94 protein-coding genes (1 of these 94 running past the window's edge) are annotated in these 115,343 nt (G+C 68.2%); 35 read left to right on the top strand and 59 right to left on the bottom strand.

Going from position 1 to position 115,343, the window contains the following annotated elements:
- A protein-coding gene (locus AC3FOF_RS18240; RefSeq protein ID WP_488727358.1) for an APC family permease crosses the window boundary here: on the top strand, positions 1-1,490 show its 3' portion. Its footprint begins 82 nt before the window's first position; 1,490 of the gene's 1,572 nt are visible here — the last part of the coding sequence; its start codon lies beyond the left edge, outside the window; the stop codon is at positions 1,488-1,490.
- A gap of 69 nt (positions 1,491-1,559) precedes the next feature.
- Positions 1,560-2,657: an Ldh family oxidoreductase gene (locus tag AC3FOF_RS18235; RefSeq protein ID WP_488727357.1), complete on the top strand. Its 1,098-nt coding sequence runs from the start codon at positions 1,560-1,562 to the stop codon at positions 2,655-2,657.
- A gap of 6 nt (positions 2,658-2,663) precedes the next feature.
- Here the strand turns inward: AC3FOF_RS18235 and AC3FOF_RS18230 are convergent, their stop codons facing one another.
- Entirely contained in the window at positions 2,664-5,429 is a 2,766-nt protein-coding gene (locus tag AC3FOF_RS18230) for a winged helix-turn-helix domain-containing protein (protein ID WP_488727356.1), read from the bottom strand.
- Positions 5,430-5,577: 148 nt separating this feature from the next.
- Positions 5,578-7,122: an AMP-binding protein gene (locus AC3FOF_RS18225; RefSeq protein WP_017224657.1), complete on the bottom strand. Its 1,545-nt coding sequence runs from the start codon at positions 7,120-7,122 to the stop codon at positions 5,578-5,580.
- A gap of 320 nt (positions 7,123-7,442) precedes the next feature.
- On the opposite strand from AC3FOF_RS18225, the gene AC3FOF_RS18220 reads away from it, so the two are divergent.
- Both AC3FOF_RS18220 and AC3FOF_RS18215 read left to right on the top strand, forming a co-directional pair.
- Positions 7,443-8,588 (top strand): acyl-CoA dehydrogenase family protein, encoded by a 1,146-nt coding sequence (locus tag AC3FOF_RS18220; RefSeq protein ID WP_488727355.1) that lies wholly within the window; start codon positions 7,443-7,445, stop codon positions 8,586-8,588.
- A gap of 47 nt (positions 8,589-8,635) precedes the next feature.
- Positions 8,636-9,871: an acyl-CoA dehydrogenase family protein gene (locus AC3FOF_RS18215; RefSeq protein WP_488727354.1), complete on the top strand. Its 1,236-nt coding sequence runs from the start codon at positions 8,636-8,638 to the stop codon at positions 9,869-9,871.
- Positions 9,872-9,893: 22 nt separating this feature from the next.
- On the opposite strand, the gene AC3FOF_RS18210 is transcribed toward AC3FOF_RS18215, so the two are convergent.
- The 6 genes from AC3FOF_RS18210 to AC3FOF_RS18185 form a co-directional block, all read right to left on the bottom strand.
- Complete coding sequence (locus AC3FOF_RS18210; RefSeq protein WP_276268270.1) at positions 9,894-10,268, bottom strand: DUF7696 family protein; 375 nt, start codon at positions 10,266-10,268, stop codon at positions 9,894-9,896.
- A 39-nt stretch (positions 10,269-10,307) separates the two neighbouring features.
- The gene (locus AC3FOF_RS18205; protein WP_488727385.1) at positions 10,308-11,003 is read right to left on the bottom strand and encodes a helix-turn-helix transcriptional regulator; all 696 of its coding nucleotides are present in this window, start codon (positions 11,001-11,003) and stop codon (positions 10,308-10,310) included.
- Positions 11,004-11,547: 544 nt separating this feature from the next.
- Complete coding sequence (locus tag AC3FOF_RS18200) at positions 11,548-13,125, bottom strand: fatty acid--CoA ligase (RefSeq protein ID WP_488727384.1); 1,578 nt, start codon at positions 13,123-13,125, stop codon at positions 11,548-11,550.
- Between the two features lie 65 nt (positions 13,126-13,190).
- A complete protein-coding gene (locus AC3FOF_RS18195) occupies positions 13,191-13,973 on the bottom strand; it encodes an SDR family NAD(P)-dependent oxidoreductase (protein WP_276268271.1) in 783 nt (260 codons plus the stop codon).
- Between the two features lie 291 nt (positions 13,974-14,264).
- Complete coding sequence (locus AC3FOF_RS18190; RefSeq protein WP_017226708.1) at positions 14,265-14,510, bottom strand: GlsB/YeaQ/YmgE family stress response membrane protein; 246 nt, start codon at positions 14,508-14,510, stop codon at positions 14,265-14,267.
- Between the two features lie 37 nt (positions 14,511-14,547).
- Positions 14,548-15,015, bottom strand: a complete 468-nt coding sequence (locus AC3FOF_RS18185; protein ID WP_488727383.1) for a DUF3761 domain-containing protein — start codon at positions 15,013-15,015, stop codon at positions 14,548-14,550.
- 376 nt (positions 15,016-15,391) lie between these two features.
- On the opposite strand from AC3FOF_RS18185, the gene AC3FOF_RS18180 reads away from it, so the two are divergent.
- Positions 15,392-17,770 (top strand): mechanosensitive ion channel family protein, encoded by a 2,379-nt coding sequence (locus AC3FOF_RS18180; RefSeq protein WP_488727353.1) that lies wholly within the window; start codon positions 15,392-15,394, stop codon positions 17,768-17,770.
- 339 nt (positions 17,771-18,109) lie between these two features.
- Complete coding sequence (locus AC3FOF_RS18175; protein ID WP_488727352.1) at positions 18,110-19,261, top strand: helix-turn-helix transcriptional regulator; 1,152 nt, start codon at positions 18,110-18,112, stop codon at positions 19,259-19,261.
- A 22-nt stretch (positions 19,262-19,283) separates the two neighbouring features.
- On the opposite strand, the gene AC3FOF_RS18170 is transcribed toward AC3FOF_RS18175, so the two are convergent.
- Positions 19,284-20,183, bottom strand: coding sequence for a LysR family transcriptional regulator (locus tag AC3FOF_RS18170; protein WP_488727351.1), 900 nt, complete (start codon positions 20,181-20,183; stop codon positions 19,284-19,286).
- Positions 20,184-20,329: 146 nt separating this feature from the next.
- Between AC3FOF_RS18170 and AC3FOF_RS18165 the strand changes: the two genes are divergently transcribed.
- From AC3FOF_RS18165 to AC3FOF_RS18145, 5 genes are all read left to right on the top strand, one after another.
- On the top strand, positions 20,330-21,538 hold the full coding sequence (locus AC3FOF_RS18165; RefSeq protein WP_488727350.1) for a CaiB/BaiF CoA transferase family protein: 1,209 nt from the start codon (positions 20,330-20,332) through the stop codon (positions 21,536-21,538).
- A gap of 93 nt (positions 21,539-21,631) precedes the next feature.
- On the top strand, positions 21,632-22,093 hold the full coding sequence (locus AC3FOF_RS18160; RefSeq protein ID WP_276267504.1) for a MaoC family dehydratase: 462 nt from the start codon (positions 21,632-21,634) through the stop codon (positions 22,091-22,093).
- Positions 22,094-22,130: 37 nt separating this feature from the next.
- Positions 22,131-23,192 (top strand): tripartite tricarboxylate transporter substrate binding protein, encoded by a 1,062-nt coding sequence (locus AC3FOF_RS18155; protein WP_488727349.1) that lies wholly within the window; start codon positions 22,131-22,133, stop codon positions 23,190-23,192.
- A 59-nt stretch (positions 23,193-23,251) separates the two neighbouring features.
- Positions 23,252-24,412 (top strand): acyl-CoA dehydrogenase family protein, encoded by a 1,161-nt coding sequence (locus AC3FOF_RS18150; protein ID WP_488727348.1) that lies wholly within the window; start codon positions 23,252-23,254, stop codon positions 24,410-24,412.
- Between the two features lie 14 nt (positions 24,413-24,426).
- On the top strand, positions 24,427-25,431 hold the full coding sequence (locus tag AC3FOF_RS18145; RefSeq protein ID WP_488727347.1) for an acyl-CoA dehydrogenase family protein: 1,005 nt from the start codon (positions 24,427-24,429) through the stop codon (positions 25,429-25,431).
- A gap of 13 nt (positions 25,432-25,444) precedes the next feature.
- On the opposite strand, the gene AC3FOF_RS18140 is transcribed toward AC3FOF_RS18145, so the two are convergent.
- Positions 25,445-26,128: a TetR/AcrR family transcriptional regulator gene (locus tag AC3FOF_RS18140; RefSeq protein WP_488727346.1), complete on the bottom strand. Its 684-nt coding sequence runs from the start codon at positions 26,126-26,128 to the stop codon at positions 25,445-25,447.
- Between the two features lie 108 nt (positions 26,129-26,236).
- Between AC3FOF_RS18140 and AC3FOF_RS18135 the strand changes: the two genes are divergently transcribed.
- Entirely contained in the window at positions 26,237-27,697 is a 1,461-nt protein-coding gene (locus tag AC3FOF_RS18135) for a protoporphyrinogen/coproporphyrinogen oxidase (RefSeq protein ID WP_488727345.1), read from the top strand.
- 45 nt (positions 27,698-27,742) lie between these two features.
- On the opposite strand, the gene AC3FOF_RS18130 is transcribed toward AC3FOF_RS18135, so the two are convergent.
- From AC3FOF_RS18130 to AC3FOF_RS18090, 9 genes are all read right to left on the bottom strand, one after another.
- A complete protein-coding gene (locus tag AC3FOF_RS18130; RefSeq protein ID WP_017227432.1) occupies positions 27,743-29,269 on the bottom strand; it encodes a SpoVR family protein in 1,527 nt (508 codons plus the stop codon).
- Positions 29,270-29,401: 132 nt separating this feature from the next.
- On the bottom strand, positions 29,402-30,679 hold the full coding sequence (locus AC3FOF_RS18125; RefSeq protein ID WP_017227431.1) for a YeaH/YhbH family protein: 1,278 nt from the start codon (positions 30,677-30,679) through the stop codon (positions 29,402-29,404).
- Between the two features lie 37 nt (positions 30,680-30,716).
- Positions 30,717-32,639, bottom strand: a complete 1,923-nt coding sequence (locus tag AC3FOF_RS18120; protein WP_017227430.1) for a PrkA family serine protein kinase — start codon at positions 32,637-32,639, stop codon at positions 30,717-30,719.
- A 456-nt stretch (positions 32,640-33,095) separates the two neighbouring features.
- Positions 33,096-34,256, bottom strand: a complete 1,161-nt coding sequence (locus AC3FOF_RS18115) for an acyl-CoA dehydrogenase family protein (RefSeq protein WP_488727382.1) — start codon at positions 34,254-34,256, stop codon at positions 33,096-33,098.
- Positions 34,257-34,406: 150 nt separating this feature from the next.
- Entirely contained in the window at positions 34,407-35,186 is a 780-nt protein-coding gene (locus tag AC3FOF_RS18110) for an enoyl-CoA hydratase/isomerase family protein (protein WP_017227428.1), read from the bottom strand.
- Between the two features lie 75 nt (positions 35,187-35,261).
- Positions 35,262-36,254: a tripartite tricarboxylate transporter substrate binding protein gene (locus tag AC3FOF_RS18105; RefSeq protein WP_488727344.1), complete on the bottom strand. Its 993-nt coding sequence runs from the start codon at positions 36,252-36,254 to the stop codon at positions 35,262-35,264.
- A 104-nt stretch (positions 36,255-36,358) separates the two neighbouring features.
- Complete coding sequence (locus AC3FOF_RS18100) at positions 36,359-38,101, bottom strand: long-chain fatty acid--CoA ligase (protein WP_488727381.1); 1,743 nt, start codon at positions 38,099-38,101, stop codon at positions 36,359-36,361.
- A 48-nt stretch (positions 38,102-38,149) separates the two neighbouring features.
- The gene (locus AC3FOF_RS18095) at positions 38,150-39,142 is read right to left on the bottom strand and encodes a tripartite tricarboxylate transporter substrate binding protein (protein WP_488727343.1); all 993 of its coding nucleotides are present in this window, start codon (positions 39,140-39,142) and stop codon (positions 38,150-38,152) included.
- Positions 39,143-39,161: 19 nt separating this feature from the next.
- Positions 39,162-40,166: a tripartite tricarboxylate transporter substrate binding protein gene (locus AC3FOF_RS18090; RefSeq protein ID WP_488727342.1), complete on the bottom strand. Its 1,005-nt coding sequence runs from the start codon at positions 40,164-40,166 to the stop codon at positions 39,162-39,164.
- Positions 40,167-40,516: 350 nt separating this feature from the next.
- Here AC3FOF_RS18090 and AC3FOF_RS18085 point away from each other — a divergent pair, with 350 nt between their 5' ends.
- Positions 40,517-41,677 carry an AraC family transcriptional regulator gene (locus AC3FOF_RS18085; RefSeq protein WP_488727341.1) on the top strand — a complete coding sequence of 387 codons (1,161 nt, stop codon included), beginning with the start codon at positions 40,517-40,519 and terminating at the stop codon, positions 41,675-41,677.
- Positions 41,678-41,717: 40 nt separating this feature from the next.
- Here the strand turns inward: AC3FOF_RS18085 and AC3FOF_RS18080 are convergent, their stop codons facing one another.
- Positions 41,718-42,425 carry a GntR family transcriptional regulator gene (locus tag AC3FOF_RS18080; protein ID WP_017227081.1) on the bottom strand — a complete coding sequence of 236 codons (708 nt, stop codon included), beginning with the start codon at positions 42,423-42,425 and terminating at the stop codon, positions 41,718-41,720.
- Between the two features lie 367 nt (positions 42,426-42,792).
- Between AC3FOF_RS18080 and AC3FOF_RS18075 the strand changes: the two genes are divergently transcribed.
- From AC3FOF_RS18075 to AC3FOF_RS18040, 8 genes are all read left to right on the top strand, one after another.
- Positions 42,793-44,403: an ABC transporter substrate-binding protein gene (locus AC3FOF_RS18075; protein ID WP_488727340.1), complete on the top strand. Its 1,611-nt coding sequence runs from the start codon at positions 42,793-42,795 to the stop codon at positions 44,401-44,403.
- A 113-nt stretch (positions 44,404-44,516) separates the two neighbouring features.
- Complete coding sequence (locus AC3FOF_RS18070) at positions 44,517-45,434, top strand: ABC transporter permease (RefSeq protein ID WP_488727339.1); 918 nt, start codon at positions 44,517-44,519, stop codon at positions 45,432-45,434.
- On the top strand, positions 45,427-46,311 hold the full coding sequence (locus tag AC3FOF_RS18065; protein WP_488727338.1) for an ABC transporter permease: 885 nt from the start codon (positions 45,427-45,429) through the stop codon (positions 46,309-46,311). The genes AC3FOF_RS18070 and AC3FOF_RS18065 overlap by 8 nt, the downstream gene beginning before the upstream one ends.
- The gene (locus AC3FOF_RS18060) at positions 46,308-47,321 is read left to right on the top strand and encodes an ABC transporter ATP-binding protein (protein ID WP_017227085.1); all 1,014 of its coding nucleotides are present in this window, start codon (positions 46,308-46,310) and stop codon (positions 47,319-47,321) included. Before AC3FOF_RS18065 ends, AC3FOF_RS18060 begins: the two co-directional genes overlap by 4 nt.
- Positions 47,322-47,354: 33 nt before the next feature.
- Positions 47,355-48,383 (top strand): ABC transporter ATP-binding protein, encoded by a 1,029-nt coding sequence (locus tag AC3FOF_RS18055; protein ID WP_488727337.1) that lies wholly within the window; start codon positions 47,355-47,357, stop codon positions 48,381-48,383.
- A complete protein-coding gene (locus AC3FOF_RS18050) occupies positions 48,380-50,122 on the top strand; it encodes an AMP-binding protein (protein ID WP_488727336.1) in 1,743 nt (580 codons plus the stop codon). The genes AC3FOF_RS18055 and AC3FOF_RS18050 overlap by 4 nt, the downstream gene beginning before the upstream one ends.
- A 51-nt stretch (positions 50,123-50,173) precedes the next feature.
- On the top strand, positions 50,174-51,727 hold the full coding sequence (locus AC3FOF_RS18045) for an acyl-CoA carboxylase subunit beta (protein WP_488727335.1): 1,554 nt from the start codon (positions 50,174-50,176) through the stop codon (positions 51,725-51,727).
- A 44-nt stretch (positions 51,728-51,771) separates the two neighbouring features.
- On the top strand, positions 51,772-51,993 hold the full coding sequence (locus AC3FOF_RS18040) for a biotin/lipoyl-containing protein (protein WP_017227384.1): 222 nt from the start codon (positions 51,772-51,774) through the stop codon (positions 51,991-51,993).
- A 174-nt stretch (positions 51,994-52,167) separates the two neighbouring features.
- On the opposite strand, the gene AC3FOF_RS18035 is transcribed toward AC3FOF_RS18040, so the two are convergent.
- The 19 genes from AC3FOF_RS18035 to AC3FOF_RS17945 form a co-directional block, all read right to left on the bottom strand.
- The gene (locus AC3FOF_RS18035; RefSeq protein WP_017227385.1) at positions 52,168-52,404 is read right to left on the bottom strand and encodes a hypothetical protein; all 237 of its coding nucleotides are present in this window, start codon (positions 52,402-52,404) and stop codon (positions 52,168-52,170) included.
- 250 nt (positions 52,405-52,654) lie between these two features.
- Entirely contained in the window at positions 52,655-53,467 is an 813-nt protein-coding gene (locus AC3FOF_RS18030) for an N-acyl homoserine lactonase family protein (RefSeq protein ID WP_488727334.1), read from the bottom strand.
- 40 nt (positions 53,468-53,507) lie between these two features.
- A complete protein-coding gene (locus AC3FOF_RS18025) occupies positions 53,508-54,389 on the bottom strand; it encodes an NAD(P)-dependent oxidoreductase (RefSeq protein WP_488727333.1) in 882 nt (293 codons plus the stop codon).
- A gap of 75 nt (positions 54,390-54,464) precedes the next feature.
- The gene (locus AC3FOF_RS18020; protein WP_488727332.1) at positions 54,465-55,943 is read right to left on the bottom strand and encodes an aldehyde dehydrogenase; all 1,479 of its coding nucleotides are present in this window, start codon (positions 55,941-55,943) and stop codon (positions 54,465-54,467) included.
- A gap of 69 nt (positions 55,944-56,012) precedes the next feature.
- On the bottom strand, positions 56,013-56,726 hold the full coding sequence (locus AC3FOF_RS18015; protein WP_017227388.1) for an ABC transporter ATP-binding protein: 714 nt from the start codon (positions 56,724-56,726) through the stop codon (positions 56,013-56,015).
- On the bottom strand, positions 56,713-57,492 hold the full coding sequence (locus AC3FOF_RS18010; protein WP_276263612.1) for an ABC transporter ATP-binding protein: 780 nt from the start codon (positions 57,490-57,492) through the stop codon (positions 56,713-56,715). Before AC3FOF_RS18010 ends, AC3FOF_RS18015 begins: the two co-directional genes overlap by 14 nt.
- The gene (locus tag AC3FOF_RS18005; protein ID WP_488727331.1) at positions 57,489-58,475 is read right to left on the bottom strand and encodes a branched-chain amino acid ABC transporter permease; all 987 of its coding nucleotides are present in this window, start codon (positions 58,473-58,475) and stop codon (positions 57,489-57,491) included. Before AC3FOF_RS18005 ends, AC3FOF_RS18010 begins: the two co-directional genes overlap by 4 nt.
- 2 nt (positions 58,476-58,477) lie before the next feature.
- Entirely contained in the window at positions 58,478-59,347 is an 870-nt protein-coding gene (locus tag AC3FOF_RS18000) for a branched-chain amino acid ABC transporter permease (protein ID WP_017227391.1), read from the bottom strand.
- A gap of 19 nt (positions 59,348-59,366) precedes the next feature.
- Entirely contained in the window at positions 59,367-60,539 is a 1,173-nt protein-coding gene (locus tag AC3FOF_RS17995) for an ABC transporter substrate-binding protein (RefSeq protein ID WP_488727330.1), read from the bottom strand.
- A gap of 86 nt (positions 60,540-60,625) precedes the next feature.
- Positions 60,626-61,498 carry an alpha/beta fold hydrolase gene (locus AC3FOF_RS17990; protein WP_488727329.1) on the bottom strand — a complete coding sequence of 291 codons (873 nt, stop codon included), beginning with the start codon at positions 61,496-61,498 and terminating at the stop codon, positions 60,626-60,628.
- Positions 61,495-61,920 (bottom strand): hypothetical protein, encoded by a 426-nt coding sequence (locus AC3FOF_RS17985; protein ID WP_035812360.1) that lies wholly within the window; start codon positions 61,918-61,920, stop codon positions 61,495-61,497. The genes AC3FOF_RS17990 and AC3FOF_RS17985 overlap by 4 nt, the downstream gene beginning before the upstream one ends.
- Positions 61,921-61,956: 36 nt before the next feature.
- Entirely contained in the window at positions 61,957-62,943 is a 987-nt protein-coding gene (locus AC3FOF_RS17980; protein WP_488727328.1) for a tripartite tricarboxylate transporter substrate binding protein, read from the bottom strand.
- A gap of 420 nt (positions 62,944-63,363) precedes the next feature.
- Complete coding sequence (locus AC3FOF_RS17975) at positions 63,364-64,116, bottom strand: IclR family transcriptional regulator (protein WP_488727327.1); 753 nt, start codon at positions 64,114-64,116, stop codon at positions 63,364-63,366.
- A gap of 520 nt (positions 64,117-64,636) precedes the next feature.
- Positions 64,637-65,071, bottom strand: a complete 435-nt coding sequence (locus AC3FOF_RS17970) for a universal stress protein (protein WP_035812351.1) — start codon at positions 65,069-65,071, stop codon at positions 64,637-64,639.
- Positions 65,072-65,446: 375 nt separating this feature from the next.
- Positions 65,447-66,091, bottom strand: a complete 645-nt coding sequence (locus AC3FOF_RS17965; RefSeq protein ID WP_017227397.1) for a YidX family protein — start codon at positions 66,089-66,091, stop codon at positions 65,447-65,449.
- 216 nt (positions 66,092-66,307) lie between these two features.
- The gene (locus AC3FOF_RS17960) at positions 66,308-67,543 is read right to left on the bottom strand and encodes a CaiB/BaiF CoA transferase family protein (RefSeq protein ID WP_488727326.1); all 1,236 of its coding nucleotides are present in this window, start codon (positions 67,541-67,543) and stop codon (positions 66,308-66,310) included.
- The gene (locus tag AC3FOF_RS17955; RefSeq protein WP_488727325.1) at positions 67,540-68,403 is read right to left on the bottom strand and encodes a MaoC/PaaZ C-terminal domain-containing protein; all 864 of its coding nucleotides are present in this window, start codon (positions 68,401-68,403) and stop codon (positions 67,540-67,542) included. The genes AC3FOF_RS17960 and AC3FOF_RS17955 overlap by 4 nt, the downstream gene beginning before the upstream one ends.
- Before the next feature lie 4 nt (positions 68,404-68,407).
- The gene (locus AC3FOF_RS17950) at positions 68,408-69,322 is read right to left on the bottom strand and encodes an SDR family NAD(P)-dependent oxidoreductase (RefSeq protein WP_035812352.1); all 915 of its coding nucleotides are present in this window, start codon (positions 69,320-69,322) and stop codon (positions 68,408-68,410) included.
- 170 nt (positions 69,323-69,492) lie between these two features.
- A complete protein-coding gene (locus AC3FOF_RS17945) occupies positions 69,493-70,446 on the bottom strand; it encodes a Bug family tripartite tricarboxylate transporter substrate binding protein (RefSeq protein WP_488727380.1) in 954 nt (317 codons plus the stop codon).
- A 219-nt stretch (positions 70,447-70,665) separates the two neighbouring features.
- On the opposite strand from AC3FOF_RS17945, the gene AC3FOF_RS17940 reads away from it, so the two are divergent.
- The 3 genes from AC3FOF_RS17940 (at position 70,666) to AC3FOF_RS17930 (ending at position 72,266) form a co-directional block, all read left to right on the top strand.
- Positions 70,666-71,568 (top strand): LysR family transcriptional regulator, encoded by a 903-nt coding sequence (locus AC3FOF_RS17940; protein WP_017227404.1) that lies wholly within the window; start codon positions 70,666-70,668, stop codon positions 71,566-71,568.
- A 102-nt stretch (positions 71,569-71,670) separates the two neighbouring features.
- A complete protein-coding gene (locus AC3FOF_RS17935) occupies positions 71,671-71,949 on the top strand; it encodes a type II toxin-antitoxin system Phd/YefM family antitoxin (RefSeq protein ID WP_017227405.1) in 279 nt (92 codons plus the stop codon).
- Positions 71,946-72,266 (top strand): type II toxin-antitoxin system RelE/ParE family toxin, encoded by a 321-nt coding sequence (locus AC3FOF_RS17930; protein ID WP_017227406.1) that lies wholly within the window; start codon positions 71,946-71,948, stop codon positions 72,264-72,266. The genes AC3FOF_RS17935 and AC3FOF_RS17930 overlap by 4 nt, the downstream gene beginning before the upstream one ends.
- A gap of 149 nt (positions 72,267-72,415) precedes the next feature.
- Here AC3FOF_RS17930 and AC3FOF_RS17925 read toward each other — a convergent pair whose 3' ends face one another.
- The 3 genes from AC3FOF_RS17925 to AC3FOF_RS17915 form a co-directional block, all read right to left on the bottom strand.
- Entirely contained in the window at positions 72,416-73,744 is a 1,329-nt protein-coding gene (locus AC3FOF_RS17925; RefSeq protein WP_488727379.1) for a TldD/PmbA family protein, read from the bottom strand.
- Entirely contained in the window at positions 73,744-75,240 is a 1,497-nt protein-coding gene (locus tag AC3FOF_RS17920; protein ID WP_488727324.1) for a TldD/PmbA family protein, read from the bottom strand. Before AC3FOF_RS17920 ends, AC3FOF_RS17925 begins: the two co-directional genes overlap by 1 nt.
- A 510-nt stretch (positions 75,241-75,750) precedes the next feature.
- Positions 75,751-76,722: a tripartite tricarboxylate transporter substrate-binding protein gene (locus tag AC3FOF_RS17915; RefSeq protein WP_488727378.1), complete on the bottom strand. Its 972-nt coding sequence runs from the start codon at positions 76,720-76,722 to the stop codon at positions 75,751-75,753.
- Positions 76,723-77,114: 392 nt separating this feature from the next.
- Here AC3FOF_RS17915 and AC3FOF_RS17910 point away from each other — a divergent pair, with 392 nt between their 5' ends.
- From AC3FOF_RS17910 to speE, 8 genes are all read left to right on the top strand, one after another.
- A complete protein-coding gene (locus AC3FOF_RS17910) occupies positions 77,115-78,284 on the top strand; it encodes an acyl-CoA dehydrogenase family protein (protein WP_017224636.1) in 1,170 nt (389 codons plus the stop codon).
- Between the two features lie 11 nt (positions 78,285-78,295).
- Positions 78,296-79,495 carry a CaiB/BaiF CoA transferase family protein gene (locus AC3FOF_RS17905; protein ID WP_488727323.1) on the top strand — a complete coding sequence of 400 codons (1,200 nt, stop codon included), beginning with the start codon at positions 78,296-78,298 and terminating at the stop codon, positions 79,493-79,495.
- A gap of 126 nt (positions 79,496-79,621) precedes the next feature.
- Positions 79,622-81,004: an MmgE/PrpD family protein gene (locus tag AC3FOF_RS17900; RefSeq protein WP_488727322.1), complete on the top strand. Its 1,383-nt coding sequence runs from the start codon at positions 79,622-79,624 to the stop codon at positions 81,002-81,004.
- 36 nt (positions 81,005-81,040) lie between these two features.
- Positions 81,041-81,889 carry an HpcH/HpaI aldolase/citrate lyase family protein gene (locus AC3FOF_RS17895; RefSeq protein ID WP_488727321.1) on the top strand — a complete coding sequence of 283 codons (849 nt, stop codon included), beginning with the start codon at positions 81,041-81,043 and terminating at the stop codon, positions 81,887-81,889.
- The gene (locus AC3FOF_RS17890) at positions 81,886-82,740 is read left to right on the top strand and encodes an HTD2 family dehydratase (protein ID WP_488727320.1); all 855 of its coding nucleotides are present in this window, start codon (positions 81,886-81,888) and stop codon (positions 82,738-82,740) included. The genes AC3FOF_RS17895 and AC3FOF_RS17890 overlap by 4 nt, the downstream gene beginning before the upstream one ends.
- 108 nt (positions 82,741-82,848) lie before the next feature.
- Complete coding sequence (locus tag AC3FOF_RS17885; RefSeq protein WP_017224745.1) at positions 82,849-83,823, top strand: tripartite tricarboxylate transporter substrate binding protein; 975 nt, start codon at positions 82,849-82,851, stop codon at positions 83,821-83,823.
- Positions 83,824-83,950: 127 nt separating this feature from the next.
- On the top strand, positions 83,951-84,403 hold the full coding sequence (locus AC3FOF_RS17880) for a MaoC family dehydratase (RefSeq protein ID WP_488727377.1): 453 nt from the start codon (positions 83,951-83,953) through the stop codon (positions 84,401-84,403).
- Positions 84,404-84,867: 464 nt separating this feature from the next.
- The gene (gene speE, locus AC3FOF_RS17875; RefSeq protein WP_017224747.1) at positions 84,868-86,124 is read left to right on the top strand and encodes a polyamine aminopropyltransferase; all 1,257 of its coding nucleotides are present in this window, start codon (positions 84,868-84,870) and stop codon (positions 86,122-86,124) included.
- A 94-nt stretch (positions 86,125-86,218) separates the two neighbouring features.
- Here speE and AC3FOF_RS17870 read toward each other — a convergent pair whose 3' ends face one another.
- The 3 genes from AC3FOF_RS17870 to AC3FOF_RS17860 form a co-directional block, all read right to left on the bottom strand.
- Positions 86,219-87,181, bottom strand: a complete 963-nt coding sequence (locus AC3FOF_RS17870; protein ID WP_017224748.1) for a Bug family tripartite tricarboxylate transporter substrate binding protein — start codon at positions 87,179-87,181, stop codon at positions 86,219-86,221.
- Positions 87,182-87,368: 187 nt separating this feature from the next.
- Positions 87,369-88,913 (bottom strand): class I adenylate-forming enzyme family protein, encoded by a 1,545-nt coding sequence (locus tag AC3FOF_RS17865; protein ID WP_276269109.1) that lies wholly within the window; start codon positions 88,911-88,913, stop codon positions 87,369-87,371.
- Between the two features lie 82 nt (positions 88,914-88,995).
- On the bottom strand, positions 88,996-89,964 hold the full coding sequence (locus AC3FOF_RS17860) for a Bug family tripartite tricarboxylate transporter substrate binding protein (RefSeq protein WP_488727319.1): 969 nt from the start codon (positions 89,962-89,964) through the stop codon (positions 88,996-88,998).
- 326 nt (positions 89,965-90,290) lie between these two features.
- Here AC3FOF_RS17860 and AC3FOF_RS17855 point away from each other — a divergent pair, with 326 nt between their 5' ends.
- Both AC3FOF_RS17855 and AC3FOF_RS17850 read left to right on the top strand, forming a co-directional pair.
- Entirely contained in the window at positions 90,291-91,499 is a 1,209-nt protein-coding gene (locus tag AC3FOF_RS17855; RefSeq protein WP_488727318.1) for an acyl-CoA dehydrogenase family protein, read from the top strand.
- Positions 91,500-91,585: 86 nt separating this feature from the next.
- Positions 91,586-92,713 (top strand): acyl-CoA dehydrogenase family protein, encoded by a 1,128-nt coding sequence (locus AC3FOF_RS17850; protein WP_488727317.1) that lies wholly within the window; start codon positions 91,586-91,588, stop codon positions 92,711-92,713.
- Positions 92,714-92,830: 117 nt separating this feature from the next.
- Here the strand turns inward: AC3FOF_RS17850 and AC3FOF_RS17845 are convergent, their stop codons facing one another.
- The 4 genes from AC3FOF_RS17845 to AC3FOF_RS17830 form a co-directional block, all read right to left on the bottom strand.
- Complete coding sequence (locus tag AC3FOF_RS17845; protein WP_488727316.1) at positions 92,831-93,073, bottom strand: DUF1272 domain-containing protein; 243 nt, start codon at positions 93,071-93,073, stop codon at positions 92,831-92,833.
- Positions 93,074-93,094: 21 nt separating this feature from the next.
- A complete protein-coding gene (locus tag AC3FOF_RS17840; protein WP_488727376.1) occupies positions 93,095-94,633 on the bottom strand; it encodes an acetolactate synthase large subunit in 1,539 nt (512 codons plus the stop codon).
- A gap of 84 nt (positions 94,634-94,717) precedes the next feature.
- Positions 94,718-95,533 (bottom strand): GntR family transcriptional regulator, encoded by an 816-nt coding sequence (locus tag AC3FOF_RS17835; RefSeq protein ID WP_488727315.1) that lies wholly within the window; start codon positions 95,531-95,533, stop codon positions 94,718-94,720.
- A 346-nt stretch (positions 95,534-95,879) separates the two neighbouring features.
- Positions 95,880-96,860, bottom strand: coding sequence for a helix-turn-helix domain-containing protein (locus tag AC3FOF_RS17830; RefSeq protein WP_488727314.1), 981 nt, complete (start codon positions 96,858-96,860; stop codon positions 95,880-95,882).
- Positions 96,861-97,094: 234 nt separating this feature from the next.
- On the opposite strand from AC3FOF_RS17830, the gene AC3FOF_RS17825 reads away from it, so the two are divergent.
- A complete protein-coding gene (locus AC3FOF_RS17825) occupies positions 97,095-97,304 on the top strand; it encodes a hypothetical protein (protein ID WP_276265809.1) in 210 nt (69 codons plus the stop codon).
- A gap of 26 nt (positions 97,305-97,330) precedes the next feature.
- On the opposite strand, the gene AC3FOF_RS17820 is transcribed toward AC3FOF_RS17825, so the two are convergent.
- From AC3FOF_RS17820 to AC3FOF_RS17775, 10 genes are all read right to left on the bottom strand, one after another.
- On the bottom strand, positions 97,331-99,703 hold the full coding sequence (locus AC3FOF_RS17820; RefSeq protein ID WP_488727313.1) for a CHASE2 domain-containing protein: 2,373 nt from the start codon (positions 99,701-99,703) through the stop codon (positions 97,331-97,333).
- Complete coding sequence (locus AC3FOF_RS17815) at positions 99,693-101,432, bottom strand: FecR family protein (RefSeq protein ID WP_488727312.1); 1,740 nt, start codon at positions 101,430-101,432, stop codon at positions 99,693-99,695. The genes AC3FOF_RS17820 and AC3FOF_RS17815 overlap by 11 nt, the downstream gene beginning before the upstream one ends.
- Before the next feature lie 42 nt (positions 101,433-101,474).
- On the bottom strand, positions 101,475-102,224 hold the full coding sequence (locus tag AC3FOF_RS17810) for a response regulator transcription factor (RefSeq protein ID WP_035811429.1): 750 nt from the start codon (positions 102,222-102,224) through the stop codon (positions 101,475-101,477).
- A gap of 220 nt (positions 102,225-102,444) precedes the next feature.
- Positions 102,445-103,815 carry an exopolysaccharide Pel transporter PelG gene (gene pelG / locus AC3FOF_RS17805; protein WP_017226674.1) on the bottom strand — a complete coding sequence of 457 codons (1,371 nt, stop codon included), beginning with the start codon at positions 103,813-103,815 and terminating at the stop codon, positions 102,445-102,447.
- 1 nt (position 103,816) lies between these two features.
- Positions 103,817-105,418, bottom strand: a complete 1,602-nt coding sequence (gene pelF / locus AC3FOF_RS17800) for a GT4 family glycosyltransferase PelF (protein ID WP_276265812.1) — start codon at positions 105,416-105,418, stop codon at positions 103,817-103,819.
- On the bottom strand, positions 105,415-106,401 hold the full coding sequence (locus AC3FOF_RS17795; protein ID WP_276265813.1) for an MFS transporter: 987 nt from the start codon (positions 106,399-106,401) through the stop codon (positions 105,415-105,417). The genes pelF and AC3FOF_RS17795 overlap by 4 nt, the downstream gene beginning before the upstream one ends.
- Positions 106,394-107,842, bottom strand: a complete 1,449-nt coding sequence (locus tag AC3FOF_RS17790; protein WP_017226676.1) for a PelD GGDEF domain-containing protein — start codon at positions 107,840-107,842, stop codon at positions 106,394-106,396. Before AC3FOF_RS17790 ends, AC3FOF_RS17795 begins: the two co-directional genes overlap by 8 nt.
- 13 nt (positions 107,843-107,855) lie before the next feature.
- Positions 107,856-108,413: a penicillin-binding protein activator LpoB gene (locus AC3FOF_RS17785; protein ID WP_488727311.1), complete on the bottom strand. Its 558-nt coding sequence runs from the start codon at positions 108,411-108,413 to the stop codon at positions 107,856-107,858.
- A gap of 59 nt (positions 108,414-108,472) precedes the next feature.
- Positions 108,473-112,600: a tetratricopeptide repeat protein gene (locus tag AC3FOF_RS17780; RefSeq protein WP_488727310.1), complete on the bottom strand. Its 4,128-nt coding sequence runs from the start codon at positions 112,598-112,600 to the stop codon at positions 108,473-108,475.
- Positions 112,563-115,343: bifunctional glycoside hydrolase/polysaccharide deacetylase family protein (locus AC3FOF_RS17775; protein ID WP_488727309.1), on the bottom strand; the 2,781-nt coding region annotated here is incomplete at its 5' end. The genes AC3FOF_RS17780 and AC3FOF_RS17775, both read right to left, overlap by 38 nt.

Genomic DNA, 115,343 nt, shown 5'->3' with positions numbered 1-115,343 from the left:
CTGGCTGGCTGTTCGCGGCCAGCCATGTTTCCGCCATCGCCGGACCCGCCGGCATCGTTTCCTGGTTGCTGGGCGGCTTTGCCGTGCTGCTGCTCGGCATCGTCTACTGCGAGCTGGGCGCGGCCTTGCCGCGTGCGGGCGGCATCATCCGCTATCCGGTCTTTTCCCACGGCGAGCTGATGGGCTACCTGATGGGCCTGATCACGCTGATCGCCTTCTCCAGCCTGATCGCCATCGAGGTGGTGGCGGCGCGCCAGTATGCGGCGGCCTGGTTCCCCTTCCTGAGCCAGCCAGGATCGAGCAACCCTACGCTGCCCGGATGGGCGGTGCAGTTCGCGATGCTCTGCCTCTTCTTTGTGCTCAACTACTACAGCGTCAAGACCTTCGCGCGTGCCAACAACGTCATCAGCGTGTTCAAGTTCGTGGTGCCGCTGCTGGTCATCGTGGTGCTGTTCACGCATTTCAAGCCGGCCAACCTGCACGTCCACGGCTTCGCGCCGTTCGGGCTGTCCGGCATCCAGGCCGCCGTCTCCGCCGGAGGCGTCATCTTCGCGTATCTCGGACTGACGCCGATCATCTCGGTCGCCAGCGAAGTGCGCTCGCCCCAGCGCACCATTCCCACCGCGCTGATCCTGTCGGTATTGCTATCCACCCTGATCTACGTACTGCTGCAGCTGGCTTTCCTCGGCGGCGTACCGACCGGGATGCTGTCAGCGGGATGGGCCGGCGTCGGCCAGGCGTTCTCGCTGCCTTACCGCGATATCGCGCTGGCGCTTGGCGTGGGCTGGCTGGCGTTCCTGGTGGTTTCGGACGCGGTGATCTCGCCGAGCGGCACCGGCAATATCTATATGAACGCCACGCCACGCGTGGTCTATGGCTGGACGCGCGGCGGCACCTTCTTCAAGCTGTTCTCGCGCATCGACGCGGCGTCGGGCATTCCGCGGCCCGCCTTGTGGCTCACCTTCGCGCTGTCGGTGTTCTGGACGCTGCCTTTCCCCTCGTGGGAAGCCATGATCAACGTCGTGTCGGCGGCGCTTGTGCTGAGCTACGCGGTCGCGCCCGTCACCGTCGCCGCGCTACGCCGCAACGCACCCGGCCTGCACCGCCCGTTCCGCGTAAAGGGGCTCGCCGTGCTCGGCCCGCTCTCCTTCGTGATCGCCGCGCTGATCGTGTACTGGTCCGGCTGGGGTACCGTGTCCTGGCTGCTCGGCTTGCAGATTGCCATGTTCGTGGTCTACCTGCTCTGCAGGCGCGCGGTGCCGACCCATCGCCTGAGCCTGGCGCAACAGGTGGCCTCCTCGCTCTGGCTGATCGCCTTTTATCTGCTGATCATGCTGGCCTCCTACCTTGGCAGCTTCGGCGGTATCGGCGCCGTCGCCCATCCATGGGACACCGCGCTGGTGGCGCTCATCGCCCTGGGCATTTACGCGTGGGGAGCCCGTTCCGGGACGCCCGCGGCGCAACTCGATCTTGGCAGCGACGACGAATGAGGGACTGCCGTTCACCGCTTCCGCGCCGATTGACGCAAGGACTTGATTCAACCTGAACCAGGAGCACCAATGAACGATCGCATCGCCCAGCAACAGCACAGCCCCCCGCATACGCCGGAGCCAGACCGGGCACGGCGGGCAAACGACACCGTGCGCCTGTCATTGCAGGAAGTGCACGCACTGGTCACCTGCGCGCTGCGGCAGCATGGCTTCAGCGAGCCACATGTCAACGGCGTGGCCGATACCCTGGTGGCGGGCGAGCGCGATGGCTGCGCTTCCCATGGCCTCTACCGGCTGCTCGGCTGCATCGGCACGCTCAAGGCCGGCAAGGTCTCCCGGGACGCCGTGCCGGAACTCCACGAGATGGCGCCGGCGCTGCTGCGCGCCGATGCCGGGGGAGGCTTCTCGCAGGTGGCTTACAGGATGGCGCTGCCGCGCCTGATCGGCAAAGCCCGGGCGCAGGGCATCGCGGCGCTGGGTATCAATCGCTGCGTGCACTTCTCCGCCTTGTGGGCGGATATCGAGCCCTTGACCGATGCAGGCCTGGTCGCCCTGGCCTGCACGCCCAGTCATGCCTGGGTCACGCCTGCGGGGGGCAGCAAGCCGCTGTTCGGCACCAACCCGCTCGCCTTTGGCTGGCCCCGTCCACGCCAGCCGGCCTTCATCTTCGACTTCGCCACCAGCGCAGTGGCGCGCGGCGAGATCGAGTTACATCGCCGCGCGGGCAAGCCAATCCCCGAAGGGTGGGGCATCGATGTCGATGGCAAACCCTGTACCGATGCCGCCACCGTGCTGGACCACGGCGCCATGCTGACCTTCGGCGGCCACAAAGGCGCCGCGCTCGCGGCCATGATCGAGCTGCTTGCGGGGCCGCTGATCGCAGATATGACCAGCGTGGATTCGCTGGCCTTCGATGCGGGAACCAGGTCATCGCCGATGGGCGGCGAACTGATCATCGCCATCGATCCGGCGCGCTTTCTTGGCGAGCAGTGCGAAGCGGAACTGGCGCGGGCGGAAACCCTGTTCGAAGCCATGGTGGGACAAGGGGCGCGGCTGCCTTCGCAACGGCGTTATCAGGCACGCGAAAGCAGCCTGCGCCATGGCGTACGCATCCCGCGCTCGCTGTATGACGACATCAACGCCCTGCTGCCGCGCGACATGGCCTGAGGACCGCTACAGCAAACCCAGCTGCCGCGCGATGGCGACCGCCTGCGTGCGGTTGCTGGCGCGCAGCTTGGCGCTGATATTGCGCAAGTGCGTGCGCACCGTGGTCTCCGAGACGAACAGCCGCTCGGCCATCGCCACATTGGAGAAACCCTCGGCCAGCAGTTGCAGCACTTTCCGCTCCTTGGGCGTGAGCGGCTCCAGCAGGCCGTGGCGCGCCTGCATGGCGGCCGGGTCCGCCGGCTCCGGCACCCCGCCGCAAGCCTGCAGCAAGCGCTCCACGTAGGCAGCGGGCAGCGCGCCGCCCTGGCGCACGCAGGCTTCGCCCACCAGCCGCCGGACCTCGGCGCCTTCGTCGGCGAAGATGCGGATGAAGCCTTCGGCGGCGCCGAAGCGCAGCGCCTCTCCCATGGCCTGCAGGGCCTGCGCGGCGTCGCCGGTGCGCTGGCAGGCCAGCGCCAGCAGGATGCGCAGCTTGAGCGCCCGCCGCATCAGCTGCGCCCGCTCGGCGGCGGCTAGTTCGGCCGCGATGGCCTGGCGCGTCGCGGCCGAAGGCTCGGCGAACAGCGCCAGCCGCAGCTGCCCCATGGCCACGTCCTCGAGATCGTTGGCGAATGAGCTGACGGCGCTCACGCCCGGCCTGGCCCGCCATAGCGCGGGGTCCGCGGCATGCTGCAGCGCCTCCCCGGCGGCATGCCGGTTGCCTTGCAGCAAGGCCAGCCGCGCGCGTTCGAGCATGGCGCCCAGCACCAGCCGCGGCAGGCCGCGATGGTGGCCGAGGTGTTCGAGCGCGGCCAGCCATTCGTGCGCGCCGTCGACATCGCCGCGCTCGCAGGCAATGCGGGCCAGCACGGTATGGCCGGTGATGATCTGGTCGGGCAGCCCGAGGTCGCGCGCCAGCGGCACGTAGACATTGAGCAGGCGCTCCGCGCGCTCGCGCTCGTTGATCTCATAGAGCGCGTCGGCCAGCAGGATGCCGGCCATGGCGTTGCCGTTGGTGGGGCCGTAGCGGTTCGGCAGCATGGTGCTGGCGGCGATGCGAAAACGCGCCAGCGCTTGCTGCAGCCGGCCCTGGCGCAGGTCGATCAGCCCCTCCACCGACTCCGAGAAAATCTTGTTGAAGTTGCTGTCCGAGCCGCGCACCACCTGGCGCGCCACGCCCAGCAGGCGCCGCGCCTCGCGGTAGTCGCCGGTGACCGCGGCCATGCGCGCCATCGAGGTGGCGAGGATGGAATCCGGGAAGGGATAGCCCATCGGCAGCGGCAGGGGATCGTCGCGGCTGTAGGCGCGCGCTTCGTCGAAGCGGTCCATCATGTTCAGCAGCATGTGGCGCAGGGCACGCACATGGGCCAGCAGGTCGCCCTCGGCGCCGGCCAGCGGAATGGTCTGCAGCAGCGCGATGGCGTCGGCCGGACCGCGCGTGAAGGACAAGGCCCAGACATGGGCGATCTGCAGCTTGGGCCACGCCGCCATGGCGCCTGCCGGCACGGCGTCGAGCCAGCGCGTCAGCAGGCGCATGCGGCCCTGGGCCAGCAATTCGTCAACGGTGCCCGCCAGTAGCGGCAACGCGTGCCCCACCGCCCCGGCCGCCAGCGCATGCTCGATGGCGGGCACCGGACGGCCCTGCTGCTCGTACCAGCGCGAGGCCGCCATTTGCAGCGCCGGCACCTCGGCCTGCGCGGCCTGCTGGAGTTGCGCGCGCAGGAAGCTGGAAAACAGGCTGTGATACCGATACCAGCGCATGCCGGCATGCGTGGGGCGCTCCACGCCGCCGCCATGCCGCTCGCCGTCCAGCGGCATCAGGAACAGGTTGGCCCGCTCCAGCCAGGCCAGGATCTCCTCGCTGTCGGCGGTGCCGCAGACGGCATCGCAAAGAGGGCCGCTGAGCTGGTCGAGGATCGAGGTACGCAGCAGGAAAGCGCGCACCGCGTCGGGCAGGTGCAGGTAGACGTCTTCGACCAGGTAATCGGCAATGGCCGCGTTGGAGCCGGAGAAGCCGGCGATGAATGCATCCGGCTGGCCGCGCCGCTCCAGCGCGACCGAAGCCAGCCACAATGCCGTGGCCCAGCCCTCGGTGCGCCGGTGCAGCGTGGAGATGGCAGCGGGCTGCAGCGCCAGGCCGCGCGCGCTGCGCAGGAAGGCATCGGTTTCCTCGGCGGTGAAGCGCAGCTGCGCCGGCTCGATCTCGAGCAGCTCGCCGCGCGCGCGCAGGCGCGCCAGGCCGGATTCGGGCACCCAGCGCGTGCCCACCACCAGACGCCCGCTGGGCGGCAGCTGCTCCACCACCTGCCAGACCAGCCCGGCCACGGCGGGGTTCTGCAAGGCTTCGAAGTCGTCCAGGAACAGCGTGAAGGGGCGATCGTGGCCGGCCATGCGGTCGATCAGCGCCAGCGCCTGCTCGCCGACCGACTGCGGCGCCGCCACCGCGGTGGCTTGCGGCGCACCGCCCTTGCGCAGCACCAGGTCGAAGGCGGCTTCCAGCGAGCCGAGAAAGCGCGTGGCGTCGTTGTCCGCACGGTCCAGCGTGAGCCAGGCGGTGGCAACGCCATCGGCGTCGAGCCGTGCGCGGCATTGCAGCATGGCGGTGGTCTTGCCGAAGCCGGCCGGCGCGCGCACCAGCACCAGCTTGACGAAGCCGGCGGCGCACACCGCGTCGCAAATGGCGCGGCGCTCCACCTGGAACGGGGTCAGCATGGGCGGGCGCAGCTTCGCCACCAGGGTGGCGGCGCGGGCGGCGCCCCGCTGGCCCGCGCTGGTCTCCTCGATTGTTGCCATTCGCCGTGTCTTCCTGTTGGCGTCGGCACCCGCACCAGGCGGATGCCGCACGATCGGCACCGGCTTATGATTGCCGGCTGCTGGCGCCGCATGCGCCAGGGATCGAACGGCTGATTATGGCGTAAACGCCCGCGCGGCACCCGGCGGGCTACACCAGCCGGCCTGCCCGCCCCTCCCAGTAGCGGTCGCGCAGCAGCCGCTTGAGCAGCTTGCCGGTGGGCAGGCGCGGCAGTTCGGCGGCAAAATCCACCGAGCGCGGGCATTTGATGGCCGACAGCCGCTCGCGGCAGAAGCCGATCAGCTCCTCCGCCAGCGCCGGGCCGGCCTCGGCCATGTCGAGCGGCTGCACCACCGCTTTGACTTCCTCGCCGAAATCCTCGTTGGGCACGCCGATCACCGCCACGTCCAGGACCTTGGGATGGGTCATCAGCAGGTTTTCGGCCTCCTGCGGATAGATATTGACGCCACCCGAGATGATCATATTGGCCTTGCGGTCGGTGAGGTAGAGATAACCGTCCTCGTCCACGTAGCCCACGTCGCCCAGCGTGGTCCAGCCCGGGTGCACCGGGTGGCGCGACTGCGCGGTCTTGTCGGGGTCGTTGTGATAGACGAAGCTGCGCCCTTCGGCAAAGTAGATGGTGCCGGGCTCGCCCGGCGGCAGCAACGCGCCGCTGTCGTCGCAGATACGCAGCTGGCCGATCGTCGCCCGGCCCACCGTGCCCTTGTGGCTGAGCCAGTCGGCCGAAGCGACCGCGGTGGAGCCGTTGCCTTCGGTGCCGGCGTAGTACTCCCAGATGATCGGCCCCCACCATGCGATCATCTGCTCCTTGACGGCGACCGGGCAGGGCGCGGCGGCATGCACCGCAAAGCGCAGGCTGGACACGTCGTAGCGCCGGCGCACCGCCTCCGGCAGCTTGAGCATGCGCGAGAACATGGTGGGCACCACCTGGGTATGGGTGATGCGATGCGCCGCCAGCAATGCCAGGAAGGTCTCGGCGTCGAAATGCTCCATCACCACCGAGGTGCCGCCCAGCTGCTGCACCGCCATGTTGTAGCGCAACGGCGCGGCGTGGTAGAGCGGCGCGGGCGAAAGGTAGCGGGTGTCCGCGCCGAACTGGTAGAGCGACTGGCACATCAGCGCCAGCGTGCCCGGCACATCGATCTGCTGGTTGGCCGGGGGCGTGAATACGCCCTTGGGCCGGCCGGTGGTGCCGGAAGAGTAAAGCATGTCGGTGCCGGCGCATTCGTCGTCGATGCGCCAGCCCGGGTATTGGGCAAGCGCCGTTTCATAGGCGGCAAAGCCGGGCACGGCGCCGTCCATCATCAGGCGTGCGCCAAGCGCCGGCGCCTTTGCCGCCACGCCTTGCGCGACGGCGGCCTGCGCGTGCGAGGTGACCAGCATCTTCGCGCCGCTGTCGTTGACGATATGCGCTGCATCGTCCACGTTGAGACGGGTGCTGATGCAGACATAGATCAGGCCGGAACGCTGCGCGCCCCAGCACAGCTCGAACAGGCGCGGATGGTTCTCCAGCAGGAAGGCCACCCGCTCGCCCGGCTGCAGCCCATGGTCGCGGAACAGCCGCGCCACCTGGTTCGAACGCTCGTCCAGCTCACGGTAGGTGACGACGGTGCCGCCGGTCATGATGATGGCCGGCTTGTCCGGGGTGCGCTGCGCGTGAACATGCGGGTGCATGGCTGACCCTCCTGGAAGTGGGGTGTGGCGGAACTGGGAAGCGGATGCCGAGGCAGGCGGATGTCGAAGCATCGGGCCGGGGTGAAGTTGGCCACGACAAAGGCAGCCCCAGGGCACATTCTCGGGACAGGCGCCCGTTGCGGGCATCGTCCGAAGCGACGAACGCACCCTGATGCAGCGCCGCAAATCGCAGCCGCCGCCCCCGCTGCCTGCGCGCCGGGGGCCGGGCGATTCGTCGCATCCGACGATGCGGCGCCGCCACCCCTTCCCATAATGGCAGTTGCCTTCAAACACTCCAGCAACCGCGCCGAGGACCCAAGGTGGATTTCCAATTCAGCGAAGAACAATCGATGCTGCGCGATACGCTCGCGCGCTACCTGGCCGATCACTATGGCTTCGAGGCCCGCCAGGCGGCGATCCGCTCGCCCTCGGGCTGGCGCCCGGCCTGCTGGAAAGCGCTGGCGCAGGAGCTCGGCCTGCTCGGCGCCGCCTTTCCCGAGCGCTTTGGCGGGCTCGGCGGCAGCGCCGTCGAACACATGATCGTGATGGAACAGTTTGGCCGCCATCTCGTGGTCGAGCCCTATCTGTCGACCGTGGTGCTTGGCGGCGGCGCCTTGCTGCATGGCAGCGAAAAACTGGCCGCCGACTGGCTGCCGGCCATTATCGGCGGCGAAGCCACGGTAGCCTGGGCGCACGCCGAACCGCGCAGCCGCTATTGCCTGCACGACGTGGAAACCGCCGCCACCCGCAGCCAGGGCGGCTGGCGCCTCTGCGGCCACAAGGCGGTGGTGGTGGCCGCGCCGTGGGCCACCCACCTGGTGGTCAGCGCGCGCACCAGCGGCGCGCGGCGCGACCGCGACGGCATCAGCCTGTTCTGGATCGAGCGCGGCGCGTCCGGCGTGACGCTCCAGGAATACCCCACCGTCGACGGCTCGCGCGCGGCGGATATCCGCCTCGACAATGTCTTCGTGCCGGATGGCGGCATGCTGGGCGCGGAGGGCGACGCGCTGGCCCTGATCGAGCGGCTGAGCGACGAGGCCGCGGTGGCGCTGTGCGCCGAAGCCGGCGGCGCCATGAGCCGCATGCTGGGCGATACGGTGGACTATGCGCGCCAGCGCAAGCAGTTCGGCGTGCCGATCGCCACCTTCCAGGTGCTGCAGCACCGCATGGCCGACATGTATGTGCAGCTCGAACAATGCGTGGCGCTGACCCAGGTCGCCGCCATGCAGGCGGGCGCCGACCCCGCGCAGCGCGCGCTGGCGGCCAGCGCCGCCAAGGCGCACGCGGGCCAGGCTGGCAAGCTGGTGGGCCAGGCCGCGGTACAGATCCACGGCGGCATGGGCGTGACCGAAGAACTGGCGGTGGGGCATTATTTCAAGCGCGTCACCGCCATCGACCTGCAGTTTGGTTCGGCCGAACACCACCTGCGCCGCTACGCCGACCTGCTCTACCCGGCCGCCGCATAAGCGCGCACGACCACGCCCCGCACTGACGAACATCCCGAGGCCCATCGATGAATCTCGATTTTTCCCCGCAAGAGCTGCAGTTCCGCGACGAGGTGCGTGCCTGGATCGCCGAGGCTTACGACGATGGCCTCAAGGCCCTGATGGCGCGCACCAAGAACGGCTACCTCGACAAGGAAGGCCAGGTACGCTGGCAGAAGAAGCTCTTCGAGCGCGGCTGGGCGGCGCCCAATTGGCCCGAGGAATACGGCGGCCCGGGCTGGACCCCGGCGCAGCGCTACCTGTTCCAGGCCGAAACCGCCGCCGCCGGCTGCCCGACCGTATCGCCGATGGGCCTGAAGATGGTCGCCCCGGTGATCATGAAATACGGCACGCCAGAGCAAAAGGCACGCTTCCTGCCGCCCATCCTCAGCTCCGACATCTGGTGGTGCCAGGGCTACTCCGAACCCAACTCCGGCTCCGACCTGGCCTCGCTGCAGATGCGCGCCGAGCGCGGCAGCGACCAGCACGGCGAGCACTACATCCTGGACGGCTCCAAGATCTGGACCACGCACGCGCAATGGGCCGACTGGATGTTCTGCCTGGTGCGCACCAGCCGCGATGCGCGGCGCCAGGACGGCATCTCCTTCGTGCTGGTGGATATGCGCACGCCCGGCATCACGGTGGCGCCGCTGCCCACGCTGGACGGCCCGGTCGACGGCCAGCAGGAAGTCAACCAGGTCTTCTTTGAAAACGTGCGGGTGCCGGTTGCCAACCGCATCGGCGAGGAAGGCATGGGCTGGACCTATGCCAAGTACCTGCTCGAATTCGAACGCGGCGGCAGCTATGGGCCAATGCTGCGCCAGCAACTGGGCAAGGTGGCGCGCATCGCGGCCAACGAGCCCGGCGAGCATGGTGCCCGCCTGCTGGACGATCCGGCATTCCGCCGCAAGCTGGCGGAGCTGCATGTGCGTGCGGCGGCGCTGGAAGCGAGCGAGCTGAGGCTGTTCTCCAGCGTGCGTTCCGGCACCTCGATCGGCGCCGCGTCCAGCATGCTCAAGCTGGTTGGCACCGAGACCATCCAGGCCATCAGCGAGCTGGCGGTGGAAGCGGCCGGACCGTATGCGCTGCCCTTCGTGCAGGATGGCTGGGCGGTGCAGCAGGGGCGCACCTCCGCCCCGAGCGCCGGGCCGGACTATGCCGCGCCGCTGGCGCCGCGCTATTTCAACTACCGCAAGGCTTCGATCTACGCCGGCTCCAACGAGATCCAGCGCAACATCATCGCCAAGCTGGTGCTGGGCCTCTGAAGCCGTCCTGCCAGGCCGCCGCTCAGTGCAACAGCGCGCCAGCCGGCCGCCGGACCGCGCGGGCGGCGCCGGCATCGCAGGCCGTGCCCGCTTCGCAGCCGGCGCACCCGGCGAAGGGCTCCATAGCCTGGGCCTCGCCGGCTTGCAGCGCCTGTATCACGGTGGCCCGGATCGACTCCGCCTTGAGCAGCAGGCGCAAGGCGACATCCGCGCCCCGGCTCGACGCCACGCGCTCGATAAAGCGCGTACGTGCCGCTTCTCCCAGGGTCGCCACGTGCGCGGCTTCGCACAGCACATGCCAGGCGGCCGGCTGTCCATCGAATTGCCGGCGGCGCAGCAGCAAGGCCGCGTCGATGGCGGCGGCAATCTCGGCATCCCTGACGTTGTGATCGGACATCGCAGTCTCCTGAATGGATAGTGGGTTCGGCACCGGCGTTCAGGCGCCGGCGGCGCCGCGACGGGAGCTGCCGGCCTGCAGCCTTGCGCCACGCTGGCGCGCGGCATGGATCGCCTCGCTCTTGCTGCTCACCTGCAGGCGCTGATACACCAGTGCCACGTGGCGCTTCACGGTAGCGATCGAGATATTGAGCAGCCGGCCGACGGTCTTGAGCGGATAGCCGTGCGACAGCAATACCAGCACCTCGTACTGGCGCGGCGTCAGCTTCAGCATGCGCGCCTCGTCGCGCGGCAGATCGATGCGGCCACGGGGCGGGGCCAGCGCCTGCAGCCGCACGGTGGGATTCGGCGCGCTCGCGCCATGCCAGCGATCGTCGTCGGACAGGACCAGCCGGATGGCCGCCTCGATCGCCCCAAGCGAGGTGCGCTTGGGCAGCCACGTACAGATGCCGCGCGCCAGGTCGGGCGGTAGCAACGGCGGCGGCGCGCCGTCGACGAGCAGCAGCAGGTACTGCGTGGGCAAGACCGTGCGCACGGCTTCCAGCATCCGCCGCGCGCGCGCCGGCTCCGGCGGCATGCCGAGGAGCACCATCGCGATGTCGTTCAACTGTCCGCGCAGCTGGACCAGCTCGAGCAGATCCACGCAGATCACCTGCCCGAAGCCATCGATGCCGCCGAGCATGCGCAGCAGGCCGAGCCGCATTAGCGGGTTGTCTTCTATCAGCAGTGCATTCATCACGACATGCCCCTGCCGGAAACCGTGCGAGCGGAATCCATCGTGCTTGCTCCCATTGGCCGAGCGCCGATCCGGTTGAAACGGTGAGCGGTATTCGCGGCGGCGCCGTTGCAAGGCATACTGCAAGCCGTGTGCCAGGCGAACCGGCGGCCCGGCATCAGCGAGGGAGGATTGCACTTGCGGGAAGGGAGAACCAGCCCGCCCGGGCAGGCGCTGCTGCGCCTGGCGGCTTTTCATGGAAGGGTGGGAAGCGCTTTCTCGCGTTCGCCGGGCAACGCCTGCGCGTGCCTGCGCGGCGGCCTGCGTGTTACGCGTTACGTAACACGTTCCTGATGGATTTGTCGTGGCGCTGCGATGTGGCGATGCAGTTGGGGGCCACTGCTGGACAAGGCCGTTGGCTTCGGTTCTTGCGGCACCTGGCCAAACCACCCCTCCAGCCCTCCCCCGGTTGCTCTCCCCATGAGGGGGTGCCACAGCCGTCGTCATTGCTAACGGTTCCGGCGCATCCCGTCAGCTTCGCTTCCGTGTCCCCGGGGTGGCCACGTCAATGGATCCGCCTGCTATACCCCTCCCAGTAAGGCTCCCGCAGCTTGCGCCGCAGCAGCTTGCCGGAAGGGTTGCGCGGCAGCGCATCGACAAACTCGATGCTCTTCGGAAGCTTGAAGCCGGCCAGCCGCTCCCGTGCCCACGCCACGATGCTGTCGCGGTCCGGCGTCATGCCCGGGCGCGGTACCACGATGGCCTTCACCGCCTCGCCCCATTTCTCGTCGGGCACGCCGATCACCGCCACGTCGGCCACCTGCGGATGCCCGTAGATCGCGCTCTCGACCTCGGCCGGATACACGTTCTCGCCGCCGCTGATGATCATGTCCTTGACCCGGTCGTGGATGTAGACATAGCCATCGGTGTCGAGATAACCCGCGTCGCCGGTGCGCAGCCAGCCGTCGGCGTCGATGGTGCGCGCGGTCTCGTCCGGCTGTTTCCAGTAGCCAGCCATGTTCTGCGGCGAGCGGATCATCAGCTCGCCCACTTCGCCGGGCGCAAGGCGCCGCCCTTCCCAGTCCACCACCACCACCTCCACGCCGGGCAACGGCTTGCCGGCCGCCCGCATGCGCGGTACGTCCTCGGTAGTGTGGTCTTCCGGCGGCAATGCGACCACCGTGCCGGTGGTTTCGGTCATGCCGTACTGCTGCGCGAAACCGCAGCCGAACACTTCGATGCCCTCGCGCAGCAGGGCGGCGGGAATTGGCGCCGCGCCGTAGAGCAAGGTTTTCAGGCGTGAGTAATCGACGCTGCGCGCGCGTGGATCGCGCAGCACGAACTGCATCGCCGCCGGCACCAGGAACAGCTTGCTGATACGTTCGCGCTCGAACAGCGCCAGCACCGCGGCGGGATCGAAATCGCGCGTGATCACGCCCTTGGCGCCCGCCAGCAGGCTGCGCAAACCCCAGCCCGAGCCGCCGATATGCGCCACCGGCATTGCCACCAGGGAGATATCGTCGTCGGTCCAGCGCGACCACGGGATATCCTCGCGCTCGCTTGCCTCGGTGCCGGCAGTGAGGTTGCGGTGGGTCAGCATCGCGCCCTTGGGGCGCCCCGTGGTGCCCGACGTGTAGAGCTGCAATACGACGTCGTGCGCGGCGGACTGGTGCGCCGGCGGCACGGGCGCATGCGCGTCGCGCCAGGCCGTGTAGGCGGGCCAGTCCGCCACGCCGTCTTCCATGGCGATCACCGCGCGCACCAGCGGCAGCGACGGCAGCAGGTTGCGCACCATTTCCGTCGATTCCGGCCCGACGAACAACAGCGCGGCATCGCAATGGCCGACGATGTAGCCGACCTCCGGAGGCGCCAGGCGCCAGCTGGCCGGCGCCATCACGGCACCGATCTTGCCCGCGCCCAGCAACAGCTCGAAATAATGATCGCAGTTCTTGCCGACATAGCCGATGCGGTCCCCGGGGCCGATGCCGCCGGCCGCCAGCGCCTGGGCAACGCTATCGGTGTGGCGATCCAGCTCGCGATACGTGGTGAGCCTGCCCTCGAATGCGTAGGCCACCGCATCGGGCCGCCGCAGCGCGAAGTGACGCAAAGCGTGCGGCAGTGTGGCCAGGTAGCTGAAATCCATTCCCATCGGCATCTCCTTCTCTCGGTCCTGCTGCAGGCTTGTGTCACTCCCATGCGGGCGGCGGATCAGCGCGGCGCCATGCGGATGGCGCCATCGAGACGTACCGCTTCGCCATTGAAATAGCTGTTGCGGCACATCTCCAGTGCGAGCGAGGCAAACTCTGCCGGCTGGCCCAGCCGCTTGGGGAACGGTACCGAGGCGGCCAGGGCGGCCTTGACGTGCTCCTGCGCACCCTGCAGCAACGGCGTGTTGAAGATGCCGGGCATGATGGTGTTGACGCGGATGCCCTCGCCCGACAGGTCGCGCGCGATGGGCAGGGTCATGCCGACCACGCCGGCCTTGGAGGCCGCGTACGCGGCCTGGCCCATCTGCCCGTCCTGCGCCGCCACCGAGGCAGTGTTGATGATGACGCCGCGGTCGCCGTCGCGTGCGTCCAGCGTCAGCATGCCGGCTGCCGAGCGCGCCAGGCAGCGGAACGAACCGATCAGGTTGATCTGGATGATGCGTTCGAAGGCGTCCGACGGAAAGAACTTGATCTGGTCGGGCGCTTCCTTGGCGCGGGATGCCGTCTTGAAGGCGTTGCCGGTGCCGGCGCAGTTGACCAGGATACGTTCCTGCCCAAGTGCGGCCCGCGCCTTGGCGAAGCCGGCCTCTACCTCGGCCTCGGAGGTCACGTTGACCTGGCAGAACACGCCGCCGAGTTCGCGTGCGACCGCTTCGCCCTTTTCCGCGTTCATGTCGAACAGCGCCACGCGCACGCCGTGCGCCGCCAGCGCGCGCGCCGTGGCTTCGCCCAGGCCCGAGGCGCCGCCCGTGATCACTGCCGTTACCGATGCATCGAGTTCCATCTTTTCTCCACGTCTTCGTCGTATGTGCCGATGCGTTCCGGACTGCGCGCGCGACCACGCGCCAGTGGCGGAATGCCTTGGTCCGGCGGGCCAGAAAACCGGCAGCCGGCGTGGTATGGAGATTCGGGGATGACGGCGCGGCACGCATCGTCGGAAGCGACGAATGCACGAATGCGCGTCCGGGGCGGGAAAGCGGGAGAGTGAACAGGCGGCGGCATGGCTGCGCCACTGCGCACGGGACGCACCCGCGCGCAGCGGCTTGCAGCAGCCTGGATGACTCGCGCAGCTGCGCTAACGCCTCGTCGCCAGGTGATACAGCGCCAGCAGGATCACGGCGCCCACCACCGCGCCGACAAAGCCGGCGGTCTGGCCGGGCCGGTACCAGCCCAGGAATTGCCCAAGGAAGGTCGCGGCCAGCGAACCCAGGATGCCCAGGCCGGCGGTGAGGAAGAAGCCGCTCGGTCCGCGCCCGGGCGTAAGCATGCGCGCTATCAGCCCGGCGAAAAAGCCGATGAGAACAACCCAGATCAGGTGCATGTCATGCGCTCCGGCGATAGTGCGTAGTGCGCGGGGTTCACCCGCAGGCCTTGCCATGTTCGGCATGGAAACCTTGCGCGGTGGCCTGGGCCTCGGTCATGTAGGCGCCGTTCTTGGTCTTGCCATACCAGCGCGAGCCGGCGCAGTGGTAGACCTTGGAGGTCTTGTTGACCCAGACCTGGCCGGGCCCGCCACCCGGCGCGGCAGTGGCGGCGGCAGCGGTGGCGGCAGGCGCCATCGGCTTGGCCGCCGGCATGGCGGGCGTGGCGGCGGTGGCGGGAGCAGTGGCTGCAGGGGCGGCGGCCATCGGCGCGGCGGGAGCGCTGGCGGCGGCCGCGCCGTGCCACTCCTTCACGCCGCCATGCCCGGCGCACGCGCCCTTCTTGGAAGCGCCGAAATAGCTGCTGCCGTCCTTGCAGGTACCGGTAGGCGTCTGGGCGGCGGGCGCGGTCTGGGCGCGTGCCAGGTGCGGGATCGAAACGCAGAGCGCAGCGGCCAGCAGCATGGGCAGGCCGACGCGCAGGTTGAACAAGGCGCGCGCAGCGGCGATGGCCGAAGCAGCTGGTTTGGCGGGGTTGGCTCTCACAGCATTCATGACAGGCTCCTGCGGTAACAATGCCATTGGGACAAAGGAAACGACACAGGGCTGCACACAGCCGCAACCCGACCGACACGCAATACTTCACTCAACGGCCTGCACCGCCACTCCGTTGACGCCGGACGGCTGGCGCTTGGCCGGGGCACGTAACACAGGCCTCAAGCCAGCGGATGTGTCCCCGAATGCCCACAATGGTGCGGCACCTGCCGGCGTGTGCCGTATGTGCAATGCGCTAAAGTGTTGAGCATCCCCCGGTTCGCGGCCGGGCGCTTTCGACAATGCCATGCAACCCCTGAACAGGTCCCCGATGACGCTACCGGCCGCAGGCCAGCCCGGCGCTGCGCCGCCATGTCCGCACGCACCGCGCCAGGCCAGGCATGCCGGGCCCGCCTGCGCGCTGGCGCGCCTGCTGGTGCAACTGCTGCTGGCACTATGGCTGGCCCCGGCGGTGCTGGCCGCACCGCCGGGGCTGTCCCAGCTGGCGGCGGCGGTGAAGGCGGATGCCGCGCCGGCATCGCAGCCGTCCGCCAGCGCACCGCTGGCCCAGTCGCTCGACCAGGTGATCACCACGCTGCAGAGCGACAAGGACCGCAAGGCGCTGGTGGATCAGTTGCAGACGCTGCGCAAAGGCATCGATGCCAGCGCCGCCTCGGCGCCGGCCCCGGGCCTGCTGGGCGCCTTGGCCGAGGCGGTCGATCACCTCGACACGCGCATCCGCAAGGACACGGGGCCATGGCACTACTGGCGCTGGCGGGCCGGCTTCGCGGGCGAGGAATGGCACAACGCGCTGACCCTCGGCGGCACCCGTTCCGCCATGGTGTCGCTGCGGGAATTCGCCACCGTGCTCGCGGCCTGGCTGCTGGCGGGCGGGCTGCTGCTGGAACTCGGCCGGCGCGTGCGCAACCGGCGCCTGCAGCCGCGAGCGCACGCGGAATTGCCGGCGGTGCCGTCCTGGGTGGATGTGGGCATGTACATGCTGCGCAGGGTGGCGCCATGGGTGGTGGCGTTCGCCCTGGCGATGATGCTCTCCGGCACCGTGTTCGGGCGCTCGCCGGCCAGCGTGGCCGGCATGGTGATCGCCTATTCGGTCGTGGCCGGGGCCGTGCTGGGCGCGGTGTGCCAGGTCATCTTCGCGCTGTTCAGCTCGGCGCATCGCGCCCACGCGGTGCGCGACCTGCTGCTGCACTCGCGCGGGCTGCTGTTCGCCACCGGCATCCTTGCCGCCCTGGGGGACGTCACCACTGACGCCCGCGTGGTAGCGCCGCTCGGCACCAACCTGTCGGCGCTGATCTCCACCGTGGCCAATCTCGCCGCAGCCTTGCTGATCGCCTGCTTTACCCTGCGCTTTCGCCGGCAGATCGGCCAGATCATCGCCAACCGGCCGCTCGCGTTCCGCCAGGCGCATCCCGCTATCATGGACCTGCTGCGGTTGTTGGGTGCGGCCTGGCACCTGCCGGTGCTGGCGGTAGTGGTAGCGTCGGTGGCGGGTACCGTGCTCGCCACCGGCCATGCCGACGAATTCCTGCGGCGCACCGTCGCCTCGGTGGCGCTGTTCGTCGCGGCGCTGCTGCTGACGCTGGTCACCGGCCGCTCGCCCAAGGCCACACGGCGCCCGCCGCGCATCCGCGACCGCCAGCGCTCGGCCTACCTGGCGCGCTTCGGGCGCTTCGCGGTAGCGCTGGTGCGGGTGGTGATCTGGTTCGCCTTCCTTGAGCTGGGCAGCCGGATCTGGGGCGTCTCGCTGATTTCGGTGGCCGAGTCGACCTCGGTCGGCAAGCGCATCAGCGAGGCCGTGTTCAGCGTCACCAGCACGGTGCTGCTGTCATGGCTGGCGTGGCTGCTGGTCGACACGGCCATCACCCAGACCCTGACGCCGTCGCATAGCCGCGGCCAGCCGCCCAGCCTGCGCGCCAAGACCATCCTGCCGCTGGTGCGCAACGCGCTGTTCGTCACGCTGCTGGTGATCACGCTGATCGTGGTGCTGGCCAACCTTGGCGTCAACGTGACGCCGCTGCTGGCCGGCGCCGGCGTGGTCGGCCTGGCGATCGGCTTCGGCGCGCAAAGCCTGGTGCAGGACCTGATCACCGGCCTGTTCATCGTGGTGGAAGACTCGATCGCCGTCGGCGACTCGGTGGAGCTGCCCGATCACGCCGGCACCGTAGAGGCCATGACCATCCGCACCGTCAAGCTGCGCGACGGCAAAGGCGCGCTCCATGTCTTGCCCTACAGCCAGATCAAGGCCATCAAGAACCTGTCGCGCGGCTATGCCTACGCGGTGTTCAATATCGGCGTGGCCTACGGCAGCGATCTCGAGCAGGCCATCGAGCTGATCCGCGAGACCGGCGCGGAGGTGTCGCGCGATTTCCGCTACGCGCGCAACCTGCTGTCCGCCCTCGACATCCTGGGACTGGACCGCTTCGACCCCAACGGTTCGGTGATCCTCGCCCAGTTCAAGACCCGGCCCCTGACCCAGGCGGAAATCACCCGCGCCTTCAACGTCCGGCTCAAGCGCAAGTTCGACCAGCATGGCATCAGCATGGCAACGCAGCGGGTCACGGTGCAGGTGGAAGGGCCCGCCCTGCCGGCCTCCCGGGCCAGCGGGATGGCGGCCGGGGCGAGCGGTGCAGGCGCCGTCGCCCAGGACGCACCCAAGCCGGGCTGAGCGGTGGCCAGGCCGGGCAAGGCGCACGCAGAAACGGGTACGCCTTGCCTTCTTGTCCGGACATGCCGGCATGGCGCTGCCTGGCGGCCATTTCAGCGTCTGAACCGCTGAATGCTTGGCTAGACAACATTACCCGTTTGCGTACTGATGCACCGATGCGCATAATGCCGCCACGCGGTAACGCGGGAACGGGCGCCCAAGGGAATCGGACGCCACTATCCTGTCCGATGGCACGTGTCGCGCGCCACCCCGGAGCCGGCCAGCAGCAGCCAGTCGTAGCGGCGGACCTATAAAAAAAGCAGCAGTAGAATCAGGCGCAAGCCACCGGGGAAACACACCATGGGCGAACATCCGTTGGCGGATGAAGATTTCCATCGTCTGATCGATTCGATCTACGAATCGGCGCTTGACATCACGGCCATGCCAACCGCGCTTGGCCTCTTCTCCCGCTATACGGACACGGACAGTCCCCACTACCTGGTATGGGACAAGCTCGCAGGGCAGGCGCGCCTCGGCGTCACCCCGCATGGCTGTTTCGCGGCGCAGGGCGGACACGTGCCGGAGAGCCTGTACGCCCTGGCCAGCCTGCCGGCGCGCGCGCTGGCCGCCGCCCACGCAGCCGACGGGCAGGACAGCGCCCTCTGGCCGGAGCCGCCGCACGACACCGATCTGGCCCATGGCATCCGCCTGCTCGACACCGCCGAAGTCTGCGTGCTAATGGGCAGTGCAGGCAGGGATGCCGGACCGGGCGGCACCCCCGACGGCGCACTGCACCGCAGCCGGCGGATCGCGCGCGTGTTGCCGCACTGGGCCCGCGCCGCGCGCATGCAGCAGCGCAACTTCGAGCTGAGCGGGCTGGCCGCCCTTGGCCTTGCCAGCCTCGATACGCTCGACTTCGGCGTGATGGTGTTGCAGGCCGATATGCGCGTGCGCTACGCCAACGTCTGGGCCGAAGCCCTGGTGCAGGCCGATCGCCAGCTGGCGCTGGAAAACGGCGTGCTCAAGGCCCGCGACCAGACCCTGCGCGCGACCCTGTACAAGTTGCTGGAGCGCGCCGTCCAGCCGCGCGGCAGCGAGCCGGCGGCAGGTTCATGGATGCATATCACCTCGGGCGGGCAGCCGGTACCGATCATCGTGCTGCCGCTGGTCTCGCGCCAGCCGGTGGAAGGCCCATGGCAACTGCCGTTCGCCATGGTGCTGATGGGCAATTCGGAATCGCGCTCCGTGCTCGACAGCGCGGTGCTGACATCGCTGTTCGGCCTGTCCCGCAAGGAAAGCCTGGTTGCCATCCGGCTTGCCGCCGGCGAAACCCTCAACGAGATCGCCGATCACGAATTCGTGTCGCCGCACACGGTACGCGTGCATATCCGCGACATCCTGCGCAAGACCGGCACCCATCGCCAGAGCGAGCTGGTGCGCCTGCTCCACCTGCTGCCGGGCGTGGCGCTGCCGCGCGCCCCCACGGCGCACGGCGTCCGCGCGCCAGCCTGATTGCACCGGCGGCACCGGCGGGTCAGGCCACAGGCGCCGCCACGGCGCGCGCCACCGCCATGAGGCGCTGCACCTGGCGGTCGTCGCTGTCGGCCGGGGTCGCCAGCGCAATGCCGATCGGCGCCGCCGGCCGCGGGCTGGCCAGCCGCAGGAAGCGCACGCGCCGGTTGATGTAGCGCGCCGCCACGCTGGGCACCAGTGCCACCCCCAAGCCGCTCTCCACCAGGCTGACGATGGTCTGCACCTGCACCGCCTCCTGCGTCACGCGCGGCACGAAGCCGGCCTGCTGGCACAGCAGCATGGCGATGGCCTGCAGGTTGGGCACGTCGGCGCTCGGGTGCATGATGAAAGGCTCCCCGGCCAGCGCTTTGAGGGCGATCGCGTCGCGTCCGGCAAAACGGCTGTCGGCCGGCACGGCGGCGACGAACTCGTCGGTCTCCAGCGGCATCAGCGCATAAGCCCCGGCGCTCAGGATGGGAAAGCGCACCAGCCCGGCATCCAGCTGGTGGCGCTCCAGCCGGTCCAGGATCGCGGCCGAGGTGGATTCGTGCAGGATCAGCTCGATGCCCGGATGCGCCTCGCGAAAGGCCGGGATCAGCTTGGGCAGCAAGGCATAGGTGGCTGAACCGACAAAGCCCACCCGCAGCGCGCCGCGCTCGCCGTGCGCCGCCGCCAGCGCCGCCGCGCGGGCCTGGCCCGCGTGGAACAGCGCGCGCCGGGCATCGTGCAGCGCCGCCTCGCCGGCCTGGGTCAGCCGCACCCCGCGCGAGGTGCGCACGAACAGCGGCGTGCCCAGCGCCTCCTCCAGCTTGCGGATCGAGATGGACAGCGGTGGCTGCGCCATGTGCAGGCGCTCGGCCGCGCGATGGAAGTTGCCGGTCTCGGCCAGGGCGACAAACTGCTGAAGTTGACGAAGGTCCACGCTGATATCCGGTGAATATCGGATCCTAAAAATCTAATATTAGACGCAGGCGATCCCCCTGCACTAACCTGTGGCCATCGGATTTCGCGTGGCCAACCTTCGGCTTCGCATAAGCCGGCACCAGGACAAACAGGAGACAGCCAGGCATGTTGCCCCTCTCAGGCATCCGCGTGATCGACCTTTCCACGGTCGTGATGGGCCCTTACGCCAGCCAGTGGCTGGCCGACCTCGGCGCCGAAGTGATCAAGGTGGAGCCGCCCGAAGGCGATTCCACGCGGCGCACCGGCCCCGCCGCCGAAGACGGCATGGCGGCGATCTTCCTGGGTGTGAACCGCAGCAAGAAGAGCGTGGTGCTCAACCTCAAGCTGCCCGCGGCGCAGGCCGCGCTGGAGCGCCTGCTGGCCGGCGCCGACGTGCTCATGCACAGCATGCGCCCGCAGAAGCTGGCCGGGCTCGGGCTGGATCCCGCCGCCACCATGGCGCGCCATCCGCGCCTGGTCTATGTGAGCCTGCTGGGATTTGCCGAAGACGGCCCGTATGGCGGCCGCCCGGCCTACGACGACGTCATCCAGGGCCTGTCGGGCAATGCCGCGCTGATGGCCGAGCAGACCGGCACCGTGCGCTATTTCCCCACCATCGCGGCGGACAAGACCAGCGGGCTGGTGGCGGCGCTGTCGATCTCGGCCGCCATCGCCGGCCGCGAGCGCCAGGGCGGCAAGGGAGCGCTGGTGGAAGTGCCGATGTTCGAGTCGATGGTGGCCTTCAACCTGGTCGAGCATCTCTACGGCCAGCATTTCGAGCCGCCGCGCGGCCCCAGCGGCTATCCGCGCGTGCTGGCGCCGTTGCGCCGGCCCTACCAGACCGCCGACGGCCACGTCTGCATGATGCCGTACACCGACGCCCACTGGCGCGACTTCTTCACCGCCGCCGGCCGCCCCGAGCTGGCGGTGGACACGCGCTTTGCCGGCATCGCGGCGCGCACCCGGCATATCGAGACGCTGTACGAACTGACCGGCGAGATCGTGCGCGCGCGCACCACCGAGGACTGGCTGGCGCTATGCGAGACGCTGCAGATCCCGGTCGCGCGTGTCAACCAGCTCGCCGAACTGGTGGACGACCCGCACCTGCGCGCCACCGGCTTCTTCGACACGCTGGAAGATCCGGCCATGGGCACGCTGCGCTTTACCGGCGCGCCGGTGCGTTTCGACGGCGAACGCGCGGCGCCCGCCCTGCCGCCACGCCTGGGCCAGCACACCAGGGACCTGTTGGGCGAAGCCGGCCTGAGCGGCCAGCAGATCGACGAACTGGGGCGGGCTGGCGCGGCCTATTGCGCGCCGCCGCCCGCCAATGGCTGAGCCGCGCAACGCATGCGGCTCCCGCTATACCCGCTCCCCCTCCTAACATAAAGGAAGCCGGCCACCCGACGCCGGCCATCACCAGGAGAAGCCGTGCCCCATACCCAACTCCCCCGTCTCGGCCAGGGCTTTTATTGGCAAGACATCAAGGAAGGCCAGGCCTTCCAGACCTTCCGCCGCACCGTGACCGAGACCGACCTGATCAACTTCATCTCGGTCACGGGCATGGTCGAGGCCATCTTTATCGAGGCCGGCTACGAGGGCAGCGCCATCCAGGGGCGGCCGGTGCCGGCCGCGCTCACCTATGCGCTGATCGAGGGTTTCATCCTGCAGACCATGATCCAGGGCACCGGGCTGGCCATGCTGGAGCTGACCCAGAAGATCATCGCCCCGGTGGTGGTCGGCGACACCATCTGGGCCACCGTCACGGTCGGCGGCATCCGGCCGACCTCGCGCAATGGCCGCGCCGTGGTGGACTCGACCATCGAAGTGTTCAACCAGCGCCATGAGCGCGTCATGACCTATACCGCCCGGCGCTTGCTGGCCGGCCGCTAACCGCTGGCGGCCAGCCGCCACTACCGGAGGAGACGAGATGCCAGAGCAGGACAAAAAAGACGGCAGGCAAGGCAAGGCAGATAAAGGGACCCACGCGCGGGCCGGAGCGGCCGTTCGCCGCGCCCGCCGCGGGCTTGTCCTGCTGGCCCCTGCGCTGCTGGCGCTCGCCGCGCTCCCGGCGCCCGTGCTCGCGGCCGGCGCCGATTTTCCCGGCCACCCCGTCAGGCTGGTGGTGCCGTTTCCGCCCGGCGGGCCCACCGACCTGGTCTCCCGCATCATCGCCCGCAAGATGTCGGAGGAACTCGGCCAGCAGGTGCTGGTGGACAACCGCCCCGGCGCCAATGGCAATATCGCCGCGGAGCTGGTCGCCAAGGCGCCGGCCGACGGCTACACCGTGCTCTACAACACATCGTCGATCGCGCTGAGCCCGGCGCTGTACAAGAAGCTGTCCTACGATGTGCGGCGCGACTTCGCCCCGGTGGCGATGACGGCGATGGTGCCGCTGGTGCTGGAGGTCAACGCCCTGGTGCCGGCGTCGAGCCTGGCCGAGTTCATCCGGTACCTGAAGGCCAATCCCGGCAAGCTGACCTACGGCTCGGCCGGCAACGGCAACGTGACTCACCTGGCGGCCTTCCTGTTCCTGCAGGCCAATGGCCTGTCGGCGGTGCATGTGCCGTACAAGGGCAGCGCACCGGCGCTGACCGACCTGGCCGGCGGCCAGGTGCAGTTCATGGCCGACACCATCAACTCCTCGCTGCCGTTCATCCGCGACAAGCGCATGAAGGCACTCGCGGTGACCAGCAGCACGCGCAGCTCGCAGTTGCCCGACGTGCCCACCGTGGCCGAGACGGCGATACCGGGCTTCGACGTCGGCGCCTGGCAAGGCATGCTGGTACCAGCCAGGACGTCGCCCGATATCGTGCACAGGCTCAACGCCGCGACCCAGAAGGCGCTGGCCTCGCCGGACGTGCGCGCCAGCCTGGCGGCGCAGGGCGCGGAGCCGCGCGGCTCCAGCCCCGAGGCCTACGGCCGGTACCTGGCGCAGGAGATCGAGCGCTGGCACAAGGTGGTGAAGGATTCGGGCGTGACGCTGGACTGATCCGCCGCCGCCCGCCATACGCGCCCGCCGCCCCTCGCCGCCCCATACGGAGACCCGTCTTGACCTCCCTGCTCAGCACCTTCCAGCTCACTGCCTTGCCGCCCGCGGCAGCCGCGTTCCGGCGCGAGGTGAAAGCCTTCCTGGCCGAGCACCTGCCAGCCCTGCCGCCCGAGATCCGCGCCCGCTCGTGGATGGGCTTCAACGCCGATTTCAGCCGCGCGCTTGCCCGGCGCGGCTGGGTGGGCATCACCCTGCCGGCGCAATACGGCGGCGCCGGGCTCGATCCCTTCTCGCGCTTCGTGCTGGTGGAGGAGTTGCTGGCCTGCGGCGCGCCGGTCTCGGCCCACTGGATCGCCGACCGCCAGAGCGGGCCGCTGATCCTGCGCTACGGCAGCGAGGAACAGAAGGCCGTCTACCTGCCCCGCATCTGCCGGGGCGAGGCCTTCTTCTGCATCGGCATGAGCGAGCCCAACTCGGGCTCCGACCTCGCCAGCGTCGCCACGCGCGCCGTGCCGCAGCCAGACGGCAGCTGGCGCCTGAACGGCCGCAAGATCTGGACCACCAACGCCGACCGCTGCCACTACATGCTGGCGCTGGTGCGCACCTCCGGCAAGGCGGAGGACCGCCAGCGCGGCTTGTCGCAGGTCATCGTCGATCTTTCCGCGCCGGGCGTGACGGTACGGCCAATCCGCGACCTTGCGGGCGACGCGCATTTCTCCGAAGTCAGTTTCGAGGATGTGACGCTGCCCGCGCAGGCGCTGGTCGGCCGCGAAGGCAGCGGCTGGGAACAGGTCAACGCGGAGCTGGCCTTCGAGCGCAGCGGGCCGGAACGGCTTTACTCCAGCGTGGTGCTGCTCGACACCTGGATCGCCGCGCTGCGGCGCGCGCCGGCGGCGCGGCGCGACACCGTCGCCATTGGCCGGCTGGCGGCCAGGCTGGCGGTGCTGCGATCCATGTCGCTGGCGGTCACCGCCAGGCTTGCCGAGGGCGCAAGCCCGGTGGTGGAAGCCGCGCTGGTGAAGGACCTGGGCACGGAATTCGAGCAGTCGATCCCGGCGCTGGCCGAAGCCGCGCTGGGAGACGATGCGCAACTCGCCGCCGATCCCGGCCTTTATCGCACCCTGGCCTATGTGAGCCAGGTCGCGCCGTCCTATTCGCTGCGCGGCGGCACGCGCGAGATCCTGCGCGGCATGATCGCGCGGGGCCTTGGCCTGCGCTGAAACGGAGTTCTCCCATGCACAATGCTTTTTCAGACGCGCTCGAAACCGTGCTGCGCGACTGCTGCCCGGCTGCCGTCGTGCGCGCCGTCGAAGGCGGCGAAGATCGCCCCGCCCTGTGGCAGGCGCTGCAGGACAGCGGCTTTGCCGACTGCCTGTTGCCCGAGGAGGCCGGCGGCGCCGGCCTGCCGCTGGAGGAGCTCGCGCCGGTGCTGTTCGCGCTGGGCCGTCACGCGCTGCCCCTGCCGCTGGGCCAGACCCTGTTTGCCCGCGCCCTGCTGCATGCCGCCGGGCTGGCGGTACCGCCCGAGCCCATCGCCCTGGCATGCTTCGATAGCGCCGGCGATGCCGCCGACGATCGCGCGCTGGTGGCCGGCGGCGCACAGGCGGCGTGGTTCCTGGTGCAACAAGGCACGCATTGTGCGCTGCTGCCCCGCGCCCGCGCGCAGGCCCGCGCGACCGGCGCCCACGCCGACCTCGCGGCGATCCTGCCCCGCCCCGCGTGCGACGGCCTGCCCGCCTTCACGCTGCCGGCTGGCACCCTGCGCCAGATCGGTGCCTGCCTGCACGCGGCACAACTGGCGGGCGCGATGTCGCAGGTGTTCGACATGACGCTGCAATATGCCAACGACCGGCAGCAATTCGGCCGGCCCATCGGCAAGTTCCAGGCCATCCAGCACCAGATCAGCGTGATGGCCGAACACGTCACCGCCGCGCGCATGGCGGCGCAGATCGCCTGCGCGGGCACCGGCTGGCTGCCGGACCCGCTGCGCGCGGCCATCGGCAAGCTCAACGCCAGCGAGGCGGTCACGCCGGTGGCGGCCATCGCGCACGCGGTGCATGGCGCCATCGGCATCACCGCGGAATACGATCTGCAGATCTATACCCGCCGCCTGCATGCGTGGCGGCTGGCGGACGGATCGGAGCACTACTGGGGACGGGTGGTGGGAGAAGCCGTATGCGGCGAGGCGGAACGCGGCGTGGTCGAACTGGCCCTCGGCTGGAGCACCGACGCCGCCTGAATCCGCCCGCGTATCAGGCCGCGTCCGGGCCGCGCAGCAGCATGCCCCAGCACAGGCGCACCAGTTCGTCCTCCAGCGCGGGGCTGCCGAGCAGGGGCGAGCGCTCCAGCGACGCGGTCCTCACCACCCCGAACAGGGCGCGCGTGACCACAAACATCTGGGCCGGCGCGGGTACCCGCAGCGCCGGCATGCCGAGTGCCTGCAACTGCGCGCCGATGCGTTCGCTGGCGGTGCGCAGCGCGGCCACGGCATCCTCGTCGCGATCATGGCGCCAGGCCAGGCGCGCCAGGGCCCGGGTGTGCGGGTCGTGCCCGCCGAAGCTGTGCACATAGGCCTGTACATAGGCGCGCAGGGCGGCGCGCGCGGCCTCTTCCGCCGCGGTCCCGACCGCCTCGGGTGCGTCCGCCCAGACCGCCATGCGCTCGGCCAGCATGGCCTCCAGCCCCGCCATGGCGCTCTCGCGCAATTGCTCGATCAGGGCCCGGCCGATGGCCGCGCGATCGGCGAAGTACTGATACAGCGAACCGACCGACACCCCCGCCAGCGCCGCGATCTGTTCCGTGGTGGGCTCCGGCTGGTTCCGCATCTCGTGCTCGGCGAACAGGCTCGCGGCGGCTTGCAGGATGGCCTGTACGGTATGTTGGGCGCGCTGCTGCGAGGGCTGGCGGCGCCTTGGCGGTTCGGTGGCGGTGGGCATGGGAAAACCTGAGCGGAAAGCGAATTGGCCTGCGTACGGGAAGCCGGTAGATTGTCGCACGTCGCCCGGATCGTTCGGGCGCTCGAGACATGGGACAGGCCGCAGAACATGCAGAACATGCAGAACATGGTTACCGCTTCGCCGCTTCCACCGCTTTCATCGTTGCGCCCGCCGCCGCCGGGTGAATCCGGCCGCCCGCCCACCGTGATCGTGGCCGGCGCCGGTATTGCCGGACTGTGCGCCGCGGATGCGCTGGCGCGCGCGGGCGCGCAGGTCCGCGTCTTCGAAGCCAGCGGCGAGGTGGGCGGCCGCATGCGCACCGATATGCTCGGCGGCCACCGGATCGAGTGCGGCGCGCAATTCCTGTCGGCCGGCTATACGGTGCTGCCGCAGCTGGCGCAGCGGCTCGGCCTGGCCGGCGAGATCGGCATGGCCAGCCAGGTCAATGCCGTGGTGCGGCAAGGCCGCCCGCGCCGCGTGCGCGCGGACAGCCTGTTCGACCCGCTGCGCAGCGGCCTGCTGGGGCTGCCCGGCTGGCTACGCCTGGGCCTGGCCCTGAGCGGGGAGCGCCACGGCCTGCAGACGCTGCCGCTCGACGACCTGGGCCGCTGGACGTGCTACGACCGGGAATCCGCCAGCCACTGGCTTGCGCACCGTGGCTGCGCAGACGCGCTCGCCTACGTCACCGAGCCGATGCTTCAGGGCCTGTATTTCCTTGCCCCTGAAACCACTTCCGCCGCACTGGCGATGATGGCCAGCGGCTTCGGCTGGCGCCGCCATGCCACCACCTCCCTGGCGGGCGGCATGCAAAGCCTGCCGCGCGCGCTGGCACGGACGCTGGATGTCGAGCTGAACCGCCGCGTCGAATCCATCCGCCAGCACGGCGCCGGTGTGATGGTGACGGGCGCGGGCTTCTCGGCCAGCGCCGACTATGTCGTCTGTGCGCTGCCGGCGCCGCTGGCACAGCGCGTCTGGCAAGGCACGGACCCGCTCGAGCGCCGCCTGCTCGCCTCCGGCTATAGCCGCACCATCAACCTGTCTTTGCTGACGCGGCCGGGCTTCCGGGTGCCGGCGAGCCTGGCCGGCACCTACGGCCTGCTGGTGCCGCGCGGCGAACGCCGGCATGTGGCGGCGCTCGCGCTGGAGGCCGGCAAACGCCATCACGGCGGCCCCCGCGATGCGCAGGAACGTGGGCAAGTGGTCCAGGCGATGCTGGAAGACGGTGCCGCCGCCACGCTGATGGGCGCAAGCGACACGCAGTTCCTCGCCGAAGTGCTGCCCGAGATCGAGCGCTATCTCCCGGGCATCTCGCGGCAGTTGCAGGACGCCAGGATCACGCGCTGGGAGCAGGCCATGCCCCATGTGCCGGTGGGCCGCGCCGCCGACGTGCTGGCCTACCGGACCCGCGCGGACGCCGCGCAAGGCCGGATCTTCCTGGCGGGAGACTATGTGAACGCGCCCTTCACGGATGCAGCAGCCGCTAGCGGGCAGTGGGCTGCCGCGGCCATCCTGCGCGCCGCCGCGCAGGCGGCGCCGGCAAGGCACGCCGCCGGCCACGAGGGCGGCTGAGCGCACACGGCGCGCGGCGCTTCGCCGCCGCCGGGCCCGGGCGGGTCAGGCCGCCTTGCGGTGCCGGCGTTCCGGCTTGCATTCGTACTTGGACTCGCGCCGGCCGTCCTCGTAGGCCACCTCGAGCCGGACCGTAAAGCCCCACAAGCGCGTCACGTGCCGGATCACCTCGTCGAAATTCTGCGCCAGCGGGCGGCGGTCGTTCTGCAGGTGGCGCAGCGTCAGCGAGCGGTCGCCGCCCACATCCACATTGGTGATCTGGATATTGGGCTCCATATTCGACAGGTCGTACTGGTTGGCCAGCAGCTGCCGGATATTCCGGTAGCCCTCGTCGTCATGGATGGCGGTCACCCGCAGCTTGCTTTCGCGATCGTCGTCGAGCACGGAGAACAGCTTGAGCTCGCGGATCACGCGCGGCGACAGGAACTGCAGCAGGAAGCTCTCGTCCTTGAAGTTGCGCATGGCAAAGTCGAGCGTCTTGCGCCAGTCGCTGCCGGCGAACTCCGGCGCCCAGCGGTAGTCTTCTTCGGTCGGGTTCTCGCACATGCGGCGCAGGTCCTGGAACATCAGGAAGCCCACGGTGTACGGGTTGAGGCCGCTGTAGTACGGACTGTTGTACGGCGGCTGGTAGATCACATTGGTGTGCGCCTGCAGCAGTTCCATCATGAAGGCGTCGTTGACCAGGCCTTCTTCATAAAGCTGGTGCAGGATGGTGTAGTGCCAGAAGGTGGCCCAGCCTTCGTTCATGACCTTGGTCTGGCGCTGCGGATAGAAGTACTGGGCGATCTTGCGCACGATGCGCACGATCTCGCGCTGCCAGGGCGCCAGCTTGGGGGCGTTCTTCTCGATGAAGTAAAGCAGGTTTTCCTGGGGCTCCGGCGGGAAAGCCGATTCGCGCTCGATCGCTTCGTCGTCTTCCAGCGCGCTTGCGCGGTGCTTGGGCAGGGTGCGCCACAGGTCGTTGACCTGCATCTGCAGATAGTTCTCCCGCTCGGTCTGGCGCGCCTGCTCCTCGGCGATGGAGAGCTTCTTGGGCCGCTTGTAGCGGTCCACGCCGTAGTTCTGCAGCGCATGGCAGGAATCCAGCAGCAGCTCCACTTCCTGCTCGCCGTAGCGCTGCTCGCATTCGGCTACGTAGTTCTTGGCGAACAGCAGGTAGTCGATGATGGCGTCGGCGTTGGTCCAGGTGCGGAACAGGTAGTTGCCCTTGAAGAAGGCGTTGTGGCCGTAGCAGGCGTGCGCGATGGTCAGCGCCTGCATCGGCATGGTGTTCTCCTCCATCAGGTAGGCGATGCAGGGGTTCGAGTTGATGACGATCTCGTAGGCCAGGCCCATATGCCCGCGCTGGTAGCTGCGCTCCGACGCCAGGAAGTGCTTGCCGTACGACCAGTGGCTGTAGCCCACCGGCAGGCCGGACGATGCATAGGCATCGAGCATCTGCTCGGCGGTGATGATCTCGATCTGGTTGGGATAGGTGTCCAGTCCGAAATCGCCGGCAATGCGAGCGATTTCGCGGTCATAGCGCTGGATCAGCTCGAAGGTCCACTCCGAGCCGGTGGAGAGATATGCCATTTACGACCCCCGTTGCGGGCGAAGATTTCCCCCGCTTCTCAATCGCCTCGGGTTGCCCCTCTCGCCGAAGGGAGAGCGGAAAACCGTCTGGCGAAGCAGCCGAAAAACACCTGCAAGAAACGACACCCTACCTCAGCGGCTCGACGGCCAGGCCGCCTTCTTCTGGAACAGGTCATGCAGCACAGGATAGATCTCGTCCGGCCCGATGATACGCTGCATGGCGAAGTTCTCATGGCGCTCCTTCACCGCCAGATACTCTTCCCAGAGGTTTTGCGGCTCCTCCGAAGCCACCTCCACATAGGCGTAATACTGCACCAGCGGCAGGATGGATTCGCGCAGCAACCGCCCGCACAACTCCGAATCGCCCGCCCAGTTGTCGCCGTCCGATGCCTGGGCGCAGTAGATATTCCACTGGCTGGCGGGATAGCGGTCGTGAATCACCTCGACCATCAGCTTGAGCGCGCTGGATACAACCGTACCACCGGACTCGCGCGAATGGAAGAAGTCCTCCTCGTTCACTTCCTTCGCCACCGTGTGATGGCGAATGAACACCACGTCGATACGGTCGTAGTTGCGCTTGAGGAAGAGATACAGGAGCATGAAGAAGCGCTTGGCGAGATCCTTGCGGCTCTCGTCCATCGAGCCGGAGACGTCCATCAGGCAGAACATCACCGCCTGCGCCTGCGGGCGTTTCTTCAGCACGCGGTTGTTGTAGCGCAGATCGAGCTTTTCAATGAAGGGCACGCGTTCCACGCAGGAGCGCAGGTGGCGCATTTCCTTCATCAGCTCGAGCGCCCGTGCCGAATAGGGCCCATCCTGCTCCAGCACCTCGCCATACTCCTGCTCCAGCACGGTGAGCCTCTTCTGATACGGGCTCGACAAGGCGATGCGCCGCCCCAGCGAACTTCGCATGGTACGGAGGATGGAGAGATTGGACGGCGTGCCGTCGATGGAAAATCCCGCCCTGACCTTGCGGACCTCGGCAATCTTGGCAAGGTGGCGCTTGGCCATGTCCGGCAGCGCCATGTCCTCGAAAAAGAAGTTGAGGAAATCCTCGCGCGACAGGGTGAAGACGAAATCATCCTCGCCTTCGCCCGAATCGCTCGCCTTGGAGCCGCCCCCGCCCGACCCTTGCTGCTGGCGGTCGAAGCTATCCCCCCGGACGAACTTCTTGTTGCCCGGGTGGATCCACTCCCGCCGGCCGCCCTGGCCGTGGTGGAAGGCAGGTTCGGAGATGTCCTTGACCGGAATGGACACCTGCCCGCTCTGCTCGATGTCCATGATCTTCCGGCCGGACACCGCCTTCGCTACCGCCTGGCGTATCTGCTCGCGGTAGCGTTTGATGAAGCGTTGCTGGTTGACGGCACTCTTGTTGCCGCCGTTCTCGCGCCGATCGATGACCGTGGCCATATGCTTGCCCTCGTTAAGAGGCCTCGTTCAGGCGCCGTTACGATGATTTTCTTACGCGCAAATACCACTCCACAAGTAGGCGGACCTGCTTCGCCGTGTAACCCTTCTCAACCATGCGGTTGACGAAGTTCGCGTGCTTGTCCTGATCCTCGCGAGAGGACTTGGCGTTGAACGAGATCACGGGCAGCAAGTCTTCGGTGGTGGAGAACATGCGCTTCTCGATCACCATGCGCAGCTTCTCGTAGCTGGTCCAGGCGGGGTTCTTGCCCGCGTTGTTGGCCCGCGCCCGCAGCACGAAGTTGACGATCTCGTTGCGGAAGTCCTTGGGGTTGGAAATCCCCGCGGGCTTTTCCACTTTCTCCAGTTCGTCGTTCAACGCGTTGCGGTCGAGAATTTCGCCGGTGTTCGGGTCGCGATACTCCTGGTCCTGGATCCACAGGTCGGCAAACACCACGTAGCGGTCGAAGATGTTCTGGCCGTATTCGGAGTACGACTCCAGGTAGGCGGTCTGGATCTCCTTGCCGATGAACTCCACGAACGGCGCGGTCAGGTACTCCTTGATGTAGGAGCGCAGCTTGGCTTCCTGTTCCGGCGGGAACTGCTCGCGCTCGATCTGCTGTTCGAGCACATAGAGCAGGTGCACCGGATTCGCGGCCACCTCGGTATTGTCGAAGTTGAAGACCTTGGACAAGACCTTGAAGGCAAAGCGCGTGGACAGGCCGTTCATGCCTTCGTCGATGCCAGCGTAGTCGCGGTACTCCTGGTACGACTTCGCCTTGGGATCGACGTCCTTCAGGCTCTCGCCGTCATAGACGCGCATCTTGGAGAAGATGTTCGAATTCTCCGGCTCCTTGATGCGGGTGAGCACGGCGAACTGTCCCATCATCTTCAAGGTGTTGGGCGCGCATGGCGCAGCCGACAGCGAACTGCTGCGCAGCAGCTTGTCGTAGATCTTCACCTCGTCCGACACGCGCAGGCAATACGGCACCTTGACGATGTAGATCCGGTCGAGGAAAGCCTCGTTATTCTTGTCGGCCTTGAAGGTTGTCCACTCGGCTTCGTTCGAGTGCGCCAGGATGATGCCGTCGAAGGGGATCGCGCCGAAACCCTCGGTACCCTTGTAGTTGCCTTCCTGGGTCGCGGTCAGCAACGGGTGCAGGACCTTGATGGGCGCCTTGAACATCTCGACGAACTCGAGCAGCCCGCGGTTGGCCAGGCACAGGCCGCCGGAATACGAGTAGGCATCCGGATCGTCCTGCGGGAAGTCTTCCAGCTTGCGGATATCGACCTTGCCGACCAGCGAGGAAATGTCCTGGTTGTTTTCATCGCCCGGCTCCGTCTTGGAGATCGCAATCTGCGACAGCACCGATGGCCTGAGCTTGACCACGCGGAAGCGCGTGATGTCGCCGTTGAACTCGTGCATGCGCTTGACCGCCCAGGGCGAGGCTATCGTGCTGAGATAGCGCAGCGGGATGCCGTAGTCCTCTTCCAGGATCTTGCCGTCTTCCTCGGGGGCGAACAGCCCGAGCGGCGATTCATGGATGGGTGAACCCTTCAGTGCGTAGATGGGAATCTGCTCCATCAGCGCCTTGAGTTTTTCCGCCAGGGAAGACTTGCCGCCGCCGGGAGGCCCGAGCAGGTAGAGGATCTGTTTGCGTTCTTCGAGACCTTGCGCGGCGTGCTTGAAGAAAGAGACGATCTGTTCGATCGTGTCTTCCATGCCGTAGAACTCGCGGAAGGCCGGATAGATCTTGATGACCTTGTTGAAGAACAGCCGCGACAGCCGGGGATCGTGGTGGGTATCCACCAGTTCGGGCTGACCAATGGCGGCGAGCATGCGCTCGGCCGCGGTCGCATAGGCGGAAGGATCCTTCTTGCAGATATCCAGATACTCCTGGATGCTGTATTCCTCTTCCTTGCGAGCTTCGAAGCGTGTGGCGTAGTGGCCGAAAATGTCCATACCTCACTCCCGTCAGATTCCCGTCCGAGGCGAAGGCAGCTCTGCTACATCCAAGACTTCGCGGCAGCTTTTGCGGCTCCGCCACCCCGGCCTGGCGGTGCTGCCATGTTGCGAAATCCTTACTTCATCATAGTCAAATAACGGCGAGAACCGAGAGTCGGTTGACGAACTTTTCAATAGCGCAACAGATAAGTCCGACTCACCGTACCACCACTCCAGGCCCCACTCGCGACGGGCATTTGAACCATGTCTTGTGACACACATTACACCTTTCCCGCTTTCCCTGCACAGGCGGTTTGTAACCGGTTGCGCGCTTCGCAGCGCGCAACCCGCGCTGCGCGGGGCGTTGCGGCCAGCCTACTGCCAACGTACTACGGCGTTGGCATGAGAGGCTGAGCGCGTGGTCCCGCACGCACGCACGCATCGTGCGACTGTCACACTGGCGTCGCACCGGCATCAAAGCGTGCGCGCCACCAGCTCCTTCATGATCTCGTTGGAGCCGCCATAGATCTTGCCCACCCTTGCGTTCGCATACATGCGGGCGATCGGGTACTCGAGCATATAGCCGTAGCCACCGTGCAGCTGCAGGCATTCATCGATGATTTCGCAGTTCTTCTGCGAGCACCACCACTTGGCCATGGCCGCGGTGGGGGCATCGAGTTCGCCTGCGAGCAAACGCACCATGCAATCGTCGACGAAGGTCGCGGCGATGGTTGCCTCGGTCTTGCACTCCGCCAGCTTGAAGCGCGTGTTCTGCATATCGATCAACGGTTTTCCGAAGACCTGGCGCTCGCGCACGTAGTCGGTGGTGAGTTCGATGGCGCGCTGCATGCTCGCCACCGCCCCGAGCGCGATGATCATGCGCTCCTGCGGCAGTTGCTGCATCAACTGGTAAAAGCCCTTTCCTTCCTCCTCGCCCAGCAGGTTGTCAACGGGCACGCAGACGTCATCGAAGAACAGTTCGGCGGTGTCCTGGCCCTTCTGTCCGATCTTTTCCAGAATACGGCCGCGCCTGAAGCCTGCCAGGTCCCGGGTCTCGACCATGATGAGGGAGACCCCGCGCGCGCCGGCTTCGGGATCGGTCTTGGCCACCACGCAGATCAGGTCGGCGTGGTAGCCATTGGTGATAAAGGTTTTTGCACCGTTGATGCGATAGATGTCTCCATCCTGGCTCTTCTCGCGCACCGCCCGGGTGCGTACCGATTTGAGATCGGACCCCGCGCCGGGCTCCGACATGGCGATGGCGGCCACCATGGCGCCTGAAGCCATCTGCGGCAGCCATTTGCGCTTTTGCGCCTCGGTACCGTAGTTGAGCAAGTAATGGGCCACGATGCCGCTGTGCACGCTGTTGCCCAGGCTGGTGGCGATCGCACGCGCCATTTCGGTACAGATCACCGCCTCGTGGGCAAAGTTCCCGCCACCGCCGCCGTACTCTTCCGGAATACTCGCGCACAGCAGGCCGACTTCGCCCGCGCGGTTCCAGACCTCGCGGTCGATGTAGCCACGCTCGGCCCAGCGCGCCTCGTTCGGCACCAGCTCGCGCTCGACAAAGCGGCGCACGGTGTCCTGGAACATGCCCAGCTCTTCATTCATCCAGGACGCCTTGCGGGCCGCCATCGTCACGTTCTTGTCGGGATTACCCATGCTGTTCTCCTTGATTGATGTCGCTTGCCGCGGCGCGGACAGGCCGGGGCAAGGGGTGGTCCTGCGTTCTTGGCCGGAACGGGAGCGTGCTGCATCGCAGCACCGGTCCGGCGGCCCCGGGGATCAGTCGGGCCAGCGGTAGCGCGGCGGCTGCTTCTCCAGGAAGCGGGCCGCGGCCTCCTTGCGGTAGCCGGTGGCGAAGGCGATACCCTGGCCGTCCGCTTCCATCTCGAGCATGCTGTGCAGGTCCTGGTTGAGCGAGGCATTGAGCGCCTTCTTGGTCAGCGCCACCGCGACCGGGGAGGCTTCGGTAAAGGCCGAGGCCAGCGCCAGCGCGCGCGCCTGCAGTTCCCCGGCAGGCACGATCTCCATCACGATGCCCTGCTGCAGCGCCGCTTCAGCGCTCAGTTCGCGCATCGAGAACATCAGCGCCTTGGCACGCTGCAGGCCAATCATGCGCGGCAGCGTGTAGAACACGCCGCAATCGGGTATCAGGCCCAGGCGCAGGAAGGGCAAGCCAAAGCGCGCGCGCGGCGTGGCCAGGATGATGTCGGCCACCAGGGCAAGGCTGAAGCCGGCGCCATAGGCCGCCCCGTCCACCGCCGCGATCACCGGGCGGTCGAGATGGATCAGGTCCTCGAGCCAGGGATGGATGGCCGCGAGGCGCTGGCGGCCTTGCTCGGCGCTGATCTCGCCCTGCATCGAGCTGATGTCGCCGCCCGAGCAAAAATCAGTGCCTGCGCCAGTCAGGATCAAGGCGCGCACGCTGCCATCCTGGCGCAACTGCTGCACCACCTCGCCGATCTCGCGGCGCATGGTGCCGTTAAGCGCGTTTTTGCGCTGCGGGTAATCGAGCGTCAGGGTGGCAATGCCATCGGCAACGGCATAACGGATGGTCTCCATGGAAATCCCTCCTGGTGGATCCTGGTGGCAATGTGTATAAAAAGGCATGTTCTTGAGTAGCGGGCGCAGCGGCGCTCAGTCCAGCTGGATGTGGGCATCGCGCACGATGCGGGCCCACTTGGGCGTGTCGGCCGCGATCACCTCAGCCAGTTCCTCGGGCGACGATCCGACCGGCTGCAGCCCCATTGCCGACAGCCTCTGCGAGATATCGGGCAGGCGCACGATGCGGCCGATTTCGGCCGAGAGCCGGCCGACCACCTCGCGCGGCGTACGAGCGGGCAGGAACACCGCGAACCAGCCGCTCGGCTCGAAGCCGGAAAAGCCGGCCTGGGCGAAGGTGGGCACCGAAGGGATCGACTTGTAGCGCTGCGTGCCGGTGATGGCCAGGATCTTGAACTTGCCGCTGCTCAGATAGCTGTTGGCGGAGGTCACATCGACAAAGGCCGAATCCACCTGCCCGCCGAGCACGTCGCTGATCAGCGGCGCGGCGCCCTTGTAGGGGATATGCACCAGGTCCAGTCCGGCCTGCATCTTCAGCAGTTCGCCGTGCAGGTGCGAGGAGGTGCCGTTGCCATATGAGCCATAGCTGAGCTTGCCGGGGCTGGCCTTGGCCAGCGCCACGAACTCGGCCATCGTATTGGCCGGCACCCGGTTGGGCACCACGAACAGGTCGAAGGACCTGGCCAGCAGGGAAACCGACGCGAAATCGCGCCCCACGTCATAGGGAATGCGCTTGTACAGGCTGGGCGACTGGATCATGGCGGTAATGCCGAGCAGCACCGCGTAGCCGTCGGGCGGCGCCTTGGCCACGATATCGTTGCCGAGCATGCCGCTGGCGCCGGGCTTGTTGTCCACCACCACCGGCTGGCCCCAGGCCTCGGTCAGGCGCTGACCGATCATGCGCGCGATGGTATCGGTGCCGCCGCCGGCCGGATACGGCACCACCATGCGGATTGGCCGCCCCGGATAGCTCCCCTGTGCCAGCGCCGGCAGTTGCCACCCGCCCAGCAGCGCGCCGCCGCCCAGTGCCGCTGCCTGGCCCAGCCAGGTCCGTCTGGTTGCTTTCATCGTGTCTCCCCCTTCTTTTTCATGCCGCGCGCGCGGCACCGGCAGATCCGGTGGCATCCGCTCGCGGTAACCGCTGCTATTGAGTGAGCTATTGAGCTACTGAGCTATTGATTCCCGCCCGGGTCCTGCTCCAGCTCCTGCAGTGCCCGCCACTGGATCTTGCCGGTGGCGGATTTGGGCAGGGCGTCGACAAAGCTGACCATGCGCGGCACCTTGTAAGCGGCCAGCCGCTCGCGGCACCACGCCATGATCTGCTCGGCGCTGGCCTCGGGCGTGCCGCGCGCGGCCGGCTTGAGCGCCACCACCGCCTTGACGGTCTCGCCGCGGCGCGCATCGCGCGCCGCGATCACGCAGGCTTCGTGGATGGCGGGATGCCCATAGAGCAGGTTCTCCACCTCGGCCGGCCAGACCTTGAAGCCGGACGCATTGATCATGCGCTTGAGCCGGTCGCGCATGAAGAAGTAGCCTTCCGCGTCCATGAAGCCGAGGTCGCCGGTGCGCAGGAAGCGCTTGCCGTCGAGCTCGACGAAGGCTTCGGCATTGGCCTGCGGGTTGCGCCAGTAGCCTTGCATCACCTGCGCGCCTTGCGTCACGATTTCGCCCAGCTCGCCCTGCGGCAGTTCGGCCAGCGTATGCGGATCGATCACGCGTGCGTCCACGCCGAAGGTGGCGATGCCCAGGCATTCGCGCTTGGGGCGGTGGCGCGGGTTGGACAGCAGGAAGGCGGCGCTCTCCGTCAGCCCGTAAGCCTCCACATAAGGCAGGCCGAAGCGCTCCTGCAGCATGGTTGCCACAGCTTCGGGCATGGCGGCGCCACCGCCGCCGAGGTAGGCGAGGCTGGACAGGTTGCGCTCCCCGATGCCGGGCTGCGCGAAAAAGTCCACCAGCATGGCCGGCGGCGCACCCCAGGTGGTCACCTGGTAGCGCTCGATCAGGTCTGCTGCCAGCGCGCGATCCCAGCGCGGCAGCAGCACGATGGTGGCGCCGAGATAAAGCGGCGCATGGATACCGTTCTGCATGCCGAGCAGATGGAACATCGGCGCCACCGACAGGCATACGCTCTCCGGGCTGGCGCTGCGCCACAGCTGCGAGCCCACCGCCGCGCTCATCAGCGTGCCGTGCGTATGCATGCAGCCCTTGGGATGGCCGGTGGTGCCCGACGTATAGGCCAGCATGCAAAGCGTGTCGTAGCCGGCCTGGTGCGGCCCCGGACGATGGCCCGCGGCGTCGGCCTGCGCCCACGACGCCAGCGTGGCGCCGGGCGGCGCGCCGGCGGGCAGCGGCGCGCGCTGGCGCAGCCATGCGGGCACGGCCGGGCCGGCACCGGCAACCGCGCCGCCGTCGCCAAGCATGTCGCCATACTGATGCACGATCACATGTGGCAGCCTTGCGCCGTGCAGCGGCGCAATCTGCGGATACAGCTCCGCCGCGACGAAGGCCGCCACCGCGCCGCTGTCGTCCGCCACGTGCTCCAGTTCGCCGGTCAGCCACATCGGATTGGCAGGCACCACCACTGCCTCGGCACGCAGGATGGCGTAATACGCGACGATGAACTGCGGGCAGTTCTGGCTGAACAGCATCACCCGGTCGCCCGGCGCCACGCCGCAGGCCTGTTGCAGGTAGCCCGCCATGCGCTCGATCTGCGCCTGCAGGCTGGCGTAGGTGATGGAGGTGTGGAAATACCGGATCGCGGCCTTGTCCGGATAGCGCCGGGCGGCCACCTCGACGTTGTAGGCCAGGCTGGTGCGCGGCACGTGCACCTCGGCTGGCATGCCGGGGGGCCAGAACGGGGAGCGATAAGTGGGGGACGGGGCAACAGTGGACGGGGAAACGGAAGCAGCTTGCATCATGGAAAACACAGGAGAAGAATGGCGCCGGCCGCCGCCGGGCTGGTGTTAATCAAGGCGGATGTTCCGGGTGCGGATGACCTTGCCCCAGCGCGCGTAGTCGCTGCGCATGGTGTCGGCAAAGGCATCAGGCGTGCTGCCGGCGAGCACCACGCCCATTTCGCTCATGCGGGCGCGCAAGGCCGGGATGGCCAGCACGCGGTTGACGTCGGCGGAGAACTTTTCCACCACCGGGCGCGGCGCGGCGGCCGGCAACAGGAGCCCGAACCAGCCCATCGAGTCCATGCCCGCGATGCCGCTCTCGCGGAAGGTCGGCACCTCGGGCAACTGCGGCGCGCGCGCCGGCCCGGTCACGGCCAGCGCGCGCAGGCGGCCGGTGGCCAGGTGCGGACGCGCGCCCATCACCGAGACGATGGCCGCCGGCACCTGGCCGCCAAGCAGGTCGTTCAGCTCCGGCGCCTCGCCCTTGTAAGACACATGGGTCATGTCCAGCCCGGCCGCTTCGTTGAAGACTTCGCCATAGAGGTGGCCGCTGGAACCGGTGCCGAAGGAGCCGTAATTGAACTGCCGCGGCTTCGACTTCACGAGTGCGATGAACTCCGCAAGGGTCCTGGCGGGCACCGAGCTGTGCACCGCGAACACCAGGCTGGTGGTGCCGAGCTGCGACACCGGCGCAAAATCCCGCACCGGGTCGAACGGGGCCTTGGCGTACAGGCTGGGCGCCTGGACCAGAGTGGTGATGGTAAGCAGCGCGGTATGGCCGTCGGGATCCGCCTTGGCCACGGCGTCCGCGCCGATCATGCCGCTGGCGCCGGGACGGTTCTCCACCACGATGGGCCGCTGCCACGCCTTGCCGAGCGGCTCGGCGATGGCACGGGCCAGCACGTCGGTGGCGCCGCCCGCCGGATAGGGCACCACCAGCCGCACGGGCCTGGACGGAAAGCCCTGGGCACGGGCGGGCCGCGGACCCAGGCCAAGGCCGCCGGCGGCCAGGGCGCCGGCGCCGATCTGCTGCAATGCCTTGCGGCGCGTGTGCTGCATCGCTGCTCCTGAACAGGGCTCAGTCGAGCCGGATATTGAGTTTGCGGATCACGCCGGTCCAGTACGCCTGGTCGGCGCGGGCCACTTCGGCGAACTCGGCCGGACGCGATCCCTTCACGATCACACCGAGGTCGGTCATGCGCTGCCGGATATCGGAACCGGCCAGGATGGCGTTCACATCCGTCGCTACCTTTTCCACGATGGGCCGCGGGGTGCCGGCCGGGGCAAACAGGCCGAACCAGCCGGGCCCGTCCAGGCCGCGGTAGCCCAGTTCCTGGAAGGTCGGCACCGCCGGCAGCATGGGCGCGCGCGTGTTGCCCACCACCGCCAGCGGGCGCAGCTTGCCGGTCACCACGTGCGGCTTGAGCGCCATCACGGAGACGGTGCCGAGCGACATCTGGCCGCCCAGCAGGTCGTTGAGCAGCGGTGCTTCGCCCTTGTATGGCACATGGATCATGTCCAGGCCGGCGGCACCGGTGAAGACCTCCATATAGAGATGGGCGCCGCTGCCGGTGCCGTAGGTGCCATAGGAATAGGCCCTGGGCCGGCTCTTTACCAGTTGCACGGCCTCGGCAAGGCTGGCGGGCATGGAGGCGTTGCCGGCCACCACCAGGTGCGAGGAGGCCAGTTCCGACACGGCGGCAAGGTCGCGCAGCGGATCGAAGGGCGGCTTGGCGTACTGGCTTGGCAACTGCACCACGCTGGTCAGCGTCAGCAGCAGCGTGTGCCCGTCGGGCGCTGACTTGGCCACGGCGTCGGCGCCGATCATGCCGCTCGCGCCCGGGCGGTTTTCCACCACCACCGTGCGTTGCCACTGCTGGCCGAGCGGTGCGGCGATGGCGCGGGCGAGCACGTCGGTGGCGCCGCCGGCCGGGTACGGCACCACCAGGCGCACCGGCCGCGCCGGGTACGCAGCGGGCGCGGCGCCCTGCGCCAGCGCGCCCGGCAGCCCGGACATGCCGCCGCCCGCGGCCAGCGAGGCCGCGCCGATCCGCAACAGCGCCCTGCGACGATCTGCCTGCATCCTGCCCTCCCATCCTGAGGTGCCAAGCCGCGCCTCGAGGATACGAGGCCGGCAAGGGATGAGATTGCGCGATGCTGCGCTGCGTGGACAATGACCGTTCGGCCCAAAATGATTGGCCGAATCGTTCAGGGAAAAGCCTGCCTTCGGTAAATCCGGATTGTGCGCGGGCGCCGCCTCGGGCTAACTGGCGGGCACGGCCGGCACGCGACCGGCAGCTTCGGGAATGGATCCGGCCAACGAGATCCGGCCAACGCGCTGGCAAACGATCCGGCAGCCCCGGCCCGCAGGCTGGTGGCGCCGGGCACCGGCGATGCCGCACTTCCCAGGCGTCCAACGAGGACGAGGAGACCATGCATATCGCCGCACTCAGGGCGCCCGCGCCTTCATCGATGCCGTTGCCGGCCGGCGCCCGGAAGCAGGACGCCATGCTGCAGCGCCTTCGCGAGGCGCCACGGGCCGATGCGGGCCGGCCCCCCGCCCGCCATACCATCGCCGTGCTGCAGGTGCACCAGATCGTGCAGGGCGCGCGGCGGCTGGGCTGCGACATCGAGGCGCTGCTGCGCCGCGCCGCCATCTCTCCCGCCTTGCTGCAGTCACCCAGCGCACGCGTGACCCAGGGCCAGTTCGCCGCGCTGATGCGCTCGCTGCGCCGCGTCACGCGCGACGAGTTCTGGGGCTTGCTGAGCCGGCCGGTGGCGCCGGGCGTGTTCGCCCAGGCGTGCCGGGCCCTGATCCATTGCGCCACGCTGGAAGATGCCCTGCGCGCCGGCTTGCACCAGTACCGCCTGCACCTGGACGATTTCGTGCCTCGCCTGCAGCAGCGCGGCAGCCAGGCCACCCTGCTGCTGCTGCCGCGCGCGCCCGCCACGCCCTGCCGCCTCTACGCTGAATCGACCTTCGCTTTCCAGGCCTATGGCGTAGCCAACTGGCTGGTGGCGCAGCGCATCCCGCTGGCCGCCGTCGACCTGGCCGCGCCAGCCCCGGGGCCGGCCGCCGCGCCCGCCCGGCTGACCGACACCGAGCGCGTGTTCAATACCCAGGTGCGCTATGGCCAGCCGCACACCGCCCTGCATTTCGACGCCAGCTGGCTGCGCTTGCCGGTGGTACAGGACGCCAGCAGCCTGCAGGCCTTCCTGAACGACACTCCGCGCAACCTGCTGACCCGCTACCGGGACGATTCCTGCCTGGCCGAGCGCATCCGCCGTCACCTGCGCTGCCATCTCGACGGCGAACTGCCTTCGCTCGAGCAAATGGCGGAGGCCCTGCGCCTGACCCCGCAAACCCTGCGCCGCCGGCTGCGCGACGAAGGCCGCGGCTACCAGAGCATCAAGGACAGCCTGCGCCGCGACGCGGCCATCGGCTTCCTGGAGCACACCGACCTGCCGCTGCAGCAAGTGGCGCTGCGCGTGGGCTTTTCGGAACCCAGCGCCTTCCACCGGGCGTTCAAGAAATGGACGGGGGTGGCGCCGGGCGAATACCGGCAGCGGCAGATGATGGGCTGCGCGGCCTGAGCCGCGCGCCTGGACAGGGGATACGGCGGATGGCGGACGGCTAGATCGTCTGCAGCCGGAAACGCTCGATGGGCTCGGGGTGGGCCTGCTGCATATGCGACAGCACCTCGTTGCGCGAGTCCTGCATGATCTTGCGCATGGCGCGTTCGGCGGTCTCCGCGTCGCCGGCGGCAATGGCGCCCAGCACCCGTTCGTAGTCGGCCACGCTCTGCGCACGGCGCGCAGGCGTGATGTAGTCCATCGGCTGGCTGGTGACCCACAGCATCTGCCACACGCCATCGTGCGGCAAGGTCCGGTAGGCCTGGATCAGCTGGCGGTTGCCGCAGGCATGCATCAGGCCCACGCCCATGCGGCCGATCGCCCGCACGAAATCGATCAGGGCCGGCTCGGGCTCCCGGCCGAGCGCGCGCAATTCGTCCAGGCGGTCCCGCAGGGGCGCCAGCGCCGCCTTGTCCGGATTGATGGCGAGGTAGCGCACGGCCAGCGACAGCAGCGCACTGCGGATATTGAAGATGTCGATCAGGTCGTCCTGCCGGAGTTCGACCACGAAGGCGCCGCGCCGGGGCGCGATCTGCACCAGCCCCTGCTTCTCCAGCACGCGCAGCGCGTCGCGCACCGGACCGCGGCTGATGTCGAAGAGCTCGGCGATGGCCTGCTCCTTGATCTGCTCGCCCGGCGCGTATTGCCCGTTGAGGATGGCCTGCCCGAGATGCTTGGCGACCTGCTCGGGGATGGTGGCCGCAGTCATGCGCCGCCGCGGCGGCGGCGCGGCAGGCCGTGCTTCCAGATCCGGGTCGGGGGCATCGGGCCCCGGCGCGGCTGGCTGTATTCCAAAGAATCCGCTCATGACAAGGAGGCCGCTGATTAGGATTCTGCCCATTCTATACAGCGGTCTCATCTGCGTAAATCGTCGATTGTTAACAATTAACCGTTGACGTAACGCCTGAGTGCTCCCATACTTTTTTTGCCACCCGCGGCGACCGACCGGGAGCCGCAGCCGCGCATCGACACCGATGCGATGCGTTGCGGCCTCACCCCAAGGCGACCGGACCACGTATTCCATCGGGGGCGGAGACAACCAGCCGGCACCTTGCCGGCGCCACCGGAGAAGCACGATGCGCCAGCATTCGCTGCAGACCATGATCGGCGGGCTCCTGCTGGGGGCGCTCGCGTCCACCGCGGGCGCGCAAGCCAGCAAAGCACCAGCCACTCCCACCGCCGCGCCCGCCACCGGCAGCCTGACCGTGGCCTTCGGCGCCGAGTCCACCACGCTGGACCCGGCCAAGATCTCCGCGGGTGTCGATCACTATTTCGTCGGCCAGATCTTCGAGATGCTGACGCGCCGCAATGCCGCGCTCCAGGACGAGAACTGGCTGGCCGAATCGTGGAAGCTGGAAACCGGAAAGGACGGCAAGCCGGTGCTCGACGTGCATCTGCGGCGCGGCGTGAAATTCCACAACGGCGATCCGCTCACCGCCGAGGATTTCGAGTTCTCCTGGCAGCGCCAGCGCGACCCGAAGAGCAGCTTCTTCTCGCACTATGTGTCGTCCGTCGAACGCTTCGAGATCCTCGATCCGCTGCACTTCAAGTTGTATTTCAAGGAGCCCGACGCGCAGTTCATCGTCGGCAATATGCAGCTCTGGGCCATGCCCAAGAAGTACATCCAGAAAGTGGGCGAGGAAGAATTCGCGCGCAGGCCGGTCGGCACCGGCCCCTGGAAATTCGTCTCGCGCACGGTCAAGGACGAGTTGAAACTGGAGGCCTTCGACGGCTACTGGAACCAGGCCAGGCGCCCGGCCATCAAGGAACTGACGATCAAGATCATCCCGGAGGACCTGACCCGGGTGGCCGCCTTCAAGACCGGCCGCGTGGACTGGATCGACAACGTGCCGCCGTCGATGGTGGAAGAGTTCAGGAAGATGCCGGGCGTGAAGACCGCCACCGTGGTCAGCGGCAACAACCTCTTCCTGAACTTCAATACCCAGATGCCCAAGTCGCCGTTCAACGACGTGCGGGTGCGCCAGGCGGCAGCCCACGCCATCGACGTCGACGCCATCATCAAGCGCGTGCTGTTCGGCCAGGGCGAGCGCTACGCGCAGATCGGCAAGGAATCCACCGGCTACGATCCGGCGCTCAAGCCTTACACATACGATCCCAAGCAAGCCCGCGAACTACTCAAGCAGGCCGGCTACCCGAACGGCTTCGACACGCCCTGCTACAACCTCACCACGCCGCGCGAACCCGGCATGAAGGAGGTTGGCGAGGCGATGTACGCCTACCTGTCCTCGGTGGGCATCCGCTGCCAGGTGCGCAACCTGGAGTACGGCGCCTGGATCAGCCTGGGCAAGCGCGGGCGCAGCGGGCCGCCCGAGATGGACGGCGTGCTGAGCTGGATGTGGTCGCAGGGCCTGCCCGGCGATCCCGGCCTGGCATGGTCCGGCCACCTGCACAGCTACGCGCCCGGCGGCTGGGGCACTTACTCCTATACCGCCGACAAGGAAGTCGACGCCCTGCTGGAAAAGCAGCGCGGCACCATGGACCCGGCCGCGCGCGCGGAACTGCTGCGCCAGATCGCGCGGATCAAGCAGGAACGCGTGCTGGGCGGCCTGCCCACCTACCGGCCGCTGGTAACCTTTGCCTGGCGCGAGGACAAGATCGACTACGTGCCCTGGCCCATCCGCGATTACTGGCGCGCCTTCCAGGAAATCAGCTGGAAGAAGAAATAGCCTGGCGGCGGCCTTGCCGCCGTCGCGCAAGTCACCCGGCTGCCCGCACCGGCACGCCCGCCGGTCCCCGGACCGGCGGCGCGCGGCCGCGATCTCCCAACGAAGGAGTCCCCATGCCAACCGCCATCGCCAGACGCCTGCTGCACGGCCTGGTCAGCATCATCGGCGCCAGCGTCATCATCTTCGTCATCTCGCGCCTCTCCGGCGATCCGCTGGCTCTGCTGCTGCCAGCCGACGCGCCCGCCGAGGTGATCGCGCAAACGCGCGCGTACCTGGGTCTCGACCAGTCCGTGCTGACGCAGTACTTCTACTTTGTCAGCCACGCCCTCGGCGGCGACTTCGGCAACTCCTACCGCTGGCAGGTGCCGGCGCTCGGCCTGATCCTCGAACGGCTCCCCGCCACGGTGGAACTGGCGGTGGCCGCGCTGCTGTTCTCGGTGGCGATGGCCGTGCCCTTTGGCGTGCTGTCCGCCCTGCACCGCGGCTCGTGGTTCGACCGCTTCGCCAAGATCTTCGCCATGCTGGGCCAGGCCATGCCGAACTTCTGGGTGGGGCTGCTGCTGATCCTGTTCTTCGCGGTGCGCCTGAACTGGCTGCCGGCCTTTGGGCGCGAAGGGTGGAGCAGCCTGGTGTTGCCCGCGGTGGCGCTCGGCTGGTACCCGGTGGCGGCCCAGACCCGCATCGTGCGTTCGGCCATGCTCGATGTGCTCGACAGCGACTACATCCGCATGGGCCGCGCCATGGGCGTCCCGGAGCGCGTGCTGGTGTGGAAGTATGCGCTGCGCAACGCCGCCATTCCGCTGGTGACCATCCTCGGCGTGTACTTCGCCGCGATGCTGGGCGGCGCCTTCGTGGTGGAGGTGATCTTCGCCTGGCCGGGCGTGGGCCGCACCGTGGTGGAAGCCGTGTTCGCGCGCGACTTTCCGGTGGTGCAGGCTGGCGTGATGCTGACCTCCGTGCTGTTCGTGCTGTCCAACCTGCTGGTCGACCTGAGCTACAGCCTGATCGACCCGAGGATCCGCCATGGCTGATACCGCAAGCCCCCGCGCCGCGTTTCCCGGCCATGCGCTGCGCCGGCTGCTGCCGCGCGGCCTGCCATGGTTTGCCTGCCTGGTGTTCGCGCTGCTGCTGGCGTGCGCGATCTGCGGCGATGCTCTGCTGGCGCACGATCCCAACGGCCTCGATCTCGGCCTGGCCTTCCAGCCGCCGGCCTGGCTGGCGGGGGGCGACTGGTCCTACCCGCTGGGCACCGACAATATGGGCCGCGACGTGCTGGCCCGCATCATGGCCGGCACGCGCATCTCGCTGGTGGCGGCGCTCTACGCCATCGCGCTCTCGGGCGGCATCGGCACCGCGGTGGGCATGGTGGCGGGCTACTTCGGCGGCCGCGCCGACGCGCTGATCATGCGCCTGGTCGATATCCAGATGTCGATCCCTTCGCTGGCGCTGGCCCTGGTGCTCGCCGCCGTGCTCGGCCCGGGCTTCGAGACCGTGGTGCTGGTGATCGTGATCACCTACTGGACCTGGTACGCGCGCATCGTGCGCGGCGAGGTGATGTCGCTCAAGGAGCGCGACTACGTGGCGCTGGCGCGCGTGGCCGGATGCGGCACGCTGGTGATCTTCCGCCGCCACCTGCTGCCCAACCTGCTCAACACGCTGCTGGTGCTCGCCACGCTGCAGGTGGGGCAGGTCATCATCTTCGAAGCCTCGCTGAGCTTTCTCGGCCTGGGCATCCAGCAGCCCGACGTGTCATGGGGGCTGATGCTGGCGGATGCGCGCAACTACATCACCAATGCGTGGTGGGTCATCACCATGCCGGGCCTGGCCATCATGGCCACCTGCCTGGCATCCAACCTGCTGGGCGACTGGCTGCGCGATCATTTCGACCCGCGCCGGAGGCAATTATGAACGACATGCCGCAGACCACGGCCGCCGCGCCGATGCTGCAGGTGCAGGGCCTCACCACCCACCTCAGGCTGCGCCGCGGCGTGGTGCGCGCGGTGGACGGCGTCGACCTGCACGTGAATGCGGGCGAGACGCTCGGCGTGGTGGGCGAATCGGGCTCCGGCAAGTCGATGACGATCCTGTCGATCATGCGCCTGCTGCCGCGCCAGGGCGGCCCGGATGCCGTGCGGCTCGGCGGCAAGGTACTGCTCGACGGCGTGGACTTGCTGACCGTGCCGGAAAAGACCATGAGCGAGGTCTACCGCGGCCGCAGGATATCGATGATCTCGCAGGACCCGCTGACCTCGCTCAACCCGGTCTTCACCGTGGGCGACCAGGTCAGCGCGCCGGGGCGCTACCATGGCATCACCCACGGGCGCGGCGAGCGCCGCCGGAATGCCGCCGAGGTGCTGGCGCGCGTGCGCATTCCCTCGCCCGAGACACGCCTGGACGACTACCCGCACCAGTTCAGCGGCGGCATGCGCCAGCGCGTGGTGACCGGCATGGCGATTGCAAGTTCGCCGCGCCTGCTGGTGGCCGACGAGCCCACCTCGGCGCTGGACGTGACCATCCAGGTGCAGGTGATGGCGCTGCTGCGCCGCATCCAGGACGAGACCGGCGTCGGCATCATCCTTATCACGCACGACCTTGGCGTGGCCGCCAGCCTCTGCCAGCGCGTGGCGGTGATGTACGCGGGCCGCATCGTCGAGACCGGCGACGTGCGCACCCTGTACCGCCACCCTGCGCATCCCTACACCCGCGCACTGCTCGAATCGATTCCGCATTTCGGCCAGAGGAAGGAACGGCTGTTCGCCATCCAGGGCACGCCGCCGAGCCTGATCGATCCGCCCTCGGGTTGCCGCTTCGCCGCGCGCTGCCCGCATCGCAAGCCGCTGTGCGACGACGCCTACCCGCCCGAGATCGACCTGGGCCAGGGCCACAAAGCCAGTTGCTGGCTGTTGTCGCCGGCATGAACGCGCCCGCCAACGTTGCCGAACGGAGATCCCATGCTGCTTGAAGTCAAGGACCTGCAGAAGCATTTCCCGGTACGCGGCACGAAGCAGGCCGTGCGCGCCGTGGACGGCGTGAGCTTTGCCGTCGATGCCGGGCAGACCTACGCGCTGGTCGGCGAATCGGGCTGCGGCAAGACCACCATCGCCAGGCTGCTGCTCCTGCTGGAGCGCCCCACCGGCGGCAGCATCCGCTTCCAGGGCGAGGACGTCTTGAGCCTGCGGCGCGCCGGCCTGCTGTCCTACCGCCGGCAGGTGCAGGCGGTGTTCCAGGATCCATCCTCCTCGCTCAATCCGCGGCTGAAGGTGCGCACCCTGCTGGCCGAACCGCTGCTGGCGCACGGCGAGGGCGGCAACCGCGCCGCACTGCGCCGCCGGCTGGAAGAACTGCTCGATATCGTCGGCCTGCCCGCCGGCGCGCTCGATCTCTATCCGCACGAGTTCAGCGGCGGCCAGCGCCAGCGCATCGCGGTGGCGCGCGCGCTCGCGCTGCAGCCAAAGCTGATCGTGCTGGACGAGCCCACTTCCGCGCTCGACGTGTCGATCCGTGCCCAGATCGTCAACCTGCTGTCGGACATCCAGCGCAGCTTCGGCCTGGCCTACCTGGTGATTGCACACGATCTCGCACTGGTGGAACACTTCAGCTCGGCGGTAGGCGTGATGTACCTGGGCGCCATGGCCGAGAGCGGGCCCAGCGACAGCGTATTCGCCTCGCCGCGTCATCCTTACACGCAGGCCCTGCTCGGCTCCGCGCCGCGGCCGGACCCGGACCATCAGCCAGCGCTGGGCCTGATCCACGGCGAGATCGGCTCCGCGCTGAACCCGCCGCCGGGCTGCCGCTTTCATCCGCGCTGCCCGCACGCCATGCCGGTCTGCGCCGAACGCGTGCCGGTGCCGCGCGACATGCTGGCTACGTGTGGCGGCTCGCCCGCATCGCCGACCCATCTCGCCGCCTGCCACTTGCTGGGCCCCGATCGCCCCGCCGGGCAGGCCGCCATTTCCACCCAGGAGCTGATCGCGTCATGAGCCAAGCGCTTCCATCCCAAGCGGATTCCGACTACTTCGAGCAACTCGATGCCCTGCAGCAAAGGCACTGGCCCAGCGCCGTGCCGCGGCAGGCCAGCTGGCCGCACGGCGAGATCGCACTGACCGGATACCTGCGCGCGTGGGCGCGGCAGCGGCCCGCCCACCCGGCCGTCATCTTCTACGGCAACGAACTGAGCTATGCCGAACTGGACCGGCTGAGCGACCGCTTCGCCGCGCTGCTGCACGCGCAAGGCGTCAGAGGCGGCGACCGCGTCGCGGTGATGCTCGGCAACTGCCCGCAGTTTCATATCGCTTTCTACGGCATCCTGAAGCTGGGCGCCGTGCATGTTCCGGTCAATCCGCTCTTCAAGGAGCAGGAGCTGATCCACGAACTCAACGACGCCAGCGCGGCCACGGTGCTGGTGCTCGACCAGCTGGCGCCGCTGCTGCAATCGGTACAGCCACGCACGCCGGTGCGCACCGTGTTCGTGACCGGCTACCGCGACCTGCTGCCGCGGACGCCCACGCTCCCGCTGCCGCCCGGCATCGACACGCCGCGCACGGTGCCGGCCGGCACCATCGACCTGATGCCGGCGCTGGCGGCCTGCCATGCCCCAGCGCCGCAGGTGACCCCCGACCTCGACGCGGTTGCCGCGCTCAACTACACCGGCGGCACCACCGGCATGCCCAAGGGCTGCGTGCATACGCAGCGCGACATGGTCTACACGGCCGCCACCGGCTGCACGATGTCGGGCGCACTGGCGCCCGACGGCGGCGGCGCGGCGCTGGACGATGTCTCGCTGAATTTCATGTCGATGTTCTGGATCGCGGGCGAGAACATCGGCCTGGTGTACCCGATCTTCGCCGGCGGCACGCTGGTGCTGCTGGCGCGCTGGGATCCGGTTGGTGTGATGGCGGCAATCCAGCGCTACCAGGTCAGGCGCACGGTCATGCTGGTCGACAATGCCGCCGAGTTGATGGACCACCCCGACGTCGGGCGCTATGACCTGCGTTCCTTGCGCGCCACGCGCGTGTCCTCCTTCGTCAAGAAGGTCAACCCGGTGTTCCGCCGCCGCTGGTTCGAGCTGACCGGGAGCGTGATGGCCGAAGGTGCATGGGGCATGACCGAGACGCACACCAGCGACACCTTCACCACCGGCATGCAGGACGACGACATGGACCTCAAGGGCCAGCCCGTCTTCGTCGGGCTGCCGATGCCCGGCACCCGCATCAAGATCTGCGATTTCGACACCGGTGCGCCGCTGCCGCTGGGGCAGGAGGGGGAAATCGTGGTGCGCACGCCCTCGCTGTTCAAAGGCTACTGGAACAGGCCCGAAGCCAGCGCCGAAGCCATCCGCGGCGGCTGGTTCCACACCGGCGACATCGGCGTGTACGACCCGCAGGGCTACCTGCACTTCCTCGGGCGGCGCAAGGAGATGCTGAAAGTCAAGGGCATGAGCGTGTTCCCGGCGGAGATCGAGGCGCTGCTCGGCCAGCATCCCGCGGTGATCGGCTCCGGCGTGATCGGGCGGGAAGACGCCGAGCGCGGGCAGGTGCCGGTGGCCTTCGTACGGCTGCACCCGCACGCGGAAGGCAGCCTCAGCGCCGGTGAACTGGTGCAGTGGTGCAGGGAGAACATGGCGACCTACAAGGTGCCGGAGATCCGCCTGGTGCAGCAGTTGCCGATGACGGCGACGGGCAAAGTCAAGAAGCATGAGCTTCAGCAGTTCCTGGCCTGAGCCGCCGGGGCCGGCAAAAGCGCCGCACATATTCCAAGGGAGCAGACAAGAATGAACGTTCACAACCGTGCAGAGGAGCTTGCCCTGCGCAAGGCGCAGGCCGCCCAGATGGGGGGCGCCGACAAGCTGGCACGCATCAAGGCACGCGGCGCCCTCAACGCGCGCGAGCGCGTCGAGGCGCTGGTCGATGCCGGCAGCTTCTTCGAGATCGGCATGCTCAACCACTCCGACGTGCCGGGCATGGAAGGCAAGACGCCCGCCGACGGCAAGATCTGCGGCGTGGGCCGCATCGACGGCCGCCCGGTGGTGGTCAAGGCCGACGACGTATCGGTGCTGGCCGGCACCGGCGGGCGCATCGGCAGCAGGAAATCGCGCCAGCTGGTGGCGCTGGCGCTGGACAAGGGCTATCCCATCGTCAACCTGGGCGAGGCTGGCGGGGCGCGGCTGCCCGATATCCAGGGCTCGGACGGCCTCAGCTCGATGACGGTCGGCACCAGCCTCGCCCGGCGCGTGCGCCGCGTGCCGATGGCCGCCGCGATCCTTGGCGAGTGCTTTGGCAGCCCATCGTGGCACGCTGCCTTCGCCGACTTCGTGGTACAGGTCAAGGGCAGCGTCATGGCCGTATCCGGCCCGCGCGTGCTGGAGATCGCCACCGGCGAGAAGGTCTCCAACGAAGAACTTGGCGGCTGGCAGGTGCATGCCCGCACTACCGGCCTGGTCGACCGCGTAGCCGAGGACGAGGCCGGCTGCCTGGAAACCATCCGCGAGTTTCTTGCCTACCTGCCCTCGCACGCCCAGCAGTTGCCCCCGCAGCGCGCGCCGCGCGAGTCCGCCGCCGAGGCCGAAGCGCGCCAGCTGGACATCTCCCGCCTGGTGCCGGACTCGCCGCGGCGCGCCCACGACATGCGGGAGCTGGTGCGCACGCTGGCGGACGACCGGGAGATCTTCGAACTCAAGCCCGAGTTCGACCGCAGCGTGATCACCTGCCTGGCACGCCTGGAAGGGAAAACGGTTGGCATCATCGCGACAAATCCGACCTATTCCGCCGGCGCCATGGGACCGGACGGCTGCGACAAATGCACCAGCTTCATCTGCCTGTGCGACTCCTTCAACATCCCGCTGATCTTCCTGCATGACACACCCGGCTTCTTCGTCAGCCGCGCGGCCGAGCAAAAACGCATGCCCGGCAAGATCATCAACTTCGTCGAGGCGCTGGCACTGGCCACCGTGCCCAAGCTCTCCGTGGTGATCCGCAAATCGTACGGCATGGCGTATTCCAACCTGGCCGGCAGCGGCATGGACGCGGATTTTGTCTTTGCCTGGCCGGGCGCGGATATCAGCTTCATGTCGCCGGAGGTGGCGGTCAATGTGCTGCGTCCGTCCAGCGGCGATACCGCGCACGACCGCGCGGAAAAAGAAAAGCTATACGAGGAACTGCGCACCGCCAGCGCGCCGTGGCGTGCCGCCGGCCTGGGCCACCTCGACGACGTGATCGCGCCGGAAGCCACGCGCGCCACGCTGGTCCGCGCACTGGAACTGGCATGCGGCAACCGCGAAGGCGGCATCGGCAAGCATCACCTGGCGGCCTGGCCGACCAATTTCTGATACGACGCCGATACGGCATCAATACAACGAATCGGGAGGAAGACATGGCAGCAACGAGCGTGGAAGCCATCGTGACCGGCAAGGTCTGGAAAATCGAGAAGCAGGAAGGCGACACCGTGGCGGCCGGCGAGGCCATCATGGTGCTGGAATCGATGAAGATGGAGATTCCGGTGGAAGCACCGGTGGCCGGCAAGGTGGGCCGGCTCAGCGTCGCCGAAGGCGATAGCGTGACAGAAGGGGACGTGGTGGCAATGGTGATGGGCTAGGGCCGGCCCGCGGCGCTGCTTACCATCCGGCGCCGGAGACAAAAAGGCCAGGGCGACCGGCCCTGGCCCTGCCTGTGCGGCACACTTCAACCAGCCAGGCGATGCGCGGCAACGCATCGCTTCGGCATCTCCCATCCTGCTTCGCCGCCGGCGGCGCGCAGGAACGTCAGCGCTTCACGCCATGGCCGGCAGATGATGCCTGGCGGGGCGCCGGGCCAGCAGGACGGCACCGGCAAGCCCCGCGGCAAGGGCGACGACGGTCAGCGCCTGGGATGGCGCCCATACCAGGCTGGAGCCACGCAGCAAGCCGATGGCAATCAGGCCGACATTCAGATACGTCGAGAATGCGCACAGGAACAACAGGGCAAACCCGACCTGGCGATTGCGGACAACATTCTTGCTGGCTTGCATATTCACCTCCGGCGATCTAGCACCACACGCTGACGATACACCTGCACGGCGCGGACACGTCCTGACCGGGTGTCCGTTGCCGATAGGTTCTCGCAACTCGAACGGAGAGAATATTGGGAGAAACCCGCTTCCCGCGCGTGGCCCGGGAAAAACGCGCCCGTGCGAAATGCGCGTCCTGGTTCTGGCGAAAGCCCGCCCCTTCCCCCGGCCCTGCGCCAGCTTCCCCGCGCGCTAGCCGGCAGGCGCCCGGCTACGCCGGCGCGGGTTCCCGATGCAGGCAGGCGACGTCGACAGGCAGGCCAGCCAGCCTGGGATAGCGCACCAGCACCAGCGGATCGTGCCCCGGCACGACATGCTCGGCCGAGGCCGCCCGCCGCGCCAGCGCCGCGTGGCCTTCCAGCATGGCGGCCACGTTCCAGACCACGGGAAAGGGATTGCGGCGCGTCATATTGGCGTAGTAGTGGGCGGCATCGGAAGCCAGCACCACCCAGCCGCGCGCGGTATGCACGCGCACCGCCTGCAGCCCCTTGGTGTGCCCGCCCACGTGGATCAGCTCGATGCCAGGCTTCAGCACGGCGTCGCCCTGGTGGAAACGCACGCGCTCCTCGTAGACCCGGCGGACCAGGTCGCATACGTCCTCCACCGCATAGGCGCGGCGCAGGAAGGGCTCGCACATGCAGCGGCCGGTGGCGTAGTCGACCTCGGCGTCCTGGATATGGAAGGTGGCGTTGGGCAGCTTGTCCAGATTGCCCGCGTGGTCCCAGTGCAGATGCGTCAGGATCACGTCGCGCACTTGCCCGGCCTCGACGCCCAGGTGGGATAGCGCGGCGATCGGGCAATGGGCCAGCGCCCGCTGGCGTTGCGCCGCGCTGCGCGCGCCGAATCCGGTGTCGACCAGCACCACCTCCGGGCCCGAGCGGATCAGCCAGACAAAGAAGTCCATCGACATCGCCTCGTCATGCGCGTCACGGTACATGAAGTTCTCCGACGTCGTGCGCTCCATGCTGGCAAAGCGCAATGCATAGACCTCGTACTCCGGCAAGCCTTCCCCGTCCTTCGCCATATCGTCTCCTCTCGTCTGCCATGCGGGCGGCTGCGCGCCGCTACCTTCCCTCGAACACCAGGCTGATCGCCGGGGCGTACTTTTCTCCGTGCCCGGCGTCGATCGCCATCTGCAAGGTCTGCAGCAGATTGCGGGCGCCGCTGGCGTCCACGCCGACCTGCTCGGCGAGCGCCACCGCATAGGAGATGTCCTTCCTGGCGTACGTCACCGGGAAGGCCTTCTCCGGGAACTGCTGCGGTGCGATCGCCTTCATGCCATGGTTGCGCAGCGCGAAGCTGTCGGCCGACCCCGTCGACAGCGCGGCAAACAGTACCGCCGGCTCCACGCCGGCGCGCCGCCCGATCGCGGCGGCTTCCGCGAGCGCCAGCACGGTCTCGTACAACACCATATTGTTCAGGATCTTCACGACCTGCCCCGCGCTGGTACCACCGGCATGCGTGACATCGGTGGCAAAGGTGCGAACATAGGGTTCGATCAACCGGAAGACCTCCCCCTCGGCACCCACCGGCACGGCCAGGGAACCGGCCTCCGCGGCCGCCCGCGTGCGCATCACCGGGGCATCGGCGAAGCGGATGCCCCTGGCCTGCAACGCGGCCGCGGTGGCGAGCGTCACGTCGACCGAGGATGTGCTCAGGTCCACCACGGTCGTGCCGGGCGCCAGGCGCTCGGCCAGCCCGCCCGCTCCGGTCACCACCTCCCTCACCACCTCGCCGGACGGCAAGGACAGGAACACGATCTCCGCCTGCGCCGCCAGGGCTTCGATCGGCACCGCCTCCACACCGTGCGCGGCCAGCCGGCCCAGCGGCGCCGCGTCGTGGTCGAATGCCAGCACCCGTGCGCCGCTCTTGGTGGCGATGTGCCGGCAGATGGGCTCCCCCATCACGCCGACGCCGATGCATCCGATAGTTGTTTTTTTCGACATCCCCGATTTTCCTTGTATTGCCACCGGCGCCGCACATGCTCCGCGCGGCGCCCTCGTGAATTCGAGCGTTGCCGCTCACGCCGGCATGTTGGCCGGATTCATGCTCCAGTAGATGCCTTTGCTCTGCTGGTAGAGACGCACGCCGGAGACACCCTTCTCGCGCCCGATGCCGCTTTCCTTGAAGCCGCCGAACGGCGTGGCGATCGACAGCTGCTTGTAGGTGTTGATCCACACCACGCCGGCCTCCAGCGCGCGCGCCACGCGCCACGCGCGCTGGTAGTTCGCGGTCCACACGCCCGCTGCGAGACCGAACGCAGTGTCGTTCGCCTGCGCGATCAGGTCGTCCTCGTCGTCGAACGGCAACACGCACAAGACGGGCCCGAAGATCTCCTCGCGCACCGCGGTGGCGGCATTCGACAGGCCGGCGATGACGGTGGGCCGGTAGAAGGCGCCCGCCGCGTAACGCTCGCCTTCCGGACGCGCGCCGCCAGCGAGGATCTGCCCGCCTTCCCGCCGTGCGGCGTCGACCAGCGACTCGATCCTGGCGCGGTGCCGGAAGCCCGCAACGGGTCCCATCTGCGCACCGGCTGCATCGGGCAAGTCCACGCGCAAGCCATTGGCCCGCGCCACCAGTGCATCCAGCACCGGTTCCAGCACGCTGCGCTGCACGAACAGGCGCGAGCCCGCCACGCAGGATTGCCCGCTACCCTCGAAGATGCCGTCGACCACGCCGTCGACGGCCGCAGCGAGATTGGCGTCGTCGAAGATGATGTGCGGCGACTTCCCCCCCAGTTCGAGCGCGACCGGGATCAGCCGCTGCGCCGCGACCGCGGCGATGCTGCGCCCGGTCGCCGTACCGCCGGTAAACGACACCATGCGCACGTCGGGATGGCTGATCAGCGCGCTGCCGGTCTCGGCCCCGGTGCCGGGCAACACATTGAGCACACCGGGCGGCAGCCCCGCTTCCAGCGCGATGCGCCCAACGGCAAGCGCGGCGCCCGGCGTCACCTCGGAAGGCTTGAGCACGATGGCATTGCCCGCCGCCAGCGCGGGCGCGACCTTCTGTGCCTCCATCGTCAACGGCGAATTCCACGGCGTGATCGCCGCCACCACGCCATAAGGTTCGTAGGTGCTCATCGACAGATAGTCGCCGCGCGACGGCGTGACTTCTGCGCCAAGCGTCTCGCAGACCGCGGCATAGTAGCGGTAGGTCGCGGCGGCGCTCGCCACCTGGGCCTTGCATTCGCTCCAGACCTTGCCGTTCTCGATCATCTGCAGGCGCGCGAGTTCATCCGCGTTTGCCTTGAGGCCGTCGGAAATGCGGCCGAGGACCTGTGCCCGCACGTGCGGCAGCATTTGCCGCCAGGCCTGGCCCGCGACGGCGCTGCGGGCGGCGGCCACGGCCGCGTCGACATGCTCGCTGCCAGCGGCGGAGACGCGGTAGTTGATGCTGCCATCGGCGGGATTGACGGACTCCAGCGCGTTCTGCTCGCAGGAGACCCAGTCGCCGCCGATCAGCATCGGCTTCGGGGAATGCGTGTTGTCTGAGGACATGGTGGCTTGCTCGGGAATGGAATGAACCAACTGTTTTTGGATAACCGGCTTTCGGATTTGCGATAGGACTCAGATGCCGAGGTAGGCCTTCTGCACGGCGGGGTCGGCCAGCAGCGCCTCGCCGGTGCCGGTACGCACGACGGCCCCCTGCTCGAACACATAGGCGCGATGCGAGAGCTTCAGCGCCAGGCGCGCGTTCTGCTCCACCAGCAGGATGGAGATGCCGGCGTCGCGGTTCAGGCGCTGGATCGCCGCGGCGATCTCGGCGACGATCTTCGGCGCGATGCCGAGCGAGGGTTCGTCCAGCATCAACAGCTTCGGCTGTGCCATCAGTGCCCGTCCGATCGCGACCATCTGCTGCTCGCCGCCGGAGAGCGAACCGGCCAGCTGCCCACGGCGCTCGGCGACACGCGGGAACAGGGCGTAGACCTGGTCCAGCGCGCGCCGCCGGACGGCGGCGGAGCGCACGGTGTGCGCCCCCACCTGCAGGTTCTCCAGCACGCTCATGCGCGCAAACAGGCGGCGGCCCTCAGGCGACAAGGCGATGCCGCGTTCCACGCGGCTCGCCGGAGGCAGCGCGGCAATATCCTCGCCGCCCCAGTTGAGCGATCCCCTGGCAAGCGGCTGGATACCCATCACCGATTTCAGCGAGGTGGTCTTGCCGGCACCGTTGGAACCGACCAGCGCGACCACCTCGCCTTCTGCCACGCGGAAGGAAGCGTTGCGCACGGCCTCGATCCGCCCGTACTGCACGGCGATCGCTTCGGCTTCAAGAGTGGGCATAGTCGGGCGCTCCCAGGTAGGCTTGCACCACCGCGGGGTCCGCGGCGATGCATTGCGGCGTGCCATCCGCGATCTTTCTTCCCTGCACCAGCACGACGATGCGGTGGCACAGGCCCATGACGAGCGCCATGTGGTGCTCGACCAGCAGCAAGGCAAGGCCGCGCTCAACGCGCAGCGCTTCCAGCAAGCGTCCGAATTCGGCGCATTCCTCCGGATTCAGGCCGGCCGCAGGCTCGTCGAGCAGCAGCAGCTTCGGCCTGGTGGCAATGCCGATGGCCACGCCCAGCTTCTTCTGGTGCCCGTACGGCAGGCTGCCTGCCATGGCATGCCGATACGGACCCAGACCGGTCAGTTCCAGTACCGCATCCACCTCACGCGCGACGCGGCGCAGCGCCGCGCGCATGCCCGCGCCCGGCAAGGCTTGCGTCCAGATGCTGCCGGGCAGGCTGGAGACCGCGCCGCGATAGATGTTCTCGGCCACCGACACGCCGGGGTAGACCGATGCCGACTGGAAGGTGCGCGCCAGCCCGTGCCTGACCACGCGGCTCGGCGCCTGGCCCGTGATGTCGCGGCCGTGCAGCAGCACGGTGCCGGCGCTGGGTTTCAGCGTGCCGCTGATCAGGTTGAACGCGGTGCTCTTGCCCGCGCCGTTCGGCCCGATCAGTCCCACCGTCTCTCCTTCGGCCACCTGGAAGGTGAGATCCTGGACGGCTTTCAAGCCACCAAAGGTCTTGGACAGGCCCTCCACCTGGAGCATGGACGTCATCGCGCGCCTCCCTCGCGGGTGCCGCGCCGGGCCGCCAGGCCCGCCAGGCCTTGCGGCATGAAGCGCAGCATCAGGATGACGGCGCAGCCATAGAAGATGTTCTGGCTCTGTACCGCGCCACGAAAGAACTCCGGCAGCGGTGTCATGACCAGTGCCCCGATCACCGGACCGAGAATGTATGCCCTGCCGCCGACCACGAGCATGATGATGGCGCCGACCGACACGCTGAAAGTGAATGACTCCGGCGAGATGTACCCCACGTAGTGCGCCAGCAGCGCGCCTCCCAGGCCAGCCATCGCGCTGGCCACCACGAAAGCGAACAACTGCGTCCTGCGCACGCTCAGGCCGCTCGCTTCCGCCAGCGCCGCGTTCTCGCCGACGGCGTCGATAGTGTGCCCGGCCGGAGAACGGAACAGCCGCCACAGGCCGGCCACCGACAACAATGCGATGCCCGCTGCCAGCCCATAGAAGGCCGCCTTGGTGTCCAGCGCCATGCCCAGCAGCTCGGCCGGCGGCACGCCCGTGATGCCATTGGCGCCGCCGGTGAGTCCCTCCCACTCGAGCAGCCCGAGGCGGACCAGTTCGCCAAAGGCGAAGGTGATCAGCACGAAGTAGACGCCCGTCAGGCGCAGCATGACCGCACCCAGCACCAGCGCCAGCGCGGCCGTCAGCAACATCGCGCACAGCACGCCCGCGGCGAAGGGCAGCCCCAGTTGCATGGTCGCGAGCGTGGCAGCGTATGCACCCAGGCCGACGAAGGCGCCGTGGCACAGCGATACCTGCCCGCAGCGCATCAGCACGGACAATCCGCTGGTGATGACGATATTGATGCAGACGAGCACGGCGAGATGCAGGTAGAAGTCCTGCCGTGCAACCCAGGGCGCCAGCACGAGGCAGGCCAGCGCCGCGGCCAGCAGCGTGATGCCGCGCCCTCCCTGGCCGGACGACGCGGGCGCCGGCAGTGTGATGTCTCTGTCTTGCATGATCAGGTCTCCGCGCGCCCCATCAGGCCGGTCGGTCGGAAGACCAGCACCACCATGACCAGCGCGAATATCAGGATGTCGGCGGCGCTGCTGCCGAGGAAGGTGCTGCCGAAACTCTCCGCAATGCCCAGCAGCAGGCTGGCGAGCGCGGCGCCCGGGATGCTGCCGAGACCGCCGAGGATGACGACGATGAAGGCCTTCAGCAGTGGCGTGCCGCCGATAAACGGCGACACCGAGAACAGCGGCGCCATCAGCGCGCCGGCCACCGCCGCCAGCCCGGCGCCGATGCCGAAGCCGAGTGGATACATGAGCCAGGCGCGGATGCCCTGGATGCTGGCGATCTCCATGTCCTGCACCGAGGCGCGCAGCGCGCGCCCCAGCCGGGTCCAGGCCAGGAAGCCATAGAGCAGCAGCAGCACCGCCACCGAGAAGCCCACTACGTACAGGCGCGACATCGCCATGGTCACGAGGCCCAGGGTGATGCTGCCCTCTGCCACCTGGGGCATGAACTGCGGATCGGGGCCGAAGGCCATCAGCGCGGCGCTCTGCAGGATCATGGCCAGGCCGATGGTCGCGATCATGCCGTTCAGCTCGTCGTGGCGGAAGGGCTTGAGCACCACCCACTCGACGATCCAGCCGAAGCCCACCGCGAGCAGGAAGGCGAGGCAGACCGCCGCCAGGAAGGGAAGCTGCCAGTGCGCGACCAGCGTGTAGGCGGCGAAGGCGCCCAGCATGTAGAACTCGCCATGCGCGAAGTTCACCACGCGCATGACACCGAACACCAGCGTGAAGCCGACGGCCATCAGCAGGTACAGCAGGCCGATGATGACCCCGTTGCTCAGCGCCTGCGCGAGAAGGGAAAGCGTAGTCATGGGATGGCGGGCCCTGCGGCTATTGGCAAGCGGCCGGCGTGCAGCGCGCGCGGATGACTTCCTGTCCGTTCTTCACCTCGGCGATATAGAACGGCGCCGAGATCTGGTGGTCGCTGCCATAGGCGGCCTTGCCGGTCCAGTTCAGCCTGCCCAGGATGCCGGCGTAGTCCTTGCTGCCTGCCAGCGCCGTGCGCACCTTTTCCGTGTCGGTGACGGTGCCGGCCTGCTGCATGGCCTGGAACAGCATGTGGGTGCCGTCATAGAAGTTCGGGCTGAAGCCGTTCATGCGCTTGCCGTACTTGGCTTGCGTACGTTCGGCGAATGCCTTCACGGCGGTGTTGGCGGGGTCGATCGGCGTATTGACCAGCATGCCCTCGCAGGCCTCTTTGCCGGCCACCGCGACGATCTCCGGCGTGGCCGGGCCGCCGCTGCGAATGATCAGGCCCTTGAAGCCCAGCTCGCGTGCCTGCCGCACGATCAGCCCCGCCGTGGCGGGCGAGTTGCCATCCAGTTCGATGGCATCGACGCCGGCGGCGATGATGCGGGTCAGCAGCGGCACCATGTCCACGCGCTGACGGTCGAAGTACTCCTTGCCGGCGAGCTGGGCGCCCGCGCTGGCGTAGGCCTTGTCGAGGTCGCGCGCGATCTGCTGACCGGTCTCGTCGTTGGGGAACAGCGCGCCGACCTTCTTGATCTGGCGCGTCTTCACCAGCCAGTTGATCTGCGCCTGCGAGGTTTCCTCGGTGGTCAGCACCGGGCGGAAGGAAAAGGGCTTGTCGGCGCCCAGGATCTTGGGCGAGAAGCCCAGCGTCAGCATGATCACCCTGCTGCGCTCGGTGATCGGCTGGACCGCCAGCGCGGGCGCCGCGCCAACCGGGCCGATGATGTACTTCACCTGGTCGTCCGAGACCAGGCGGTTGACCGCGGTGACCGCCTCGTTCGCCAGGTACTTGTCGTCATAGGGAATGACCTTGACCCGGTACTTCTTGCCACCGACGTCGAGCCCGCCCTTTGCGTTGACATCGTCGGCGGCCAGCTCCGCGCCGTACAACAATGCCTGGCCCCAGGCCGCGCCCGCACCGGACAGCGTCACCACCGCGCCAACCTTCAGGGTCTCCTGGGCGTGCGCGCCATGGATTACGGCAACGCCGAGCAGCGAAGCGGCCGCCACGGCCAACAGTCTGTTTTGCATCTTTTGTCTCCTCCTTGCGGAATTCCGGCGTCTTGTGGCATTGGCATGCGCGCGGTGCCGGGCCACGCGATGGCGGGGGATCGCCCCTACTGCGTGCGCGCGCCCTCGGCCAGCCCGGCGATTTCGTCCAGCACAGGCAGGATGTAGCGGCGGAACTGGGCCGGGTTCTCGCTCATCGGAAAGTGGCCCAGGGCCGCCATCTCGATCACGGTGGCGCCGGGTATGGCACGCGCGGTGCGGCGGGTGTCCTCGGGGGAACAGGAGAAGTCGTACTCCCCTGTCAGCAGATAGAGCGGCGTGCGCCGGGTATCGATGGCCCCCAGCCTGCCGCGCAGGTCCGCGTCAACGCGGTAGAAATGGAGGTCGCCGCGGAACACGCCCGGGCCACCCTGCATGTATTGCCACAGCGTTTCGTGGCGATGCGCCTCCGGGCTTTGCGGCGCCACCAGTCCGGACACCAGCGCGGCGCACACCTCGCCGCCATGGACATCGCCGCGGTGCAGCCATGCCGTGTCGTACCAGGGATCCTGATAGTCCGCCGCCTCCAGGCCGATCAGGGCGCGATATTCCGGCCCGTGCCGGTTCGCCAGTTCCAGCACGATGCGCCCGCCGATCGAACAGCCCATCACCACGGGCTTGTCCAGCCGCAGCGCGACGCATACCGCACGGATGGTCTGGAGGTAGCGATCGGTGGTCAGCCGGTATTCCTCGTGCTGCCAGCCGTGCGGCGGATAGGACTTGCCGTGCCAGGGCATGTCGAAGGCGATCACGCGGTAGCGGCTGGTCACCGCCTCATCGCACATCAGGTGGCGGAACTGCCGGGAGTCGGCGCCCGCCGTGTGCAGGCACAACAGCGGAATGCCGGATCCGCTCTGCTCGATGTAGACCCGGCAGGCTTCGCCGGCGATGTCCACGCCAAGGTAGCGGCCCTCGATGGGCTCGAACGGAATTGCGCTCATGCCCTGCCTCCCATGCGCGGCAACGACAGGACGTCCTTGACGTACTGCAGATGTGCCAGGAAGAGTTGCATGTTTCCCTCGAAGCGCATCTCGCCGCGCTTGGACAGCGCGAAGATGTCGTGCCACCCCGCTCTCGGCACGGCGTCCCATAGCGCCGCCCAGGCGACGGGCGAAGCGCTGATGCTGAGCGCGCTGGGACACAGCAGCGGCAGTCCGCGCCGGACCTCCCGCAGGCGGCCCTCCTGCGTGCGCAGCAGGAACGGCGTGCTGCCGATGCGCACGATCCAGTCCGCGCTGAACGTGCGGCCGCGCCGCACCAGGCTGGCAGCGCCCGCGGCCTCGGCGCGCAAGGCCTGCTCGAAGCGTTCGCACAGCGTCGCTTCGCTCGCGTCGCCGCAGTGCGTGTCGGAATGGGGATCCATGCTCTCCTCCTTGTTGTCGCCGGCCGTCATGCCGGCTCAGTCGATGCGTGCGCCGGACAGCGCGACCGCCTTGGCCCATTTGCCCTGTTCCGCGCGCATGAACCTGTCGAACTGCTCGGGCGTGCTGTTGTTGACCTCGCCGCCCAGTTCCTCGAGCTTCTGCTTCATCTGGGGCGTGGCGACGATGCGCGCGACATCGCCATGGATCTGCTGGCGCAGCGGTGCAGGCAACCTTGCCGGCGCCAGCAGGCCGAACCAGGTGGCCGCCTCGAATTCGGCAGTACCGGCCTCCCTGAAGGTCGGCACGTCCGGCAGGACGGCCAGTCGCTGCCGGTTGGCCAGCGCCAGCGGCTTGAGCTTGCCCGAGCGGATCTGGGGCAGCACCGCGGTCGTGGTGGCGAACATGATCTGAACCTGCCCGGCGAGCAGATCGGTGATGGCAGGCGCATCGCCCTTATAGGGCACGTGCATCATGTCGACCTGCTCCATCGCCTTGAACAGTTCGCCGGCCAGATGCTGCGCGGTGCCATTGCCGGGCGAGGCGAAGGCGATCTTTCCCGGCTGCTGCCTGGCCTGCTCGACCAGCCCGGAGACGGATCCCACCCGCAGCGACGGCGTGGCGACGAGCACCAGCGGCACGGTGGTGACCAGCGTGATCGGCGTGAAATCCTTGATGGGGTCGTATTGGAGGCGCTTGTACATGCTGCCGCTGATGGCATGTGCCGACGTGGTCATGTACAGCGTGTAGCCGTCGGCGGGCGCACGCGCCACCATGTCGGCGGCGAGGGTGGTGCCGGCCCCCGACCGGTTCTCCACCACGACGGGCTGGTGCCACGCCAGCGTCAGGCGCTCAGCCAGCGCGCGTGCCACGATGTCCGTGGCACCGCCCGCGGCATAAGGCACGACCAACTTGACCGGCTTCTCGGGAAAGCCCTCGGCGTGCGCCGCACCGGCAACCATCAACGCAAGGCCGGCGCAAGCCAGCCAGGTGCGCCTCGCACCGGATAGGGAATGCAGATCCATCTCCATGTCTCCATTGCCATGCCCCCCACACGCGTCGCGATGGCGCGACATAGCTTGAACGGGCATCGTTCTTGTTCTTTGCTTTCTATTTTTGGTCTATCTGACAGACCTTATGATCTGCTGGATAGAATAACAAGATAAAAGACGTGGTGTCAATGCGGTGCGTGCCTGAAATCGGGGCGCGCAAGCGCACCCGACGGAGCACATGCGCCCGGTTTGGCATCGAGAGGTGTTGGAGGGAGAAATCGGGCCTGCCGCCGGAAGGCAGCATCCCGGCGTCGCACAGGCGCGCAAAGGTAAGTGGCCCTGCCGGACGGACGCCGGCACCGCGTTACTCAATCGGCATGGCGTTGCCGCAATCGAGGTGATCCGGCTGGCGCCGCGTGCCCAAGGGGGTCGGGGCCGCGAGGCGGCGCGCGCTCAGGCGGCGTCTTCGGTGCCGTGTTCCGGACCGGCATCCGGCCAAGCGCCGCCGAGCGCCTGCGTCGCCCTTTGTGCGGCCTGCAGCAACAGCGCGCTCATGCGCTCCACCGCCAGCACGGAAAACCGCTCGAGCGGCCCGGACAGGGAGAGCGCGCCGAGCAGCATGCCGCCAGGGCCGAATACCGGACTGGCGATGGCCCCGCATAGCGGATCGCGCTCGCCGAATGAAGTGAAGACCAGCGGCACGCCGCTCCCTTGCGCCTGTCCATCGGTGTAGGCGGTCAGAACCTTGCCCGCAGCACCGCGGCCGATGGGCAGGATATCCCCCGCCCTGACACGGTCCAGCGTGGAATGGCCCGAATCGAGGCGGAACAGGCACAAGCGGCTGTCGGTGCCATGCCGTACGTGGAATGAAGGGCTTTCAGTGCCGTGTTCGACCAGCCACGCCAGGATGGGCGTGATGGCCTCGCGCAATCCATGGGTGGTCTCGAATGCGCGGCCGAACAGGAAGGCCAGCGACCCCAGCGTGTAGCGCCGGTCGGCCCGTTTGGTCACCAGATTGGCGCGCTCGAGCGAAGCAAGCAGGCGCAGCAGGGTGCTCTTGTACATGCCCGTCGCGCGCGACAAATCCGACAGCGTGAGGGGCGAAGCGGCTTGCGCCAGCGCCAGGGCGATGGCCAGCGCGCGATCGACGGCAGCGACGCCGTCGCTTTGACCTGCGGCCGTTTCGGCAGAATCAGGGGTTGTCATTGGCAGGCAGGCGGATCCGAGCGAAGCAATCAGGAAGGCGAACCAGGCCGCGCAACGCGCCCCCAGTCCAAACCCAGGGCCGACATATTACCAAACGGGGCCGGCGCCGCAGGCATGAGATGCGCCGGGCTTGCTGCCGAAACCTGATGCCGGCGCATCGCCGCAAAAATGTCTATTAAGACATATTCATTGCGGAGACTGACGGATGGAGCCCTGCCATATGACGCTGACGCGCGCTATCTCGTTATTTAACAGAACAATAGTTCTACCAGGAAGACCGTATAATTCTAGCGTAACGAAGCATCGGAGGACCAGACGGATGGCAGCGCCGCTTGCTGCTGGCCGACGCCAGCGGCGCTCTGCTCGATTGTCATCGCCGACGGCACCGCTTGATCCCAAGTACCGCCAGGATCGTCGGATTGAACAAGAGTGGGCGGTCAATGCGGCCATCCACGGCAGCGTTGACGACATGGCCCCGGCTTGAAGCCGGCCGCAGTTGCCGCCCCTCCCACCGGCCTGCTCAGCGAAACACCACCACGGGAATCTCGCTATGCGTCAGGACCTTCTGGGTCTCGCTGCCGAGCAGCAGGCCGCTGATGCCGCGCCGCCCGTGCGACGCCATGAAGACGACGTCGCAACCGCGCTCCTTCGCCATCTCGATGATGCCCCGGTAAGGCGCCGACGCAATCGACGTGGCGCCCGTGCACGGTACGCCGGCTTGCGCCGCGGCGGATTCGATCTTGGCCAGTTCCTCGCGCGCGGCAGCCTCGATGCGGCGTTCGAAGACCGCCTTCTTCTCATGACCCGCATCGCTGGATTGCAGGAAGGGGTATTCCTCGAGGCAGGTATAGGGCGTCAGCTTCGCGCCGGTGGTCCGCGCGAACTCGATGGCCGCCGGAACCGCCTTTGCCGAGAGTTCCGATCCGTCCAGGGGGAGCAATATGTGTTTGAACATGAGATTTTTTTGACTGACAGCGTTGGAATGGGCAATGCGGCACCCGCCCCCGCAGTTGGCTGGTGCCATGCGCAGCCGGGTACCCGAAAGGCCGGAAGAAATGAAAGACTTCGAGATGATTTTGCCGGCAACCGGGTGCGCGCGGCTTGACATGGATCATGTCCGGTGGACAAGCGGCCAGGCGCGGCGCCGTCTTTGTTGGTAGCCCTCATGCTCAACGGCTGGCGGCGCCAGGCGGTGGCGTGGGGTAGAACCCGGCAAATGCCCCTGCGGTTCTCCAGGGTTTGCTGCCACCCCGCTCCCATGCGTGGGAGCGGGGCCAGGGCGGGCGCTCGCTCGGGGCAAGCGGGTCGCCCCATGCCCGACGCATCGCCCTCAGCGCCGGGCCGAGGACGCCACGGCAGCGCCAACCGCCAAGGGCAGCAGGGGAATGGAAAGCAGGTACATCACCCCGTCCGCGGCGACGGTGACAGGCGTGAGCAAGGCTAGCGCCGCCTTTGCGCCGATGGGTTTCTCCTCGCGGACCTCGATCGCGTATGCCTGGTTCAACTGCTTGGCCTGTCCCGGCATCGCGAACTTCGCCGCCGAATAGCGCTTGCCGGCAAGACGATAGGCACGGCTGAGAGACGGGTTCTCGCTGCGCGTGGCGGCCTTGAACCCGAGCTCGCCGGCCTTCTTCCGCTCGTCCTCCGTAGCCGCGCCATCGAGCATCAGGTCGAGGTTGCCCGCGATATTGCCGTCCCGGTCGACGTCGAAGCGCCGGAAGCGCGCCTTCAGCCTGGGATGGATATCGGACGAGATCGCCTGCACCAGATCCGCATTCGCGTCGAATATGTAGTGGTACTTGTCGCCGAGGATGACAATGGACTTGCCGTCCTGCGATACCAGGATCTCGCTGATGATCTCCTTGTAGTCGCCGTATTCCTTTTTCTCTATCTCGTCGTACAGCGCTGTGGTGGCACAGCCACCAAGAGCCAGCGCGGCCAGGGTTCCAGCGGCCAGAAACGATCTCCGATGCATTCGTGCTCCTTGACTTTGGCGGCGGGCCAAGCCGCCCGCCGGGCTCCCGCGGGGGCGCGGGCTGCATGCGTGGAGGCAAGTCCACGCCGGGCACGATGCTAGGCGAAACGGAGTACTTCAGGATTGGGAAATTTCATCTTGTGCACTGCCGTGCGCAGACAGACGGTACGCGCCCCGGCTGCTGCACCCGGGCAACGCGTACCGCCGGAACCGGCCTCAGATCAGGCCTTGTCCGCGCAGGGCCGCGATCCGCGCTGCCGACATGCCCAGCACGCCTGATAGCACGGCCTCGGTATGTTCCCCCAGCCGCGGGGGCGCCGCGTCGTAACGTACCGGCGTGGCCGACAGCCGCAGCGGGCTCTTCACCGTGGGGCAAACCCCGCCGTCGCTGCGCACCATGTCGACCTGCAGTTCGCGATACCTGACCTGCGGGTCCTCCAGCACCTGGGCGTAGTCGTTGATCGGTCCGCAGGGAATGCCTTCGCGCTCCAGCGCTTCCACCCAGTGCGCGGTGGTACGCGTGCGCATATGGGCTTCCAGCAGCGGCACCAGCACGGCGCGGTTGACGATGCGGCCGGTGCCGGTGGTGAAGCGCTCGTCGATCGCCAGGTCCGGCCGCTCCACGCCGCGGCAGTAGCCCTGCCACTGCCCGTCGTTCCCTGCCGCCACGATCATGTACCCATCGGCGGTGGCAAACACGTGGTATGGCACCATATTGGCATGCGCATTGCCGAAACGCTGCGGCGTCTTGCCGGTGACCTTCTGCGCAAGGATGGGCGTGGCGCCTACCGCCACCACCGCGTCGAGCAGCGCCATGTCGATGCGCTGGCCTTCGCCGGTGCGCTCGGCATGGCGCAGCGCGGCCAGCACCGCCACCGTGGCGTACATGCCGGTGAGCATGTCGACCACGGCCACGCCGACCTTCTGCGGGCCGCCGCCGGGCAGGTCGTCGCGTTCGCCGGTGATGCTCATCAGCCCGCCGATGCCCTGGAAGATGAAGTCATAGCCGGGCTTGTGCGCGCTCGGCCCTTCCTGCCCGTAGCCGGTGATGGAGCAATAGACCAGCGACGGATTGATGGCCTTGAGGCTGTCGTAGTCGAGCCCGTAGCGCTTCAGGTCGCCGACCTTGTAGTTCTCCAGCACAATTTGCGATTTCGCCGCCAGCTCGCGCACGATGCCCTGCCCTTCGGGGCTGGCGATATCGAGCGTGACCGAGCGCTTGCCGCGATTGGCGCCGGCGTAATAGGTGGCATCGCGCGAAGCATTGCCTTCGCCGTCGGGCAGCCAGGGCGGGCCCCAGGAGCGGGTGTCGTCGCCCACGCCGGGGCGTTCCACCTTGATGACCTCGGCGCCGAGGTCGGCCAGGTTCTGCGCGCACCACGGGCCGGCCAGGATGCGCGACAGGTCCAGCACGCGGACGCCGTCGAGCGCGCTCTTCATCGTTGTTGTCATGTATGGAACTCCGCTACGCCGTTGCTGAGCACGGTGACATCGCGCGCAGGCACGCGGGCGTCGAACAGCACGCGGCCACCGCCTTCGCGCCACATGCGCACTTCGAGGGTTTCGCCGGGGAATACCGGCCGGGAGAAGCGCACGTCGAGTTCGAGCAAGCGGTCGCCGTCGCCATCGGCATAGGTGTCGACCAGCGCGCGCGCCGCCACGCCGTAGGTGCACAGCCCATGCAGGATGGGCTTGTCGAAGCCGGCCGCGCGCGCCACTTCGGGATCGGCGTGCAGCGGATTGGGATCGGCATTGAGGCGGTACAGCAACGCGGCCTGCGGCAGGATCGCCAGGCTGCGCAGCGCATCCGGTACGCGCGCCGGCGCTGCCGGCAGCGCCTCGGGTGCGATGTCGCCCTGGCCGAAGCCGCCATCGGCACGGCAAAAGGTGGTGTGGTTCACGGTGGCCAGCTCGGCGCCGGTGGCGTCGTCCACCAGCGTGCGCTCCACGATCACCAGCGCGCCCTTGTCCGCTCCCTTGTCGATCACATGGGTCACCCTGGCGCGGGCGCGCACGGTGCCGGCCGCAGGCAGCGGACGGTGCAGGCGCAGGCGCTGCTCGCCATGCACGATGCGCACCCAGTCGATGCCGCTGTCCGGGTCCTGCATCCAGAAGCCCGGGTAAGCCAGCACGACGGCCTGCGTCGGGAATGCCTTGAGCTGCGCCTCGTAGACGTAGCGCAGCTGGCGCGGATCGGTGGGTTGCTCGCCCAGGCCGAGGCCGAGCGCGTAGAGAATGGAATCCTTCTCGCCGTAGGTCTGCCTGACCTCCGGGAATTCCCAGTGCCTGATGCGGTTGTAGTCGAGCGGCATGGCGTCAGATCGGGTCCCAGTTGATCACGTCGGGCGAGCGCTCGAGCTTGAAGAAGCTGTTGCGCATGGCAGGGATGGCGATCTCGGCGATGGATTCCGGCGTCCAGCCTTCGCTCATGTGCACCGAGCGTACCGGACGCGGCTGGCTCATCAGCATGATCTCGTTGGCGCGCACGGCAAAGATCTGCGCGTTGACTTCATGCGCCGCGTCGCTGGCGAGGAAGGCCGCCATCGGTGCCACCTTGTTGGCCTCCATCTTTTGCAGCTTGGCCACGCGTGCCTTTTCTTCCGGCGTCTCGGAGGGAATCGAGCTGGTCATGCGGCTCCAGGCAAACGGCGCGATACAGTTCGAGCGCACATTGAAGCGGGCCATGTCGAGCGCGATCGACTTCGACAGCGCGGCGATGCCGAGCTTGGCGGCCGAGTAATTGGCCTGCCCGAGGTTGCCGATCAGGCCGGAGGTGGAAGTCATGTGCACATAGGCGCCGCTCTCCTGGTCCTTGAAGTGGTTGGCCGCCGCGCGGCTGACGAAGAAGGTGCCATTGAGATGGACGTCGATCACCGCGCGCCATTCTTCCTCGTTCATCTTGAAGAACATGCGGTCGCGCAGGTTGCCGGCGTTGTTGACCACGGCATCGATACGGCCGAAGTGATCGAGCGCGCATTGCACGATGGCGTTGGCGCCCTGCCAGCTCGATACGCTGTCGGTATTGGCTACCGCGATGCCGCCGGCAGCGACGATCTCGTCGACCACGCGCTGTGCGGGACCGGCATCGCCGCCCTCGCCGGTGAGCGACACGCCGATGTCGTTGACGACAACCTTCGCGCCCGCCTTGGCCAGTTCCAGCGCTACGCCACGGCCGATGCCGCCACCCGCGCCCGTTACCAGCGCGACCTTGCCTGCCATCATTCCACTCATGCTCTTGCTCCTGTCTACACGTTTGTTGGTCGGCCTGGCAAGCAGGCCGGATGCTCAAATCCAGAATGCGTGCGGGCTTGCCCGCTCCACCCGCGCACCCGATGCCTTGACGACCTTGCGCCAGCGCGCGAGCTGCCGGCCGGCCGGCGATGGTGCCGCCGGCGCGAACTTCACTGCAATGGAATGCCGGTGTCCTTGACCACCCTGGCCCAGCGCGCGCGCTCGGCGTCGATGAACTTGCCGAATTGCGCCGGCGTGTCGCCGCCCGGCACGCCGCCGAGTTCCGCCAGGCGGGTCTTCACCTCCGGCTCCGCCAGGATGCCGGCCACGGTCTTCTGCAGGCGCGCGACGATGGCGGGCGGCGTGCCCGCCGGCGCCACCAGGCCGAACCACGCGGTCACCTGGAAATCGTCGAGGCCGGCTTCCTTCATGGTGGGCACGTCCGGCAATTCGGCCACGCGCGTGGCGCTGGTCACGGCCAGCGCACGCAGCTTGCCGGACTGGATATGCGCCAGCGAACTGGGCAGGTTGTCCACCATCATGGTCACCTGGCCTGCGACCAGGTCGGCCACGGCCGGCGCGGCGCCTTTGTAGGGCACATGGATGATGTCGATGCCGGTGCGCTTCCTGAACAGCTCGCCGGACAGGTGCACCGATTGCCCGGTGCCGGAAGAAGCAAACGACAGCTTGCCGGGCTGGGCCCTGGCCAGCGCCACCAGCTCGGCCACATTGCGGGCGGGCACCTTGGCGTTCACCACCAGCACATTGGGCACCGAGACCACCATGGTGACCGGCGCGAAGTCCTCGGGACGGTAGGGAAGCTGCTTGTACAGGGCGTAATTGATGGCATTGGGGCCGATATTGCCCATCATCAGCGTATAGCCGTCGGGCGCGGCCTGGCGCAGCGCCTGCACGCCGACGATGCCGGCGGCGCCGGCCCGGTTCTCCACCACCACGGGCTGGCCCAGCAGCTCGCCCAGGCGCTTGCCGACCAGGCGCGAGGCAATGTCGGTGGTACCGCCGGCCGCCGCGGGCACGATGAGGCGCACGGGCTTGTCGGGGTAGGCGGCGGCGCCGAGGCTCAGGGTCGTCATGCCCAGCACGGCGGCCACGGCCGCCAGCATGCGTGCGCTGTAGCGCCGAACTGTCATTGGTCGTCCTCCTGGTTGGCCTGGCGGCGGTCCGGGAATTCCGCGCCGCCCACCGCACCTATCCGGTATTCGCCCGCGCATTACGGGCGATCCGGCCTTTTTGGTTCTATTGCCACGCCGAATACGATAAATTGACGGCGGGGACATTGCTATTCACGATTCACAAAAGAGGCCTTTGGCCCAGCGAAACACATGCATTACGACCTGACCGACCTGCGCCTCTTCCTCAACGTCGGCGAAACCGAAAACCTCACCCGCGCCGCCGAGCGCAGCTTTCTCTCCCTGCCCGCCGCCAGCACCCGCATCAAACAGCTGGAAGAGGCCTTCCAGACCCAGTTGCTGATCCGCCAGGTCAAGGGCGTGCGCCTGACGCCGGCCGGCGACGCGCTGCTGCGCCATGCGCGGGAAGTGTTCCGCGAGCTGGAATGCCTGCATTCGGACCTGCGGCCCTACGCCAAGGGCGTCAAGGGCCGGGTGCGGCTGCTGGCCAACACCACCGCCACCAACTCCTTCCTCGCCACCGCGCTGTCGCGCTTCCTGGCCGAGAACCCGGATGTCGATATCGAACTGGAAGAGCAGCTCTCGCAGGCCATCGTCTCGGCCATCGGCGCCGGCGCGGCCGACCTCGGCATCGTCGCCGGAGAAGTGGCGACCAACGATCTGGAGGTCATGCAGCTGTGCAGCGACGAATTGATCGTGATCGCGCCGGTCAACCACCCGCTGCCGCAGTTCACGCGCCTGCATTTCGCCGACCTGCTGGATACTTGCCGCTTTGTCGGCCTCAACCAGTTCAGCGCCATCCAGTCTTTCCTGGACCGCATCGCCAGCGGCATGGGCAAGCGCATCAGCCTGCGCATCCAGCTCGGCAGCTTCGACGCGGTGTGCCGCATGGTGGAAGCCGGCGCCGGCATCGCCATCGTGCCCAACAGCTGCGCGCGCCGCTATGCCAGCCGCAAGGTGCTGCGCTTCATCCCGCTGGAAGACGAATGGGCCAAGCGCGACCTGCGCCTGGTGCGGCGGCCGGGGCGCGAGCTGCCGCAGTTCGCCGAGACCTTGATCCAGTATTTGACGGAAGCGGCGCGCGAGCCGGTTTGAGGGAAAGCGCAAGCTCGCATGGGCGGCAACACTCCGCAAGGTGGACGCCAGACCGAATTCAGACTATATTCGGTCATCCGGTAACTTCCACTTGGACCCACCGTGAAACTCTCGAACATCAAGCCAATCAGCTTTCTGAAAAGCGATGCGGCCCGTATCGTCACTGAGCTCGGCGAAACGCGCGAGCCCTTGATCATTACCCAGAATGGCGAGGCTAAACTCGTCGTGCAGGACATCGCCAGCTACGAAGCGCAGCGGCAAACCACCGCGCTATTGAAAATCCTGGCGCTTGGCGAGAAGGAGATCGCGGAGGGCAAGGTGACAACGGCTGCAGACGTCTTTGCCGAACTGGATCGGCTGGACCAGGAAGACGGCGCATGAAGGTGGTCTTTCTCGATTCCGCCAGGCAGGATTTGATCGACCTTAGACGCTATCTGGTCAGATACAAAGCGGACGGAACCTGGCAGGCCATCAAGAAGCAGATTCAAGACAAGGTTGCTTACATCGCCGAGTTCCCGTCGTCCGGCGCACGCCCCGACGAGCTGGCAGGCTTCACGGCTGACTTCAGGCAACACCTGACACATCAGCAGCGAATCATTTACAGGGTCGCCGCGGACACCGTCTACATCCACATCATCTGTGGGCAAGTCCAGGACTTCGAAGAGATTCTGAGTCAGCGACTTACCCGGCCATGGTGAGTCAGCCCTTCCACATGCGCGTATGCGGATTGGACAGCGCCGGGGGGGCTAGCCTGCATGGCAGGCTTCACTGCCTCGTAGCCCGACAATGCCAAGCGCCGGACGATCACAGTAAAGCGTCTTCCAGCCGCATAAGGGCACGGCCGCGCTCAAAGCGTCAGCATGAGCCTGCCTGTCAGCGCCCCCGGTAACAAGCTGGAATCGGTCTGCCGCTCGCCATAAGTGCTGCTCGACACCCGCAACTGCCGCTCGCTGGTCAGCGCTTCCAGGTGGTCGCCCAGGAAGCTGTAGATGCTGTCGTCGAAGCGCATGGTGCCGACCGGCGCCTGGATGCGGCCGTCCTCGACCCAGAAGGTGGCGAAGCGGGTCATGCCGGTCATGCGGCCAGCCGGGGCGTCGGACCAGTTCAGGTACCAGAGGTTGCCGATGTAGAGCCCCGTGCCGAGCGCGGCCAGCACATCGTCCTGCGCCAGCGTGCCGGCGCCCATGGCGAGGGCCTGCGGGCCTTCGCCGGCGTCGGCGCAATTGGCGGCCAGGCCGTACTCGCGCGCACTGCGCGGGTAGACCAGCCGGCCCGCGGCGCGGCCCGCGCGCACCAGTGCCGCATCGCTGCGCGGGATGCCTTCGGGGCCGAAGGCCGGGGCCAGCGCGCCGCTCGCCCGCTCATCCAGGTCCAGCAGGGGGCTGAGGCGCGCGCCGCCGTCGTACAGGCGCTGCAGCGGGCTCTCCTTGTGCGCCAGCGCGCGCGCGGAAAAACCGCCCCAGCCCAGCATGCCCAGCACGTCGTCGAGCGCGGCCGGGGCCAGGTAGGCGCGGTAGTCGCCGGGCGCCAGGATGCGCGGCGGCTTGCCCAGGTGCTCCAGTTGCCGGCGTGCCGCCTCGAAGCGGCTGGCAAACCCGGCTGGGTCCCACTGCGAGCCCGCGTAGTCGGCCTTCACGGCCTGGCCATTGGCGTGGAACAGGCTCCAGTCGAAATGGAAAGCCTGCGCGGCATGCCAGCCGAAGGCGCCGAAGCTGTTGGCGAAGCCCCGGTACAGCGGGCCGGCGGCGTAGATGCCGACCAGATCGTGGCCGCGCGCGGCCTCCTCTATCTGCGCCAGGACTTCGGTGCCGTCCGGCGGCGCGGTCCCGTCGGCGAACCTGCGCTGCCAGGGTTCGCGCTCGAGCGTCAGGTAAGGGTCGGGCTGCAACTGCCCGATCGCCTCGCGCAACTGCCGCAGGCCGTCCGCCAGGCGCAGGCGGTCGCTTGCCGGCTCGCCGCACAGCGCGATGCCGATCCGCGCATGGCGGCCGTCGCGAATCAGCGTGAGCCGGCCAAAGGCTTGCCGCACCTGTCCCGCCTGTCGCACCCGAGCGCGGTTGTAGCGAATGAATTCCGACGCCTCGGCGCTATACCACAGGGTGAAGTCTTCGCCCTCGCGCAGCGAGGCGCGCACATCCGCGGCAAGCGCGGCGAACAACGATTCCGCATCCGCCATCACGCGGCCCCTCCAAACACTTCCACTTGCCGGAACACGCAGGCCGGCGACGCATGGCCGACGCGCACTATCTGGTTGGGCTCGCCCTTGCCGCAGTAAGGCGTGCCGTGCACCTCGAAGGTACTGGCATCGCCAACGGCGGCCAGGCTGCGCCAGAAGTTCGCGGACACGCCGCGATAGTTCGGATTCTTGACGACGCCTTTCAGCTCGCCGTTCTCGATCAGGCGGCCCCATTCGCAGCCGAACTGGAACTTGTTGCGCGCATCGTCGATCGACCACGAGCGGTTGGTCGACATCAGGATGCCGCGCTCGATGCCGCCGATCAGTTGCGCCATGGTGCGCTCGCCCGGTTCCAGATTGAGGTTGGCCATGCGATCGATGGGCGCACGGTTCCAGCTGCTGGCGCGGCTGTTGGCCACGCCCGGCAATCCGCTGCGCCACTGCGACAGCGCCGCGCCGAGCGGGCGCAGCAGCAGACCGTCGCGGATCAGGAATTCCTTGCGCGCCGGCTGCCCCTCGTCGTCGCAGCCATAGCTGCCCAGTTCCTCGGGAATGCCCGGGTCGAAGCTGATATTGAGCAGGTCCGAGCCGTACTGGTAGCGGCCGAAGTCCTCCAGGCCGATAAAGCTGGTGCCCGCATAGTTGCGCTCGTCCCCGAGGATGCGATCCAGCTCCAGCGGGTGGCCGATGGATTCGTGGATCTGCAGCATCATCTGGTCGGGCATCAGCAGCAGGTCGGTCGGGCCGCTTGGGGCATTGGGCGCCAGCAGCAACTGCAAGGCCTCGTCCGCCACCCGCGCCGCGGCGCCGGCGAAGCCCAGGCGCCCGATGACTTCAGCGCCGCCCTGCTGGCCGCTGCCGAAGCCGCCGAAACTGCGGGTCTGGCTGTCGCTGCCGTCGAAGGCGGTCACGCTGATGCCGGGGTAGACGAAGCGCAGCGCCTGCCATTGCTCCGCACCGGCACTGTTGAGATAAAGCTGCTCGTGGCGCTGGTGATCCAGGTAGGCGGTCCAGTTCGCCAGGCGGGAATCGGCCGGCACGCTGGCGCAGACCTCCGCCAGCAGCGCGAAGCGCTCGGCGAATCCCGGGAACGGGCCGTTCAGGCCCGGTGATTCGTAGCGGGCATGGCCTTGCGGCGGCGCCAGCCCGCGCATGTCGACCAGGCCGTGCGCGGCGATCCGCCGTGCCAGCGCTTCGGCGCTGTCGAGGGCGCGCTGCAGCCCGGCCACGCCGAGATCGCTGGTGGCGGCATAGGCCTCCACGCCGGCCAGGCGCACGCTGAGCATGGCGCCCATGTCCTGCGTGAGGGACGGCGGCTCGGCGACGCCGCGCCGCATCATGCAATGCTCGCCGGTCTGCCGGACAAGGCGCAGCGAGTGGAACTCGGCGCGGGTGGTAAGCGCGGCAAAATCCTGCCTGACGCGTTCGAACACGAGGTGCTCCTTGGGCAATGGCTGGACAGACCGATCCTGCCCGCAACCGCGGCGAGCCGGCATCGTCGGCAAAGCCTGAGTGGAAAACGACGGGAACTGCATCTTACTGCTCGGCCGGCGCCGCCGCCACATGGAACACAGGGTGCATGCCGGCCCCTCCCGCCGGTTCGTTTTTTGGTACATGTTCGAGGCTGACAGCCAGCATTACGGATATCGAGCTGCCTTGGGAGATTTCCCCCAGCCTCATTGGGAGGCGCTGGAAGGCGCCCGGATGAAGATCGCGGGCAGCGCCCTCGCCGCGCATGGCGAGGGCGCTGCCGCGGTGCTCGCCAATGACAGCGGAGTGGACAGCACGAGCCTCACCGTGACCGGCTCCACACCGCTGGTCACCGGCACCCGCAGCCATCTGCGCAATCAATGCCGCGCGGGTAAGCGCCACCGATGTCTCCGTGCATATCCGGGGCAGCGGCGCCTGCGGCCCCTATGCCGCCATCGATCCGCGCGTGGCGCCGCGGAACGTCACGATGCTGAACTGGTAAGCGGGGTGTCCGCGGTCCGCGGCTCGCCCCATCCTCAATCCGCCTTGATCCCCGCCGCCTTGATGATCGGCGACCATTTCTCGATCTCCGCCTGCAGCCAGGTGCGCAGCCCTTCCGGCGTCTGCTTGTCTTCCGGCACGATCTGCGCGCCCAGATCGGCCAGCCGGGCCGCCACCGCCGGGTCCTTCAGCGCGGTGCGCAGGGCCAGGCTGAGGCGGTCGATGACCACCGGCGGCGTGCCGCGCGGCGCGTAGATGCCGTGCCAGACCTTGACCTCGAAGCCCTTGAGCCCGCTTTCCGCCAGCGTGGGCGTATCCGGCAACGCCTTGATGCGCGCGGTGGTCGTCACGCCGTAGAGCCTGACCCTGTCGGCCTTGATATGCGGCAGCGTCTGGGTGGTCTGGTCGCACAGGATGTCGACCTGGCCGCCCATCAGCGCTGTCAGCGCGGGGGCGGTGCCCTGGTACGGGATGGCGGTGAGGTCCACCCCGATGGCCTTCTGGAACAGCATGCCGCACAGCTGGGAGACCGCGCCCAGCCCGGCATTGGCCAGATTGACCTTGCCCTGGTTCTGGCGGATGTAGGCAATCAGCTCCGGCAGCGTCCTGGCCGGCAGGTCGTGGCGGCCGAGCAGGGTCATGGGCACGTCCGCCACCTGGCCGACGAAGGTGAAGTCCGTTAGCGGTTTGTAGGGCAGCTTGCTGTACAGCGCCGGCGCGGTGGCCATGCCGTTGTGGTGGATCAGGATGGTGTAGCCGTCCGGCGCGGCCTTGGCCACGTACGCGGCGGATACCGTGCCGCCCGCGCCGAGGCGGTTTTCCACCACCACGCTCTGGCCCAGGGTTTTGGACATGGCTGCGGCCAGGGTGCGTGCCACCACATCGGTGGGGCCGCCCGCGGCGAATGGCACCACCATGGCGATCGGCCTGGCCGGGTAAGGGTCGGCGGCACGCGCGGGCAGGGCAAGCGCGAGGGCGGCTGCCACACCCAGCGCGGCCAGCGCCATCCCGCGCCATGGCGCGGGCTTTCCTTCTGTGCCCGCCGCGTTCCCGCTGCCAGCCCGCCGTCCTTGCCGCTGCGCCTTCGTGCCTGTCATGGTTGTCGTCTCCAATATGAGCTCGCCGGCCGGGAACGGCCCGCAGCGTTGTCTTTCGGGCAAGCGTGGCGACAAAGTGGCCTGCATGCAATACGGATTTCCCAAAGGGAGGGCAAGGCGGCCCAAAAGGCTGCCAGGGCGGCGCGGCCCGGCCGCCGGGCCGCTCCCATGCGCTTCCGGGGGCGCTAAGCCGCTCTTTCGCAAATCCGAATTACCGTGCGGCAGGCCCTCGGGAATAATGGCCGTCAGCTAATTCCCATCACTTCCATCACATCCATATCGTCTACCACGGGGCCCCTTTCATGTTCGCAGAACAATCGCACGACCAGCCGTATCCCGATATCCGCGAAGCCGTGCGTGCACTGTGCGCCGGCTTCGATTCCGCCTACTGGCAGCGCGTGGAAGAGCAGAACGCCTTCCCGGAGGAATTCGTGACGGCGCTGACCAAGGCCGGCTGGCTGTCCGCGCTGATCCCCGAGGAGTACGGCGGCTCGGGCCTGCCGCTGACCGCGGCCTCGGTCATCATGGAGGAGATCAACCGCAACGGCGGCAACTCCGGCGCCTGCCACGGCCAGATGTATGTGATGGGCTGCCTGCTGCGCCACGGCTCGACCGAGCAGAAGCAGCGCTGGCTGCCTGGCATCGCCTCGGGCGAGCTGCGCATGCAGTCGATGGCCGTGACCGAGCCCACCACCGGCACCGACACCACCAAACTCAAGACCACTGCCGTGAAGAAGGGCGACCGCTACGTCATCAACGGCCAGAAGGTGTGGATCTCGCGCGTGCAGCACTCGGACCTGATGCTGCTGCTGGCGCGCACCACGCCGCTGGACCAGGTCAAGCGCAAGTCCGAAGGGTTGTCGGTGTTCGTGGTCGACCTGCGCGAAGCCATCGGCAAGGGCCTGACCGTGCGCCCCATCCGCAATATGGTCAACCACGAGACCAACGAGCTGTTCTTCGACAACCTGGAGATTCCCGCCGAGAACCTGATCGGCGAGGAAGGCAAGGGGCTCAAGTACATCCTCGACGGCCTCAACGCCGAGCGCATCCTGATTGCCGCCGAATGCATCGGCGACGGCTACTGGTTCATCGAGCGCGCCAGCACCTACGCCCGCGAGCGCATCGTGTTCGACCGTCCGATCGGCCAGAACCAGGGCATCCAGTTCCCCATCGCGCGCGCCTACGTGAACGTGGAAGCGGCCAGCCTGATGCGCTACAAGGCCGCGGCCCTGTTCGATGCCGGCAAGCCCTGCGGCAAGGAAGCCAATATGTCCAAGCTGCTGGCGGCCGACGCTTCGTGGGAAGCCGCCAACGTTTGCCTGCAGACCCACGGCGGCTTCGGCTTTGCCGCCGAATACGATATCGAGCGCAAGTTCCGCGAGACGCGGCTGTACCAGGTGGCGCCGATCTCCACCAACCTGATCCTGTCGTATGTGGCCGAGCACGTGCTCGAGCTGCCGCGTTCGTTCTGAGGCCCGCGCACATGCTTCCTTCGCACCAGGGCATCCGCCCGCTCGACGGCATTCGCGTCGTTTCCCTCGAACATGCCGTGGCCGCCCCCTTTGCCACCCGCCAGCTGGCCGATCTCGGCGCGCGCGTGGTCAAGGTGGAACGCCCCGGCGCCGGCGACTTCGCGCGCGGCTACGATGAGACCGTCAACGGCCAGGCCTCGCACTTCGTCTGGCTCAACCGCGGCAAGGAGAGCCTGACGCTCGATCTCAAGCAGGACGAAGCGCAGGCCGTGCTGCACCGCCTGCTGGCCGATGCGGACGTGCTGGTGCAGAACCTGGCGCCCGGCGCCGCCGCGCGCATGGGGCTGGATTTCGCCAGCCTGCACCCGCGCTACGGCAAGCTCATCGTGTGCGACATCTCCGGCTACGGCGACGCCGGCCCTTATCGCGACAAGAAGGCCTATGACCTGCTGATCCAGGCCGCCGCCGGCCTGATCGGCATCACGGGCAGCGCGGACGAGCCATCGCGCGCCGGCATCTCCATCGCCGACATCGCGGCCGGCATGTACGCCTACAGCGGCATTCTCTCCGCGCTGCTGCAGCGCGGGCGCACCGGCCAGGGCCTGCGCGTGGAAGTGACCATGCTCGAGGCGCTCACCGAGTGGATGAACTACGCGCTGTACTTCGGCCACTACGGCGGCACGGCGCCGGCGCGCTTTGGCGCTTCGCATCCGGCTATCGCGCCCTATGGCGTGCATCGCACCGGCGACGGCGGCAGCGTGATCTTCGGCCTGCAGAACGAGCGCGAGTGGCAGGCTTTCTGCCAGAAGGTGCTGGGGCAGCCTGCGCTGCTGAAGGACGCGCGCTTTTCCTCCAACTCGGGCCGCGTGAAAAATCGTGCCGAGCTGACCGCGCTGATCGAAGCCCGCTTCGCGCCGATGACAGTGGCGCAGGTGGAAGCGCTGCTGGACGAAGCGCAGATCGCCAATGCGCCGATGAACGATATCGAGGCCGTGTGGAACCACCCGCAACTCGCGGCACGCGGGCGCTGGCGCGAAGTGGCCAGCCCTGGCGGCCCCATTGGCGCGCTGCTGCCGCCGGCCAACCTGTCGGGCGTGGAACCGGTGATGGGCGACGTGCCGGCGCTGGGCGCGCACAGCGCGGCCATCCTGGCGGAGCTGGGATACGGCGCAGAGGAAATCGCCAGAATGGCAGGCAGCAAGACGATTTGAGCCGCAGGACCCAGCCATGGCGCCCGCGTGCATGCTCGCGCGGGCCTGGCTCCCCTCTCCCGCGCAGCGGAGGAGGGCAGGAACAGCAAGATCACAAGACAACCCCGAACACCGTCCGGAGCCGGCATGAGCCAAGCCACTGACCACACCTACCCCACCCGCCAGCTGTGCGACTTCCTGGCCCGCTTCAAGCTGGCCGACGTGCCCGCCGAGGTGGTGGAACGCACCAAGGACCTGTTCCTCGACTGGATCGCTTCGGCCATCGCCGGCAAGGACGCACCGGCCGTTCGCAAGCTGCAGGCGTTCGCCGCCGCGATGGGCCCGCAGCAGGGTCCCGCCGAGGTGCTGGTGGATCGCCGCCGCACTTCGCCGTACTTTGCCGCGCTGATCAACGGCGCGTCCTCGCACGTGGTCGAGCAGGACGACGTGCATAACGGCTCGGTGCTGCACCCGGCCGCCGTGGTGTTTCCTGCCGTCATCGCCGCCGCACAGGCCGAGGGCAAGAGCGGCGCCGACGTACTGCTGGCGTCCATCGCCGGCTACGAGGCCGGCATCCGCATCGGCGAATTCATGGGCCGCTCGCACTACCGCGTATTCCACACCACCGGCACCGTCGGCACGCTGGCGGCAGCAGCGGCTGTCGCCAAGCTTTATGGCATGGACGGCGAGGGCATCAACCAGGCGCTCGGCTCGGCCGGCACCCAGGCCGCCGGCCTGTGGGAATTCCTGCGCGACGCGGCTGACTCCAAGCAGCTGCACACCGCCAAGGCGGCCGCCGACGGACTGATGTCCGCATGGATCGCGCGCGCCGGCTTCACCGGTGCAAAGCGCATCCTGGAAGGCCCGCAGGGCATGGCCGCGGGCATGTCGAGCGACGCCAACCCGGCTGCCCTGACCGATCGCCTGGGCGAGCGCTGGGCCACCGCCGAGACTTCGTTCAAGTTCTTCGCCTCCTGCCGTCACACGCACCCGGCGGCGGACGCGCTCAAGGACCTGATGCTGCGCGAGACAATCCGCGCCGGGCAGATCGCCAGCGTGACCGCGCACGTGCACCAGGGCGCCATCGACGTGCTCGGCCCGGTGACCGATCCCAAGACCATCCACCAGGCCAAGTTCTCGATGGGGACCGTGCTGGGCCTGGTGGCGGTGCATGCGCACGCCGGCCTGGGCGAGTTCGAGGAACATGCACTGCAGGACGCCAAGGTGGCTGCCTTCCGCGACAAGGTGGAGATGGTGCTGGACGACGAGATCAATGCCGCCTATCCGCGCCAGTGGATCGGCCGCGTCACCGTAACGACCACGGACGGCCGCACCCTTGCGGGCCGCGTGGACGTGCCCAAGGGCGATCCCGGCAATACGCTGTCGCGCCCCGAACTCGAAGCCAAGGCGCTGCAGCTGGGGGCCTTCCGCCGCGGCGCCGGCGAGGCGGAGATGCGCGCCATCATCGCCCGCGTATGGGCCCTGGAAAAGCAGACGGACGTCAACGACTGGCTGCCGGTCGGCCAATGAGGGCCAATGACGGCCAACCATAACGGGATCCGCTCCATGTCCACCGCCATCACCTACCTGTTCGTGCCGGGCGACCGGCCCGAACGCTTCGACAAGGCCGCCGCCGCCGCGCCCGACGCGCTGATCCTCGACCTGGAGGACGCCGTGCACCCTGACCGCAAGCCGGCCGCGCGCACGGCCATCGCCGCGTGGCTGCTGGAACGCGGCGCGCAAGCGCAGGCCCATGTGCGCATCAACGACACCGGCTCGCCGGCTTTTGCCGCCGACATGGACTGGCTGCGCGCGCTGCCGCCCGACGCGCCGCTGGCCGGCCTGCTGGTGCCCAAGGCCGAAGACCCCGCCGCGCTCGGCGAGATCGCACAGGCGCTGGCCCAGGTCAATCCGCAGGGCCGCATCGTGGCCATCGTCGAAAGCGCGCGGGGCCTGCACGGCATCGACGCGGTCGCGTCTGCCCCGGGCGTGTCGCGGCTGGCCTTCGGCTCGCTGGATTTTGCCGTGGACCTGGGCTGCGCCCATACCCGCGAAGCGCTGCTGACGGCGCGCTCGCGCATCGTGCTGGCGTCGCGCGTGGCCGGGCTGCCGCCACCGGTGGATGGCGTCACCACCGCACTCAAGGACGAGGCCGTGCTGGCCGGCGACGTGGCGCACGCGCGTGCGCTCGGCTTCGCCGCCAAGCTGTGCATCCACCCAGCCCAGCTCGCCGCGGTACGCGCCGGCTTCCTGCCCACCGCCGAACAACTGGACTGGGCGCAGCGCGTGCTGGCCGCCACCGCCAGCGGCAGCCACGCGGTGCAGGTCGATGGAAAGATGGTCGACCGTCCCGTCATTGAACAGGCCCGGCGCATGCTTGCGCTGGCAAACCATCCCGCAGCCAGCCAGCCATGACCCAGCTCGAAACCCTGCGCACCTGGATCGGCCGCAGCGAAAGCCGCACCGAGACCCTTTCCCCGGAACCCGTGATCGGGCTCGCCGCCACCCTCGACCTGGATGGAGAAGCACTGTTGCGCGGCCCGCTGCCGCCGCTGTGGCACTGGCTCTATTTCCTGCCGCGCGCGCCGCAGCGCGAACTCGGCGATGACGGCCATCCGGCCCTGGGCGGCTTTATGCCGCCGGTGCCGCTGCCGCGCCGCATGTGGGCCGGCGGCGAACTGGATTTCCGCAAGCCGCTGCGGGTGGGCGATACCGTCACGCGCACGTCCACCGTGCGCAATGTCGAGCACAAGAGCGGACGCAGCGGCGAGCTCTGGTTCGTCACCGTGGAGCACGTGCTGACGGTCGGAGACGAAGTGGCGCTGAGCGAGCGCCACGACCTGGTCTACCGCGCCATGCCGGAACCCGGCCAGCCGCTGCCGCCGCGTCCCCGCCTGGCCCATCGGGCGCAATTCCAGCGCCAGCTGCGCGCCGGCCCGGTGATGCTGTTCCGCTTCTCCGCGCTCACCTTCAACGGCCACCGCATCCACTACGATCAGGACTACGTGCGCGACGTTGAAGGCTACCCCGGCCTGGTGGTGCATGGCCCGCTGCAGGCCGTACTGACGCTCGATCTCCTGGCGCGCGAAAAGCCCGGCGCCACGGTACGCCGCTTCGGCTTCCGCGGCCTCGCGCCGCTCTTCGACCACGACACCTTGACGGTAGGCGGTACGCTCGACGCCAGCACGCCAGGCAAAGTCATCCTGTGGACCGGCGACGATGCCGGCGGCCAGTCGATGGAGGCCTGGGCGGTGGTGGAGAACTGAGCGGCGTCTGCCGCGCGCGGGCGAGAGGCATCAAGACAACGACAACATCGCATCGGGATTGAAGGCAAGCACAACCACAATCACAATCACAACAAGAGGAGACTTCCGATGCACGCAATCCGGACCATCCGGCGCCTCGCCCGCGCCGCACTTGTCCTGTGCTGCGCCACCGCCGCGTACGCGCAGACAGGACAGCCCTACCCCACCCGCCCGGTAACGCTGATCGTGCCATACGCCGCCGGCGGCACCACCGACGTGGTGGTGCGCCAGTTCGCCGTGGCCTTGCAGGCAGCGCTGGGCCAGACCGTAGTGGTGGACAACAAGCCCGGCGTAGCCGGCACCATGGGCGCGCTGGCGCTCAGGCAGGCCAGGCCGGACGGCTATACCCTGTCGGTCATGCCGGTGACGGTCTTCCGCCAGCCGTTCATCCAGAAGACCGCCTTCGACCCGGCCCGCGATTTCACCTACCTGTCGCGCATCACCGGCTATACCTTCGGCGTGGTGGTGCGCGCCGATTCCCCATGGAAGCACTGGAAGGACTTCCTGGACGCCGCGCGCGCCCGGCCCGGCACCGTCAGCTACGGCTCGCCGGGGCAGTTCAGCTCGCCGCATATCACCATGATGGAACTGGTGGGCAAGGAAGGGCTGACCGTGAACCACGTCCCCTTCAAGGGCGATGCCGACTGCCTGAATTCGCTGATGGGCAACCATGTGCAGCTCTGCGCGGCGGGCAGTTCCGCCGGCACGCTGGTCGATGCGGGCAAGCTGCGCTGGCTCAACCTGTGGACCGCGCAGCGCTCCGCGCGCTGGCCGGACGCGCCCACGCTGCGCGAGCTTGGCTACGACATCGTCTCCAACTCGCCCTACGGCGTGGCCGGGCCAAAGGGCATGGATCCCCAGGTGGTGCGCATCCTGCAGGACGCGCTGCGCCGCGCCGCCGAGAATCCCCAGCATCTTGCCGCGCTCAAGCAGCAGGACCAGGACCTGATGTACCTGGACAGCGCCGGCTACACCCGCTTTGCCATGCAGCAGATCGCCCAGGAGAAAGCGTTGGTGGAGCGCCTCGGCATCAAGGCTGACTGATCCCCGCGTTGCGTCCGCTTTCCGCGCTTTCCTTTCCACCCTATCCGCTCACGCACCGCCAACCATGACCATCGAGACCTCCCCCGGCAACCCTGGCGCAACCGTCTTCGATCCGCGCAGCCACCGCATGTGCGAACAGCGCTATTTCGAGGATTTCGCGCCCGGCGAGCGCTTCGTGCTGCCCTCGCGCACCATGACCGAAGCGCTGTTCGCCGCCTTCCAGCTTGCCAGCGGCGACAACCATCCCGTGCACTACGATGCCGAGTACTGCCGCGCCCACGGCATGCCGCACATGCTGGCGCACGGCTACCAGGTGCTGATCCAGACCGCCGCCGGCGCCGGCCTGTTCCCGCATATGGTGGAGGAATCGCTGAAGGGTTTCCTCGACCAGAGCAGCCGCTTCCTGCATCCGGTCTACGTAGGCGACACGCTGTACAGCACGCTGGAGGTCAGCGAACTGGCGCCGAATCGCGCCACCGGCGTGTTGACCTTGCGCGCCACGGTGCACAACCAGCACGGCGTGCTGGTGCTCGACGGCGTGCAGCGCTACCTGCTGCGCAAGCGCCTGCCGGCAGCCTGAGCACGTCCCGTCGATGGATTCATCGCAAAGGACAGGCGATTCCCTCGTGAATTGGGAAAGATCCTAGGCGAGCCCGAAGACCCCTGTAAACAAAGGCGAAAACGGCCGACGCCCGGAAAATTCCGAACGCTACGGCAGATGGCAGCGGCGCCAGGCGTCTTCTCTTGGCGGATCAACTCGGCTACACTTGGCCACGCCATCCGCACTGCGCATAGCGCATAGCGCGCCGATGGAGCCGGGTCGGCGCGAATCCCATCGCGCTTCACGCCGCGGACATCCCCGGCTTCTCACCGAAGCCGCGCGGCCGGACCCACCGCCAGCAACCACACCGGACCAGGCCGAAGCCTCGAGCCGGTCCGCGTTGCCCCACCCGACAGCCCGCCCCCAGACTGTGCGACCCTTCGCACATGGCGCATGCCATTGCCGCGCCGGCAGGCTGGAACGAATGGAGGAATAAGCCAGACATGCAGGGATTGCACCTCACCGCTGATTTATACGATTGCCGCTGCGCGGCATCGCTGCTGGTCGATGCCCAGCTTCTCGCCCGCCTGTGCCGCCAGGCCGTGGCCGCCGCGGGCCTGACACTGGTGGCCGAGAAATTCCACACTTTTCCCGATCACCAGGGAGCGCAAGGCGGCGTCACCGGTGCCGCGCTGCTGGCGGAATCGCATCTGGCCGTGCACACCTGGCCGGAGCGCGATGCCGTCACGCTCGACGTCTACGTCTGTAACTTCTCCGCCAACAACTCGGCCAGGGCCGAAGCCCTGCTCGATGCCTTGCTGGTCGCGTTCGCGCCGCGCCAGCAGAACACCAACCGCCTGCTGCGCGGCTCCGACGATCCGCAGGACCATGCCAACGAATTGCTGCTGGAGTGGCTCAGCCCGGACAGCGCCTACGGGTTCCGCGCCACGCGGCGGCTGGAGACGGTGCGCACGCAGCATCAGCTGCTGGAGGTATTCGACACGCCGCAATGGGGCAAGCTGTTGCGGCTGGACGGCACCTACATGACCTCGGAGCGCGACGAATTTTTCTATCACGAGCCCATGGTGCACGCCGCGGCCATCACCCACGCCAACCCGCGCCGGGCGCTGGTGCTCGGGGGCGGCGACGGCGGCGCCTGCGAGGAGCTGCTCAAGTACCCGGCGCTGGAACGCGTGGTGCTGGCGGAACTCGATGCGGAGGTGGTCCGCGCGGCGCGGGAGCACCTGCCGCGGGTGCACGGCGGCGCCTTCGACGACCCGCGCCTGCAACTGCGGATCGGCGACGGCTTCGCCTATATGGAGGCGCAAAGCCGCGACCCGCACGGCGAACGCTTCGACCTGGTGATCCTGGACCTGACCGATCCCGATACGCCGGCGCAACCGCTCTACACGCCAGAAGCGCTGCGCCTGGTCAAGTCGCTGCTGGCGCCCGGCGGCGCGCTGACCATGCATATCGGTTCGCCGGTCTTCGAGCCGCAGCGGGTGCGCGAAGTCGTGCTGCAACTGCGCGCGGTATTCGAGATCGTCAGGCCCTTCGGGCTGTATGTGCCCTTGTACGGCGCCTACTGGGGCATGGCTTTCGCTTCCGACGCGCTGGACCCGCTGTCGCGCCTGCCGTACGAAGTCGACCTGCGCCTGCGCGGCTATGGCATCGGCGAGCTCGACTACTACAACGGCGATGTCCACCGCGCGCTGTTTGCCTTGCCCAACTACTATCGGCGGCTGGTGCAAAGCCACTGAGACTGCCATGGAATGGCATCGGGCCCCGCGTGCGGGGCCCGATGCCAGGGGCGCATGGTGCCATGCCCGCCATGCCTGCCCGCTCGGCGAGACATCAATCCACCTGGATATTCGCGGTCTTGACCACCCCGCCCCACAGCTTCAGTTCGCGCTGGATGCGGTCCGCCAGCGGCTTCGGGCCCGTGATTTCGAGATCGTAGCCGCCTTGCGTCATGCGCTGCCGGAAGGCGGGATCGTCGCCGACGGTCTTTTGCGCCTTGACCAGCTTGTCCGTCACCTCGGCGGGCAGCTTGGGCGGGCCCACCAGCGCGTACCAGCCGGTGATATCGTAGTTCTTCATGCCCGACTCGATCATGGTCGGCACATTCGGCAGCGCCGGGTTGCGCGTCTTCGACGTCACCGCCAGCGCGCGCACCTTGCCGCCCTGGATATGTCCGATCGCCGTACCCGTGATGTCGAACATGAACGTTACCTTGCCGCCGATCACGTCGGCCATCGCGGGCGAGTTGCCCTTGTATGGCACGTGCAGCATCTTGACCCCGCCCATCTGCGCCAGCAGTTCGGCCGACAAGTGATTGGACGCGCCCACGCCAGCCGAGCCGAAGCTGACGCCCTCGGGATGCTTGCGCGCGTAGTCCACCAGTTCGCCTACATCCTTGGCCGGGAAATCCTTGTTGATCAGCAGTACATTGGTGTAGTCCGAGATCAGGCCGATATAGCTGAAATCCTTGGTCGGATTGAAATTCACCGACCTCTGGATCAGGGGCGTCATGGTCATGGTGGGACTGGCCACGAAGTACAGCGTGTAGCCATCCGGCGGCGCCTTGGCGGTCAGGTCGGCGGCAATGGCGCCGCTGGCGCCGGCGCGGTTGTCCACCACCACCGGCTGCTTGAGCACGCGGCCCAGGTAGTCGGCATAGATGCGCGCGGCCGTATCGACCGGGCCGCCGGGGGCATAGCCCACGATCAGCTTCACCGGACGCGCCGGATAGGTGTCCGCCCATGCAGCGCCCTGCGCTACTGCCAGCAGCATGCCGGCCATCATCCATTGCTTCATCTGTCTCCTCCTTATATGAATTTCCGCCAGGCCGCGGCGGGCCGTGGCACTGGACGCGAGAACGCTTCGACCCGCGGCGAAGCGCTGCCGGCGGCGGCATGGGTCCGCTGGATCACGGAACCCGGCCGGTGCCGGCCATCGCCTTCGCCGCAGGTTTCAGTCATCAGCGGGCTTGCCATCGCCGGGTTCATGCCGCGACCGCGCCACCGGCCAGCATGGCGCGCAACGGCTGCTTCAGGAGCTTGCCGCTGGCGGTGGTGGGAATGGTCTCGATCACGCGGATCTGCGCGGGACGCTTGTACGGTGCCAGGCTTTCGCGCAGATAGGCCTCCAGCGCGCCAGCATCCAGCGCCGCGCCCGGCTGCGTTTCGATAAAGGCCACGACTTCTTCATTGCCATCGGCTGCCGTGCGCCCGACCACGGCGGACTGGCGCACGCCGGGAAAGGCATTGATGACCGACTCCACCTCGATCGGGTAGACATTGAAGCCCGAGCGGATGATCAGGTCCTTGGAACGGCCCACGATGAACAGCGCGCCGTCCTCGCCTAGCAGGCCGAGATCTCCGGTATTGAGCCAGCCGCCTGGCAGCAGCGCCTCGGCGGTCTGCTCCGCGTTGCGGAAGTAGCCGCGCATCACGCCGGGGCCGCGCACCCGGATCTGGCCGCGTTCGCCCGCGGGCATCGGTTCGCCCTGCTCGCCGGTGATGGCGATTTCCACGCCTTCGACGATGTAGCCCGCCGAGCAATCGCTGCGCGGCGCGTCCATCCGGGTGATAAACAGCGAGCCGGCATATTCGGTGATGCCGTAGCCGTGGTGCAGCGGCTGGCCGAACCAGGCCTCCGTGTCGCGCTTGAGGGTGGGATCGAGCGGCGCGCCGCCGGTGTAGAGATAGCGCAGGCGGGGAAACGCGGCGGCCCCGCCCGGCAGCGACGACTCGCGCGCCACCGCCATGATGCGCGTGAACATGGTCGGCACGCCTTGCAGCATGGTGACGCCGGGCGACGCCAGCGCCGCGAACACGTCGGCCGCATCGAAGCGGGGCCGCATCACCAGGCTGGCGCCGGCATACAGCGTGGCCATCAACACCGTGGCGATACCGAAGATGTGCGACAGCGGCAGCGCGCCGTAGGCGATGTCGTCGGGACCGAGGTCGCGCGAGGTGGCCGAGATCCGCGCGAAATGCGTCAGGCCGGCATGCGGCACCATCACGCCCTTGGGCGCACCCGTGGTGCCGGAGGTGTAGATCAGCGTAGCGATGTCGCGCGCCTGGGCCGCGTCCACGGGCGCCGGCGGCTGTGCGGCACGCACGGCGGCGAAGCGCGAATCCAGCGCGGCACAGTCGACGGGCTGCGCACCGAGCCGCGCGGCGTGCGCGGCCGCCACGTCGGAGACATGACTGGTAAAGAAGGTCAGCAGCGGTTCGGCATGCGCGCGGATGCCGTCGATCTCGCGCGGCGAAAGCCGCGCGTTGACCTGGATCGGCCATGCGTGCAGCGTGCTGCAGGCAAACAGCATCACCACCATCTCGGCGCAGTTCTCGCCCACCACCATCACGCGGTCGCCCTGCCCTACGCCCTGCGCGGCAAGCCAGTCGCGGGTGGTGGTGATGCGCTGCCACAGCGCACCGTAGCTGACGATGCCGCCGGCCTCGTACAGGCAGGGCGCCTGGGGCGATTGCGCGGCCCAGTGCTGCGGGATGTCATGGATGAATTCAGGGCGAAAGGAAGACATGATGCTAGCGATGGTGAGAGGGGAACCGGACTGCCTGGTCCGCAAGCGGGCTCATGGGACGACTCGCGAGGGGACGCACTGATTACTGATCCAGACTGATATGAGCCGACTTGATCAGGCCGTCCCACTTCTGGTACTGGGTGCGCATATACGCGCCGAACTGCGCCGGCGTGGAAGGAAAGGGCACGGCGCCCTGGCCCGCCAGCCGCGCCGCCAGCTCCGGCTGCGCGAGCGCGGCCACGATCTCGGCGTTGAGGCGGCCGACCACGGCCGCCGGCGTATTGGCCGGCGCCACCACGCCGAACCACGCGGTCAGTTCGTAGCCGGGCACGCCCGCCGAGGCCAGCGTCGGTACGCCGGGCAACTGTTCGGACGGCTTCGCGGTGGTGACCGCCAGCGCCCGCACGCGGCCGTCGCGCACATTGGGCAAGGCGGTGGAAATGCTGTCGAACATCATGGTGAGGCGCCCGCCGATCAGGTCGGTCATGGCCGCGGCGCTGCCCTTGTACGGCACGTGCTCGATGCGCACATCGGCCAGATGGGTGAAGAGCTCGCCCGCGAGATGCGAGGACGAGCCATTGCCGAAGGAACCGTAGCTCAGCTTGCCGGGCTCGCGCCGCGCCAGTGCGAGCAGTTCGGCAATATTGCGCGCCGGCACGGAGGGATGCACCACCAGCACATTGGGCAGGTAGGCGACCGAGGCGACCGGCGCGAAGTCCTTGAGCGGATCGTAGCCGGGCTTGCCGTACAGGCTCTTGTTCACGGCCAGCGGGCCAAAGGTGCCGAACAACAGCGCATAGCCATCGGCCGGCGCGCGCGCCACCGCCACGGCGGCGATATTGCCGCCCGCGCCGGGCCGGTTCTCGATCACCACCGGCTGGCCGAGCCGCACCGCCAGCGCATGGCCGACCTCGCGCGCAAGCAGGTCGGTGGCGCCACCCGGCGGAAAGGGCACCACCAGCCGCACCGGCTTGTCTGGGTATGCCGCCAGCGCGCCAGCGGTGGCGAACAGCCACCCGCACAGCGCCAGCCATCTGGTCCAACGTGACATCGCCTGTCTCCTCGGCGTTATATGTTCTTGCAGTGATGGAACTGCGCCAGTTTGGGCCAGGCGCCACCGGCGTGCCATTTGGATTTGGCTAAGGCCGTGTTCGGGATGGCCGCCGCGGACCGCTTCACCGCCCGGCCGCGAGACCACTGCCCCGCCCGGCAGGCCAGACCCGTTCAAGCATGCCGAAGGACGGCTTTGCCATTGTGGAAGCAGCGAATCCCGCCGCGACCCATAGAATCGCTGCACTGCATCGAGGAGGCGGCCGGCAGCCCGTGGCGCATCGCCAGGGCGCGAAGGCCGGCCTTCCCAACCGAGGGGACAATCAGATGGATTTGCGTTTCAGCGCGGCGGAACAGGCGTTCCGCGAAGAGGTTCGCAGTTTCGTGCAGGCCAGCCTGCCGGCGGATATCCGCGACAAGGTACTGGCCCACCAGCGCGTCGAGAAGGATGACTACGTGCGCTGGCACCGCATTCTTCACGCGCAAGGCTGGGGTGCGCCGACCTGGCCGAAGGAATGGGGCGGCACCGGCTGGAACGCACTGCAGCGCCTGATCTTCGAGATCGAAGCCTTCCGCGCCGGCGCGCCGCGCCTGCTGCCTTTCGGCCTGACCATGATCGGCCCGGTGCTGATGAAGTACGCCAGCCCCGAGCACCAGCAGCGCTTCCTGCCGCGCATCCCCACCGTGGAGGACTTCTGGTGCCAGGGTTATTCCGAACCCGGCTCCGGCTCCGACCTGGCCTCGCTCAAGACCCGCGCCGTGCGCCGGGGCGACCGCTATATCGTCAACGGCCAGAAGACCTGGACCACCATGGCGCATTTCGCCGACTGGATCTTCTGCCTGGTGCGCACCGATAGCGAGGCCAAGCCGCAGGAAGGCATCTCGATGCTGCTGATCGACATGAAGACGCCGGGCGTCACGGTGCGCCCCATCGTCACGCTCGACGGCGGCCACGATGTCAACGAAGTCTGGTTCGAGGACGTGGAAGTGCCCGCGGCCAACCTGCTGGGCGAGGAGAACCGCGGCTGGACCTACGCCAAATACCTGCTCGGCCACGAGCGCACCGGCATTGCCGGCATCGGCCACTGCAACCGCGAACTGCGCCAGCTCAAGCACTACGCCGCGCAAGCCACCGACGGTGCCGGCCGGCCGCTGATCGACGACGTGCGCATGCGCGACAAGATCGCCCGCATCGAGATGGACATCATGGCGCTGGAAATGCTGCTGCTGCGCGTGGCCACGCAGGACGGCGGCCGCGGCCCTGGCCCGGAAGCCTCGATCGTCAAGATCCGCGGCTCCGAGATCCAGCAGGACCTGGCCATGCTGCAGATGGAAGTGGCCGGCCCCAACGCCTGGCCGTATTCGCCGCGCTGGCTCGAAGCCGGCGCGGCGCCGCCGGCCGATACGCCGCTGCACGCCCCGGCCTGGGCCGCGCCCGCCGCCTCGACCTACTTCGACATGCGCAAGACATCGATCTATGGCGGCACCACCGAAGTACAGAAGAACATCATCTCCAAGATGATCCTGGGTTTCTGACGGCGCGTACCGGAAGGACGCACTGAAAGCACGCGCCAGGCGCGAGAGCCCCGAGACACGCAAGGACGGAAGGAATCAACACAGCCATGGACTTCAACTACAGCGAAGAACAGCAGATGCTGGCGGACAGCCTGCGCCGCTTCATCGATACCGAATACACCTTCGACAAGCGCCGCAAGACCGCCCGCGGCGGCGGCGGCATGGACCGCGCGGCCTGGGCGCAGCTTGCCGACATGGGCGTGCTGGGCCTGACCGTGCCGGCCGAATACGGCGGCTTTGGCGAAAGCGCCGCCAGCCAGCTCGTGGTGCAGCGCGAACTCGGGCGCGGCCTGGTGCTGGAACCGGTCACGCCGAGCGCCGTGATGGCCGCTGCCGTGCTGAACGCACATGGCAGCAATGCCCAGAAGGCGCACTGGCTGCCCGCCATCGCCACCGGCCAACGCGTCGTCACCCTCGCCTACCTGGAGCCGACCACCCGCTACCGCCCCGAGACCGCGCGCGCCAGCGCCGAACGCAAGGGCGACGGCTATATCATCAATGGCAACAAGAGCCTGGCCTGGCACGGTGAAGCCGCCGACGCCTTCCTGCTCACCGCGCGCATCGCCGGCACCAACGAACTGGCACTGTTCCTGGTGCCGCGCGATGCCGCCGGCCTGACTGTACGCGGCTATCCCACCATGGACGGCCTGCGCGCCGCCGACCTGGTACTGCAGAACGTCGCGGTAGACACCACCGCCGTGGTTGGCGACGCAGCCGACGGTCTGACCGCCCTGCTCCACGGCATCGACCACGGCATTGCCGCGCTATGCGCGGAAGCCGCCGGCGCGATGGAAAAGCTGATCGAGATCACAGCCGAATACCTGCGCACGCGGCAGCAGTTCGGCAAGCCGCTGGCGGCGTTCCAGGCGCTGCAGCACCGCATGGCGGACATGCTGGTGCAGAAGGAGCTGGCGCTATCGATGGCTTACGTTGCGGCGCAGGCGCTGGATGAAAGCGATCCGGCACAGCGGCGGCGGATGCTGAGTGCGGCGAAGGTGACCGTGGCCAAGGCCGGGCGCCTGGTAGGCCAGCAGGCGGTGCAGCTGCATGGCGGGATGGGCATGACGGATGAGCTGGAGGTGGGGGATTACTTCAAGCGGCTGACGATGGTGGATGTGCTGCTTGGGGATAGTGATTACCATCTGCAGCGGTATGGGGAAGCCATGGCGGCATGAGGATCCGGGCCTGCGGCTTGGGACCAAAGGCGGAGTCTTGAACGCAAGACCGGCTGCGGCGCCACCGTCAACGGAAGGTGAAACCGCAGCCGGCTCATGAATCCGGCTCGGTTCCGGTCAAGTGCCGCATCCCTGCGGCTTGAAAACCCTGGCGCCAGAAGGCGGAAACTTCCCCAGCTTGCCAGCCGGCCGCCGCGGCCTTGCCACCAGTTCCCCGCCGCAGTTCGGGCAAACCCCGCCCAACCTCTCCCCTGCGCAGTCCGCACAGAAAGTGCATTCGAAAGAACAGATCCGCGCCTGGGCCGAATCCGGCGGCAGATCCCTGTCGCAACACTCGCATCCAGGCCTGAGTTGCAGCATGATGCCTCCTTCGGGGTAAATTCAGATCACCAGTTCGATCACGAACGGACCCGGGCGCGCGTTCGCCATGCTGAACAGCTCGGCAAAGCGCGCCATATCGTCCGCCCGCGCCGCTTCCACGCCCATGCCGTTGGCCAGCTGCACCCAGTTGAGGTCAGGGTTGCCGATGTCGAGCATATCCAGCGCGGTCTTGCCCGGGTTGGCGCCGACGCCGGCCAGTTCGCCCAGCAGGATGGCGTATTTGCGGTTGGCCAGCACCACCACGGTCACGTCCAGCTTTTCGCGTGCCATGGTCCAGAGCGATTGCAGCGTGTACATGCCGGAGCCGTCCGCCTGCAGCGCGACCACCCTGCGCCCGGGCGCGGCCACCGCGGCGCCGGTGGCCAGCGGCAGGCCGTCGCCGATCGCGCCGCCGGTGAGCTGCAGCCAGTCGTGCGGCGCGGCATGCACGGTGCCGGGATAGAAGGCGCGCCCGAAGCTGACGCTCTCCTCCACCACGATGGCTTGTTCGGGCAGCAGCGCGGTGAGCGTTTGCGCCACGGCTTCGGAGGTCACCGCGCCCTTGGCGATGTCGTGCGAGACGATCGAGCCGGGCAGCGACACGGCCGGCGCCCCCAGTTCGTCGGCAAGGCGCGCCAGCGCTTCGGCGAGATCCTGCTCGGGGCGAGCCAGCACAAAGACTTCGGCGTCTTCCGGATAGGGACGCGGCGACTTGCCCGGATAGGCGAAGAAGGTCACGGGCGGCGGCGCGCCGACCAGGATCACGTTGCGGATGCCGGCCATCCTGGCGCGGGCGGCGTCGCCGGAGTACGGCACGCGATCCACGTTGAAGCGGCCCCGGCCGCGCGCCACGCGCGCGTTGGACATCGGCGTGATCAGGCGCGCATCGGTGGCAGCGGCGATGCGGTGGGCGTCGGCCAGCGGCGCTTCGCGCAGCGCGGTGCCGGCCAGCACGATCAGGGTGGGCTGGCCCGAGCGCAGCACGCGCGCGGCTTGCTGGACCGCATCGGGAGAGACCTTGGACACGGGAATCGGCGCCAGCGGCGCGGCCACGATGCCACCCGCATCCCAGCAAACGTCGGACGGCAGGATCAGGCTGGCGACGCCGCCGGGCGCGGCGCAGGCGGCCTGTACCGCGGTGGCGGCATCGGCGCCAACCGAGGCGGCATGCGTGGCGGTGCGGGTCCAGACCGAGACCGGGCGCGCCCAGCCTTCGGTATCGGCGGTCAGCGGCGCATCCAGCGGGCGGTGATAGGTCGCCTGGTCGCCGACGATATTGATCACCGGGGTCTGCGCGCGGCGCGCGTTGTGCAGGTTGGCCAGGCCGTTGGCCAGGCCCGGGCCGCAATGCAGCAGCGTGGCCGCGGGCTTGTCCGCCATGCGGGCGTAGCCGTCGGCGGCGCCGGTCACCACGCCTTCAAACAGGCCGAGCACGCAACGCATGCCGGGAATACGGTCAAGCGCCGCCACGAAATGCATCTCGCTGGTGCCGGGGTTGGCAAAACAGGTATCCACGCCGCACGCCAGCAGCGTCTTGACCAGGCTCTCGGCGCCGTTCAGCTCGCCCTGCTCGTTGTCTCCTTGGTTCCCTTGGTTGCGCTCGGTAGTCTGCATTTCGATGATTTCCAGTTGGCAGGTTGTTGATCAGGCATCGGGGCCGCGCGCTGGGCGCGGCGGGGCATAAGCAGGGGCGGCGCCCGCGCCGGGCGCGAGCAGATCGAAATCCAGGCACACGAATTCGCTCGGGAATTCGATGCGCGCGTAGTAGACAATCACACCGTCGACACAGGCGTAGCGCCGCAATTCGGCCACCGGCGCGCCGACCGGCAAGGCCAGCCTGGCTGCCGATTCCGCGCCGGCGGCGATGATCGACAGCCGCTGGCGGGCGGCCGTGACTTGCAGCTGCGGAAAACGGTCGAGCACCGGCACCGACGGGCCGTGCCGGAATGCCTCCGGTTTTCGCGCGAACACACTGGCTTCGATAAAGACTTCGCCCAGGGCGAAGGGACGCTGCTCGATCCGGTGCAGCCGCCGCAGGAAGCGATAACCCGGCGCGCGCGCAGCCGCGCACGGCATGCCCAGCTCATCGGGCAACGGCACCGCGCCGTCGGACTCACCCAGTGCCTCGGTGTCGAGCTGCTCGCCGACCGCCACCACCTGGTCCCAGCTCACGGGCAGCATCAGCGCACGGCGCTCGCGGCAGCCGGCCTTGACGAAGGTGCCGCGCCCGCGCTCGCGGGTCAGCAAGCCCTCCTCGTCCAGCACGGAGAGTGCGTGATGCATGGTCATGCGCGCCACGCCGAACTCGCGGCAAAGCTGTTCGAGCGACGGAATACGCGCGCCCTGACGCCATTCGCCGCTTTCGATATGGCGGCGGAAGATGGTGGCGAGCTGGAGGTAAACAGGCTGGCGGCTGCGGGAAAGAAGGTCGCCTGAGGCGGCGGAAGCTGGGATTGGCATCTTCGGCTGAAAGCGGCGCGCGGGCGCCGGTGGGTAGGGATGGCCGCCAGAGACTGCCGTGGCTTGCCTGCCGCTGCAAGCGAAAGACTTTAATAAGGTCTATAAAACTAGACTACTGGGGTTTACTGCAATGCCGGCGAAAGAAAAAGCGCGGGACAGAGGCCGCGCTTTGGATCGCTGACAGGATCGGCACTGCGCATATTGTCTCCCCCTACCCGGGAACCTCTTCCAAGTCGTTGAATTTATTGGGGACAATTTCAAGGCATTGTTGTAGAAATAGTGGCTAGTGGCCCGAATGGCCCGTGCCGGGCCACATCCACGGCGATGCGAAGCGAGCCGTGGAGGCTCACCTCCCCGCCACCGTCGCCGACGGCAACTCCCCAAAAAACGCCCGGTACTGCGCCGCAAACCGCGGCAGATGATTAAACCCCCACCGCGCCGCCACCGCCCCCACCAGCGCGGGCTCCGAAGCCTGCCGGCTGCGCAGCGCCTGCCGTACGCCATTCATCCGCAGCGCGCGCACGAATTCCAGCGGCGCCAGCCCGGTGACTTCGTTGAAGCTGTATTGCAGGGTCCGGCGCGATACGCCCAGGCGCTCGCACAGGATCAGCACGCTCCACGGCGCGTCCGGCGCCGCGCGCACCATCTCGTAGGCTTGCGCCACCAGCCGCCGCCGCGCCGGTGGCGTGGGCAGCAGCGCATCGCCGCGGTCGTGCGCGAGGAGGGAGACCACCGCCATCAGCAAAGCGTCGCGCATGGCGCTTTCGACGAAGCGCTGGTTGAATACCTCGCTCTGCGCGGCGGTGGCGGCCAGCACCGCGAGCATGGCCGCGCGGAATTCCTCGGAAGCGGCACGGCGCACCTCGGTGGCCGGCGGCAGGCGCGTGATGAGGCCGGCATCGCCTTCGCGCTCCAGTGCGCGTTGCAGCGCGGGCATGGGCAGGGTCACTCCCAGCAGGTCCAGTGCCGGTGGCGTGCGCATGGCCAGCGGCAGGCCGTTGCCGGCCCGCAATACGGTGTCGCCGCTCATCCGGTAGCCGGAAAACCAGCCGCCTTCGCATTCGCGGTGCGGCAGGGCGATCGAGAGATAGCCACGCTTGGCCTCGCCCTCTTCCAGCAACGCCTGGTTGGTCTGCTCGCGAAAGACGTGGACGTCGCCAAAGGTCGCCTGCTGCACCCGGGCCAGAAAATGCCCTGGCGTGAGCTGCTGGTAGCGCTGGTGCCAACCGTCGAGGCCGCCCGCCGCCATGGCCGCCTCGGTGGCGACCATGTGGCGTACCGGGCGCGCGCTGGCGCCCGTGTCGAGGGGCGTGATGTTGCTGGACATCCGTGGCAGCCTGGTGGGGCGGTTAATGCCATCGGCGGCTCGTCATGACCGGCCGCGGAGGACTTTTTGGGGCAGGCACTGCGCAACGATTGTAGCGCCGGCCGGAGCCACCGTCGATGCGCGGCGCGGCACGCGCGCTGCCCGGGCCGGCGATGCCCGGGCACAACAGGCCGCCAGCCCTTGCATTTGTTGACAGTCGCCGCCACGGCAGCCGCATAGAATGCGGCGCTATTCATGGCAGGCATCGATATGGCATCCGAACGGAACAAATTGCTAGGCTACCTTGCGCTGTGCATGGTGGCGTTCGCCTTGATTACCGTGCTGTGCGTCACCCTGCAGGAAAGCAATGAGCGGCGCGAGGCCCGCAAGGTCCGGCAAATGGATACCCGCGCCGGCACGCCCGCCGCCACCGCGGCCAGCCCGGCCGCGCAAGCGTCGCGCTGACACCGGCGCGGCCCGCGCGCGCGGCCTCAGCAGGGCAGGATGATGGTAAAGGTCGCGCCGGCACCCGCCGCGCTGGTCAGCCGGATCTCTCCGCCGTGCCGCTCCACCACGGTCTTGACGAATACCAGTCCCAGCCCGCTGCCGGCGGGCGCGTCGCGCTCGGCGTCGCGCAAGCGCGCGAAAGGCTGGAACAAGCGCCCCTGATCCTCCAGCGCAATGCCCGGCCCCTGGTCGGTCACGTCGATCGCCAACCCCTGCGGCACCCGGTACAGGCGCACCGTCACGGTGGTCTGCGGCGGGCTGAACTTGATGGCATTGCTGACCAGGTTGGCAATCGCGCGTACCAGCAGCACAGGCTCGGCCACCACCTGCGACGGCTCTTCTTCCACCTCGAGTTTCAGCTCGATGCGCGCCGCGCTGGCTAGCGCCCATAGCTCGTCGGTGGCGTCCAGCACCACGCCGGCAAGGTCCACCTCGATGAAGTTCAGGTGCGGCGCCTCGGCGCGGGCCAGCCGGATGAAGTCGTCGGCCAGTTCCAGCGTGCGGCTGGCGTGTTCTGCGATGCGGGCCAGCAAGGCGCCCTCCGGCAGCGCCCGGCCGGGCTCGTTCTGCAGATCGATCAGCGCCAGGATTGAGGCCTGGGGGGAACGCATATCGTGCGAAATAAAGCGCAGGGACTCCTCGCGGCGCCGCTCTGCCACGCGCACCTGGGTGATATCGATGACGCTGACGATCAGGCCCGCCACGCCGCCGGTGTCGCTGCGCAGCGGCGCGCCGCGCAGCAGCATGGGCTGCTGCCCGCGGGCGTCGAGCTCCACGCCGGGCGGGGCCTGTGCCGGCTGTGCCTGGCCGGCGCCGCCATCCGTGAAAGCGCTGCGCAACTGGTCCCAGTACTCGAGCCCCGCCTTGGGCTGGGGAAACACCTCGCGAATCAGCTCGCGGATATCCGGCCTCGGCGCGCTCATGTCGGAAAGCTTCGCGAGCGCGCGCGGCGCGAGCATCAGGCCGCTCCGGTTGGCAAGCAGCACATGCCCGCCCGAATCGCAGATGACGGTGGCCTCGGGCAGGCCTTCCAGCCCGTCCGCCAGGAACTGCCGCAGGTCGCGCAAGCGCGTGGTCATGCGGTAGACGGCACGCATGCGTGTATCGAGGTTGCGGCCGGACTCGCGCTCGCCGGCGGGCATCGCAAGCAGGCCAGGCTCCTGCTCGAGCTGCCCCAGTTCGTCGGTGAGGAACTGCAACGCGGCTTCCTGCCGCCGCCAGCTCCACAGCGGATAGACCAGGCTGCAGCCCACCAGCGCGCTGGCCGGCGCGAACCAGAGATGTCCGAACACCACCAGCAGCAGGCTGGCGCCCAGCGTGCCGGCCAGCAGCACCACGGTGACCAGCAGCGCATTGCGCGGCGTCAGCATCAGCGAGGCAAGGCTCGCGAGCAGCACCGGCAGCAAGGTGCAGAGCCAGAACCAAGGCCGCGGCAAGGTCAAGATGGCGCTGTCGCGCTGCAGCGTCTGCATGGCGTTGGCGATGATTTCCACACCGCTCATGCCATGGCCAGTGCGCGATACCGGCGTGGGAAACACGTCGCCCAGCCCGCTCGCCGTGGCACCTACCAGCACGGACTTGCCGCGAAAGAAGTCGCGCGGCAGCCTGCCGCCAAGCACATCGAGCACCGAGACCTGGCGGAACGTGCCCGGCGGGCCGGCAAACGGGACGCGCAACCTGTATCTGCGCGTCCAGCCATCGGCGCCCTGGCTATTCGCCTCATCGTCGTGCCGGTAGGTGGACACCGGCCGCTCCGGCCCGCCAAAGCCGACCATTGCGGCGGAGAAATGCTTCAGTTGCCGGCCTTGCAGCCCTTCCTGGAGGAAGATCTCGCGGGCAATACCGTCGAGATCCACCGCGATATTGATATGTCCCACCTCGCTGCCCAGCCCGGTCAGCGGATAGCGCACCAGCAGCCCGCCCTGCCCTGCCTCGGCCAGCGCGGGCAGCACGACGTTGCCGGCGCTGGCCATGCTGGCAGCCAGCGCGCGGTCGTCCTCGGGATGCAGCTGATCGGGCTCGGAGAGGATCACGTCGACTCCGATCACGCGTGGCGCATCGGCGGCGATGCGCTCGATCAGGTCGGCCAGCACCCAGCGCCGCCAGGGCCAGCGGCCGATCGCGGAAATACTGGGGTCGTCGATGGCGACGATGACGATGTCGTCGCTGGCGGCGTGGTGCTGGGCCGCCACCGACAGGTCGTAGACCGCCTTGTCGGCGCGCTCGCTCCATTGCAGCAAGGCGCAGGCGGTGACCAGCGCCAGCACGGCGGCGCTCAGCATGCCCCACTCGACCAGCGTACGGTGCTGGTAACCACCCAGCAGGCGGGCTGTCAGGCGCGCAAGGCTAGTTGCCACGATTGAGCAGACGTCCGCCGGCACCGATGGCCTGACCTTGCGAATCGCGCACGTACTGCATCACCTCGATACGTTGGGGAGCGGAGAAATGCGGCGGAACACCCGGCTTGCCCTCGCGCGCCACCCGCACGAAATAAATGCCGCTGGCCGGCCGCGGCAGCCTGGCCTCGCTGGTCTCGCTGCGCACTTCGGACACGATATGCGTGAAACCGTCGTCGGAAGCCATCTGCAGCCGGTAGGCCTGCACCGTGCCCGCGGCGGCGGCGGTGGCCGGCCAGGCGATCCGCAAGGTGTCGCCGCCATCGTCCTCCAGGCGGGGCTGCGGCGGCGACGGCTCAACCGCGAACGCCACCGGCTCGCCCCAGGGGCCGGGTTGGCCGGTGGCGTCCAGCGAGCGCACCCGCCACCACCAGCGGCCAGGAGCTAGCGCCTGGCTGGCCATCGGCGCCGCGTCGCGCGCCTGCACCAGGCCTTGCCCGAAGTCCGCATCGGCCGCGACCTCCAGTTCGTATTGCGCCGCGCTGGCGACCTCGGCCCAGGTAAATGTCACCGTCTCGCCATAAGCGGTGCCGTCGCGCTCGGGGACGAGCGTAAAAGGCGCTGGCGGATTGAGCCTCACGGTGAAGGGCATCACCGTGCCGGCGCCGCCCAGTTGCCTGGCGTCGAGCGCGCTGACGCCGACATAGAGATCGCCCTCCGGCAGGTCCTGCAATGTGGCCTGGGCACCACTCACGGTCTGGGAAGACAGCAGTTCGGTCTGGACCGCGTCGCGCGCCACCACCACGCGGTAGCCGACGGCGTGCGCCACCGGCGACCAGCTGACCACGGCGTGGCTGCCCAGCAGGGGCCGGGGCAGCGGCGCCAGCACCGGCGCCGGCAGCAGCGTGACTGGCTGCGCGAGCATGCCCGCGGAGGAGACGCTGATGCCGTAGCCGGCGCGCACGGCAGCCTGCTGCCCGCGCCGCGACCGCGCCTGTACCTTGCCCTCCAGCACCGCGCTCTGGCTGGCGCCGTCCTCGGTGCCCACGCGAAAACGCGTGCCGCGCACCCCCGTCACCAGCGAAGGCGTGTGGATCTCGAAACGGCCCACGCCGGTGCCGCGCGGCGCCACGCGGGAGTCCACCTCGCCCTGGCCGATGCCGATGACGGCGTCGGTCAGGCCCGTGCGGGAGAAAGCACGCAGCCGCCTGACTTCGATGGTGGAGGCCGGCGGCAGCGTAACGCGGGAGCCGTCGCCCAGCTCCATGGTGACGGTGGCGCCAGCGCCGGTCTCGATGCGCGCGCCTTCGCCGAGTTCCATGCCGGCCTGCAACGCGCGGCCATCGGCACGCGCCTGGCCCGTCACGAACACCACGCGGGCGGTGCCGTCGATCACCGGGATGTGCGCCAGCGGAATGCGCAGGCGCATGCCGGGCGGCAGGCGGTAGGGATCCTCCACCTTGTTCAGCACCTGTAGCTCGCGCCACCTGCCCGGCCGATCCATGAAACGCTCGGCCAGGCCGATCAGGGTGTCGCCGGGACGCACCAGGTAGATAAAGTTGCTCCCCTCGGCACCGGCCGCCTGCGCGGCGGCATGGCCGGCCCATCCGGCGCCGGCTATCCCGAGTATGCCCACCACGCCGAAGGTACCCAGTGCGCCGACCGCGCCGGCCATGCGGCACACCAGGGTGCGCGAGGCGATACCGTTTTTCCTGCTTGCTGCCGTGTCGAACCGCTGCATAGACTCCATCTTCCCCGTATCCTGCTTATTTTTCTTGTCCTGCAAGCCTTGCTAGTCCTGCTGGTCCGGCTTGCCCAAAGTGTCCTGCGCAGGCGGCTCCTGCTTGTCGCCATCGGCCGTGGCTTCGAAGCGGTAGCCGTGCGAGTACACGGAAGTGAGCCGCACGCCGTTCTCGGGCCGCAGCGCCAGCTTGATCCGCAAGCGCGAGATGTGCGTGTCGAGGGTGCGCGAGCCGGCACCGATGGCGCGGCCCCATACGGCCTGCTCCACCACTTCGCGCGACACCAGGCGGCCCAGGTTGCGGAACAGGAACAGTGCCAGGTCGAACTCGCGCGGCGACATCTCCGCCTTGTTTTCGCCAACGGCCACCGTGCGCGCGTCCGGATCGACCCGGTAATTGCCCACCCGGATCACCGCGCTGTCCTGCTGCGCCTGCGGGTAGGTGCGGCGCAGCAAGGCGGAGACGCGTGCCACCAGCTCGGCGCGGCGGATCGGCTTGACCATGTAGTCGTCGGCGCCCGCGCCCAGGCCGGCCACGATGTCTTCCTCCATGGCGCGGCTGGTCAGGAAGAGGATGGGGGGGTTGCGCCCGGAGTTCTGGCGCACCCAGGTAACGATTTCATAGCCGCTGGTATCGGGTAGCTGCCAGTCCACCACCAGGAGGTCGAACGCCTGCTCCCGCAAGGCGCGCAGGAAGCTGTTGCCGTTGACGAAACATTCGCACTCGTGGCCAGCCGACACCAGGATCTGCTGGATCAGCTCGGACTGGCTCTTGTCATCTTCCACCGAAGCTATTCTCATACTCACCTCAATCTACCACCGCGCACAGCCAGCACCGCCGCCCGGCCAAGGCGCAATAGCCCGGGCAAAGCCGGGCGCGTGAGGGAGAATGGTACAGAATCAGGCGTCGCAGCGCCAAGACCAGCGTGAGAGGGGTGTCAGGGAACAGGATTCGGGGTGGCGGGATCCACGGCGGTGCCCATGGGCGGAAAAAGCGCGCGGTGCCGGCCTCGCCCGCCCCTCACTGCAGCATATAGGTCTCATATTCCAGGCGATCCAGCTTGCGGTCAAGCAGGTAGATCGCCAGCGCCACCACGACCAGCAGCGAAATCGCGAAGCCATAGCCGTACCAGGCGGGCCCCAATTGCAGCGTCATCAGCGTCAGCAACACGTTGAGGATCACGAACAGCCCGCTGAGCAGCAGCACCTCGCGCCGGCGGTCGAGGTAGAAGTAGATATTGAGCACCCCGAGCAACACCACCTGCAGGCTGGCGCCGATCACATCCACATACAGCAGCGGCAGGTAAAGCTCCGAGATGCCGAGCGCCGCCAGCACCCACTTGCCCACCACGAACAGCAGCAGCGCCGCGATCGCCTGCACCTTGACGATCTCGTACAGGCCCAGGCGGATGGTCTGGACCATGGTGTTGCGCATATCCTCGATATGTTCGAGCGAGCTGCCGCCGCGCACCGCGTTGTAGAAGGCGTCGTAATACTCGACGAAGTCGGTCTCGATGCGTACCAGGAACACCGCCATGCCGGGGATGATCGCCAGGTAGGCCAGGAACACCGGGATATCGTAGATGATCGACGCATGCAGCGGTCCGATCACCTGCTGCCCGGTTGACGGCGAGTACCAGAACATGAACTTGTCGAGCCAGATGCCAAGGTTGTACAGCAAGCCGATCGCCATCAGGCTCGGGTAGGCATAGCGCCGCTGGAACACCTCGAAGGACATGAAGCGCGGGCTGGTGTAGTTGCGGTAGATCAGCACCACCATTGCTGTCAGCAAGCTCAGTTGCCCGGCCACAAAGCCCAGCAGCAGGCCCTCCAGCCCGAAATCGCGCAAGCCCAGCGCCGCCCCCACCGTCAGCGTGTAGCCCAGCAGGAAGGTCCAGACGATGGCCTTGTACTGTTTCATGCCCGACAGGAAGATCACGGCGATCCAGATATTGCTCATCACCACGAAGCCCGCGGTCATCAGCAGCCGGTACAGCACCGATTGCGCCTGGAAGGCAAAGATCCCGCAGCCAATGCCGATGGCGCCCGACAACACCGTCACCAGCAGCGCCACCGCGTGGTAGTTCGACAGCACGAGGTGGTCGCGCTTCTCGAACAGCCGGTCGGAGGTGAAGCGGGTAAAAGCAAGCTGCATCGGTCCGGTCAGGATCAGGCTGACCGCGATCAGGTAGGTCACCGACACCTGGAACTGTGTCACCAGGCTGCCCGGCACCACGAAGGGCAGGCTCAGCAAGCCGATCAGCAGGATGCCGACGATCGACAGGATCCACGGCCCGGAGCTGATGATGCCGGCGTAGGCGTACGCGCCTAGCATGCCCGACAGGCTGTCGCGCCGGAGCATCTTGCGCAGTTCGAAACCAATCCCCGCCATCTCAGCGCCCTCCCTTCATCGGGCAGCCCGCGGCCTGGGCGGAGCTGGCGGGGGACATGCCTGACGGCGCCTGCGCCCGTGGCTGCGCCATCAGGCGCGTGTACAGATCGCGGTAGCTGCCCACCATCATCTCCTGCGTGTAATACCGCTCCACGCGCCGGATGCCGGCCTGCTGGGCGGCATGCCATGCATCCGGGGAGCCCAGCAGGCCGATGGCCTTGCCGGCCAGCGCGGCCGGGTCGGCAATGCGCACCACGTCGCCGGCCGCGCCCAGCGCCGCGTCTTCGCCGGGCAGGCCGAAGATCAACTGCCGGCAGGAGCCGACGTCGGTGGTCACGCAAGGCACGCCGGCGGCAAAGCCTTCCAGCACCACCAGCGGCAAAGCCTCGCTGATGGAGCTGAGCACCAGCACGCCCACCTTGGGCAGCAGGTCGTCGATGCGCTGGAAACCCAGGAACCTGACCTTCTCGCCCAGCCCCAGGCTCTCGGCCAGGCTGCGGCATTCCCGCGCGTATTCCGGATCCTCGTCCTCGGGCCCGGCGATCCAGCCCTCGGCATCGGGGAACTGCCGCACCACGGTAAGCATGGCGCGGATAAAGGTCTTGATGTCCTTGATCGGCACCACGCGGCCGATCAGGCACAGGACCGGCGGCACGCCGGGCGCGCGCCGGGCGCGCAGCGCGGCGAGCCGCGGCAGGTTGATGCCGTTCGGGATATTGCGGGTCCGCGCGGCGACGGCGCCATCGCTGACCTGGCGCTGGCGGTTGCCTTCATAGAGCGCGACGATGGTGTCGCCGGCGTCGTAGCAAACGCGCCCCAGCGTTTCGAAGAAACGCACCCACAGTTCGCGGAAATAGCTGATCTGCGAGATGTCGCGCTCGAACACATTACGGTTGTCGCGGATCCACTGGCTCTGGAACAGGTCGATCTTGCGTTCCTTGGTATAGATGCCATGCTCGGACACCAGCAGGGGACGCCCCGTGCGGTAATGCAGCATGGCGCCAAGAAATCCCGCGTATCCGGTGGAAACCGTGTGGTAGACCTTGGCCGGGAGCAGCCGCCCGGCGATGCGCGCGAGCTGCCACAAGGGCTTGTGCATGATGCGCACGGTCCAGAAATAATCGGTGAAGGACGGGTCCGTGCAGTACTGGCGGTATTGCTCGGTGATGGTCCGCCAGGCATTGCGGCTGTAAAGGAAGGCATCCTCCGACAGGCGGCCGTCATCGCCGAGCTCCGGCAACAGTTCGCGGATCAGCGCGCCGGCTTCCTGCTCCCGGCCGGGCTCGCGCAGCACCTCGTGCAGCCGCGCCGAGGCGTCGAAGGCGGTGGCGTCGCCATCGCTGCCGTGCACCAGCGGCGGCGGCGCGAAGTCGTAGAGAAAATGGGTTTCCAGGTGCACGACGTTGTCGGGCAGCGCGTAGGCCATATCGCCGTAGTCCTCGCGGCGGCTGCCGATGAAGACGATGGCGAAGCGGATCTCCGGGAACGCCCGGATCATCTGGTTGACCCAGCTCGACACCCCGCCGCTCACATACGGAAAGGTGCCCTCCAGCAGCAGGGCCACATCGGCCGAGTCGGCGCGGGGCAAAGGGGTATCGCTCATGATTGCCAGTAACGCAGCAGGGGCCGTACCAGTGGCAGCGGCGATGGGCTGTCGAACGACAGCAGGATGGCGCGCACGGCGGCGTAGTCGCGCTCGAGATAGGCGGCTTCGGCCATCAGCGGCAGCGTGCGCTCGCGTGCAAAACCCAGTGCCTCGGCCCGCGCCAGCCATTCGCGCGCCTGCGCGGGCTCATTGCGGGTCAGGGCCAGGCGGCCACGCATATACCACAGCCCGGCCTGGCCGCCGTCCACTTCCAGCGCGGCGCCGGCATGGTGCTCGACCTGGTCCGCGGTGTAGCGGTAGACATCGCCTTGCACCAGGTTCTGGTAGATCAGTTCCCAGTACAGGTCGGCCAGGCGCTTGTGGATCTCGCCGCGCTGGCGGTCGTCCCGGGCTTCGCCCAGGCGCGGCAGTTCGGCCAGGATCTGCTGGGTCAGCTGCTTTTCAGCGCCGTCCAGCATGCCATAGGCCAGCAGGCGCACGTCGTCCGCGCTATCGGCCAGCAGGTCGCGCAGCACCGGGCTGGAGGTCCGCGCCGGCATCGACTGCATGGCCACCAGCGCGGTCATGCGCTCGGGCAACGGCGCGCGCGTATTGCCAAGCTGCGCGCGCAGGCGTGCGCCGCCGCCGTGGGTGACGCGCGAGACCAGGTGGGTGACGAACACCGGCAGCCCGACCGAGCCGATGCCGGCCGTGGGACGCTTGCCGGGGAACAGGCGCGCGATCATCAGGCTGCCCAGGCAGACGATCACGCCAGCCGCCGGCACCAGGAAGCTGAAGGCAAACAGGTAGCCGTAGCTCCACGCGAATGGCACGCGGAAGCGCCGCGGCAACATGCGCCACAGCACCATCGCGATCATCGCCGCGGCCAGCGCCTGCATGCCCAGGAAGGTGAGCAGCAGCGCGGTGCTGGTGCCGGCGCGCGCCAGTAGCGCCAGGGCGGCAAGCTGCGCGGCGATGCCGCCGATGCCTAGCTTACCCACGGCGGGCCTCGCCTAGCGCCACGGGCACCGGTACCGGCGCGGGTTGTACATCCACGTGGCAACGGTGCAGCAGCCGGGCCAGCGGCTCGACCGGCGCGCCGGGAGGCACCGCGAGGGTATGCACGCCGATGCGCGCGGCTTCGAAATCGGTGCCGAACTGGGCCCGCAGCATGTCCTCGATCCGCACCAGGTAGGCCGAAGCCGCCTCGTTGCCCGACAACGGCATCAGGGTGAGCAGCGCGCGCTGGTGCGCGCTGGTCAGGGGCCACGCCACGTCGAGCGCGCGGCGGCTGCGGATGACCTGGTCGAACAGCGCATCGCGCGATTCGTCGAGATCGAACACCAGCGCCACGATCGTGCTTTCGATGCCGCTGTCGCGGCGCAGGCGGGACAGGCGGGCATAGTCCAGCGCGAACTCGTAGGGGCAGCCGGCAACCCCGGCCGCGATGGCGCGCGTGGATGCGGCATGCTCGATGCCGTCGGCGTAGTAGCCCATCAACACCATCAGCAGCTGCAGGTTCTCGTAGCTGAGCGACAGGAACGGCATGCGCTCCACCACCAGCAGGCCAACCAGCTTGTCGGCGCCCGACAACACGGGCGCCACCGCCACATAGCGGGTGCTGGGATGATCCTGCGACTGGTGCGACAGCCCGCCCGCCTGCAGATGCGCCAGCTCGCGCGTCTCCAGGCAATGCCGCACGAGTACGTCGTTCACGTCGAATGCGAACGCCGGGCCGACCTGCGCCGACGCTTCGGCCGACACCTTGTCGCCGTCGACCGCATATAGCGCGGCGGCTTCGAGCTGGCATGCCTGCGCCACCACCTGCAACATCGGACGCGCACCGACCAGCGCGCCGCTGCCGGGCGCGGCGTCTTCGAGCGTCACTGCCCGCATCTGCGACAGCGTGTCGCGCAAGGTGGTGGGCTTGGCCAGCAGGTCGTTCTCCAGCCGCGCATGCGAAACGCGCAGCAGATAGTGGTTCTTGGTCAGCGCGGCAAGCCGCTCTTCCAGGTAGCGGTTGACGGCGCGCGCGCGCGCCAGCCGCGTGCCCCAGACATCGCCGAACTGCCCGGCAACCAGCACCATCAGCAAGCCGCCCAGGAAGAACGGGCGCGGGAATTCTCCCGCTTGCGCGCCCATCTGGTGGAAGAAGAACCAGCCGCCCAGCATCATCAGCACGCTGCCCACGCCGATCAGCGTGCCGTAGCGCAACGCCAGGATGACCGGCAGCAGCCATGCCCAAGGGAAGCCCAGCCCGAGCATCAGGGGGTTCTGGGGCAGGACCAGGTACCCCAGTCCCATCGCCAGGGTCATCGCCGCCACCAGCTCGGCCAGCGAGACCGGTCCGCTCGTGGCGGGCGCCAGCAACCGCAGATAGCGGCCGCCCGCGCCAATGCCCTGTCCTTCCCGTATCTTGTCGGCTGTCTTGGCCACGATCACGCTCTCCCGCACCTCAACCCTGGCGCAGCGGCGCCAGCAGGCGGCGCAGCAGCTTTTGCGCGGTGCCGGACAGCGACTCGCGGCTCCAGCCGCTGTTGCTGCCGGTGGCGGTCCACACCACTTCGCCGGTGCTCACGTCCAGCAGCTGCAGCGAGATGCCCACGGCCGGCTCGCCATCCACGCCGACCTTGTAGCGCCACTCCTGCACCGCGCCGGTAAGGGCGTAGCGCACCTTCTGGCTGCGCGCCCATTCGAGCGCCTTGCCCACCGACTCGCGCTCGGCCGGCTCGAACAGCGTTTCCGGGTTCAGGCTGGCCGGATAGCGCTTGACGCTGGCGATGCCGCCGGTCTTCAGCAGACTCTCGGCGATCGCCTCGGCACGCAGGCCAGCCTGCGGCGTCTCGGTGTAGTTGACGATCGGCAGGACTGCCAGCGACTCGCCCGTCGGCAGCGCGGGGGCGCGGCCGACATCGGTCACCGCGCATCCGGCCAGCCACAGGGCCGCGCCCAGCGCACCGCACCAGCCCAGCAGCCGTGCGGCGCGGTTGCGCTTCGTGCTAGTTGTTTCCATGACTATCTCCCCTTCTCTATTGCATACAGTGAACCGGCACAACCGCGTGCCCGCCCGGATTAGTAAAGCCATTTGTAGCGCAGGCCGACCGCGGTCAGCGGCGTGCCGCCGTTGCGCGCTGCGGTTTCGTGCTGCACATACATGGACAGGTGATCGCTGCCGAAGACCTTGCCGGCCACGCCCAGCTGCGCGCGGAAGTTCTGCCCGGCGCGGGTATCGTGCAGCAGGCCGATCTCGGCAAACGGGCGCCACTTGCCCGTGTAGTCGTCGAGCAGCTGGGTGCCGAAACCAAAGGTCGCACCCACCTGCGTGAAACCCTGGGGCATGTAGAAGCCGGGCGTGGCGCCGTCGCCTGCGGGCACCAGCGATGCCAGCTTGCTGCTGAGCGTGCCGCCGCGCGCATCGTAGGAGGCGTGCGTGCCGACCAGTCGCACCGTGTAGTCCGGGTAGGCGGTACGGATGCGATAGCCCGCCTCCAGGTCGTACACCAGGCCGTGACCCAGCGCGGAACCGTCCTGGCCACGGAAGCGGCTGTACTCGATGCGGCCGCCGACAAATTCGCGCAGGCTCAGGTTGTAGTTCGCGCCCAGTCCGAGCACGTCCTTGGCGCCGCCGACCCGCAGCGGCGCCGATTCGTCGGCTTGCTGGTTGATGCCAGCCAGCGTGGTGAAACTCAGCCGGTTACCCGCCAGCCACTCGCCGGTGAAGCGCGCGGTGGTCATGCTCGCCAGGCCATCGCGGCGGCCGACGCCGAGACGCCAGCGCACGTGCTGGCCGCGGTAGCCAAGCGACAGCTCGCCGCGCTGGTCGGCCGCGGGCACGCCGCTCAGCTGGGCCTGGTCGAGGCTGCGCTGGGTGCGCCAGGCGCCGCGCAGGTTGAGGTCATAGCCATCCCACAGGCGCACGCCGCCGCCCAGGCTGTAATCGAAATAGCTCAGCGGATTCTGGCGCTGGTAGGTCACGCGCGGCTCGATGGCTTGCGCATTGAAGAGCAGCGCGTCCTGCAGGGTCTCCTGCAGGTTGTCGTCCGTGCGGGCCGCATCCTGCGTCTCGAAGGCCAGCGTCTGCGCGGCGCCGAGCCGGCCGAGCTGGACATTGGCCTCGATCTGGCTGTCCACCGGAACGCGGCCGGCCTGGCGCTCCAGCACGCGGTCGAGCGTGGCCAGGTCCTGGTTGGCCAGCGCCAGCGTGACTTCGGCATAGGCCGGGCGCAGCAGCTGGCGCGCATATTGGCGGGCCAGCCAGGCACGCGCCAGTTCGCTGGATTCGCTGGACAGCGCCCAGGCCAGCGCCACTTCCTTGGCGGCAACCGACACCACGGCCTGCTGGCGTGCCTCGCGCTGCGCCATCCCCTGCGGCAGCCTGGACGCCAGCGGCGGCAGGCCGGGAATCTCGCCGAGCCGCGAAGCCGGCTTGGCGGGCCCGGTCCAGTCAGCAGCGTCGCCGCCCGCCATCACGGTGCGGTCGCCGCGCAGCAATTCCGTCACCAGGCGCCGCGATACATCGCCCGACGCGAAGATCCGGCCGAGCGCCACGGTCTGGCGCTGCAGCTCCGCGGGGGCGGGGGCGCCCTGCGCATCCTCTTCCTCGGCGGCCGGATCCGCGCCGCGAGGATCCGAGGCACGGCGTGCCCCCACGGCATGGCCGCCGTGCAGGTCGATCCAGGCCTGGCGGCGCAGGCGCCACCCGGTGCCGGTCTGCCCGATGGCATCGTAGGCATCCGCGGCCAGTCCCAGCCAGAGCGGGTCCGCGCTCTTGCCGTCGGCCATCTTGCGCAGGTAGTGCAGCGAGGCGCGGCCATCCTGGAAGCGCATATTGCCGGCAGCGAAGGCGCCCCACAGGTCCGGGTTGTCCTCGGCCTCGCTCTTCAGGCGCCGCATCATGGCCCGCACTTCGGTATCCGAGCCGAGATCGACCAGCGACCACATCAGCGCGGCCAGCGTCTCGCTGTCGGCATCGGGGAGGCTGGCGGCGCGGCGCAGGTCCGCCAGGGCCTGCTCGCGTTCGCCGCGGGCACGCAGGTACTCGGCGCGTGTCGCCAGGAAGCGGCCGGACTGTTCCGCCTGCTTCACCTGCTCTGCGCTCATGCCCTGCAGCAGGGCGGCGATGCGGCCATAGGCGCGCGCGCGCGTGTAGTAATTGACGGCGAGCTCAAGCGAGGCGAGCTTGCCGTTCTTGCGCCAGCCGGCCTCCGCGATGCGCCCGGCATCGATGGGCGAGCTGTCGTAGAAATCGATCAGGTTCGAGAAATCCGACTCCTCGGTATCGCGCACTTCGGCCAGGCAATCGTTGCGGCCGGCGCCCGCGGGCATGGCCATGCAATGATCGTCATGCGTCTCGGCCATGGCCAGCATCAGCTGGCGGTAGCCCTGCTCGAGCAGGTCGCCGCGCTGGTTCAGCCGCGCCAGTTGGGTGAAGGTGCGCCAGAAATCGATGTCGGCGGAGCGCGCGGTGCGCATCGACGGCACCATGGCCTGCAGTGCTTCGTCCAGCTTGCCGTGCACATAGAGCAGGTTGGCCTGCTTGAGCGCGTACTGCGGGCGCGGGCCAAAGCGTTGCTGCAAGGCGGTGTACAGATCGAAGGCGCGGGCGTCCTTGCCGGCGCGCTCGGCCAGCTCGGCATGCCGCTCCATGATCTGGCGCGCGTTCGGGCCGTGGCTCAGGCTTTGCAGGAAAGCCATGCCCTCTTCGGGCTCGCCCAGCCGCTCGTAGGCGGCGACCACCTGGTCGACCGTGGGGAGATCGCCGGTGCCGGCGCGATGGCGCAGCGCGGCCAGGTAGGCGCGATCGTCGTTCAGGCTGGGAGCCAGGCGCAGCACGGCTTTCCAGGCCGAGTCGTCGTTGCTGGCCTGCGCGTATTCGAGCCAGCTCTTGAGCGCTACCGCGGGCTGGCGGTTCCATTCTGCGACCTGCGCCAGGCGCTCGCGCCAGCGGGCCGCGCCGGGCATGCGCTGCACCGCGCTCTGGGCGACGCGCTGGGCGTCGTCCAGCTTGCCGGCAGCCAGGAACACCTGGAAAGCGAGTTCGTAGTCGTCGGCATTGACGGCGCGGTCAGCCGAAGCGGGGTTGCCGGCTGCCGACGCGGGCGTGCCGGCGCCCGCCGTGCTCGCCACGCGCTGCAAGCGCGGCATCGCGGCATCGCCCATCGCGCGGCGCAGGGCCAGCCCGTGCGGGCCGTCGAGAAAGACCACGCCTTGCGCGGCCCAGGGCTGGGCGGCGGCGATACGGCGCGCCTCGGCATGCTGCGCTGCCGCGCTGTCCGGCAAGCCCTGCACGCTCGGCGGCAGGCGCAGCAGCCGCTGCACGTAGCGCGCAGCCTGTTCGGGACGGTTGGCGGCCATGGCCAGCCTGGTCAGGTAGCGCAGGACCTCCGGATTGTCGAGCAGCTTGCCGCCGCGCTGTTCGGCCTGGGCCAGCGCCTGGTCGAGCTCGTTGCCGGACTGCAGGGTCTTGAGCGCGGCAAGAAAGAGGCGGCGCTGCTCGGCCGGCTCGGTGGCGCGAGCCTGCGCGGCGAACAGCGCCTCGGCCGCCTGCCGGTAATCGCCGCCGGCCAGGGCCGCCGAAGCGGCCTGTGCATTCCATAGCCCGGCGCGGGCGGGATCGCTCTTGGCCAGCGCGCGGTAGAACTGCTGCGCCGGCTTGAGCGCATTGATCGAGCGCGCGGTGGTGGCGAGCTCCTCCAGGTCGCCGCGCCCCCATTGCATCGGCACGGCCTGGTCGAGCAGGCCGCTCAGCAGCTCGATGTAATGCTTGCGTTCCGGGGTCTCCGGCTGCGCGGCGAACGCACGCTGCTGGGCGATCTCGATACGGGTGAGCAGGATCTGGCCGGGCAGGTCGGCATCGGCCGACTTGCGCGCCGGTCCACTGCGGCTGGCCGCATAGCGCGCCTCGAGCTGGCCCAGCAAGGCCTCGGCCTCTTCCAGGCGGCCGGTCCGGGCGTATTGCTCCGCCAGCACTGCCATGAAGCCGCTGTCTTCGGGCGTGGCGCGCAGCCACGCTTCCAGGTAGGCCACGCTGAGACCGTCAACGGCGCGGCCTTCGCCCAGCAGTCGCTCGCGCAAGGTTTCGCGCGGGAACATCAGCGCCAGGCCGATCCCCACCATGGCGGTGAAGGTCAGCACGAACGCCGGCGGCAGCAGCCGCTCGCGCTCAGGCGGCGCAGGTGATTTCGACGCTTTGCTTGGCATTGTCGGGATTGGGAACGGGAGTGGTATCGAAACGCAGCGCGCCGCGATCCCGCACGCCCTGTACCGCTTTGCCACCGATGGCAACCCGGCAGTGGTCCGCACCGGAGAGGCGGAAGAAGGGCTTGGTGTAGCCACTGAAATCAAAACGGATATGCTGCGCGCTGCCCTGGCCGGTACGCTGCCAGTCCCGCACGAAGCCATTGGCTTCGACGATCCCGGGGGCCACGGGCGCCACGGCATTGGCCGCACGCATCGCGATGCGCGAGGCGCCATCGGCGAGGTGCACGTAAACGCCACCGCCGGGCGCCGGCGAGGTGCCGCTCACGCCTTGCGAGTCCGCCACGTCGGGCACGTCCGCGCCGGTCCAGCGCACATTGCGCAGGTTGCCGTCGCCGCGCACGATCCAGGCAGCCGGCTCTTTGCCGTCGCCGCCCAGCTCGCGCGCCACCGCCATGCCTTGCCAGTCGATCACCTTGCGCACGTAGTCGGAGGCATGCACCGGGAACAACGGCTGACTCTGCACATAGTCATAGACCTTGCGCAGCGCCTTGAGCGAAGCGACCTTGGTACCCGAGTAGCTGTGGTAGTAAATGTTGACCGGCTTGAAACGCAGCGGACTGTCGGTCAGCTCATAGGTCTCGATCACGCGCTCGAAGCCGTAGAAGGGTCCGTGCCAGAGATTGGTGTAGACGTTCTCGTTCTGGTTGGGCGCGAAGACCTGGAAGGTGCCGTCGGGCTTGTTGATGCCGAGCGGCGAGATCGCCGTCCAGGTCGGGTTGCTGCGCGTGATCAGCGTATCGCCACCGTTCATATTGAGCACGCCCGCCTGATCGGCCAACTTGATGGCCTCGGCGGGCGGCTGGCAGTCGCCCGACCACAGCAGCATGCTGACCGGCTTGCCGGCAGGCGCCAGGGTGCGGTTGATATAGTCAATGGAACCGCCGATCTCGCGGCGCAGATCCAGCTGGTAGCCGGGAATCGCAAGGTGGAAGTCGTCGTCGCCTTCGGTAGCGTTTTCCGAATGGGTGCCGCCGGGCACGGTGCGGCCCCATTCGAAGGGGTGCGAGAAGGTGTGGCTTGCCACTTCGACATAGGGCTGCGCGAAGATCTTGCGCGCGATCGGCTCCAGCTGCGCGGTCAGGTTCGGATACATGCCGTCGCTGGCCACCTCGCCCTCGATGACCGACATCGTCATCGGCAGGCGATAGTGGTCCCAGATCTCGCGGAACAGCACTTCGCCGGAAAAACCGCCGCCGGGAATCTCCGCGCGCGAAGCAAAGCCGTCGCCGTCCACGTGGATGGTCAGCAGGCGCCGCCCGTTCTCGGTGGTGACGTCTGGCACCGGCATGACCGGCAGGCGCAGGGCTTCGCGCAGGAACGACAGCGGCTGCACCACCCAGCGGTCCTGGTCCTTGGCGCTTTGCCGCACCGCGTAGGGACCGAGCACGTAGCCGCCCCAGGGGGTGATCGCGGCGGCATCGTAGTTCAGCGTGCCCGAATGCAAGCGCAGCAACGAGCGGAAGCCCGCCGCGTCGCCGACCTGCACCGGCACGGCCTGGGCGCGGTCCGGCGCCACCGGCATCTCGAAGCCCATCATCGGATCCTTCGACACGACTTGCGCCGTGCGGCCCACCTTGCCCTTGACGGTCTTGAGCTGCAGGGCCGCGGCCAGCGCCCCGTTCATGCGCGCGCCGAAGTCGTTCAGGAACACCACCGGCACACCCTGGTCGATATTGCGCTGCACCCAGCCGAAGAAGCGGCCGGGCTCATTGCGCACATTGCCGCCCATCCAGATCACCACGCCGGCGTAACGGTCCGGGCCGATCTCCGGCAGCGGCTGGCTGGCTTCGGCGAAGTCCACGCGATAGCCGAGATAGTTCAGCGGCATGGCGACGAAACGCACGCCGGCGGAATCGTCGATGGAGACGCCCGCCTCGCGGTCCTGCACGACCAGCACGCGGCGCGGCATCACCTCGATGCTGCCGATGCCGACCGTCTGCAGGCCGGGGTCGGCCACATAGGGGATGATGCCCTGCGCGCGGATCCGCGCCGCGGTATCGCGCGCGCACTGGCGGTCGGCGGGCGGGCAGTAGTCGATCGAGATCACCGGCAGGCGGTATTGCTCGCGGATCGTGCGCACCTGGCCAAGCAGCCAGTTGCGATCCGCCTCGCTCACCTCGGTAAAGCGCTTGCCGGCCTGGTCCCAGCCCCGGTAGAGCGACTCGAAGGCCACCGCATAGGCCAGCTGGTTGACCTGCGGCAGGATCTCGAAGCCGCGGTTGAAGATCAGCCTGGCCTCGGGATAGCGCGCCTTGATGGCGCGGATCACCGCCACCATGCCGGCTTCCTGGCTGGCGCGCGCGGCATCGGTCCTGGCCACGAGCTGGTAGGAATCGAGCGTATCGAGGAAGAAGCCGCGATAACCGCGCTCCCACAACGGCGCGATGACCTTGTCCACGTAGAAAGCCGGCCAGCCCTCGGCGGCCTGGTCGACCACACGGGCCCCCCAGGCATCGTTATTGCCAGTCAGCCACGCTTTGGGAATGTCCTTCAGGTAAGCGCGCGACGGCGCGACTTCGCCAATGCTGACATAGGCGAACCACTGCGTATCGGGGGTGGCCACGCGCCGCGGGTCGAAGCCGCTGTCCGGCTCGACCACCGCGATATCGAAGGCCTGGAGAGCGTCCACCGGCGGCTTGCTGCCGTAGTGGAAGGCAATATTGGGAGCCCGGGCTGCAGCCGG

Source organism: Cupriavidus sp. 96C5-1 (assembly GCF_057798855.1).
This window is presented reverse-complemented; position numbering and strand designations above follow the sequence as displayed.

Coding starts and splice junctions, on each gene's coding strand:
- AC3FOF_RS18235 (WP_488727357.1), top strand. CDS start 1,560: ATGAACGATCGCATCGCCCAGCAACAGCACAGCCCCCCGCATACGCCG.
- AC3FOF_RS18230 (WP_488727356.1), bottom strand. CDS start 5,429: ATGGCAACAATCGAGGAGACCAGCGCGGGCCAGCGGGGCGCCGCCCGC.
- AC3FOF_RS18225 (WP_017224657.1), bottom strand. CDS start 7,122: ATGCACCCGCATGTTCACGCGCAGCGCACCCCGGACAAGCCGGCCATC.
- AC3FOF_RS18215 (WP_488727354.1), top strand. CDS start 8,636: ATGAATCTCGATTTTTCCCCGCAAGAGCTGCAGTTCCGCGACGAGGTG.
- AC3FOF_RS18210 (WP_276268270.1), bottom strand. CDS start 10,268: ATGTCCGATCACAACGTCAGGGATGCCGAGATTGCCGCCGCCATCGAC.
- AC3FOF_RS18205 (WP_488727385.1), bottom strand. CDS start 11,003: ATGAATGCACTGCTGATAGAAGACAACCCGCTAATGCGGCTCGGCCTG.
- AC3FOF_RS18200 (WP_488727384.1), bottom strand. CDS start 13,125: ATGGATTTCAGCTACCTGGCCACACTGCCGCACGCTTTGCGTCACTTC.
- AC3FOF_RS18195 (WP_276268271.1), bottom strand. CDS start 13,973: ATGGAACTCGATGCATCGGTAACGGCAGTGATCACGGGCGGCGCCTCG.
- AC3FOF_RS18190 (WP_017226708.1), bottom strand. CDS start 14,510: ATGCACCTGATCTGGGTTGTTCTCATCGGCTTTTTCGCCGGGCTGATA.
- AC3FOF_RS18185 (WP_488727383.1), bottom strand. CDS start 15,015: ATGCTGCTGGCCGCTGCGCTCTGCGTTTCGATCCCGCACCTGGCACGC.
- AC3FOF_RS18180 (WP_488727353.1), top strand. CDS start 15,392: ATGCAACCCCTGAACAGGTCCCCGATGACGCTACCGGCCGCAGGCCAG.
- AC3FOF_RS18175 (WP_488727352.1), top strand. CDS start 18,110: ATGGGCGAACATCCGTTGGCGGATGAAGATTTCCATCGTCTGATCGAT.
- AC3FOF_RS18165 (WP_488727350.1), top strand. CDS start 20,330: ATGTTGCCCCTCTCAGGCATCCGCGTGATCGACCTTTCCACGGTCGTG.
- AC3FOF_RS18155 (WP_488727349.1), top strand. CDS start 22,131: ATGCCAGAGCAGGACAAAAAAGACGGCAGGCAAGGCAAGGCAGATAAA.
- AC3FOF_RS18145 (WP_488727347.1), top strand. CDS start 24,427: ATGCACAATGCTTTTTCAGACGCGCTCGAAACCGTGCTGCGCGACTGC.
- AC3FOF_RS18140 (WP_488727346.1), bottom strand. CDS start 26,128: ATGCCCACCGCCACCGAACCGCCAAGGCGCCGCCAGCCCTCGCAGCAG.
- AC3FOF_RS18135 (WP_488727345.1), top strand. CDS start 26,237: ATGCAGAACATGCAGAACATGGTTACCGCTTCGCCGCTTCCACCGCTT.
- AC3FOF_RS18130 (WP_017227432.1), bottom strand. CDS start 29,269: ATGGCATATCTCTCCACCGGCTCGGAGTGGACCTTCGAGCTGATCCAG.
- AC3FOF_RS18125 (WP_017227431.1), bottom strand. CDS start 30,679: ATGGCCACGGTCATCGATCGGCGCGAGAACGGCGGCAACAAGAGTGCC.
- AC3FOF_RS18120 (WP_017227430.1), bottom strand. CDS start 32,639: ATGGACATTTTCGGCCACTACGCCACACGCTTCGAAGCTCGCAAGGAA.
- AC3FOF_RS18115 (WP_488727382.1), bottom strand. CDS start 34,256: ATGGCGGCCCGCAAGGCGTCCTGGATGAATGAAGAGCTGGGCATGTTC.
- AC3FOF_RS18110 (WP_017227428.1), bottom strand. CDS start 35,186: ATGGAGACCATCCGTTATGCCGTTGCCGATGGCATTGCCACCCTGACG.
- AC3FOF_RS18105 (WP_488727344.1), bottom strand. CDS start 36,254: ATGAAAGCAACCAGACGGACCTGGCTGGGCCAGGCAGCGGCACTGGGC.
- AC3FOF_RS18100 (WP_488727381.1), bottom strand. CDS start 38,101: ATGCAAGCTGCTTCCGTTTCCCCGTCCACTGTTGCCCCGTCCCCCACT.
- AC3FOF_RS18095 (WP_488727343.1), bottom strand. CDS start 39,142: ATGCAGCACACGCGCCGCAAGGCATTGCAGCAGATCGGCGCCGGCGCC.
- AC3FOF_RS18090 (WP_488727342.1), bottom strand. CDS start 40,166: ATGCAGGCAGATCGTCGCAGGGCGCTGTTGCGGATCGGCGCGGCCTCG.
- AC3FOF_RS18085 (WP_488727341.1), top strand. CDS start 40,517: ATGCATATCGCCGCACTCAGGGCGCCCGCGCCTTCATCGATGCCGTTG.
- AC3FOF_RS18080 (WP_017227081.1), bottom strand. CDS start 42,425: ATGACTGCGGCCACCATCCCCGAGCAGGTCGCCAAGCATCTCGGGCAG.
- AC3FOF_RS18075 (WP_488727340.1), top strand. CDS start 42,793: ATGCGCCAGCATTCGCTGCAGACCATGATCGGCGGGCTCCTGCTGGGG.
- AC3FOF_RS18070 (WP_488727339.1), top strand. CDS start 44,517: ATGCCAACCGCCATCGCCAGACGCCTGCTGCACGGCCTGGTCAGCATC.
- AC3FOF_RS18065 (WP_488727338.1), top strand. CDS start 45,427: ATGGCTGATACCGCAAGCCCCCGCGCCGCGTTTCCCGGCCATGCGCTG.
- AC3FOF_RS18060 (WP_017227085.1), top strand. CDS start 46,308: ATGAACGACATGCCGCAGACCACGGCCGCCGCGCCGATGCTGCAGGTG.
- AC3FOF_RS18055 (WP_488727337.1), top strand. CDS start 47,355: ATGCTGCTTGAAGTCAAGGACCTGCAGAAGCATTTCCCGGTACGCGGC.
- AC3FOF_RS18050 (WP_488727336.1), top strand. CDS start 48,380: ATGAGCCAAGCGCTTCCATCCCAAGCGGATTCCGACTACTTCGAGCAA.
- AC3FOF_RS18045 (WP_488727335.1), top strand. CDS start 50,174: ATGAACGTTCACAACCGTGCAGAGGAGCTTGCCCTGCGCAAGGCGCAG.
- AC3FOF_RS18040 (WP_017227384.1), top strand. CDS start 51,772: ATGGCAGCAACGAGCGTGGAAGCCATCGTGACCGGCAAGGTCTGGAAA.
- AC3FOF_RS18035 (WP_017227385.1), bottom strand. CDS start 52,404: ATGCAAGCCAGCAAGAATGTTGTCCGCAATCGCCAGGTCGGGTTTGCC.
- AC3FOF_RS18030 (WP_488727334.1), bottom strand. CDS start 53,467: ATGGCGAAGGACGGGGAAGGCTTGCCGGAGTACGAGGTCTATGCATTG.
- AC3FOF_RS18025 (WP_488727333.1), bottom strand. CDS start 54,389: ATGTCGAAAAAAACAACTATCGGATGCATCGGCGTCGGCGTGATGGGG.
- AC3FOF_RS18020 (WP_488727332.1), bottom strand. CDS start 55,943: ATGTCCTCAGACAACACGCATTCCCCGAAGCCGATGCTGATCGGCGGC.
- AC3FOF_RS18015 (WP_017227388.1), bottom strand. CDS start 56,726: ATGCCCACTCTTGAAGCCGAAGCGATCGCCGTGCAGTACGGGCGGATC.
- AC3FOF_RS18010 (WP_276263612.1), bottom strand. CDS start 57,492: ATGACGTCCATGCTCCAGGTGGAGGGCCTGTCCAAGACCTTTGGTGGC.
- AC3FOF_RS18005 (WP_488727331.1), bottom strand. CDS start 58,475: ATGCAAGACAGAGACATCACACTGCCGGCGCCCGCGTCGTCCGGCCAG.
- AC3FOF_RS18000 (WP_017227391.1), bottom strand. CDS start 59,347: ATGACTACGCTTTCCCTTCTCGCGCAGGCGCTGAGCAACGGGGTCATC.
- AC3FOF_RS17995 (WP_488727330.1), bottom strand. CDS start 60,539: ATGCAAAACAGACTGTTGGCCGTGGCGGCCGCTTCGCTGCTCGGCGTT.
- AC3FOF_RS17990 (WP_488727329.1), bottom strand. CDS start 61,498: ATGAGCGCAATTCCGTTCGAGCCCATCGAGGGCCGCTACCTTGGCGTG.
- AC3FOF_RS17985 (WP_035812360.1), bottom strand. CDS start 61,920: ATGGATCCCCATTCCGACACGCACTGCGGCGACGCGAGCGAAGCGACG.
- AC3FOF_RS17980 (WP_488727328.1), bottom strand. CDS start 62,943: ATGGATCTGCATTCCCTATCCGGTGCGAGGCGCACCTGGCTGGCTTGC.
- AC3FOF_RS17975 (WP_488727327.1), bottom strand. CDS start 64,116: ATGACAACCCCTGATTCTGCCGAAACGGCCGCAGGTCAAAGCGACGGC.
- AC3FOF_RS17970 (WP_035812351.1), bottom strand. CDS start 65,071: ATGTTCAAACACATATTGCTCCCCCTGGACGGATCGGAACTCTCGGCA.
- AC3FOF_RS17965 (WP_017227397.1), bottom strand. CDS start 66,091: ATGCATCGGAGATCGTTTCTGGCCGCTGGAACCCTGGCCGCGCTGGCT.
- AC3FOF_RS17960 (WP_488727326.1), bottom strand. CDS start 67,543: ATGACAACAACGATGAAGAGCGCGCTCGACGGCGTCCGCGTGCTGGAC.
- AC3FOF_RS17955 (WP_488727325.1), bottom strand. CDS start 68,403: ATGCCGCTCGACTACAACCGCATCAGGCACTGGGAATTCCCGGAGGTC.
- AC3FOF_RS17950 (WP_035812352.1), bottom strand. CDS start 69,322: ATGAGTGGAATGATGGCAGGCAAGGTCGCGCTGGTAACGGGCGCGGGT.
- AC3FOF_RS17945 (WP_488727380.1), bottom strand. CDS start 70,446: ATGCTGGCGGCCGTGGCCGCCGTGCTGGGCATGACGACCCTGAGCCTC.
- AC3FOF_RS17940 (WP_017227404.1), top strand. CDS start 70,666: ATGCATTACGACCTGACCGACCTGCGCCTCTTCCTCAACGTCGGCGAA.
- AC3FOF_RS17930 (WP_017227406.1), top strand. CDS start 71,946: ATGAAGGTGGTCTTTCTCGATTCCGCCAGGCAGGATTTGATCGACCTT.
- AC3FOF_RS17925 (WP_488727379.1), bottom strand. CDS start 73,744: ATGGCGGATGCGGAATCGTTGTTCGCCGCGCTTGCCGCGGATGTGCGC.
- AC3FOF_RS17920 (WP_488727324.1), bottom strand. CDS start 75,240: ATGCCGGCTCGCCGCGGTTGCGGGCAGGATCGGTCTGTCCAGCCATTG.
- AC3FOF_RS17915 (WP_488727378.1), bottom strand. CDS start 76,722: ATGGCGCTGGCCGCGCTGGGTGTGGCAGCCGCCCTCGCGCTTGCCCTG.
- AC3FOF_RS17910 (WP_017224636.1), top strand. CDS start 77,115: ATGTTCGCAGAACAATCGCACGACCAGCCGTATCCCGATATCCGCGAA.
- AC3FOF_RS17905 (WP_488727323.1), top strand. CDS start 78,296: ATGCTTCCTTCGCACCAGGGCATCCGCCCGCTCGACGGCATTCGCGTC.
- AC3FOF_RS17900 (WP_488727322.1), top strand. CDS start 79,622: ATGAGCCAAGCCACTGACCACACCTACCCCACCCGCCAGCTGTGCGAC.
- AC3FOF_RS17895 (WP_488727321.1), top strand. CDS start 81,041: ATGTCCACCGCCATCACCTACCTGTTCGTGCCGGGCGACCGGCCCGAA.
- AC3FOF_RS17890 (WP_488727320.1), top strand. CDS start 81,886: ATGACCCAGCTCGAAACCCTGCGCACCTGGATCGGCCGCAGCGAAAGC.
- AC3FOF_RS17885 (WP_017224745.1), top strand. CDS start 82,849: ATGCACGCAATCCGGACCATCCGGCGCCTCGCCCGCGCCGCACTTGTC.
- AC3FOF_RS17880 (WP_488727377.1), top strand. CDS start 83,951: ATGTGCGAACAGCGCTATTTCGAGGATTTCGCGCCCGGCGAGCGCTTC.
- speE (WP_017224747.1), top strand. CDS start 84,868: ATGCAGGGATTGCACCTCACCGCTGATTTATACGATTGCCGCTGCGCG.
- AC3FOF_RS17870 (WP_017224748.1), bottom strand. CDS start 87,181: ATGAAGCAATGGATGATGGCCGGCATGCTGCTGGCAGTAGCGCAGGGC.
- AC3FOF_RS17865 (WP_276269109.1), bottom strand. CDS start 88,913: ATGTCTTCCTTTCGCCCTGAATTCATCCATGACATCCCGCAGCACTGG.
- AC3FOF_RS17860 (WP_488727319.1), bottom strand. CDS start 89,964: ATGTCACGTTGGACCAGATGGCTGGCGCTGTGCGGGTGGCTGTTCGCC.
- AC3FOF_RS17855 (WP_488727318.1), top strand. CDS start 90,291: ATGGATTTGCGTTTCAGCGCGGCGGAACAGGCGTTCCGCGAAGAGGTT.
- AC3FOF_RS17850 (WP_488727317.1), top strand. CDS start 91,586: ATGGACTTCAACTACAGCGAAGAACAGCAGATGCTGGCGGACAGCCTG.
- AC3FOF_RS17845 (WP_488727316.1), bottom strand. CDS start 93,073: ATGCTGCAACTCAGGCCTGGATGCGAGTGTTGCGACAGGGATCTGCCG.
- AC3FOF_RS17835 (WP_488727315.1), bottom strand. CDS start 95,533: ATGCCAATCCCAGCTTCCGCCGCCTCAGGCGACCTTCTTTCCCGCAGC.
- AC3FOF_RS17830 (WP_488727314.1), bottom strand. CDS start 96,860: ATGTCCAGCAACATCACGCCCCTCGACACGGGCGCCAGCGCGCGCCCG.
- AC3FOF_RS17825 (WP_276265809.1), top strand. CDS start 97,095: ATGGCAGGCATCGATATGGCATCCGAACGGAACAAATTGCTAGGCTAC.
- AC3FOF_RS17815 (WP_488727312.1), bottom strand. CDS start 101,432: ATGGAGTCTATGCAGCGGTTCGACACGGCAGCAAGCAGGAAAAACGGT.
- AC3FOF_RS17810 (WP_035811429.1), bottom strand. CDS start 102,224: ATGAGAATAGCTTCGGTGGAAGATGACAAGAGCCAGTCCGAGCTGATC.
- pelG (WP_017226674.1), bottom strand. CDS start 103,815: ATGGCGGGGATTGGTTTCGAACTGCGCAAGATGCTCCGGCGCGACAGC.
- pelF (WP_276265812.1), bottom strand. CDS start 105,418: ATGAGCGATACCCCTTTGCCCCGCGCCGACTCGGCCGATGTGGCCCTG.
- AC3FOF_RS17785 (WP_488727311.1), bottom strand. CDS start 108,413: ATGGAAACAACTAGCACGAAGCGCAACCGCGCCGCACGGCTGCTGGGC.
- AC3FOF_RS17780 (WP_488727310.1), bottom strand. CDS start 112,600: ATGCCAAGCAAAGCGTCGAAATCACCTGCGCCGCCTGAGCGCGAGCGG.